The organism is Amycolatopsis sp. VC5-11, assembly GCF_037034185.1.
Lineage (GTDB): Bacteria > Actinomycetota > Actinomycetes > Mycobacteriales > Pseudonocardiaceae > Amycolatopsis > Amycolatopsis nivea.
On sequence record NZ_JBAGKF010000002.1, the window covers coordinates 54,121 to 169,463 of the forward strand.

Here is a 115,343-nt window from a genome sequence, read left to right on the forward strand (position 1 = left end):
CCTGCGACAGTTCGGTGGCGGCGACCGCGACGTCCGCGGCCTCCACCGGCTCGGCGGCGATCCGGGCGATCATCTCCTGCTGGAAGGCCGCCTGGCCGAGGCGGTACGCGCGCAGCATCGCGGTGATCGGCACCCGCCGCTGGGCCAGCCGCCGGGCGAACTCCAGCGCGACCGGCGGCGCCCCGACGTCGACCGGTTCGGTCGCGCCGCCCAGCACGCTCAGCGCGGCGACCAGGTTCTCCCGGACCGTGCTGTCCAGCAGCTCGGCGGCCTGCGCGTCCGGGGCGAGCGAGGGCAGTTCAGCGGAGACCTCCGCCACGATCCGCGCGCGGAGCAGCGCGAGCTCGGCCAGGACCGAGTCCGCGACCTTGGCCAGTGTGGCGGCAGCCGTCGACGTCACAGGCAGCACCGTACGCCCGGTTCGTGCCCGAGACCCAACGCAGCCGAGCGTTTCGGTTTCGCGCACAGTGTCCCGCCGCCCGCGAATTCCTACCTTCAGGAAAACGACAGACCCGCGTGGAGGCCGCCATGAAGAAGTACCGCCTCGCCGGACCGAACGGCGAAACCGCCTGGCACGACCGGAAGCGGCACCTGTGGCTGCTCGGGCTCGTGGTGCCGCTGCTGCCGTTCGGCGCGATCGGACTGCACGCCGCGACCGGATCCGACGCCGTGCTGTGGCTCGGCCCGCTCGTCGTGCTGGTCCTCGTGCCGCTGATCGACCTCGTCGCCGGATACGACCACACCAACCCGCCGGACGAGGTGATGGAGGCGCTGGAGGAGGACCGCTATTACCGCTGGATCACCTACCTGTTCCTGCCGTTGCAATACGCCGGTTTCGTGGCGGGCGCGTGGATGCTCGCGCGCGGCGACCTGTCCGTCGGCGGTAAAATCGGCCTCGCAATCACGCTGGGCACGGTCGCCGGAATCGCGATCAACACCGCGCACGAACTCGGCCACAAACGGGAAAGCACCGAGCGCTGGGCCGCGAAAATCGCGCTGGCGCAATGTTTCTACGGGCATTTCTACATTGAGCACAACCGCGGGCACCACGTCCGCGTCGCCACTCCGGAGGATCCGGCGTCGAGCCGGCTGGGCGAAAGCTTCTACCGTTTCTGGCCGCGCACGGTCTTCGGTTCGCTGCGCAGTGCCTGGGGTGTCGAGCGGAAACGGTACGCCCGCAAGCAAACTCACCCATTCCGCCTCGGCAATGACGTGCTCAACGCGTGGCTGATGAGCGTGGTGCTGTGGGGTGTGCTGATCGCCTGGCTCGGCGTCGGGATCCTGCCATATCTGGTGATTCAGGCGGTGTTCGGGTTCTCGCTGCTGGAGATCGTGAATTACATGGAGCACTACGGGATGCTGCGCAAGCAGGTGACCCACGGCGCCAAGACCCGGTACGAGCGGGTCACTCCGGCGCATTCCTGGAACTCCAACAATGTCGCGACGAATGTGCTGCTGTACCACCTGCAACGGCACAGCGATCACCACGCGAACCCGACGCGCCGGTTCCAGACTTTGCGCGACTTCAAGGAAAGCCCGGTTCTGCCGACCGGCTACACCGGGATGATGGTCGTCGCGCTGGTCCCGGCGTGGTTCCGCAAGGTGATGGACCCGCGGGTCTACCGGCATTTCGACGGCGACATCCGGCAGGCGAACGTGCAGCCGGGCAAACTCACGTCGCTGCTGAAGAAATACCCGGTCGTCGCCGCTGCCGCGGACGAACCCGTCGCGGACACGCGGGCGAAGCTGGCCGACGACGTGGACGCCGCGCGGTGCCCTGGCTGCGGCTACATCTACCGCGTCGCGGAGGGCAACGAGCTGGAGGGCTTCGCCGCGGGAACCGCGTGGTCGGAGATCCCGGACGACTGGACGTGCCCCGATTGCGGCGTGCGCGACAAGGTCGACTTCGTTCCCGTGGTGCGGGAGGCGGCGTGATGAAGATCGTCGCGGACCACGGTAAATGCGAAGGCCTCGGCATGTGCGAGGCGATGGCCGACCAGTTCTTCGAGGTCGGCGACGACGGAGTGGTGCAGGTTCTCGACGAGACCCCGTCCGAGGCGGATCGGCACTTCGTCGACGCGGCGGTGCGCGCGTGTCCGGTCGCGGCGTTGCGGCTGCAGGATTGAGGCCCGGTGGAGATGGAGCTGCTCGGGCGGGCGCGGTCTGGCGACCAGGCCGCGTTCGCCGTCATCTACCAGGAACACGCGCCACCGGTCTTCCGCTACCTGCGGCTGCGGGTGCCGACGGCGACGGTCGCCGAAGACCTGACGAGTGAAGCTTTCCTGCGCGCGTGGCGGAAACTGCCGGACTTCCGGCCGGACGTCGGCTCGTTCACCGGCTGGCTGTACACGATCGCCGACAACCTCCTGCGCGACCACCGCAAATCGGCCCGCTACCGGCGTGAACTCCTCGACGGGAAAGACCACGACGGACCGGACCTCCGCGGCGGAGCCGACCGGCTCGCGCTGGCCCGCATCGAAGCGGCGGCGCTGCGGCGGTGCCTGGCCGACCTCAGCGAACCGCAGCGCGAGTGCGTGCGGCTCCGGTTTTTCGCCGGACTGTCCGTCGCCGAGGTCGCCGAAACGATGAACAAGAACCCCAACAGCATCCGGGCGCTGCAGCACCGCGCGGTGCGCACGCTCGCGACGCTGCTGGCCGAGACCGAGAAGGCGTGAGGGCATGCACGGATTCCTCGAGATTTTCAAGATCATGGGACCACTGCTGGTGCTGATGCTGTGCCCGATCTGGCTTCCGCTGCTCGGAATGCTGATCGGGAAGCTCTCGGACGCCTTCTCCGGCGGTGGCAAGCGGGTCGAGCCCGCGCCGCGGGTGGTGCGCGCTGAGGCGGGAGCCGCGTCGGGCGGTGAGGTATAGCCGGGCAAACATGTCTCGGGCGGCAAAGAGCATTGGTCAGGCATTCCGGACTTTCTTAGCCTGACAGCGGGTCGAAGGTGCCGGACACCCGCTCAAAGGAGAGCCGAGATGACCGAATGCCAGCCTGTCACTGCCCAGCCGCCGTCCGGTCCGGTCATCGGCGAGCACAGCGACGACGGTTTGCTGCGGTTCCGCGGCGTGCGGTACGGCACCGCCGAGCGGTTCCAGCCGCCGCTGCCTGCCGAGCCTCGCTCCGACGCCAGCCTGCCCGGGCCGATCTGCCCGCAGCTCGGCTCGCGTCTGGAAGCCGCGATGGGGCCGCCGCGGGATGAACCGCCGCAGTCCGAGGACTGTCTCAACCTTGCCGTCGTGACGCCTGCGCTGACCGGCTCACGTCCGGTGCTGGTGTGGCTGCACGGCGGCGGTTTCCTGAGCGGAGGCGGCACCCTGCCCTGGTACGACGGGGGACGGCTCGCCGCGGACGGCGACGTGGTCGTCGTGTCGGTCAACTACCGGCTGGGGGCGTTCGGCTACCTGGTCTGCGACGGCGTCAGCGAGGGGAATCTCGGCCTGGCGGACCAGGCGCTCGCGCTTGAATGGGTGCGCGACAACATCGCGGCGTTCGGCGGTGACCCGGGCAACGTCACCCTCTTCGGGCAGTCCGCGGGCGCGCTGTCGACGCTCGCCTTGTTGTCCAAACCGGACAGTCGTCCGCTGATTCGCCGGGCGATCGTCCAGAGTTCTCCGGACCCCGGGATCATTCAGAAACGTGCGACGGCGCTGGAGATCGGCCAGTACTTCGCCGACGCGGTCGACGGCGACCCAGCTACCGCTTCGGTGGACGAATTACTGGCCGCGCAGCTGCGCACTCTCCGATGGAACGCCGCGAAGGACCCGACGTCGACCCGGCCGCCGTTCGGGCTGGTCGATCTGGACGTGCGACTGTCCGATCCGTTGCCGGACTTGATGATCGGATACACCACGCGGGAGTGTGCGGCGTTCGCGATCGGGCTGCCGGACGAGGGGATCCGGCAAGCGATCCTGGACCAGACCGATCCGCTTCTCGGTCGTCCGGCGCGTGAGCTGGCACAGCAATACGGCGCGTACTCCTACGAATTCGACTGGGCTCCGGAACACGGCGGCTACGGAGCGATCCACTGTCTCGAGCTGCCGTTCCTGTTGGGCACTCCGGAATCCTGGCAGGGAAGCCCGATGCTGGGCGACACCAGCTGGGCCGAGGTCGAACGCCTCGGCACCCAAATGCGCTTGTGGTGGACGGAATTCGCGCGATCGGGCTCGCCAGGACCGCGGGGCAGCGTCCGGATCGGGAATTCCCTTCAGACACTGGAGAACACGCCATGAGCAAGAGCATTCATTGGCCCGTCGTCCTGCTCTGCTTCCTCGCTGTCCTGTTGGACGGCTTCGACACCGCCGCACTGTCGTTCACGATCCCGACGCTGTCGCATGAGTGGGGTGCGGTTCCGGCTGCCTTCACCCTGCCGTTGGTGCTGACCAACATCGGGGTCGTCATGGGATACCTGGCCGCGGGTTACATCGGTGCCCGGATGAAGGCACGGTCCGTCGTGCTCACCGGCGTCCTGATCTTCGCGGGCGCGACCGTGCTGACCGCCGCGATCCTGCACCTGAAGTCCATGCCGGTCTTCGCGGCGGCACGATTGGTGACTGGCCTGGGCCTCGGGCTGGTGCTGCCCGCCGGGGTGTCGCTCGCGACGAAACACAGCGCGGAAGGCCGCCGGGAACTGGTCTCCGTGGCGGTCACCCTCGGGCTCGCTTCCGGGAGCAGCCTCGGTGGGTTCTTCGGCGGGAAACTGCTGCACAGCGTCGGGTCCGCCGGGGTCTTCTACGTCGCCGGGCTGGCTCCGTTGGTGCTGGCTGCGGTCATGGCCGTGGTGCTGCCCGCCCGCGAGCCGTCGGTGGAGAGCAGCGCGAAGCAGGAAGCCAAGGTGAGCAGGCTCTTCGGACCGGGACTGCGCCTGCCGACGTCGCTCATCTGGGCGTTCTCGTTCCTCATCTTCATCACCGCGTACGTCCTGATTTCCTGGGTTCCGACGCTGCTCACCGGATACGGTTTCGCGGCTGGCAAGGCCCCGCTGGGACTCGCGTTCCTCACCCTGGGCGGCATCGCGGGCGGCCTGGTGCTCATTCCGCTGGCCGCGCGGATCGGGATCGCCCGCGCGCTGATCCTCATGCCCGCGATCGGGGCGGTGTGCATGGTTCTCGTCGCGACCGTGCCGGTCGGCGAGACGCTGCTGTTCGTGCTGCTGGCCGGTGCCGGTTTCGGGGTCACGGCCGGGCAGATCGGCCAGTTGACCCTCGCGGTTTCGATCTATCCCGCCCGCACGCGCACCACTGGCGTCGGCTGGGCCGCGGCGCTGGGGCGGATCGGGTCGATCGTCGGACCGGGCGTCGCGGGTTTGCTGCTCGCGCTGGCGTTGTCGGCGCAGACGATCGTCCTGGTGACCGCCGTTCCGGTGCTGGTCGCAATCGCTTGCGCGGTGGGATTGAGCCGCGTGCGGCCGGCGGCGAGGAGGGAGCGCGATGGCGCACTGGTTCGATCTCGGTGACGTCGCGGTCGTTCCCCTCGTCGAGGACGACCGGCTGCTGATCGAGCCCGGGGAGTTCTTCCCGGGACTCGAACCGGACCTGTCCGACTGGTACGCCCAGGAGCCGTGGTTCGACCGGGCGGCGGGGAAGCTGGTCTTCGTCATCCAGTCGTTCCTCGTCTGCTCGGCGGACGAGGTGCTGGTGGTCGACGCGTGCGTCGGGGCGGGGAAGGACCGCCAGCGCGCGGAGTTCGACCACCTGCCGGACCGGTGGATGCAGCAGTTCCTCGCGACCGGGCTGCGGCCCGCGGACGTCGACGCGGTGGTGTTCACCCACTTGCACACCGATCACGTCGGGGCCGTCACTGTGCAGCGGGAACCGGTGTTTCCGGACGCCCCGCATCTCGTGGTCGAGGAGGAGTTCCGGTACTGGTCGAGCGAGGCTGGCGGGGCGGCGATGCGCCGGACTGGGGACTACCTGACCGACAGCGTGCTGCCGATCGAGCAGGCTGGCCAGCTCAGTTTTGTCGCCCCGGATGCGGTAGTCGGCAAGCACGCCGAACTCGTACCCGCTGCTGGGCACACGCCGGGGAACGTGTGCGTGCGGGTGCGCGGCAGTGCCGGGACTGTGCTGCTTGCTGGCGACACGATGCACCACGGGGTGCAGATCCGGCATCCGGAGCTGAGCACGAGGTACTGCGTTGATCCGGGGGAGGCGGCACGGGTCCGGAGCCGCCTGCTTGCCGCCGCGGAGGATTCGGTCCTGCTCCCGACGCACTTCCCGGCCCCCTCGGCGGGGCGGGTCCGGAGCGGCCGGAACGGGTACGGCTTCGAGTTCGCCGCCGATCTGCTCCGGTCCGGGCAGTTCCGCTACCGGGAGTAGCCGCTCAGCTGGGTACCGGGTCGACCCGGCGGCGGAGCAGGCAGAACACGTTCCCCTCCGGGTCCGCCAGCACGTGCCACGACTCCTCCCCGGTCTGCCCGACGTCGGCGGGCCGCGCACCGGCCGCGAGCAGGCGTTCCAGTTCGACGTCCTGGTCCCGGTCGGTCGGGTTCACGTCCAGGTGCAGCGGCAGTTTCGCCGGCTTCGGGTCGGTGCTGCGGCTGAGGATCAAGGTGGGCTGCGGGCCGCCGAAACCGGCCTCGGGCGGGCCGATCTCGAGGTCTTCGCCGTCCCAGCCGAGTTCGACGTAGCCGAGGACTTCGCACCAGAAATCACCCATCCGTTGCGGGTCGGCGCAGTCGAGGACGAGTTCGGTGATCCGGCAGGCCATGTGCGCGAGCTTAAGGCCCGCGCGCACCCCGGCCCAGCGAATTCCGGTTTGTGCGCGCGGATAGATCTGCCGCCCCGGATTCGTCCGCGCGCACGAACGTACTGCCCGGGAAACCTCCTAGGGTCGCCAGCAGCGAGGCGAGGAGGCAAGCATGCGGACACTGCTGCGTGGCGGTCGCGTCATCGACCCGGCTACGGGCTTCGACGGTACGGCTGACGTGCTGGTATCCGACGGCGAGGTGATCGCGGTCGGACCGGGACTGCCGAGCGCGGACGACCAGGTCGAGATCGACGTCGCCGGGTACATCGTGGGGCCGGGGTTCATCGATCTGCACAGCCACGTGCATTCGATCGCGGGACAGCGGCTGCAGGCGATGGACGGCGTCACGACGGCGCTCGACCTCGAGGCCGGGCTGATGCCGGTCGAGCGGGCCTACGCCGAGGCCGCCGCGGCGGGGCGTCCGCTGCACTACGGCTTCTCGGCTTCGTGGGGTTCCGCGCGGGCGAAGGTGCTCGCGGGCATCGAGCCGGACGCGAACATCAACACCGGGCTTTCCGTGCTCGGCAATCCGGCCTGGCAGCGGTCGTCGTCGAAGACCGAGCTGGCCGCGTGGCTGTCCCTTGTGGAGGGTGAGCTGGCGGCGGGCGCGCTCGGCGTCGGCGTGCTGCTCGGGTACGCGCCGGCCAGCGATCCGGCGGAGTTCCTGGCCTTGGCGAAGCTCGCCAAACAAGCCGAGGCACCGACGTACACGCACGTCCGCGAGCTGGTCGAGGTCGATCCGGGCACGCCTGCCGACGGGTCCGAGGAGATCGCGATCGTCGCGGCCGAGACCGGTGCGGCGATGCACCACTGCCACGTCAACAGCACTTCCGGACGGCACATCGACCGCGTGCTCGCCGCGCTGGAGTCGGGCCGCTCCGCCGGGTCGCGGGTGACGGTCGAGGCCTATCCGTACGGCGCGGGCAGCACCGCGGTCGGCGCGGCTTTCATCTCGCCGGAGCGGCTGAAGATGAAGGGCCTCAACCCGTCGCGGGTGATCCTGCTGGAGACCGGCGAGCGGATCGCGGACGAGGGCCGGTTGCTGCAGGTCCGCGCCGAAACGCCGAGTGCGCCGTGCATCCTGGAGTTCCTCGACGAGCAGGACCCGGTCGACCGCACTCTGCTGCACCAGGCGCTGGCCTTCCCGGACTCGATCGTCGCGAGCGACGCCATGCCGGTGTACTGGCAGAACGGGGCGAACGAATCCACTGAATGGCCGTTGCCGCCGGGAGGGGCGACGCATCCGCGGACCGCGGGGACGTTCTCGAAGTCGCTGCGGCTGATGGTGCGCGAAGCTGGCGCCTGGACCTGGCTGGAGGCGTTCCGGCGCTGCTCCTACCTGCCGGCGCGGGTGCTCGACGAGGTCGCGCCCGGTGCGCGGACCAAGGGCCGGTTGGACGTGGGTGCGGACGCGGACATCGTCGTCCTCGATCCGGCCACGATCACCGACACCGCAACGTATTTCGACGCGACCCGGCCCGCGGTCGGCGTGCGGCACCTGTTCGTCGCGGGCACCCCGGTGGTGCGTGACGGGCAGCTGCTCACCGACGCGTTCCCCGGCCAGCCGCTGCGAGGTGAGCCGCGATGACCGAGTTCAATGTGGACGCTCTGCTCGCCGACATCGAAACGTTGGTGTGCTGTGAATCCCCATCGTCCGATCTGGACGCGGTCGCGCACAGCGCGGACGTGCTGACCGGCGTCGGCAAGGCCTTGCTTGGCGTGGAACCGGAGCGGATTGTCCTGGATGGACGGACGCATCTGCGCTGGCGGTTCGGTGACGGTCCGTCGCGGGTGCTGCTGCTCGGTCACCACGACACGGTCTGGCCGATGGGCTCGCTGGAGACACATCCGTTTTCCGTGCAGGACGGGGTCTTGCGCGGTCCGGGCTGCTTCGACATGAAGACCGGCGTCGTGATGGCGCTGCACGTCGCGGCTTCGCTGACAGACCGAAGTGGACTGTCCATTTTGGTCACCGGCGACGAGGAGCTGGGTTCGCCGTCATCGCGGGGGTTGATCGAGGAAGAGGCGCAGGGTTGTGCGGCGGCGTTCGTGCTGGAGGCTTCGGCGGACGGCGGCGCGATCAAGACCCGGCGCAAAGGCGTTTCCCACTACCGGATCGAGGTGATCGGACGCGCCTCGCACGCCGGTCTCGAGCCGGAGAAGGGGATCAACGCCGGGATCGAGATCGCGCATCAGGTGCTCGCGGTCGCCGCGCTCGCCAGTCCGGAGCGGGGAACCAGCGTCGTGCCGACGGTGCTTTCGGCTGGTACCACGGTGAATACCGTGCCCGCCGCAGCCGCGGTTGAGGTCGACGTACGCGTGTGGGACGAAGAAGAACAGCTTCGCGTCGACCGTGCGGTGCGCGCGTTGCAACCGGTGTTGGAAGACGCACAAGTCCGGGTCACCGGCGGGATCAACCGTCCGCCGCTGGACGCGGTCTCGTCGGCCGCGTTGTACGGTCTGGCCAAGGAATTGGCCGTGGAACTGGGCTTGCCGGAACTGACCGAGGCGGCCGTCGGCGGTGCTTCGGACGGCAATTACACCGCGGGACTCGGCGTGCCGACGCTCGACGGTCTCGGTGCGGTCGGCGGCGGCGCGCACGCCGATCACGAACATGTCCTGGTCGAGGAATTGCCGCGGCGGACGGCGTTGCTGGCCGCCCTGGTGGAGAACGTGCTGACGAAGGGGAGTCCGTCGGTTCCGACGAATCCGGCGGACGATTCTGGTCGAGCACGACGGTGACTCTTCGGGGGAAACCGGGAAAGGATCGTCCCGTGACGAATCTTGCGATGAACACGGAAAGACCCGTCGCGGCGGAAACGTGCGACGAAGCGGTCGCGGCCGCTCAGGCGGCGGCCGCCGCTTCGGGGGTCGAAGTCCGGGAAATCACCGAGATCGCGGAAATGACCGCGGTCGGGGTGCTGTTCGAGACGATCTGGCGCTCCGCGCCAGGAACCCGGCCGGTGACCACGGAACTGCTGCGCGCGCTGTCGTCGGCGGGGAATTACGTGGCAGGTGCGTTCGCCGACGGGGAAATGCTCGGTGCCTGCGTCGGCTTTTTCGGAAATCCCGGAAAAGGCAGCCTGCACAGTCACATCGCCGGAGTTTCCAAGGCCGGTGCCGGTCGCGGAATCGGGTACGCGTTGAAATTGCATCAGCGCGGCTGGGCGCTGGCGCAGGACGTCTCGGCGATCAAATGGACCTTCGATCCGCTGGTGCGCCGCAACGCCTATTTCAACCTCGGCAAACTCGGCGCGCTCCCGGTGCGTTATCTGCGGGACTTCTACGGGCCGATGGCGGACGGCATCAACGGATCGGGCGACACCGACCGGCTGATGGTGTCATGGGACCTGGCCAGTCCGTCCGTGCGGACCGCCGCGTTCGGCGAACCGATCCGCACGGACGCGAAGATTTTGCTCGACCAAGGCGCGGCAGTAGCGCTCGAAGTGGCCGCGGACGGCGGTCCGGCCGACGGCAAAGCGGACGCCCCGGTGGTGCTCGTCGCCGTCCCGCCGGACATCGAAGGCTTGCGCAGCACCGATCCCGGCCGGGCGGACGCGTGGCGGGCCGCGCTGCGCGAATCGCTCGGCGGGCTGATGGCCGACGGCGGCCGGGTGACCGGCTTCGACCGAGCCGGCTTCTACGTGATCTCCAAGGAGGAGCAGTGAAACTCAGCGGTGTGGAACTGCGCCGGGTGCAGATGCCGCTCGTCGCCCCGTTCCGGACTTCGTTCGGCACCCAGTCCGTGCGCGAGCTGTTGCTGCTGCGCGCGGTCACGCCGGCCGGCGAGGGCTGGGGCGAATGCGTGACGATGGCCGGGCCGGTGTACTCGTCGGAGTACAACGACGGCGCGGAACACGTCCTGCAGCACCACCTGATCCCGGCGCTGCTGGCCGCGGAAGACATCACCGCGGCGAAGGTGACGCCGTTGCTGGCGAAGTTCAAGGGCCACCGGATGGCCAAGGGCGCGCTGGAAATGGCGGTGCTCGACGCCGAACTGCGCGCGCACGAGCGGTCGTTCGCCGCCGAACTCGGCTCGGTGCGCGATTCCGTGCCCTGCGGCGTTTCCGTCGGGATCATGGACACCATTCCGCAGCTGATCGACGTCGTGGGCGGATACCTCGACGAGGGCTACGTGCGGATCAAGCTCAAGATCGAGCCCGGCTGGGACGTCGAGCCGGTGCGCGCGGTCCGCGAACGCTTCGGCGACGACGTACTGCTGCAGGTCGACGCGAACACCGCCTACACCCTCGGCGACGCACCGCAGCTGGCCAAGCTCGACCCGTTCGGCCTGCTGCTGATCGAGCAGCCGCTGGAGGAGGAGGACGTGCTCGGCCACGCCGAACTCGCCCGGCGGATCCAGACGCCGATCTGCCTCGACGAGTCGATCGTGTCGGCGCGCGCGGCGGCGGACGCGATCAAACTGGGCGCGGTCCAGATCGTGAACATCAAACCGGGCCGGGTCGGCGGTTACCTGGAAGCGCGGCGGGTGCACGACGTGTGCGCGGCGCACGGAATCCCGGTGTGGTGCGGCGGGATGATCGAGACCGGCCTCGGCCGGGCGGCGAACGTCGCGCTGGCCTCGCTGCCGAACTTCACCCTGCCCGGCGACACCTCGGCGTCCGGCCGGTTCTACCGGACCGACATCACCGAGCCCTTCGTGCTGGACGGCGGGCACCTGCCGGTGCCGACCGGACCGGGACTCGGCGTGGCGCCGATTCCGGATCTGCTCGACGAGGTGACCACGGCAAAGGTGTGGATCGGTTCGTAGCCCGCTACGAATTCCGGAGGTAGATTTGGTCGGATCGGACCAGCCGGTCCGGGCGAGGCCGGATCTACCTTCGGGGGGTGCTGACACCGGTGCCGAGCAAGCCGCACACGAGTCTGGGACGCGTCCTCGAAGCGCTCGGGGACGTGCTCCTCGAACCGGTCGCGGTCGGCCGCGACACGCGCCGCCACCTCGGCGGGGTGGTGATCCACGACCCGCACGACGACGCGGAGTTCCCGGCGCAGGCGGTGGTCCTCGGCGTCGGGGTCCGCGAATCCGACGAGATCGTGCAGCTCGTGCACGCCGTCGCCGCGCGCGGGGCGACCGCGCTGGTCGTGCGCTCGCCGGTCGCCGCCTCGACAGAACTCGTGCGGGCGGCTAATTCCTCCGGGGTCGCGCTGCTCGGGCTCGCCAGCGGCGCGTCCTGGGCACAGCTGGCCGCCATGCTCCGCACGCTGCTCGCGGAGGGCGACGTCGGCGACGTTTCCCCGCAGACGCTCGGCGGGATGCCGTCCGGCGACCTTTTCGCCCTCGCCAACGCCATCGCCGCGCTGCTCGACGCACCGGTCACCATCGAGGACCGCAATTCGCGCGTGCTCGCGTTCTCCGGCCGTCAGGACGAGGCCGACCCCTCGCGCGTCGAGACGATCCTCGGCCGTCAGGTGCCCGAACGGTTCACTCGCGAGCTGGAGAAGGACGGCGTTTTCGAGCGGCTCTACCGCGATCAGGGCCCGGTTTACGTCTATCCGGGAGACGGCTACGACAAGAAGATCGTCATGCCGCGCGCGGCGCTCGCGGTCCGGGCCGGTGACGAAGTCCTCGGGTCGATTTGGGCCGCTGTCGACAAAGAGCTAAGCGAAGAACGTACCGCGGCGTTGATCGACGCTTCGAAAATCGTTGCGCTGCATATGCTTCGGCTCCGCGCGGGCGCCGACGTCGAACGCCGGTTGCGGGCCGATCTGGTCAGCACCGCGCTCGAAGGCGGTTCCGGGGCGCAGGAAGCCATCGCGCGGCTCGGGTTGCTGGGGCAGCCGACGATCGTGCTCGCCATGGGCTTGCTCGAGCCGCCCGACGACGACCTCCGGCTGGTCGCGGAACGCCAGCGGGTCGCCGACGCGTTCGCCATGCACCTCAGCGCGGTCCAGCCCCGATCGGCGGTAGCGCTCGTCGGCGACGTCGCCTACGGCATCGTCCCGATGCCCGGGAACCACGGCGATTGCCGCGAACGCTCGGTACGCGTCGCGTCGACCTTCCTGGAGCGCACCGGCCGCCGGGTCGCGGCGGCGATCGGCATCGGCCCGCTGGCTCTCGACGGATCCGGGTTGCGCGCGTCTCGCGACGGGGCCGACCGGGCGTTGCGGGTGTTGCTCACCAACGGCGGCTCGAAGCGGGTGATCGCCGCCGAGGACGCGCACATCGAGGCGCTGATGCTGGAGCTGGCCGACCTTTCCGCGGCGCGCGGCGACGTCGCGACGGGGCCGATCGCGCGCTTGCTGGAGTACGACACCAAACATCAGTCCCAGCTCGTGCACACGTTGCGGTGCTGGCTCGATTCGTTCGGGGACATCAGCGCGGCTTCGGCGGCGGCGTACGTGCATCCGAGCACGTTCCGGTACCGGTTGCGCCGGCTCGCCGAGGTCGGCGGGATCGACCTCGACGATCCGGGGGACCGGTTCGCGGCGATGGTGCAACTGCACTTGCTGCCGCGCATCGAGAAGCCCGAAGAGGCCTGAGTCTTGCTCTCCTGACGGGAAACGGACCGCGACCTTCCCGCGAACGCAGCAACCCCCGCCCCGGCCCCCGCCGAGACAATGGGAGACCGGCAGGCGGCGATTCCCGGTTCACGCCAAGAACTTCCTGCCCGAAGTGTCCACTGTAGACAGGAGGGTCATGGCTACCGCATCCGAAACGATCGCCCGCCGCGCCGAGGAGGTCGGCGTCGAGGTCCGGCTGCACGCCGCCGAGGTCGACGGGACCCGAAGTCTCGGCATCGGCGAGGACGCCCCGGTCGTCCCCGCGTCGGTGTTCAAGGTCCCGATCGCGCTGGAGCTGGCGCGGCAGGCCGCCGAAGGAACGCTCGATCTGGGCGCCCCCGTCACCGTCGAACCCGGGCACCCGACGCCGAGCCCGTACGGTCTCGCCACCTTCCGCCACGAAGTCCGGATGTCCTGGCACGATTTGGCGATCCTGATGATCGGAATCAGCGACAACGTCGCCACCGACCTGATTCTCGCCGAGGTCGGCAAAGACGCGGTGAATAGCACGTTGCGCCGCCTGGGATTCACGCAGACTGTCGTGCCGCAGGACTGCGGCGAACTGCTCGCCACGATCGGCGAAGATCTCGGCGTCTCGTACGAGGACGACGAACGGGCGCTCGCCGAACTGACCTACGAACAGGTTTCCGGGTTGCGCGCGCTGCAACCGGAAAAGTCCTGCCGCACCACCGCCGCCGAAATGACCCGTTTGCTGGGACTGATCTGGCGCGGCGAAGCGGCCGCGCCGGAGGCGTGCGCGGACGTCCGCCGCTGGATGGAACTGCAGGTGTGGCCGCATCGCCTGCGTTCCGGATTCCCGGACGACGGGATCCGCACGAGCGGCAAAACCGGCACGTTGCCCGCCGTGCGCAACGAGGTCGGCGTGGTCGAGTACCCGGACGGCGGCCGGTACTCCGTCGCCGTGTTCACCCGCGCCGAGGACTCCCGCTCCCGGGTGCCCGAGCGCGACGCGTTCATCGGTTTCGCCGCCGCGACGGCGGTGGAGTCGCTGCGCACGGCCTGATTCGTCGGAGCGGAGGAACTTTCCCCGCGCTCTCCTCGGTCCGGACGAACAAGTGACGTCCGCCACCGACCTAGCATTTCCGAAACGCCGGTCCACCATCCCTCGGACAGAAGGTGCACATGTCGAAAATTTCCGAAATCGAGACCTGGCTTCAGGAGAATTTCGCCGCTTTGCTGGCCAAGCATCAGGTTCCCGGAGCCGCGATCGCGGTGCTCGCCGACGGCGAGGTGATCGACCACGCGGCGGGCGTCGTGAACAAGGGCACCGGCGTGGAGTCCACTGTGGACTCGGTATTCCAGATCGGGTCGATCACCAAGGTGTGGACGACCACGCTGGCCATGCAGCTGGTCGACGAGGGCAAGCTGGACCTCGACCGGCCGGTGCGGGATTACCTGCCGGAGTTCGTGCTCGGCGACGACGAGGCCGCGGCGGCGATCACCGTCCGCCAGCTGACCTGTCACACCGCCGGTTTCGAGGGCGACATCTTCACCGACACCGGACCCGGCGACGACTGTGTGGAGAAGCTCGTCGCGACGCTGTCCGACGTGCCGCAGCTCTTCCCGCCGGCTGAGCGGTTCTCCTACAACAACGCCGGTTACTGCGTCCTCGGCCGCGTCATCGAGGTGCTGCGCGGCAAGTGCTGGGACGACTGCGTGCGCGACCACCTCTTCGCGCCGCTCGGCCTGACCCACGCGGCGTCCGGTCCGTACGACGCGATCCGCTACCGCGCCGCGATCGGTCACGTCAACCCGAAGCCGGGCGACGACCCGGTGCCCGCGCCGGTCTGGGCGCTCACCCGCTCGAACTCGCCCGCCGGCTCGACGCTCGCGATGCGCCCGCGCGACCTGCTGACCTTCGTCCGGATGCACCTGAACGACGGCAAGGCCGACGACGGCACCCAGGTCCTGCAGCCGGAGTCGCTGCTCGCGATGCGCGAACCGCAGGTCGACGTGCCCTACCTCGGCATCATGGCCGCGCACTGGGGCCTCGGCTGGATGCTCTTCGACTGGGACGGCGGCAAGGTGATCGGCCACGACGGCGGCACCATCGGCCAGTCGGCCTTCCTGCGCGTGGTGCCCGAGCGCGGCGTCGCGGTCGCACTGCTGACCAACGGCGGCGCCCCGCTGCACGTGTACCACGAGATCTACAGCAAGCTGCTCGACGAGCTCGCCGGGGTCACGGTCCCGCCGCTGCCCGTGCCGAACCCGGCGGCCGCCCCGGCCGACTTTTCCCGCTACGTGGGCGAGTACTCGTCCATGGTCGCCGACACCGTCGTCAGCGAGGAAGACGGCAAGCTCTGGATGAAGCGCACCCCGAAGGGAATCTTCGCCGAGATCGGCGCGCCTTCGGGGAAGGAAGAACTGCTGCCGTGCCAGGGCGACACGTTCGTCGCGAAAACCGAGCAGATGCCGGGTGTCTACATGGCACACGCGTTCGTCGGCGACGACGGCAACGGCCGCGCGCAGTTCCTCCACACTGGACGCGCGGACCGACGGGTCTCCCAGTGAGCGGGATCCGCGAGCGGATCGAGGCCGTCTTCGCCGACGCCGGCGCGGAAGGGTTCCTGCACGCCCGGGAAATCGGCGTGCCGGGCCCGGAGGTGTCGGCGGGCGGGGACGCCCCGGTCGTCCTCGCGTCGGTGTTCAAGATCCCGGTGGCGCTCGCCTACGCCCGAGAGGTCGCCGCCGGACGGCTGGACGACACCGAACGGACGAAGGTGACCGCGCGGTACCGGATCGGCGGCATCGGCACTGCGGGCTGCGCCGACGACGTCGAGATGAGCTGGCGCGACCTCGCGCACTTCATGCTCACGATGAGCGACAACGCCGCGACCGACGTGCTCTACCACCGGCTCGGCCAGGAAACGGTGGACCGGGTGCTGGCCGATCTCGGCCTCGAACGCACCCGGCTGATCGGTTGCTGCGAGGACCTGTTCGCGTCGGTCGTCTCCGATCTCGGCGGCACGCCGGAGTCCGATCTCGAGGCGCTGCTCGGCGGGGCCACGCCGGAGCAGCTGGACAAACTGGCGGTCCGGGATCCGGAACGCACCACGTCGTCCACGCCGCGCGAGATCACCGAATTGCTCGACGCGATCTGGACCGACCGCGCGGGCGAACCCGAAGCGTGCGAACGGGTCCGCACGATCATGGCGCAGCAGATCTGGCCGCACCGGCTGTCGTCGGGCTTCCCGTCCGGGGTGGCGGTGGCGGCGAAAACCGGGACGCTGCCCGGAATCCGCAACGAAGCAGGCGTGGTGACCTTGGGGGACGGCCGCCGGTTCGCGGTCGCGGTGTTCACTCGCGCGCATTCTCTCGAAGACCGCCTTCCCGCGGTCGACGCGTCCATCGGCGCCGCCGCCCGGCTGGCTGTCGACCACCTCCAGAGCGCGACCCCGTAGGAGAAATCCCATGAAAACTGCCCGGCTCACCGCCGCGATGGCGGGCGTGGTGGCCTTGACCGTGAGCGCGTGCGGGGGATCAGCGCAATCCGGGACGGACCGGACCGCGAACCAGAAACTGGTCGACGGCAAGACTTTCACCTTTGCCCTGCCGACCGATCCGGGAACGCTCGACCCGGCGATCACCGTGTTGTCGGCCGCTCGCAATCTCGACGGGTTCCTCTACGACGCCCTGATCAATCTCGACTCCAAGGGCGAGCCGGAGGCGGCGCTCGCGGAGAAGTGGGAAGCGGATACGACCACCGCTTCGTTCACTCTGCGCAAGGGCGTCACCTGCTCCGACGGCAGCCCGCTGACCGCGGCCGACGTGGCGGCGAACATCAACTTCATCGGCGACCCGGCGAACAAGTCACCGCTGGCGGGCGTCACGGTGAAGAGCGGCACCAAAGCGGTCGCCGGCGAGGGCACGGTCAAGATCACCAGCGGTGCGCCGGACGCGTTCCTGCTCCGCAACATCGCCGGTCTGCCGATCGTCTGCGCCAAGGGGCTGGCCGACCGGAAAACGCTCGCCAAGGGCGAGAACGGCACCGGCATGTTCGCCATGTCCGAGATCGTCCCGAACGACCACTACACGCTGACCCGGCGCAAGGACTACACCTGGGGCCCCGGCCAGTTCGACCCGAAGCAGAAGGGCCTTCCGGACAAGATCGTCGTCCGGGTCGTCCCGAACATGACGACGACGACCAATCTGCTGCTGTCCGGCGAGGTCAACGCCGCCCAGGTGCTCGGGCAGGACCAGCAGCGGCTCAAGGCGCAGCGGCTGTACCACGCCGACATCGTCGCCCCGTTCGGCGAAATGTTCTTCAACCAGGCACCCGGCCGGTTCGGCGCGGACCAGGCGATGCGCCGCGCGCTGACCCAGGCGATCGACCTCCCGCAGGTCGCGAAGGTGCTGACCCGCGACGGCAGTGCTCCGGTCAGGGGCATGGTCACCATGGAACCCCGGCCCTGCCAGGGCGATTCGGCCACCGGGAAGATGCCCGGCTTCGACGTCGCCGCGGCCAAGGCGGCGCTGGAGCAGGCGGGCTGGAAACCGGGACCGGACGGCATCCGCGTCAAGGACGGGAAGCGGCTGTCGCTGACCGCGATCTATGGAACACAGGCCGGTCCGACGATGGCTCCCGGCGCGGAGCTGATGCAGCAGGGCTGGAAGGCAGCCGGCGTCGACGTCCAGCTCAAGGGCCTCGACAGCCCGGGGATCAGCCAGGCGCTGTTCGCCACCGGCGAGTGGGACATCTCGTTGGCTCCGCTCGGCCTCACCGTGCCCAGCGAGCTGGTGCCGTTCATCTCCGGTGCGCAGCCGCCGGAGGGCACGAACTTCGCGCACATCAAGAACCCGCAGTACGACGCGCTGGTCGCCAAGGCGGCCACCCAGGCCGGGCAAGCGGGTTGCGCGGACTGGCTGGCCGCGGAATCGGCGCTGTACGAGAAGCAGGACGTCGTGCAGTTCGCGAACTCGGTGCTCCCGACCTTCGGCAGCAACGCGAAGTTCGAGATCGTCAACGGCTACCTCAAGCCGGCCACCATCCGGATGTACGCCTGATGACCGGCGCGATCGCCGTCGCGGGCCCGAAGGTCAGCCCCTGGCTGGCCTTCGGCGCCCGCCGCCTCGGGCGGTTCGTGGTGTCGCTGTGGGTGCTGGTCACCATGGCGTTCCTGATGATCCAGCTGATCCCCGGCGACCCGGTGCGCTCGGCGCTCGGCCTGACCGCGCCGATCGAGCTGATCAACGCCCGGCGCGCCGCGCTCGGCCTGGACCATCCGCTGTGGCAGCAGTACCTCGACTATTTCGGCGGGCTGTTCCGCGGCGATTTCGGCACGTCGATGCTGACCGGGCAGCCGGTCGGCGACGTCATCTCCGACCGGCTCCCGGCGACGCTGCAGCTGGCGCTGCCCGCGTTCGCGGTGGTCATCGGGCTCGCGATCCCGCTCGGCCTGACATTCGCGGTGCTGACCCGCGGCGGACGGCATCGCGGCGCCGAACTCGGGTTCACCTCGACCACCGTGCTGTTCGCCGCCATCCCGGAGTTCCTGGTCGCGGTGGCGCTGGTGGCGTTCTTCGCGGTGCAGCTCGGCTGGTTCCCGGTGGCAGGCCACGACGGCGCGGGTTCGCTCGTGCTGCCGGTCATCGCGCTGGCGCTCGGCCCGGCCTCGACGCTCTCCCGGATCGTCCGGGTGGAGACGCTTTCCGTGCTGGGCAACGATTTCGTCCGCACCGCACGGGCGAAACGGCTTCCCGCGCGGATCGTCTACCTGCGGCACGCGCTGCCGAACGCGCTGACCGCGACCCTGACGCTCGGCGGGCTGATGCTCACCAGCCTCGTCGCGGGAACCGTGCTGGTGGAGAACGTGTTCGCCTGGCCGGGCCTCGGTTCGACGATCTCGCAGTCCATTCTGCAGAAGGATTACCCGCTGGTGCAGGGAATCGTGCTCGTGTACGGCATCGGCGTGCTGCTGGTGAACCTCATCGTGGACCTGCTGCTGGCGGTCCTCGATCCGCGTTCGACGATCCGGGAGAACTGAGATGGCGAAACGGCGCGGACAACAGTGGCTGGCCGCCGTGCGCACCCCGCTCGGCGCGTTCTCGGCCGGTCTGCTCGTGCTGGTGATCGCGGTGGCGGTGCTGGGCCCGATCCTGTGGCAGGACGCGGCTTCGGCGATCGACACGAACGCGATCGGCCAGGGCCCGTCGGCCGGCCATCTGGTCGGCACCGACGAACTGGGCCGCGACATTTTCTACCGCGTGCTGGTGGCGACCCGGCTTTCGGTGCTGCTGGCGCTGATCGCCGCGGCGCTCGGCGTCGCGACCGGCCTGGTGCTCGGCATGCTGCCCGCGGTGCTGCCGCGTCCGCTCGGCAGACTGCTGACGGCGGCGATCAACATCGCGGTCGCGTTCCCCGGCCTGCTACTGGTGTTGTTCTTCGCGGTGATTTTCGGTGTGGGCACCCAAGGCGCGGTGATGGCGATCGGGTTCGCGCTGGCCCCGCAGTTCGCCCGGCTGACCCAGACGTTGTCGGCCTCGGTGGCCGGACGGGACTTCGTGTCCGCCGCCCGCGTCGCCGGAGTGGGCCGGATCCGGTTGCTGTTCCGGCACATCCTGCCGAACATCGGGGAGCCGCTGGCCGTCAACGCCACCATCGGCGCCGGCGGTTCGCTCCTGGCGTTCTCCGGCCTGTCGTTCCTCGGGATCGGCGTGCAGGCCCCGGATTACGACTGGGGACGGCTGCTCAACGAAGGTCTCAACGGCATTTACGTCAACCCGGCGGCGGCGCTCGCGCCCGGCGTGGCGGTGGTCCTCGCGGGGCTCGCGTTCAACCTGTTCGGCGAGACCGTCGCCGGAGTGATCGGGGTGCGGACCCGGTTGCCGCGGCTGACACCCCGCGTGCGGCGTAAGTCCAAAGTGGACCCGGTTTCCGCTGACGATGCCGTGCTGGTCGTCGAAAATCTGGAAGTGGCATTCCCCCGGCCGACGGGCTGGACGGTTCCGGTGCGCGGCGTGAGCTTCACCGTGCGGGCGGGCGAGGCGATCGGGGTCGTCGGCGAATCCGGTTCGGGCAAGAGCTTGACCGGGCTCGCGGTGTCGCGGCTGATCGAATCGCCCGGTTCGGTGACCGCGGACCGGCTGGACTTCGCCGGGACGCCCGTGCTCACCACGCCGGAACGCGAATTGCGGACGCTGCTCGGGACGTCGCTGGCGATGGTGTTCCAGGACCCGATGACGTCGTTCAACCCGACCCGGCGAATCGGTCGTCAGCTCGCCGAGGTTTCGCAGCAGCACCAAGGGCTTTCGCGGGTGAAGGCGTTCGAGCGGGCCGTCGACCGGCTGCGCGCGGTACGGATTCCGGCGGCGGAACGGCGGGCGAAGCAGTACCCGCACGAGTTTTCCGGCGGCATGCGGCAGCGCGCGATGATCGGCATGGGCCTGATGGGCGACCCGCGGTTGATCATCGCCGACGAACCGACGACCGCGCTGGACGTGACCGTGCAACGGCAGCTGTTGCGGTTGCTGGCCCAAACCCGCGCCGAACGGGACACCGCGATCATCCTGATCAGTCACGACATCGCGGTCGTTTCCCAGACGTGCGAACGGATCCTGGTGATGTACGCCGGACGGATCGTGGAGGATCTGCCCGCTGCCGGACCGGACATCACGCCGCGGCATCCGTACACGCGGGCGCTGCTGGCCACGACACTCGACCTGGAGACGGACCCGGAAGCGCCGCTCGCGGTGATCCCCGGCCGTCCGCCGGAACCGGACCAGATGCCGTCCGGCTGCGCGTTCGCGAGCCGCTGCCCGGTGGCGACCGACCGGTGCCGCGAGGAGGACCCGGAACTGACCGTGCTCGCGCCGGAACACCGGGTGGCGTGCTGGCATCCGGATGCGGAACTGTCGGAAGAAGCAGTTGCCGCCGCTTCGGGAGGCACGAAATGACCGACCTTGACCTCCGCTGGCCAAGGTCCGTGAAGGACTCATTGAGGGAATCAGATTCCCTCAATGAGTCCTTCACGGACCATCGCGCCGGGCGGAACGAAGCAGTGGCGGGAGGGGCGGAATGAGCGAGCTGGTTTTCGATTCGGTCAGCGTCCGGTACGGCGGGCGGCGCGGGCTCACCGCGGTGGACGGCGTGTCGCTGACCGTCCCGGCGGGCAAGGTCGTCGGGCTCGTCGGCGAATCGGGTTCGGGCAAGTCGACGCTCGCGAAGGCGGCCGTCGGATTGTCGCCGGTGAGCGCGGGCCGGGTGCTGCTCGGCGGCGTGGACGTGCGGAAACTGCCGCGCCGGCGTCCGCTGCAGATGGTGTTCCAGGATCCGTATTCCTCGCTCAACCCGAGGATGACCATCGGCGAATCGATCGCCGAAGCGATGCCGCGCGGGACGGACCGCTCGGCCGAGGTTGCCCGGCTGCTCGAACTGGTCAATCTCGATCCCGAACGGGCCGCGCATCTGCCGGGGCAGTTGTCCGGCGGGCAGCGGCAACGCGTCGCGCTCGCCCGGGCGCTCGCGGGTCAGCCGCAGGCGCTGATCGCCGACGAGATCACCTCCGCGCTCGACGTTTCGGTGCAGGGCGCGGTGCTCAACCTCGTGCGTTCGGTGCAGCGGCAGCTCGGCCTGTCGATGCTGTTCATCTCGCACAACCTCGCCGTGATCCGGTATCTCAGCGATTTCGTCGCGGTGATGTACCTCGGCCGGATCGTCGAAGCCGGACCGGCCGAGCAGGTGCTCACCGATCCGCAGCACCCCTACACCCGCGACCTGCTCGACGCCGCCCCGTCGGCGCACAAGTCGCTGTTCGACCAGGAGCCCGGCGCGACCGCGGACGCGGAACCGCCGGATCCGCACCATCCGCCCGCCGGCTGCCGGTATCACCCGCGCTGCCCGGTCGGCCCGCTGGTGCGCAGCGACCGCGAGCTCTGCCTCCGGGCCGATCCGGCCGAGGACGCCGCGCCCCGGCGGCACGCATCGGCCTGCCATTTCCTAATCCGGCCAAAAGAAGGCCGCCCCCCACTCGGCACGTAACCGTTGCTGAGAAGCCATTAGGCCGTGGCTGTGGCCGGATTAGGAACGATCAGCACAGTGCCGAATCCGAGGGCCACGAGCCCGCGATCTCCCAAGGAGCCAGCGTATGACCCGCCGTCTCGGCATCGATGACCTCTACGACCTCGCCGCGCCCAGCCAGCCCGCGCTTTCGCCGGACGGCAGCCGGATCGCCTACGTGGTCCGGACCGCGGACCGGGAGGAGGACCGGAACGTCGACGCGCTGTGGACGGTCGGCGCCTCCTCCGGCGAAGCCCGCCAGCTCACGCGCGGCAACGCGGACGCGGCGCCGAAATGGTCCCCGGACGGTTCCCGGCTCGCGTTCCTGCGCGCCCAGGACGGCCCGCCGCAGATCTGGATCCTCCCGGCGGACGGCGGCGAGGCCGAGCAGCTCACCAAGCTGCCGCTCGGCGCGGGCGCACCGGTGTGGAGCCCGGACGGCAGCAAGATCGCGTTCTCTGCGGCGATCGATCTCGCCGCGGTCGTCGAAGCGCCGCCGGCGAACACGCCGATCGTCGCCGAGCGGCTGGACTACAAGTCCGACGGCCCCGGCCTGCTGAAGACGCTCCGCAGCCACGTGCACGTCCTCGACGTCGCGACCGGCGAAGTCCAGCAGCGCACCTCCGGCGACTGGCACGCGGGCCAGCCCGCCTGGTCGCCCGACAGCAAGCACGTCGCGTTCACCGCGGCCCTGGACGCCGACGCCGACCTCACTTTCCGTTCCGCCGCCTACGTTCTCGACGTCACCGAGCGGAACGCCGAACCGCGCCTGGTCGGCACCGACAAGGGCATGGCGGGCACGGCCGGCTGGACCAAGGACGGCAAGGCACTCCTGGTGGTCGGCCGCACCGACACCGCCACCGGGCACCTCGGCCTGCTGCGCGTCCCGCTGGACGGCGGCGAGACGGTCGACCTGGCCGCCGGCCTCGACCGCAACGTGATGCCCGGCGGCCCCGGCTATCCCGGCGCGCTGCCGCAGTTGACCGAGGCTGGCGACGTCGTGCTGTTCGCGATCCGCGACCGCGGCTGCACGCATCTGTACGAAGTGGACCTTGCCGGTGGCGAGCCTCGCGCGGTGCTGACCGGCGACGGCAACGTAGTGTCCGGAATGGACTTGGTCGGCGACCGGGCCGCGATTGTGCTGGCTACCAACGATTCCTTCGGCGAGGTCGCCGTTGTCGACCGCACCACGGGCAAGGTCGACGTGCGCACGAAGCACGGCGACGCAGTGTCCGAAGCGGAATTGTTCTCCCGTGAATCGCGCGAATTCACCATCAGCGACGGCACCGTCGTGCAGGGCTGGCTCATCCGTGACACCGAACGCACTGGCGCGCAGCCGCTGCTGATCGACATCCACGGCGGTCCGCACAACGCTTGGAACGGTGCCGCGGACTCGATCCACCTGTACCACCAAACCCTCGCCGCACGCGGCTGGGCAGTGCTGCTGATCAACCCGCGAGCCAGCGACGGTTACGGCGAAGCGTTCTACACCGCGGCGATCGGCGCGTGGGGCCAGGCGGACGCACCGGACTTCCTCGAACCGATCGACCAGCTCATCGCCGAAGGCCTCGCCGACCCGGACCGGCTCGCCGTGACGGGTTACAGCTACGGCGGCTTCATGACCTGCTACCTGACCAGCCGTGACGACCGTTTCGCCGCCGCGGTGGCCGGTGGCGTGGTCAGTGACCTGACCAGCCTGGCCGGGACGTCCGACGGCGGACACTTCATGGCCGTCAACGAATTCGCCGGGCTCTCGTCGGGTCAATACGAGAACTCCTCCCCGCACGCGCAGGTCGAGAACGTCCGCACCCCGACGCTGATCCTGCACGGCGGCGAAGACGTCCGCTGCCCGGTCGGTCAGGCCGAGCAGTGGTTCACCGCGTTGCGCGAGCGCGACGTGCCGTCCCGGCTGGTGCTGTACCCAGGCGGCGCGCATCTGTTCATTTTGGACGGCCCGCCGTCGCACCGCGTCGACTACAACCGGCGCGTGGTCGACTGGGTCGAGCAGTACGCGGGTTCGCGGGTGCCGATCGAGGCCGCGCACTGGAGCCGCCGCCTGGCGGAACTGGCGCGCAAGCACGACGTTCCCGGTGCGTCGCTGGGCATCCTGCGCGTCGACACCGGCGAGGAGGTATTCGCGACGCACGGTGTGCTGAGCAAGACGACCGAGGTCGAGGTCACCGAGGATTCGCTGTTCCAGATCGGTTCGATCTCCAAGGTGTGGACGTCGACCGTGGTGATGCAGCTCGTGGACGAGGGGCTGCTCGACCTCGACGCCCCGATCGTCGACGTGCTGCCCGAACTGCGGCTGTCCGATCCGGAAGTGACCAAGCGCGTCACCATGCGGCACCTGCTGACGCACACCAGCGGCATCGACGGCGACATCTTCACCGACACCGGCCGCGGCGACGACTGCGTCGAGAAGTTCGTCGACCTGCTGGAGGACGCCGCGCAGAACCATCCTCTCGGCGCGACTTTCTCCTACTGCAACTCAGGTTTCGTCCTCATGGGCCGGGTGATCGAGAAGCTCACCGGGAAAACCTGGGACGCCGCGATGCGGGACAAGCTGTACACGCCGCTCGGCCTCACGCACACCGTCACGCTGCCGGAGGAAGCGCTGCTGTTCCGCGCCGCCGTCGGCCACGACGCGCCGGAGGGCGAAGAACTGGCTCCGGCTCCGGTCTGGCAGCTGCCCCGTTCGGCTGGACCGGCCGGTCTGATCACGTCGCGCACGAAGGACGTTCTCGCCTTCGCCCGCCTGCACCTCACCGGCGGCCTGACCGAGGACGGCACGCGGATCCTGTCGGCGGAATCGGCCGCGGCCATGGCGGACAAGCAGGCCGACGTCCCGGACAAGCACACCCTCGGCGATTCGTGGGGCCTCGGCTGGATCCGCGACGAGTGGGGCGGTCGCCGCATCATCGGCCACGACGGCAACACGATCGGCCAGTCGGCGTTCCTGCGCCTGCTGCCCGACGCGGGCCTCGCGGTCACCCTGCTGACGAACGGCGGCCACGCTCGGGACCTGTACACCGAGCTGTACCGGGAAATCTTCGCCGAACTCGCCGACGTCGCCATGCCGCGCCCGCTCGAACCCCCGGCCACGCCGGTCACGGTGGACGCGAGCCGCCACGTCGGGGTGTACGAACGGGCTGGCGCGCATGTCGAGGTGGTGGAGCGCGAAGGTGGTTTGCGCGTCGTGTACACGACGACCGGACCGCTGGCGGAGCTGATGCCGGAGAAGGTCCAGGAGTTCGACCTGGTGGCGGTCTCGGACACGCTGTTCCTGCTCCGCATGCCGGGCGGGCAGTTCTGGACGCCGGTGCTGTTCTACACGCTGCCGACGGGGGAGCCGTACATGCACTTCGGCGCGCGGGCGACGCCGAAGGTGTCCTGAGGCTTGAGGGGCCGGGCATGCGCTGCCCGGCCCCTCAACCCTGGTCAGTCCTTGCGGCGCGCCAGGTAACGCACGAGCAGCAACACCAGACACGCCACCGCTATCCCGCCGCCGATATACCGGTAAGTCGCCTCCAAGCCAGCGAACTGGCCGATCGAGTTGGCGGCGGCACCGGCGAGAAAAACCAGCCACAGCAAGGTAGTCACAACAGGGCCGCCGGCGGTGCGGCTTCGGGAAGTCTCCATGCCGAGAACACTATGCAGCGGCGAAGGGCGCAAACAGGCCGTAAGCACCCAACTTCACGGTAGCGCCTGCGCTACCTCTTCCCATTCAGGTAGGCCAGCACCGCCAGCACCCGCCGGTGTCCGTTGTCCTCCGGCAGTCCCAGTTTCGCGAAGATGTTGCGGATGTGCTTGAGCACCGTTCCGTCGCTGACCACCAGCAGTTCCGCGATCGTGGCGTTGTTGTAGCCCTCCGCCATCAGCCCGAGCACCTCGCGTTCGCGTGCGGTCAGCGCGTCGAGCGGGTCGCGGCGGTGAGCCAGCAGCTGGGTCACCACCTCCGGGTCCATCGCCGTGCCGCCCTCGACCACCCGTTGGAGCGAATCGAGGAACTTGGCGACCTTGCCGACGCGTTCCTTGAGCAGGTACCCGACCGCGCCCTTGCCGTCCGCGAGCAGTTCCGCCGCGTAGCGGGTTTCGACGTGCGCGGAAAGCACCAGCACCGGCAGCCCGGGGTGCAGCTGCCGCGCCTGCACGGCCGCGCGCAGGCCCTCGTCGGTGTGCGTGGGAGGAAGCCGGACATCGGTGATCACCGCGTCCGGGCGGTCCTCGCGGACGAACGCGAGGAAGTCGTCGGTGTGGTCGAAAGCGGCGGCCACCTCAATGCCCGAGGTGTCGAGCAGCAGCACCAAACCTTCTCGCAGCAGGGCGTCGTCCTCGACGATCACGACCCGCATGGCAACTCCACTTCCAGAACAGTCGGTCCACCGGGCGGACTCGTCAGCGTGACCGTCCCGTCGAAAGCTTCGGCGCGTTTCCGGATCCCGGCCAGTCCGCTGCCCTGGGATTCGTCCGCGCCGCCGCGGCCGTCGTCGCGGATTTCGATCCGCACGGTGTCGACGGTGCCGTCGAGCGTAATCGACGCGTGTTCCGCGCCCGAATGCTTGGTCACGTTCGCGAGCGTTTCGGCCACGATGAAGTACACCGCCGCCTCGACCGCGGCCGGGCGGCGCGCCGAGCTGCGAACGTCCACAGTGCACGGAACCGCGCATCGGTCGGCGAGCGCGGTGATCGCGCCGTCGAGCCCGCGGTCGGTCAGCAGCGGCGGGTGGATGCTCCGCACGACCGTGCGCAATTCGGCGAGCGCTTCGGTCGCCGCGTCCTGTGCCTTGCCGAGCAATTCCCGTGCTTTGGCGGGATTTCCTTCGAAAAGTTGATCGGCGATCCCGAGTTGCAGCACGACCGCGGACAGCCGCGCCTGCGTCCCGTCGTGCAGATCGCGTTCGAGACGGCGGAGTTCGGCGCCGTGCGCCTCCAGCGCGGCGGCGCGGGTCGCGGTCAGCTCGACGACCCGGTCGGTCAGCGAGGCGCCGGGCCGCGGGCCGAGAAGCGCCCGCGTCGCCAGGGCTTGCCAGCGAGCCAGGGGCGCGGCCCAAAAGGTGAGCGCGATCATGACGATCCCGCTGAAGATGCAGAGCGCGGCTGACGCCCACGAGTTCACCATGAATTCCAGCGAGCTCTGGATTCCGCCGGGCACCAGCCACCAGAACACGCCGGTGAGGATCTGCCGCAGTCCGCCGAGCGGCAGGCCGAACGCGAGCACCCCGACGAGGAAGCCGACCACGGCGTGCACTGCGAGCCACGCGAGGTCGCGCAGGCTCGCTGGGTCACGAATGGGCGAAACGTTGGCGTACGGCTCCGCGATCGGCTCGCCGAGCCTGCGCCCGGCACGGCGGCGTTCGAACCGCAGCGGGTAGCGGAGCAGTTTCAGCGCCACCGGGAGCGCCGGAATCCCGACGCCGATCAAACACGTCGCGAGCACGATGGCCATCGCGAAAAAGAGCAGCATCGCGAGAAACGCGGTCGCGGCTCCCACCAGCAAATAGCGGAGTCCGGACCACCACGAGCGCAGCCACCTTTTCACCCGCACAGTGTCCCATTAGGACCTCCCCACCGGGCGTGGTGGTGCCTGCGCTACCCCCAAGACTCTCGCGCTCGGGATCGTTTCCGCGTCCCCGCCGCCATAGCTTCGTAGAGACAGAAATCTGCTGGTCCGAGGAGCGACACGAACATGAACACAGGCGGAACACACGCCCTGAGGCTGGAAGCGGTGCGCAAGATCTACGGCTCCGGCGACGGCGCGGTCACCGCGCTGGACGGGGTGTCGGTCGGGATCCAGCGAGGCTCGTTCACCGCGGTGATGGGGCCGTCCGGGTCCGGCAAGAGCACCTTCCTGCACTGCGCGGCCGGGCTCGACCGGCCGAGTTCGGGAAAGGTGCTGCTCGGCGAAACCGAGCTCGGCGGACTCCGCGAGCGCGCGCTCACTGAATTGCGCCGGACCCGGATCGGGTTCATTTTCCAGGCCTACAACCTGCTGCCGTCGCTGAACGTGCTGCAGAACATCACCCTGCCGATGCGCCTGGCGGGCAAGAAACCCGACGCGCGCTGGCTGCGCGAGATCGTCGACAGCGTCGGCATCGCGAAGCGGCTCGAGCACCGCCCGGCGGAGCTGTCCGGCGGGCAGCAGCAGCGCGTCGCGATCGCCCGCGCGCTGATCACCCGGCCCGAGGTCGTGCTCGCCGACGAACCGACCGGCGCGCTCGACACCCGCACCGCGCGCCAGGTGCTCGACCTGTTGCGCACCGTGGTCGACCAGATGGGCCAGACCGTGTTGATGGTCACCCACGACCCGGTCGCCGCGTCCGCCGCGCACGGAGTGCTGTTCCTCGCCGACGGCAAGCTCGCCGGCCACCTCGCGCAGCCGACCCCCGAGCGGGTCGCGCAGCGGCTGACGCACCTCGGGGAGTGGTGACCGCCATGTGGTCGTTGGCTTGGCAGACGACGAGGGCCCGGCTGAGCGGGTTCGTCGGCGCGTTCATCGCGATTCTCTGCGGCACCGCGCTCGTCGCGGGCTGCGGCATCCTCATGGAATCCGGTCTCCGGGCCGGAGTCCCGACCGAGCGCTACGCCGACGCGTCGGTGGTGGTCGGCGGGGTGCAGACCACGAAACCGCCGGGATCGGATTTCGGCGAGTCCGAGCAGGTCACCGAACAGACCACGGTGCCGGAGACGCTGGTCAACCGGATCGCGTCGGTGCCAGGGGTGCGCCAGGCGGTGCCGGAGCAGGACTTCCCGGCGAACGTCGTGACGTCCGGCGGCAAGGTGCTCACCGGCCCGAACGGCACCCAGTCGCGCGGGCACAACTGGGACGCGGCCGTGCTGGCCCCGCTCTCCATCCGGGACGGGCACGCGCCCGAGGCGGCGAACGAGGTCGTTCTCGACGCGGAACTGGCCGCCCGCGCCGGAGTTTCGGTCGGTGGCACAGTGCGGATCTCGACCCGGTCCACGCCGATGGAGTTCCGGGTCAGCGGCATCGCCACGCCCCAGTCCGCCAGCGGGCTGAGCCGGCAGTCGGCCCTGTACTTCTCCGCCGCGCGCGCCGCTGATCTTTCCGGGAAGCCCGGGCAGGTCCACGCGATCGGCGTGCTCGCCGCTCCCGGGGTGTCGGCGGGCGATCTGGAAGACCGCGTCAGCGCGGCGGTCAAGGGTGAACCGGTCACGGTGACCGCGGGGATGGAACGCAGCACGGTCGAATTCCTCGACGTGAGCCAGACCCGGATGCTGCTGTTCATCCTCGCGGGCGCGTTCGGCGGGTACGCGATCCTGGTCGCGGTGTTCGTCGTGGCGAGCACGCTGGCGCTGGTGATCAACCAGCGACGGCGGGAATTCGCGCTCCTGCGGGCGATCGCCGCCACCCCGAAGCAGATCCGCAAGCTGATCAGCGCCGAAACCATGCTGGTCGCGACGATCGCCGGGGTGCTCGGCGCGGGTCTCGGCGTGGCCGTCGGCTACGGATTGCGCAACTCCTTCGCCGCGGTCGGCGTGATCCCGCAGGACTTCGGCCTCGCGATCGGCCCGCTCCCGCTCGTCGTCGCGTTCCTGCTCGGCTTGGGCGCGGCCCGGCTGGCCGCGTGGTCGGCGGCGCGGCGTCCGTCGTCGATCCGCCCGATCGAAGCGCTCGGCGAGGCGGCCGTCGAACGCCGCGAACTCGGCCGGGCCCGCCTCGTCGTCGGCTGGGTGCTGGTGGCGCTCGGCTTCGGCGGCGCGACGGTCCCGATGTACGTGACCGGACCGGGCGCGCTCGCCGCCTCCTCGATGTCCGCGCTGGTGGTCGTGATCGGGCTCTCGGTGCTCGGGCCGAAGGTGGTCGCCTTCATGACGCGGATCATCGGCCCGCTGTACTCCGGCTTCTCGCGCATCAGCGGCTACCTCGCCGCGGCGAACAACCAGGCCAACGCCCGGCGGCTCGCCTCGGCGGTGACCCCGGTGATGCTGGCGGTCGCGTTCGCGATCTCGATGTTCTACAGCCAGACGTCGTCCGCCGCCGCCACCCGGGAGCAGGCGGTCCGGTCGACGACCGCGGACCACGTCCTGACGAGCACGACCGGCGCGCTGTCCCCGGAGGTCGCCGCGGCGGCGCGGGCCATCCCCGGAGTCGCGGCCGCTACCTCGGTGATCCGCACCGACGTCGTCACCACGGTCAAGGAGGACCAGCAGCTGCGCGTCATGAAGTACCCGGCGCAGGGGCTGAACGGCGACCAGGTCCGCGGCGTGCTCGACCTCGGCGTCGTGTCCGGGAATCTGGCCGACCTGCGCGGCGACACCGTCGCGATGAGCAAGAGCGAAGCCGATTGGTACGACAAGAAAATCGGCGACGAGGTCGACTTCTGGTTCGGCGACGGCAGCCCCGCGAAGGTGAAACTGGTCGCGGTCTACACGCACAACCAGGCGTTCGGCGAGTACGTGCTGCCCGCCGATCTCGCCCGCGCGCACACGGGGGACCGGATGGACAGTTCCGTTCTGGTGCGCCAAGACCCGAACGCGGATCCGGCCGCGGTGACCGCCGCGTTGCGCGACCTCAGCGCCCGCTACCCGGGCCTCACCGTGACCCCGAGCTCCACGGTTTCCGCGCTGGAAAGCGCTTCGGCGCAGCAGCAGTTCTACCTGAACCTCGTCGCGGTCGGCGTGATCCTCGGCTACGTGGTGATCTCGGTGGCCAACACGCTGGTGATGACCACCGCGCAGCGTTCGCGGGAATTCGCCCTGCTGCGGCTGATCGGCACCACCCGGGGCCAGGTCGTGCGGATGATGCGCCTGGAAGCGTTGACGACCGCGGGCATCGCGGCGCTGATCGGCACCGTGGTGGCGGCGATTCCGTTGGCGATTCTGAACCTTGCCCTGCGCGACACTCCGCTCCCGGCAGGAACTCCCGCGGTATTCGGCGGAATCATCGCCGGAGCTTTCTTGCTCAGCCTGGTCTCGCTCGGACTGTCCACTCGGGTCACCTTGCGCGCCAAGCCCATCGACGCCATCGGCCTCCGCGAATAAGAAAGAAGAACCCATGCGCACCACCTCGCTGAAACGGCTTTCGGTGGCGGCCCTCACCGCGGCGGGCCTGCTCCTGCCCGCCGCGGCGGACGCCTCGCCGGCTCGTTTCCTCGACCAGTCCACCATTCCCGATTTGCAGCGCGCCATGGACCGGAAGCAACTGACGTCGGAACAGCTGACGCGCGGTTACCTGCGCCGGATCGAAGAACTGAACCCCAAACTGCACGCCGTCGTGCAAACCAATCCGGACGCACTGGCGGCGGCGAAGGAAAGCGACGCCCGCCGCCGGACCCACTCTTCCCGCAGCGCCCTGGAAGGAATTCCAGTTCTGCTAAAGGAAAACACCGACACCGCAGACCGGCAAACCACCACCGCTGGGTCCACCGCGATGCTCGGTTCACGCCCCGCCAAAGACGCGTTCCTGGTCCAGCGCCTGCGCGCCGCCGGAGCGATCGTGCTCGGCAAAGCGAACCTGTCGGAATGGTCGAACTTCCGCTCAGGCGGGCAAATCCCAGGCTGGAGCGGAGTCGCGGGCCAGACCCGCAATCCCTACGCACTGGACCGCAGCCCATGCGGCTCCTCGAGCGGCTCGGCAGTCGCCGCCGCAGCCGGTCTGGCGACGGTCGCCATCGGCACCGAGACCGACGGTTCGATCGTGTGCCCAGCGGCCGCGACCTCGACCGTCGGCGTGAAAACCAGCCTCGGCGTCGTGAGCCGCAGCGGCGTCGTGCCGATCACCACCCAGCACGACACCCCCGGCCCGATCGCCCGCAACGTCACCGACGCCGCACTCACCCTCGCCGTAATCACCGGTGCCGACCCAGCTGATCCCGCCTCAGTCGCCGCCGCGCCCGCGATTCCCAAGGACCTCCGTCTGGATCGCAACGCCCTGCGCGGCAAGCGAATCGGCATCTGGCGAAAGGGTCACACCGGCATCGATCAGCAAGCCGACCGCGTCTTCGAGTCCACAGTGCACACTCTGCGCTCACTGGGCGCGACGGTCGTCGAGGGCGCGGACGTCGAGGACATTTCCTGGTCGGTCAAACCGGATCTTTTCCCGGCGTTGCTGACCGAGTTCAAACACGACCTGAACGCCTACCTCAGCGCGACCCCCGGCAACCACCCGCGGAACCTGTCCGAGCTGATCGCCTACAACGACCAGCACCGCGACGTCGAAATGCCGCTGTTCGACCAAAGCCTGCTGATCGAAGCGAACAAGGCCGACGGCAACCTGACCGACCAGACCTACCGCCGCCAGCGCGCCGCCGCGACGGGCATCGCACAACGGTCGATCGACGACGTCCTTGCCTCGAAGGGCCTCGACGCAATCATCACCCTGAGCGGCTTGCCTGCTTCGCCGCTGGACCGCCCAGGCGACCCGAAGTTCTTGAGCAGCACCCGGAACACCTCCGTCGCGGGCTACCCGAACATCACCGTGCCAGCCGGTTTCGCGGGTCCGCTGCCGGTCGGGGTCTCGTTCCTGGGCACGAAGTATCACGATGCGCAGCTGCTCAACTTCGCCTACGCGTACGAGCAGGCGTCACACGCGCGGCAGGCTCCTCGGTACTTGCCCGCTGCTTAGCCGCCGGGCTCCCGGCTGCGGGAGGAGAAGCGGCCGAGATCCGGCGCGCGCCCCAGCCGCGGCGGGCCAGGCTTGTGATGCCAGTGGTCCGTGAAGGGCTCCTTGAGGGAACCAGATTCCTTCAAGGAGCCCTTCACGGACTTCGGCGAGAGCGAGAGCCGTCCGGCACGTTTTCGTCGGCCCGTCCTCCGCAGCGCTCTGGCCGACACCGCCACTGCTCACCCTCCGCGCACCCGAGCAACCCCATCGAGGCGGCCCGACCCGCCACCGCTCTGACGAGCCCGCCGGAGCCGAGCCCGCCCGACCCGACCAGGGCCCGCCCGGCCCGAACCTGCCTGAGCCGGGCCCGCCCCCACTTGAGCCCGCCCGACCCTGGCCCGCCGAGCCGCCCCGCCCGAGCCCGCCCAACCTGAGCCCGCCCAACCCGAGCCCGCCTGAGCCAGGCCCGCCCGAACCGAGCCTGCCCGAGCCAGCCCCGCAGATGTCCCGCTGATCGGGAGCAACCCCCACAATCCGCCCCCTGCCGCCAAACGGCCCAGCCTCCAGGCAAAACACCCCGCCGCCGTTAGCATTCCGTGACCAACCGCGAACCCGGCGTATCGAGGCCGTCAGTTTCTACCCTGGTCACCGGATTAATCGGGCACTCTCACTCATTCGGGTTAACAACTTCGCTATCTTGGACCCCGTGGTGCACGCAAAGTCACGTTCCGCTCAGCGGGCGAGCCTTCGGCTGGGCGCCGTGGCGGCTGCCACGGTGCTGGGGGCCGGGCTCGCCGGGGCCTACGTCGGCCTGCACCGGACGGCGGAGGCGGAGACGGCCAAACCGGTGTCGAACGTCGCCGTCGCGCGCAGTGCCGGCGGCAACGCGGGCAACGCCAGTGGCACAGTCAGCGGCGGCACGGGCAACACCGGCGGCAAGTCCTCCGCGCAGCCGCCCGCGCTGCCCGATCATCCGACCCCGTTCAGCGTCAAACTGTCCTCAAAGGACATTCCGGAGAAGGGCGGCGGCGTCCGCACCGGTGGGTGCAGCGGGTCGCTGATCGCCCCGCAATGGATCGTCACCGCGGGACACTGCTTCCACGACCTCGACGGCACGCGCGTCAGCGGCAAACCCGACTACACGATGACCGCCGCGATCGGGAAGCTCACCGACTCCGATCCGCGCGGGCACGTGCTGAAGATCGTGGACACGCGCCAGTCCGCGGTGAACGACCTCGCGCTCGCCAAGCTGTCCGAGCCGGTCACCGACATCGAACCGCTCGCGCTGCCGGACGGGCCGCCGGACCCGGGGCAGCACACGACGTTCGTCGGCTGGGGTTCGCTGTCCTCGAAGGTCATCGTGCAGACCGATCACATCAAACGCGGCGACTTCCAGGTCGACGAAGTGCGCAAGAACGAGATCACCCTCGAACCGCTGAAGAAGCGCACCGTCGAGAACAGCCCCTGCCCGGACGACTCGGGTTCGCCGTTCTTCGTGCCGGTGAAGGGCAAGAACACGCTGATCGCGGTCGAGAACTTCGGACCGGACTGTCCTCAGCCCGGCATCGAAACCGCGGCGCGCGTCGACCAGCTCGTCTCGTGGATCCGGGGCGAGATCGGCGCGTAAGCGCTCACCGGGGCAGCAGTGCCGCCAATTCCCGCGCGGCAGCACGCAAAGCGGGCACGAACTCCTCGAGTTGAGCCACGCTTAGCCGGTAAGCCGGTGCCGCGGTGGACAACGCGGCGATCGCGGTCCCGTCCGGAGTCCGGATCGGAACGCCGACCGCGCGGATGCCTTCCTCGTGCTCCTCGTCAGCGATCGCGTAACCACGTTCGCGCACCGCCGCGATCTCCGCCGCGAACGCCTCGCGCGAAGTGATCGTGCGCGGGCCCAACGCGGGCAGTTCAAGCGAAGCGACCAGTTCATCGCGGTTCGGCGCGAACGCGACCAGGCATTTCCCCATCGACGTGCAGTGCAACGGCCCGCGCGCGCCCGGTTCGCCGCGGATCTGCAGCCGCTGGGACCCCTGCACCGAGTGCACGTAAACCTGGTTGTGCCCGTCCAGCACGGCCAGCAGCGTCGGCTCGCCGGTCTCCGCGGACAGCTTCTGCATCACCGGCAGCGCGACACCGGCGAACCCGCGCGCCTGCGACACCGACTGGCCCAGCTCGAACAGCCGCAGCCCCAGCGAATACCGCTTCGACACCGGGTCATTGCGCGCGAATCCCTCGCTCTGCAAGGAGCTGAGCAACCGATGCGTGGTGCTCACCGGATACCCGGCGGCGCGCGCGAGCTCGGACAGCGGCACGCCCTCGGGGTAGCCGCCGAGCAGGGACAGCACCCGCAAAGCCTTGCCGACCATGTCCGCCATCGGCCCCCCTTGACGTCCCGCGCGCGGCGACGCACACTGCCTCTCACCGCATTGCGGAATAGCTTTCCATATGACGGAAAGCTCGTCAAGCACTTGGGTCAGCGGCGACAGGAGTACCGGATGAACACCGTCGAGCAGGCGGGCACGCTCGGGAGGCAGCGCTGGCTGCGGCTGATCCCGATCGTCTTCGTCACCTACAGCCTCGCCTACCTCGACCGGTCGAACTTCTCGATCGCGACCGCGGGCGGCATGGCCGAGGAACTGCACCTCACGAGCACGACGTCCGGCCTGATCGCCGCGTCGTTCTTCCTCGGCTACTTCCTGCTGCAGGTCCCGGGCGTGCTCTACGCCGACCGCCGCAGCGTGCGGAGCCTGATCTTCTGGTCGGTGCTCGCGTGGGGAGTCCTGGCGACCGCGCAGGGCCTGCTCAGTTCGGTGCCGGTGCTGATCGTGGTCCGGTTCCTGCTCGGCGCGGTGGAAGCGGCGGTCCTGCCCGCGCTCGTCGTGCTGCTCGCCCGGTGGTTCACGAAGGCCGAACGCGGCCGGGCCAACGCTTTCCTGATCCTGGGCAACCCGGTCACGGTGATGTGGCTGTCGGCGGCGTCCGGGTATCTGATCGAGGCGACGTCCTGGCGCGGCATGTTCATCATCGAGGGAATTCCCGCGCTGATCTGGGCTTTCGTGTTCCGCGCGCAGGTGCGCGACCGGCCCGCCGACACTCCCTGGCTCGACCCGGCCGGTCGCGCCGCAGTCGAAAGCGCGATCGCTGCGGAACAGGCGCAGCTGCCGGAGCCGGCTGCGCGGCCGGTGCGGGAAGTGTTGCGGTCCAAGGCGGTTCTGCTGCTGGCGGCGCAGTATCTGTTGTGGAGCATCGGGGTGTACGGCTTCGTGTTCTGGCTGCCGTCGATCGTCAAGGCGGGTTCGTCGGCCGGGATCGGCGCGACCGGTTTGCTGTCGGCGATCCCGTACGCGTTCGCCGTGGTGGCGATGCTGATCAACTCGCGCGGTTCGGACCGGACCGGGGCGCGGCGGCGGTTCGTGTGGCCGTGGCTGCTCGCCGGCGCGGTCGCGTTCTACGGTTCGTATCTCTTGGGCAAGCAGCATTTCTGGTGGGCGTTCGTGCTGCTGGCGATCGCCGCGGTGGCCTTGTACGCGCCGTACGGCCCGTTCTTCGCGATGATTTCCGAACTCCTGCCGCAGCGGACCGCCGGGGTGGCGGTAGCCGTGGTCAACGCCGCCGGCGCGCTCGGCGGGTTCCTCGGGACCTACCTGGTCGGCTGGCTCGAATCCGCCACCGGCAGCACGGCTGCCGCGTTCCTGATGCTGGCGGGGACAATGGCCGCAGCCGCGGTGCTGGTGCTCGCGGTTCCGGTGAAGACGAAGGAAAGGCGAGCATGACCGCGCGTGTACTGGTGCCCTGGTCCGACATTTCCGTTCCGGCCGAACTGAACGCGGTCGTCTGGGACGGCCGCGGCACCCCGCCGGACGGCCTCGACGACGTCGAGTTCTACGTCCTGCCCTACGACCAGGGCCCGGCGGCGGCGAAGCTCATCCCGGAATTGCCGTCGCTGCGCGCGGTGCAAACGCTTTCCGCCGGGTATGACAATCTGCTGCCGCTCGTCCCGTCCGGGGTGAAGCTGGCGAACGGCCGGGGCCTGCACGACCTCAGCGTCGCCGAGCACGCACTCGCGCTGATCCTTGCCGCACAACGGTATTTCCCGCGCTGGTTCGCGCAGCAGCAGAAGGGCTCGTGGGACCGGGTGCACACGCGCTCGCTCGCCGACTGCCGCGTCCTGCTGGTCGGCTACGGCTCGATCGGCCAAGCCATCGAGCGGTACCTGGAGGCCGGCGAGGCCGAGGTGGTCCGGGTCGCCAGCACCGCGCGCTCCGGCGTGCACGGCATCGACGAACTGCCGGAGCTCCTGCCGACCGCGGACATCGTGGTCCTGGTCCTGCCCGACACTGCGCAGACGCGGGGCCTTTTCGGGGCCAAGGAACTGGCGCTGCTGCCGGACACCGCGCTGGTCGTGAACGTCGGCCGCGGCACCGCCGTGGACACCGACGCGCTCACCGCCGAGGTCTCCGCCGGTCGCCTGCGCGCCGCGCTCGACGTCGTGGACCCGGAACCGCTGCCCGCCGACCATCCTCTGTGGACCCTCGACGGCGCGATCATCACCCCGCACATCGCCGGCGGTTCGGACTCGTTCTACCCGCGCGCGAAGCGGCTGGCCGAACGCCAGCTCGCGCACTACGCGAAGGGCGAGCCGCTGGAGAACCTCGTCAGCTGAGCACGGCCTCGACCGCGGGCTGGTAGGCGGCGATCTGGTCGGGCGTCCAGAAGCCGGAGATGTCGTGCGTGACGATCCGGTAGACAAGCGCGCGGACCAGCATCTGCCGCCATTCCGGCAGATGCGCCCAGCGGTCGATCAGCCCGGGAGTCGCGCCGTACCAGCACAACGCGTCGGCGACCGCCACCGCGGCGGCCCAGGCCGGCGGACGCCAGTAGACCGCCCAGTCGATCACTGCGGGCGGCTGTCCCGGCGTGAACAGGACGTTGCCGGGAAGGTCGCCGTGCACCGCCTGCGCGGCCGACTCGACCGGACGGCGCGCCTCGAGCAACGGGCGGAGGAGGTTCCGAGCGGGTGCCGTGCCTTCGGGCGGCAATTCCGCCCAGGCGACGCGGTCTCCGATCGCCCAGGGGTCAGTGCGGAAATCGAGGAAATCCGGCCGCGGCAGGTGCGCGATCGCTTGATGGAACGCGATCCCGGCCCGAATCGCGTCGTCGGGCCGGGAAGTGTCCGGACGGCCGGGCGCGAGCCGGCTCGCCTCCCAGCCGAGCGACGGATGATCGCCGGATGAATTCTGGCCGACGGCTGTTCCCGCGATCCATTCCCCGTCGCGAGCCTGCAGCGGACGAGCGATCCGGAACTCCGCCGATTCCGCCACCTCGGCGAGCGCCGCCGCCCGCCATCGCGTTTCCGGAGCGAACTCCACCGGTTTCAGCACGACGTCCCCGGCGCGCCAGGTCTCGCCTTTCCCGCCCTCCAGCCGAACCGGGTCCTCGGCGCAGCCGAACGCGGCCAGCACGTCCGCCGATGGTTGCTTGTTCAACGTTCTGCGCCTTTTCTCTCGGGTTTCCGCAGCTCCTCGCATAGCTACCCAGCGCAACGCAAGGGGAGGAACGACTCCTCCTGAAGGTACGGAAGCGCATTCAGGGGACCACCCAAAGTGCACATGTGAGCCCTGTGTATGCTTCGCCATCGCTTGACTGGGTGGATTCTTCACCCGAATTGGTGGCCGCCGTGGTCGGGGAGATGTGGTCTCACGCGGTCCGTCGTTCGTGGTTCGGGACTCGATGGGAGAAAGCATGCACGGCAGGTCAATTCTGGTCCGGGGAGGGGCAGCGGCGGCTTCCGCGGCAGCGGCGCTCATGATCGCCGCGCCAGTCGCCCTCGCGGACGACAACGCCCCCACGGCGCGCAGCGGCGCGGCCTCGGGCGAGCTGGTGTACGGCGGCACGTCGGGCTTCGACGTGAACATCGCCGACAAGGGCAAGGTCCAGACGACGCTGTTCAACTTCAAGCTGTCCGACGGTGCCATCTCGAAGATGTACTGCGTGCAGATCGAGGTCGGCGCGCGGTTCGGCGAGACCATGGTCGAGCACGCCTGGAACGACTACCCCGACGCGAAGTCGCCGTTCCGCAAGAACAACAAGAACATCAACTGGGTGCTGCACCACAGCTACCCGTCGCAGGACGTCGCCTCCATCGAGAAGGCGCTGAGCGGCAAGGGCGTCGAGCTCCACGACGGTCTGTCCACGAAGGAAGCGCTGACCGCGACCCAGGCCGCGGTGTGGCACTACAGCGACGCGAAGGACCTCGACGCCGAGAACCCGCTGGCCAACGGCTCCCCGGACGAAGCGGCCGACGTTCTCGCGCTGTACAAGTACCTCACCGGCGACGCCAACACCGGCGTCGAGGAGAAGAAGCCGGCGCTGAGCATCACCCCGGCGAAGGCGACCGGCGAAGCGGGCACCAAGATCGGCCCGTTCACCGTCGCCACCACCGGCAGCGTCACCGACTTCACGAGCAAGCTCCCCGAGGGCGTGAAGGTCGTCGGCGAAAACGGCGAGGAGATCAAGTCCTCGGCAATCAAGAACGGCACGAAGCTGTTCCTGGACGTCCCGAAGGACGCGAAGCCCGGCACGGCCGAACTCGCGATCAAGGCCACCGGCGACGTCAACACGGGCCGCCTGTTCGTGGCCAAGAACTACGACAGCAACCCGGCGCAGTCGCTGATCGTGGCACAGTCGCAGAAGAGCGCGGTCGAGGCCGCGGCAACCGGCACCTGGACGGAAACGGGCCCGGTCACCACCGCGCCCGCCACGACCGCCCCCGCGGCCGGCAACAACTCGGGCCAGACCCCGCTGGCGAACACCGGCGTGAACGCCGCCCTGCCCATCGGAATCGGCGCAGCCCTGGTCATCGCGGGCGGCGCGATGATCCTGGTGGTTCGCCGTCGTCGCAGCAACGCCTGATTTACTCTGCTTGACCCTGCTTTAGCAACGGGCCGGTCCTTTTAGGACCGGCCCGTTTTGCTTCCCCGCCCGGGAAGTCCGTAAAGGGCTCCTCGGGGGAATCGAATTCCCTCAAGGAGCCCTTCACGCCCCCGCGGCCGGTGCGTGAGGGCCACCCTCACGACGCGCGTCCGGTCCTTGAGGGACCCCTTCACAGACTTGGGTTCCCTCAAGGAGCCCTTCACGGACGACAAGGTGCCGTGAGGGCCACCCTCACGGCCGCTGATTCCCTCAGGGTTCCCCTCACGACCCATCCGCCGTGCGTGAGGGGCCCCTTCACGGACCCGCCTGCTTCCATCAGTTCGCCAGCGCGCGGGATGCGCCCCAATGTGGCATTGGTTGCATCGCATGCACCGAACGCCACATTGGGTGCGTCAGATGCACCCAATGCCACATTGGGGCGCTCCACGACCCCCACAACCGGCGGCCGCGAACCCATCCTCACCCAGCGCTCAAGCCGCGCGCCCCACCCGCCAACCCGCCGCCGATGGCTCGAGCCGCGCGTCTCACCCGCCACCCCGCAACCGGTGCGCTCGAGCCGCGCGCCCCACCCATCACCCCGCAACCAGTGCACCCAAGCCAAGCACCCCGCTCACCAATCCGCAGCCGATGCACCCAACGATCGGTGCACCCACACCACCCCAGACCGTCATCACAATCAAGCTTCGGGGTGTCCCACCGCACTCCCGACCCGCGATGTGCGAAGCACGAGCCGGGTCAGTTCACACAAGTAACCCCATCAGCAGTAATCTCCGGAGCACCCCCGGCAGGAGGCTCCATAACCGCCGGAGCGGAAGCCGGATGCACCCCGGAATCATCCGAATACTTCTGCCCCAAATAAACCCGGAAATGATCCTTGTCCAAAGAACTATCCGAAGCCACCGCAACCCCGCCAAGCTTCGTCGCGATACCCTCAGCCTGACTACGCTGCCCCCGCCCGTAATAGACAGTAGAAGTCCGCCGAGTAGCACTATTAGTCACAGAACCCCGCTGATACCCAGCAGCAGCAAGCTTGTCCGCCACCCGGTTGGCCAACCCGTCCACCCCAGACGAGTTCCGCACATCCACCACATAAGAAGCCAACGCCGGATCCCCAGCAGCCGAAGACGGCGGCGCAGAGGAAGACGGAGCAGAAGTAGCAGCCCCAGTCTGCTCCCGGACAAACTTCTGCACCTGCTGAGGATCGACCTGCACGGCATCCCCGTCATTAGGCGTCTTCAAAGTAATACTAACCACCGGCACGGTGACGAAGTTGATACTCCCAGCACTCATCCCATGCAGTTGCTGAGCAAACCCGAGCAAATCCCAGTTGGTATCAACAACGACAGCCTTCTTAACCGCCCCGATCAACGCATCCAACTTACCCGGATCCGTCAACGTCCCAGCGGAAAGAATAGTCTTAGCCATACTGGCCATAAAGACCTGCTGCCGCTTGATCCGATCCAAGTCCCCATTGGGCAGTCCATGCCGCTGCCGCACGAACTGCAACGCCTGCGCCCCGGCAACATTCTGCGGTCCGGCAGGAAAATTAGCCCCAGAGTAAGAATCCCGAACCGGAGCCTTAAGGCAAACCGGAACCCCGCCCACAGCCTGGCTCACGTAATAGAACCCAGCCAGATTGACCGCCGCATAGTGCGTAATGGTCAGCCCGGTCAACTGCTGCACGGTCTCGATCGCCGTCTTGGCCCCGGCCTGCGCCGAGTCCGTCTCCAGCTGAGGCCCAGACTCCCCTTGAGTCTTCAGTTCGTTCTTCCGAGCAGTCTGCCCATACGTATAAGCCGAGTTGATCTTGTGCTTCCCGAACTTCCCGGCAAGCTGGACATACGAGTCACGCGGGATCGAGATGGCCGTGGCGTTCCCGCCGCCCGCCGGGATATGCACGACGATCATCGTGTCCGTCGTGTCGCCGCCGTCCTCGGCGCCGCCCGCGTGCAGTTGGTCGAGTACGTCCTCGGGCAGCGGATTGCCCTCCGCGTCGGTGCGCGTGTCGAGGCCGACCATCAGGATGTTCTGCTCGTCCATCGGCGAGTTCGACCCGGAGCCGATCACATCGGACCTGGTCAGGCCGTCGGTGATCTGGTTCAGCTTCGACCACGCGAACGCGGTGCCGCCGAGGACCAGCAGCGAGACGACGGCCAGGAGCACCTGGGCGACGCGGAGCGCGCTGGAAGTCTTGCGACGCATCGGGGTTCCTCTTCCTGCCACATCCGGTGGTCGAAAGACCCACGGTAGCGGGCGTCTCACCTGGACGGGTTACCGCTTACCCCAAATTGCGGAGAGGGCGCCCGGAATGTCGGACCGAGGGTGTATCGCCGCGGGCGGTCCGGCTCGACTCTCATTCTACAGGGATGTAGTTTTACTACAGCCGTGTAGAAGCAGAAAGAGGTGCCCGATGGCCCGCGTGGTGATCGTGTCCGCCCGGATCGGAGCGGGACACGACGGTGCCGCCAGGGAGCTGGACCGGTGGTTTTCCAGTCGCGGCGCGCAGGTCGTCCGCGCCGATTTCCTGGACCTGCTGCCGGGAAGACTCGGCGAACTGCTCTGCGGCGCCTACCACCAGCAGCTCAACATCGCGCCGCGCAGCTGGGACTGGCTGCTCAGCGCACTGGGCACCCCCGCGCTGGCCGGAGCCGCCCGCCGGTTCGGCGGCCTCGCCACACCACGACTGCGCGAGCTGCTGGGGGAGAGCACCGACGTCGTCGTCTCGACCTATCCGCTCGCGACACACGCGGTCGCCAGGCTGCGGCGGTCCAACGAACTGACGGCCCCGCTGGTCGTCTACCTCACCGACCCGTCGGTGCACCGCCTGTGCGTGAGCCCGGACGCGACGCTCACCGTCGCTCCCAACGAAACCGCCGCCCGCCAAGCCCGAGCGTTCGGAGCCGGTCGCACGCTCGTCTCGCGTCCGCTGGTCGCATCCGCCTTCCGACCCGCCGCCGGGATCACCGAGCGGCTGCGGCTCCGGCTCACCTTCGGTCTTCCGCATGACGGCCCGCTCGCGTTAGTAGTGGCCGGATCCTGGGGCGTCGGCCAAATCGGACAGACCGCCGACGACCTCCTCGCGACCGGTCTCGTCGAACCGGTCGTAGTGTGCGGCCGCAACGAAGCGCTGGCGGAACGATTACGGAAAACCGGACACCGGCACGTTTTCGGCTGGGTCGACCGGATGCCGGAACTGATGCGCGCGTGCGACGTCGTGGTGCAGAACGCGGGCGGACTGACGACGTCGGAGGCGCTCGCGACCGGCCTCCCCGTGCTGACCTACCGCTGCCTGCCCGGCCACGGCCGAGCCAACGCCGCCGTGCTGCACAACGACGGCATCGTCCCGTGGGTCCATTCGCCGAGCGAACTGACCGAGGCGCTCGAGTGGTTGCTGCGCCGACCGGTCAAGGCAGCCGGATGATCCGCGGACTCGCCGTGGCAGCCGTCGCGCACGCAGCACCGGCCGCATTGTTCGTACCGCAGCTGCGGACGGCAAGACTCGCCGGACGAGGCGACCCCAGCCACGTGGCGCTGACCTTCGACGACGGCCCCAACCTGGAGTCCACGCCACAATTCCTCCGAATCCTCGAAAAGCTGGACGTCCGCGCGACCTTCTTCGTGCTGGGCCGGGAACTGGCCGCCGCACCGGAACTAGGCCGGGAGATCGCCGCCGCCGGGCATGAGGTCGCAGTTCACGGCTGGGATCACCGCTGCTTTCTGCGCCGCTCCCCGAAGGCCCTGCACGACGACCTGGCACACACCGTCGACCTGATCGAACTCATCACCGGCACGAGACCGCAGTGGTTGCGCGCGCCGTACGGAGTGTTCAGCGCGAGCGCCCTGCTTTCGGCGCGTGTGCTCGGGCTTCAGCCCGTTTTGTGGAGCACCTGGGGATTTGACTGGACCAGTCGCGCCACTCCGCGCTCGGTCGTGCACACCGTGTGCCGAAGGCTGACCGGCGGCGGCACGATTCTGCTGCACGACTCCGACGTCGCCGCCGCGCCGGGAGCGTGGCGGTCAGCGCTCGGCGCAGTCCCGGTGCTCGTGTCGGAATGCCGGGAGCGCGGGTTCGCCGTGGGTCCCCTGCGCGAGCACGCAAGCGGCGTGCTGCGCGGTCTCGAGTCCGGAGTGGAGATCGGTCGCCGCGTCGAGCGTGCTGGCCGCTGACCAGGCGCACGCACCCAGCACGACCGCCACGGCCACTGCCGCCAACGGATTCCGCCGCGAACCGGACGACGGGACGGAAAGCAGCGCACGCACGCGTTGCGGCACCGGCCCGCCGGTCGCGGCCAGCGCGAGCGACGGCTGGGACCGGCTGGCCAGCGCGGCCTTCGCGACCGCCGTGGCCACCAGTTTCCGGTCGCCGATGCGGTCCGCGGCCGCCTCGTCCGCCCAGCGTTCCAGCGCGAACCGGGCCGCCGCGCCGAGCGGGCGCAGCACGGGGTTGACCGTGGTCGCGACCGTGACGATCGCGGCGAAAACGTGGTGCCGCAGCCGCAAATGCGCGCGTTCGTGGGCAAGCAGCGCGCGGCGTTCCTGCGGTTCCAGTGCCGCGAGCATCCCGCTGGACACCGCGATCCGGCCGCCGCCGCCAGCCACTGCGAACGCGACCGGTTCCTCGCCCGGCAGCAGCACGAAGCCAGCCTCGCGGGTGTGCGCGTTCAGCTCGGCGTGCACCTTCCGGTGCCAGCGCACGTGCTGCGTCGCCGCCCGCGTCAACGCGACCCCGGCGACGACGAGCGCGACCCCGCTGGCGATCGCCAGCGGCAGGTTCACCGCGTCGGCCCCGCGGAACGCGACCGCGGAGAAATCGCCCAGCTCGCCCACGAACGGCAGCTGCGCGAGCCCCGCCGCCGCGAGGACCGCGAGCGTCGCCGTGCTGCCGACGGCGAGCACCAGCGCGGAACCGGCGAGCAGCCAGCTGCCCAGCCGCGGCGACAACCGGGGCGCGACCCAGCGCGCCACCGGCCAGGACGCCAGCGGCAGCAGCAGCGGAACGAGCAGGTCGAGGTTCACGGTCAACCGCCGTTCTGGCGCAGCAGGTCGCGCAGCACGGCCTCGTCCGATTCGGACAGGTTCGACACGAATTTCGCCAGCACGCTGGACCGGTCGGCTTCGGCGTCGAGCACCTTGCTCATCCGGCGGGCGGCGAGCCCGGGTTCGTCGTCGGCGGCGCGGTAGGTGAACGAGCGGCCCTGCTTCTCGCGGGTCGCGACGCCCTTCTCGAACAACCGGGACAGGATCGTCACGACGGTGGTGTAGGCCAGTCCGCCGCCGATCCGTTCCTGCACGCCAGCGGCCGACATCGGCTCGTCGGATTCCCACAGCACCGCGAGCACCTCGGCCTCCAGCTCGCCGGGAGCCCGCCGGGCGCTCTCGCCCCGTCCGTTGCGCATGACCCAAATTCTACCGGTTTGTCGAAGCAGCCCGGCCCGCTACTACGTTCATGTAGAATTTCGACAGTTATGTAGTAGTTGGAGGTGGGCATGCTCGACCCGAAGTGGCTGCTGGCCGCGTTCGGCCCGCTCGGCGTCTTCGCGGTGATGTTCGCCGAGACCGGCCTGCTCGTGGGCTTCTTCCTGCCGGGCGATTCGCTGTTGTTCACCGCCGGGGTGCTGGCGGCCTCGTCGAAGCTGCACCTGCCCCTCGCGGCCGTCATCGTCGCCGCGGCGGCCGGTGCACTGCTCGGCGCGCAGGCCGGATTCGTCCTCGGCCGCCGCGGGGGAGGCGCGCTGCTCGTCCGCGTGCGCAGCAAGCACCTGCACGAGGGCGTCGCGCGCGGATCGGCGCTGCTCAGCCGGTACGGGCTGGGCAAGGCGGTCGTGCTGGCGCGGTTCATCCCGGTGGTCCGGACCGTGCTGAACCCGCTCGTCGGCATCGCCGGGATGCCCGCCGCGAAATTCGCGTTGTGGCAGGTGATCGGCGGTCTGTTGTGGACGGCCGGGGTCACGCTCGCCGGGTACGCGCTGGGGGCGTCGGTGCCCAACATCGACACATACCTGTTGCCGATCATCGCCGTGGTGGTGCTGCTTTCGCTGAGCCCACTGCTGGTCGAACTTGTCCGAGCCCGCCGGAGCGTGCCGCGATGATCGACGCTGGCTTGTATCGCGACGTCACGGATTTCGCCTGGTCACAACACTGGCTGGCGGGCATCGCAACAACCTTCAGCGAGTACGGGGTTTTCCTGCTGGCACCGGTGATCCTCGCGCTCCTCTGGCGAGCGCGGACGCGTGGACCGGCGGCGCTGGCGGCCGCGGTGTGGGTGCCGATCGCGATCGCGGCGGCGCTCGCCGTGGACACCGTACTGAAGTCGGTGTTCGCCGAAATTCGCCCGTGCCGCGTGGTTCCGGGCGTGCACACGCTGCTGCCGTGCGATCCGCCGGCCGACTACGCGTTTCCCAGCAACCACACGGTCATCGTCGCCGCGTTCGCGGTGGCGTTGCTGCTGGTCAACCGCAAATGGGGACTCTGGGCGCTCGTTTTCGCGGTGCTGATGGGGATTTCGCGGGTGTACGTCGGGGCGCACTACCCGCACGACGTGCTCGCGGGGTTCGTGGTCGGGGCCGGAATCGGGGCGCTCGGGCTCGTGGTCCGCGAACCGCTGGCGAAGGTGGCGGTTCGGCTGATTCCAGTCGTATCCGGGAGGAAAACATGACTGACGACCGACCCGTCCGCTGCTCCGACGCCGAACGCGAGCAGACGACGAAAGCCCTGAACAACGCGGCGGGCGAAGGACGGCTGAGCCTCGCCGAGGTGGAAGAACGGGTCACGGTCGTCTACGCGGCGCAATACCGGCACGAGCTGGACGCGGTGGTCGCGGACCTGCCCGCACCTGCGCCGAGGCCCAGCTGGCAGCCACTGCTTCTGCTGGCCGGACACCAGTTGGTCACAGATTTCGGAGCCGCACCGCCGCGGCGGAAGCTGGCGGTCGGAATTCTGCTGATGTTCGCCGTAGGGGCGATGGTTTTCCTTGCCATGCATGGTTTCACGGACGAAGGAGAGCACTTCGGGCACCGCTAAACTGACGCCATGCAGAGGGGAACGGGCGTCGCGTTGGTCACCGGGAGTTCGCGCGGGATCGGCAGGGCGGTCGCGGAACGGCTGGGTGCCGACGGGTTCTCGGTCGCGGTCAACTATCGCTCCGATCAAGACTCGGCCGAGGCCGTCGTCGCCAAGATCCGCGCGGACGGCGGCCAGGCGGTCGCCCTGCGCGCGGACGTCACCGACGACGCCGAGCTGCGTGGCCTTTTCGACCGCACGGAACAGGAATTCGGCGGTCTCGACGTGGTCGTCGCGAACGTGGGGATCGCCCGGTTCGTGCCGCTCGCCGAGGCCTCCGACGAGATCTACGACCTGATCTTCGGCACCAATCTGCGCCCCACCTTCGTCGCCTTGCGCGAGGCGGCCCGGCGGGTGCGCGACGGCGGCCGGATCGTCGTGATGTCGAGCGGGGTGGTCCAGACAGCCCGGCCCGGCACCGGGATCTACGGTGCCGCGAAGGCCGCCGGAGACCAGTTCGTGCGCGTGCTGGCGAAGGAACTCGGCCCGCGCGGGGTGACGGTGAACAGCGTGCTTCCGGGCGCGGTCCGCACCGACGCGCTCCTCGCCGACGGGCCGCCGGGCGTGGTCGAGTACAGCGCGAAGCAGACGCCGCTCGGCCGGATCGCCGAACCCGGCGACATCGCGGACATCGTGGGGTTCCTGGCGTCGGACCAGGCCCGCTGGGTCACCGGCCAGACGCTGCACGCCGGCGGCGGGCAGTTCTAATCGCCCGGCCGTTCGGCCAGCAGCTGCGTCCGCACGTCGGTCTTCAGTACCTTCCCGACCTTCGACCGCGGCAGGTCCGGCCAGAGCAAGACCTCCTTCGGAGTCTTCACGCTGCCGAGCAGCTCCTTCACCGTGGCCCGCAGTTCATCAGCGGCAGCGGTACGTCCTTGGTGCAGCTGGACGACCGCGGTCACCTGCTCGCCCCACTTTTCGTGCGGCAAGCCCACCACCGCGCAGTCCTGCACCGCCGGATGCGTCATCAGTGCCTGCTCCACCTCGGCCGAGTAGACGTTGAACCCGCCGGTGATGATCATGTCTTTCGCCCGGTCCACGACGTACAGGAAGTTCTCCTCGTCGAGGTAGCCGATGTCGCCGGTGTGGTGCCAGCCGTGCCTGCTGACTTCCGCGGTGGCGTCGGGGTTCCGGTAGTACCCCGGCATCACGAGCGGTCCGCGCACCACGATCTCGCCGCGTTCGCCGCGCGGCAGGAGGGTTCCGTCTTCGGCCATGATCGCCACCTGCGTCAGCGGCGTCGGACGACCCGCTGAGGTGAAGCGTTCGCGCGCCGGGGAACCGTCCGGATGGAAATGGTCGGCGGGAGCCAGGGTCGAGATCATCATCGGCGCTTCGCTTTGCCCGAACAGCTGTCCGAGCACCGGCCCGATCCGGGCGATCGCTTCCTCCAGCCGGGCAGCGGACATCGGCGCGGCCCCGTACCACAGGCATTCCAGCGAACTGAAGTCCGTCGCGGACAGTTCCGGATGGTCCAGCAGCAGGTAAATCAGCGTCGGCGGCAGGAAGGTGTGGGTAATCCGGTGCCATTCGATCAGTTCGAGGAACCGGCCGAGATCCGGCGACGGCATCACCACGATTTCGCCGCCCAGCGCCAGAACTGGGAAACACAGCACCCCGGCGGCGTGCGTGAGCGGAGCCAGCGCGAGGTAGCGCGGGCGCGGCTGGAACGGATAGCTCATCAACGTCAGCGCCGACATGGTTTCGACGTTGTGCCCGGTCAGCACCACGCCTTTCGGCCGCCCGGTGGTGCCGCCGGTGCCCACGAGCATCACCGTGTCGTCCGGCGGACCGGCCTGCCACGGCGTGCCGGGAAGCCCGTCGAGCCATTCGGCCAGCGGGATCGCGCCGGGGAACGAGCCGTCGAGGCACACCACCGTGGTCAGCTTCGGCAGCTGATCGGCGATCCGGGAGACGAGCGGTGCGAACGACTCCTGCACGAGCAGGCACGTGCAGTCGAACAGGTCCAGCAGCTCCCGGTTCTCCGCCGCTTCGTTGCGCGGGTTGACCGGGCACCACACCGCCCCTGCCCGGCTGATGCCGAAGACGCACCCGAACGACACCGGGTCGTTGGCGGAGAGGATCGCCACCTTGTCGCCCGGTCGCACGCCGGAACGGGCGAGCGCCCTGGCGACCTGCCAGGACAGCTGCTGGACCTCGCCGTAGCTGAGCGATCCGCCGTCCGTGGTCAAACACGGGGCCGACGGGCCCAGCGAGGCGCCCTTGTCGAGATAGTCGGTCAGTCGCACCGCTCGTCTCCCCGTCTCAGGACTGCACCGTCAGAACCGGATTCGAGACCAGCCCGAACGACCGCAGCACGCCGAGCAGTTCGCGGTGCCCGAACGCCTGGCACGCCGACGCGAACCCGGCGCGCCGCGGGGGTTGCTGCAGCAGCGAATACGCCGCGTACGCCTGCATCAGCCCGGTCTGCTTGTAGTTGCAGGTCCCGTGGATCACGCAGTGCGCGCGACCGAGCGGGCCGGACGCGTGCACCGAGTCCAGCGACGTATTGATCCGCTGGTTTTCCCTCGGCGGCATTTCGTCCCGGACCGCGGCCGCCTGCTCGTGCAGCACCTTGAGCTTTTCTTCCAGCGGCAGGTCTTTCACCTGTTCCAGGACGGCCGCGACAATCTGCGGCACACCTTGCATCAGTGCCCGGTCGAACACGCCGCCGACCGCTTTCACGTTGGCCACGCGCGGATCGTTCTTGAACCACACCGGATGAGACGTGCCGCCCCACGGCAGCGCGAGCCCGATCTCGTGGTGCCCCGGCACGGTGACCTCTTGCAGCCCGCCGTCGGCAGGCCAGGCCGCGTATTCGTTCTGCTCCAGGTAATACGCGGCGGACAGCGCGGCGTTCACCAGGATGGTCTGCGTGGAAGCGACTGTGGGGTAACCCTTCCAGAACACCAGGATGTCCAAAGTGTCCAGTCCGGGAGTCTCGAGGCAGAGGTTCGCCGCGATCTCGCCGGTGGTGTACATCTGCGCGATGCCGGGGGAGAGCAGCAGGCCCTTGGCGGCCATGTCCGCGCCGTAGCGCTCTTCGGCGGAGATCAGCCAATCCTGCTCGCCGGTGGTGTCGAGATAGTGCGTCCCGGATTCGAGGCAAGCCTGGACGACCTCGTGGCCGTACTCGCTGAACGGGCCGACGGTGTTGCACACGACCGACGCGTCCTGGAAAAGCTCGGTGAGCGGGCCGGTTTCGTGCGATACCTCGACCACCTCGTGGTCCACGGTGTCGAGGCCGGGAATGTGGTCGAGCGCGGCCTGGACCCGGGCCTTGTCCCGGCCGGCGGCGGTGAATGGCACGTTGTACTCGCGGAGGTATTCGCAGATCAGGCGGCCGGTGTAGCCGGACGCGCCGTAAACGACGACGGGCTTGGTCACGACTGGTGTTCCTTTCGCTGGAGGGGATTCACATGCCCATGCCGCCGTCGACCGGGAGGCCGGCGCCGGTGATGAAGCGGGCGGCGTCGGAGGCGAGGAACACCACGGCGTCGGCCATGTCCGCGACCTCGCCGAGCCGTCCGGCCGGGGTCTGCGCGACCACCGCGCCGATCGCGTCCTCGATGCTCGGGAACAGCCCGACGTCGACGACGTCGGCCGCGAGCTGGTTGCCCATCTGCGTCGGAACCAGGCCCGGGTACACGCAGTTGACTCGCACGCCGTAGCCGAGTTTCCCGGACTCCATCGCCGCGACGCGGGTGAGCCGGTCGACCGCCGATTTCGTCGCCGAATAGCCAGCGATGCCGGGGAAAGCGATGGTCGCGGCCACCGAGGCGATGTTCACGACCGCGCCGCCGCGTCCGGCGACGCCGCCGGGACGCATGGCGCGGAACGCGTGCTTCACGCCGAGCGAGGTGCCGAGCACGTTGACTTCGAGCATCTTCCGCACGTCGGCCGGGTCGAGGTCGGCGACGAGCCCGGTGATTTCCACGCCCGCGTTGTTCACGACGATGTCGAGCCCGCCGTGCTCGCCGACCACGGCCTCGACAGCCCGCGCCCAGTTGTCGTCGTCGGTGACGTCCAGCCGGACGAATCCGCTGCTGGCCCCGCTCTGCTTGATCGCGTCGGCGGTCTGGCGGCCGAGGTCCTCTTGGACGTCGGCGACGACCACCGCCGCGCCTGCCTTCGCGAGCGCCTCGGCCATGCCCTGGCCAAGGCCCTGCGCGCCGCCGGTGACCAGCGCGGTGCGCCCGGTCAGGTCGTACGAACCCATCGACATCTCCTCCTTGAGACGTGCCGCGAGTGCGGTGTAGGTCACACCGTAGCTAATTTTGGACAGTCGTCAAGATTTTCTTGGACGATCGTCAAGAAATCGTGGCGCGCTAGACTGCCGGGTGTGACACAGGCGAAGGAGCGCATCTCCCGCCGCGCCGTGGACAAGTTCGCCCAGCGCCGCGAGCAGCTGGCCGAGTCCGCGCTGCAGGCACTGGCCGAGCTGGGCTATGCCCGCACGAGCCTGCGCGAAATCGCCCAGAAATCCGACTTCTCGCACGGCGTCCTGCACTACTACTTCGCGGACAAGGTCGAGCTGCTCACGTACGCGGTCCGCAAGTTCGAAGAGGTCTGCGTGACCCGCTACGACGACGTAGTGGCGGAGGCGGGCTCGGCCGAGGAGCTGAAACACGGCTTCGGCGCGGCGATGGCAGGCACGCTGCGGACCGACGCGGCGATGCACCGTCTCTGGTACGACCTGCGCAACCAGAGCCTGTTCGAAGAGTCTTTCCGCGACGATGTGCTCGACATCGACGAACAGCGCCAGGACATGGTGTGGCGCGTCGTGCGGCGCTACGCCGAGTTCACCGGCCGGCCGGCCCAGGTGTCGCCAGAGGTCGCGTACGCGGCCTTCGACGGCCTGTTCCAGCGCGCTTTGCTGCAGCGGCTCGCCGGTCAGGACGCGGCCGCGGACGGCTTGGAGGCCGATGTCGCGGCTCTGCTCACGCACTTCGTCTGACGGTTACCCCTCCGGAGTGGCGATGCCGGGTGCGCCCGCCCGTCCGTGGTTAGGATGCGCTCGGACGGTCACCGGGTGAGAAGGGGTGCGCGAGCGTGCAAGCGGGGGACCTTGAACCGCCTGAGCCGCAGGCCGTTTCCGCGCCGTTGACCAGGGCGGCGATCTTCCTGATGGTGCAGGTCGACGCCGGTGCCGAGCAGGTCGCGAAAGACCTCCTCGCCGATCTCGCCGGGCTGCAGCGTGCGGTCGGCTTCCGCGCCGCGGGGGCCGGGCTGACCTGCGTCGCCGGGATCTCGTCGGCGGCGTGGGACCGGATCTACGGCGGTCCGCGGCCCGCGGAACTGCACGAGCTGCCGGTTTTCTCCGGCGACAAGCACACGAGCGTCCTCACCGCCGAGGCCGACCTGCTGTTCCACCTCCGCGCCGAGCGGCTCGACCTGTGCTTCGAGCTGGAATCGCTGATCATGGACCGGCTGCGCGGTTCGGTGAAGGTGCTCGACGAGGTGCAGGGCTTCCGGTACTTCGACGCGCGCGACGTGCTCGGCTTCGTCGACGGCACGGAGAACCCGACCGGCAACGGCGTCAACCAGGCGGTGCTGGTGGACGACGACGAACCGTTCAACCGCGGCAGCTACGTGGTGGTGCAGAAGTACCTGCACGACATGGCGGCGTGGAACGCGCTCACCACCGAGCAGCAGGAGTTGGTGATCGGACGGCGCAAACTGTCCGATGTGGAGATGTCGGACGAGGAAAAGCCCGCCGACGCGCACATCGCGCTCAACGTGATCACCGACGACGAGGGCAACGAACTCGACATCCTGCGCGACAACATGCCGTTCGGCCGTCCGGGGCACGACGAGTTCGGCACCTATTTCATCGGCTACACCAAATCTCCGGCGGTGATCGAGAAAATGCTGGAGAACATGTTCGTCGGGTCGCCGCCGGGCACCTACGACCGGATTCTCGACTTCTCCACGCCTCACACCGGCGCGCTGTTCTACGTGCCGACCGCGGACTTCCTTGAAGATCCGCCGGACGCCCCGCCCGAGCCGGAACCGCCGGCTGCCGCGACGCCCGCCGGGTCGTCGCTGGGCATCGGAAGCCTGCGAAGGAGCACTCGGTCATGAACAACCTGCATCGCGAACTCGCCCCGATCTCCGCCGCCGCGTGGGCGGACCTGGAGGAAGAGGCGAAGCGCACCTTCGCCGAGTTCGCCGCGGCGCGCCGGGTGGTCGACGTCGTCGTCACCGGAGACCCGGCACTCGCCGCGATCGGCACCGGACGCCGCGAGCGCGTCGGCGACAAGTTCGACGGCGTCGCGACGAGCCTGCGCACGGCACAGCGGATCGTGGAACTGCGGGTGCCGTTCACGGTGTCGCGCGAGGAAGTCGATTCGGTCGAGTGGGGCGCGAAAGACGCGGACTGGCAGCCGGTGAAGGACGCCGCGCAGCAGATCGCGTACGCCGAGGACCGGATCGTAGTCGACGGTTTCGCCGAAGCGGGCATCACCGGCATCCGCCCGGCTTCGTCGCTTTCGCCGATCGCGCTGCCGCCGGAAGCCCCGCGCTACCCGAAGGCAATCGGCGACGCGATCGCCGAACTGCGCGACGCGGGCGTGGCCGGCCCGTACACCGTTCTGCTGAGCGACGACGAGTTCACCGCTGCGTACGAGGCGGCGAACCACGGTTATCCGGTGCTGGAACACCTGAAGCAGATCGTGGACGGCGAACTCATCCGCACGCCCGCGATCAGCGGCGCCTGCGTCCTGTCCACCCGCGGCGGCGACTACGAGCTCCACTTCGGACAGGATCTGTCCATCGGGTACTCCAGCCACGACGCGTCCACTGTGGAGCTGTACTTCTACGAGACGCTGACCTTCCTGGTCAACACCGCCGAGGCGGGGATCGGGCTGACCGCCTGAGGCGTTACCTGATCCTGCGGTCTTGTTACGCAGCGCGGACATTCGCCGAACCTTCCGGGGATACCCGCTCGCGATAGTTGCGGCGTGCTGCGGAACAAGATCAAAATCGTGCTGCTCGTGCTGCCCGCGATCGTCGTCGCCGGGTGCTCCGGCCTCCCGGTGCTCGACGGCGATCCGGACCACGACCCGGCTCAAGGCGGTGCTCCCGAAGGCGTCACGCTGAGGCCGTCCGACACGAGCTACCCGGCCGTCGGAAATCTCGATCCGGCGTTGCGGAAAGCGTTGCAGGAGGCGGCAACGGACGCGCGTCAGCGCAATGTGGACATTCAGATCGCGTCGGGCTGGCGGACGAAGGAGTACCAGCAGAAGCTGCTCGACGCGGGCATCGAAAAGTACGGCAGCCTGGAGAAGGCGCGGAAGTATGTGAACACGCCGGAACAATCGACGCACGTGTCCGGCAAGGCGGTCGACGTCGCCCCCACCCGAGCCGACGACTGGCTCATCCAGCACGGCGCGAAATACGGCCTGTGCCAGGTGTACGCGAACGAGATGTGGCACTTCGAACTGCTGACCACTCCGGGCGGTAAATGCCCGCCCACCCGTACGGACGCCGCCGGTTGACGTCCGTACGGGCGGCCGGGTTCACGGGGCCCAGTAGTTGCCGGACATCACCAGGTAGACCAGCAGTTTGATGGTCTCGCCGTAGTAAGTGTCGTCGTACGGATTGCCCGCCATGTATTTCCACAGCGAATCGGTCCACGCCTGGTCGCCCGCGACCATCGCCGCGACCCCGACCGGGTTGGCCGCGACCTCGGACTGGTCGCTGGTCTTGGTCGGCGTCCCGTCCAATTTGGTGTGCGGGTAAATCTTGGCCGGGTTGGCGCCGGAGTGGCTCTTGTAGCTGGCCGATTCCTTCTTGGCGACCTCGGTCGCGACCTTGCCGCCGTACAGCAGCGCGTCGGTGCCCATGTGCCAAGGCACCCGAACGGAGTTGTAGCCGACGATGTTGTCCGGCTGGTTCTCCAGATGATCCGCGGGCGCGGGCTTCGGGCTGTTGGTGTTCGCACCGACCACGAAGTCGGACAGCAGATTCGCGTTCGGCGAGTACTTGCTGGTGAACTGGGTGATCAGCTGCTCGGTCCGGGTGACGACCTTGTTCCAGTCGTGCGCGGTGTCGTACTTCGCGAACGCGCGCAGGTGGTCGAGCATGAAGTCGGAGGGCCGGGTGTCGTCGTTGCCCGCGTCGTCGGCGATCTTGAGATGCCCGTCGGACGCGACGTCGTACTTGTAGATCTTGGCAAGCCAGTCCTTGGCGGCGGTGCTGTAGCCGCCCCACTGCTTGTCCGCGAGAATCAGCCCGTAGCCGACGTCGAGATCGCCGTCGGTGGCCGAGTCAGGGGTGCCGTCGTCGGCGTACTTGCAGGTCTTGCCGTCGATCACCCACTGGAAGAGCCCCTTGCTGTCCCGGTGGTCCTGGACGAACTTCCACATCCCGTCGAAAATCGTCTTGGCCTGGTCGTCGTAGCCCGCCATCAACGGGACGATGTTCATCCCGTAGCCCTGGGCCTCGGAAACCGTGCCCTTGTTGGGCGCGTCGTCAGTCGCCCAGACGAGGTAACCGCCGCAAGCCTGGCGGAGGTAAGTTTTCTTCCAGGAGTCGTACTGTCTCTTGACCGCGTTGTCCTGCTCAGCCTGACTGACGGAAGGCCGGACACCAGTCTGATAGGTGACGTGCGCTGGAAACGGACGCGCGACGGACGCCGCAGTGGCAGGCCCAGCACCAGCCAACGCAGCAGTAAGCGAAACGGAAGCGGCAGCGAACAACGCCACCTTCCGGGAAGCGGGCATTTTCGGGGTCTCCTTGTTAGTAAACTTTCCTAACTAGGCGGCGTGAGAAAAGCCTGCTGTACCGGGTGTTTGGTGTCAAGATGTCCGGCCCCGAACTCGAAGGTGAACCGGTTCCGTAGCGTTCTGTGAGGGGCTCCTTCACGGCCGCTGATTCCCGTCGCGCCCCGCGGCCGGTCTGTGAGGGGCTCCTTGAGGGACTTAGATTCCCTGAAGGAGCCCTTCACGGCTTTTGGCGTACGTGAGGGTCGCCCTGAGGGAATCTGATTCCGTGAGGGTTCCCCTCACGGCCCTCGGCTCGCCCGCCTCCCCGCCTCGCGCCTGCTCGGGATGCCGCCCCAATGTGGCATTGGGTGCGTCAGATGCACCGAACGCCACATTGGGTGCGTCGCATGCACCCAATGCCACATTGGGGCGCTAGCCCCCACCTCAAGCAGGCCGCCGCCGGTGTACGCAACTGTCGGTGCACCCACACCTCCCCCGCACCCCGATACGAAGCTCTCCTGCGGTCTGGGGTGGCTTGTCAAGGCATCTTTCCCGCCTTGACAAGCCACCCCAGACCGTCAGCACAATCAAGCTTCGGGGTGCCCCACCGCACTACAGATCGAGCGATGTGCGAAGCACGAGCCGTCGAAAACGCCCCCACGCTCCCTGCCCCAACCCAAGACCCATGGAATCATCACCCCCAGCAACACCCCAGCACCAGGGAGCCAGCATGACCACCGGCCGTCCGGCCCAAGTCGAACTCAACAGCGGCGTCCTCCCCGGCAACGTCCGGGCCGACGACTGGATCATGCTCGCCCTGGCAGTCGTCTCCACCGGCATGCTGGCCTGGCTCCTCATCGGCCCGCCCCCGCCCAACATCAGCCAGTGGTTCTTCCTCACCGACTGCATCATCTGCGGCATCTTCTTCCTGGAACTCCTCCACCGCTGGCGCAAACAAGGCTGGCGCGCCGCCTTCCTGGCCCGCACCTGGTACGAAATCTTCGCGATGATCCCGGTCGCCCACCCGGCCTTCACCGCGAACCATCACGTCATCGGCGTAATCCTGCTGATCATCCGCCTGGGAAGGGCCGCCGACCGCGCGGTAGGGGAGCAGTTCACCTACCGCCTGGTGGACAAACTCTCCGAGCCCATAGTCCGCGCCATCAAAAAACCCGTCACCATCGCCGTCCTCGACGAGGTGGTCAAGGTGCTGGAAACCGGGAACTACCCGGAGAACCTCGCCAAGTCCCTGAGCGAAAACAAGACCGAACTCCGCGCCATCATCACCGAAAAGATCTCCGAGGACCCGCAGCTGGGCAGACTGCGCAGGCTGCCGTTTCACGACGAGATCGTCCGCGCCACCGTCGACACGTCCTTCCGGGTCCTGCTGGAAGTCCTTCTGGACCCGCGCATCGACGACTTCTTCTCCTCCGTCGTCCGCGACAACCGCGAGCAGATCCGCCGCGCGGTCGCGCTCGGACTGGCCGATGTGGACGAGTCCCCGGACGAGCAGCTCCTGCGCACCCGCACCCAGCGCACCGCCGCGCACGAGTACGACGCTCAGCATCCGCGGCGTTGATCATCCATTGTGGACATACCTACCGTGTGCCGTCGGGTGCGCACTCTCCGTTGCAGCGCAGGAGATTCACCATTTGACGCTGGGCAGTGAACGCGTCAACCGCTGAAAGAGTGCACTGTGGTCGCGCGGCGCGCACAGACGCCTGGAGTAGGGTGAGATCTCTCGTTCCGTTGCTGCACAAGGGTTGTGTTGGCGCGAGTACGGGGCGTTCCCGCCGGAGCCGAGGCAGACTGGAGCCGGCGGGGAGGTTGAGCGCGGTTTGGAGTCGTGGACGTGATTGATAGCGGGCAGCAGGTACGCAGGTGTCGCCGGCGGGACTGCACGGAGGATTCCTTGTGGCGCGGACTGTGCTCCGTGCACTGGAACCGCTGGCAGAGCGGCGCGGACGCACTCGAACTTCCAGACGACGACGTACCCCCGCCGCCCGCGCAGGTCTGGTGGCCGCCGGAGCGTTCGCACGCTCCGCTGAGCAGCCGGGTGCCGGGCTCGTAGCAGCCCCCGGCGCGCGTCGAACACGGTCGGCGCGCGCTCGGTTACCTCGGGCCACCGAAGGGCCCGGACACAGCTGTTCCCCGGACCCGTGCGGATCCGGGGAACAAACGCCTTACCGGCGAGAACGCGGGATGTGCGGCTCGTCCGGCGCGGAGAGCATCCGCACCAGCCTTGCCCGCGCCACGCGGTAGAGCAGGTCGCCCTGCTCATCGGGGACGACCCTGCCGTCGAGGTCCCGGCCGGCCGCCCGCACCACCACCCTGATCGCCTCGGCGGGCACCCGGCCCGCGAATTCCCCGGTCAGCCACGTGGTGACCTCGTCGGTCACCCGGCTTCGCACCGTCATCGGACACTCCAGTCTCCGCTCGCGGGGCCGTTCGGGGCGGCCCCGGCACTGGTCCGACGGCCGCGCCCGGAACCCGTGACGCGAAACCCGAAGAGAAAGTCTTTCCCGGCGGTGCTAGTGAACCCGGGAGTAGGTCACCGCAACGCGTTGCGCGCGATCACCTCCGCGTACCACCGTGCGCTGCGCTTCGGCGTGCGCTGCTGAGTGCGGTAATCGACGTGCACGAGGCCGAAGCGTTTCGCATACCCCTCGGCCCATTCGAAGTTGTCCAGCAGCGACCAGTAGAAATACCCGCGCAGATCAACTCCGTGGGCCAGTGCGTCGTGCGCGGCCCGCAGATGTGCGTCGAGGAAAGCGATGCGGTCGTCGTCGGTGACCTCGCCGTCGCGGATCGGGTCCGGATACGCCGCGCCGTTCTCCGTGACGTACAACGGCACCGGCGGATAGTCCCGATGCACTTGCAGCAGGGATTCGGTCAGCCCGCCGGGACGCACCTCCCAGCCGGAAGCCGTGCGCGGCGCGGCCGGGTCCGGGACGAAGTGCACCTGGTCGGCTCCCGGCCACTCCCGGCCCGCCGGGATGCTTCCCGGCCGCGCCGATCCGGCCACCCGGTAGCCGCGGTAGTAGTTCACGCCAAGCCAGTCGATCGGCTTGCCGAGCACCGCCTCGTCGCCGTCCTGCACCACGGCGTCGAAGCCGAACCGGGCCAGGTCTTCGCGCAGGTCAGCGGGGTAGCCGCCGCGCAGCAGCGGGTCGAGGTATAACCGGTTCTGCAGTCCGTCGATCCGCCGGGCGGCGTCGGCGTCGGCATCGTCGGATGAGTCCGCGACGACCGGGTACAGGTTCAGCGTGATCCCGGACGGGCTGCTCGTGTGCTGCCGGAGCACGTCCATCGCCAGCCCGTGCGCCAGCAGCAGGTGATGCGCCGCCGCCACAGCAGCTTCCGGGGACGTCCGGCCGGGCGCGTGAACGCCGGAACCGTAGCCGAGCATCGCCGCGCACCACGGTTCGTTGAGCGTCGACCAGCTGGCCACCCGGTCGCCGAGCCGGGCCGCGATGACCTCGGCGTATTCAGCGAACCGGTACGCGGTGTCGCGCGCGGTCCAGCCGCCGCGATCCTCCAGCGATTGCGGAAGATCCCAGTGATACAGCGTCGCCCACGGCTGGATGCCCGCGGCCAGCAGCCGGTCCACGAGCCGGTCGTAGAAGTCCAGTCCGCGCGGTTCCGGTTTGCCGTGCGGGAGGATTCTCGGCCAGGACAGGGAAAACCGGTACGCGGTGAGCCCGAGCGACTGCATCAGCGCCACGTCGTCGGCGTAGCGGCGGTAATGGTCGGCCGCCGGGTCGCCGGTGTCGCCGCGGGCCACCGCGCCCGGGCGCGCGGCGAAGGTATCCCAGACGGACGTCTCGCGTCCGTCCACTGTGGTCGATCCTTCGACCTGGAAGGCCGCCGTGGCGGCGCCCCAGACGAACGCGTCCGGGAACGCGAGCACGTCGGGGATCGGCTGTGCGGACATGGTCACCCTTTCACGGCGCCTTGCATGATCCCGGCCACGATCTGGCGGCCGAGCAGGAGGAAGACGATGAGGATCGGAATCGTGGCCAGCGTGGTGCCCGCGAGCACCAGCGAATAGTCGACGTAGTAACCGCTTTGCAGTTTCTCCAGCGCCACCTGCACGGTCGGATTGCCCGCGTCGAGCACGACCAGCGGCCACAGGAAATCGTTCCAGGACGTCATGAACGTGAACATCGCGAGGATCGCCGCGGCCGGGCGGACCGCGGGAAGGCACACGTTCCAGAAGACCCGGATCATGCTGCAGCCGTCCATGCGCGCGGCCTCGATCAGTTCGTACGGCAGAGCGTCCACTGTGTACTGCCGCATCCAGAACACGCCGAACGCGGTGACCAGGTTCGGCACGATCACCGACTGCAGTCCGCCCGCCCAGCCGAGTTTCGACATCGCGATGAACAGCGGGATGATTCCGAGCTGGGTCGGCACCGCGAGCGTCACCACGATGAATACGAACAACCCGTTGCGGCCGCGGAAGCGCAGTTTGGCGAAGGCGAACCCGGCCAGCGACGAGAAGAGCACCGTGGTGAGCGTGACCGTGCCGGACACAATGACGCTGTTGGCCAGCGCCCGCCAGAACGGCACGGTGTCGAACACCCGCGCCGCGTTGGCGAAGAAGTTGCCGCCCGGCAGCAGCGGCGGGATCCGTTCGGTGAGCATTCCGTTGTCACGGCTGGAGACGAGAAACGACCAGTAGAACGGGAACAGCGAGCCGAGCACGAACACGATCAGCACGCCGTAGGTCGCCCTGCGCGGTTTGCCGAGCCCGGTCATTTTCGCCTCCCCGCGAGCCGTCCGGTGACGAAGTAGTTGACGAGCGCGATCGCGATGATGATCAGGAAAAGCACCCAGGCGATCGCGGACGCGTAGCCGAGATTGAAGTTCTCGAAAGCGCTTTGGTACAGATACAGCGTCACCGTCTGGAACTGATGCGTGGAGCCGCCGTTGTTCGACCCGGGCATCGCGTCGAACAGCTTGGGCTCGGTGAAGATCTGCAGCCCGCCGATCGTCGAGGTGATGGTGACGAAGATCAGCGTGGGTTTGAGCAGCGGCAGCGTCACGTGGGTGAACCGGCGCACGGTGCCCGCGCCGTCGATCAGCGCGGCCTCGTGCAATTCCTTCGGAATCGCTTGCATGGCAGCGAGAACGATCAGCGCGTTGTACCCGGTCCACCGCCAGTTCACCATGATCGCGATGGCGACATGGCTGGCGAACCGATTGGCCTGCCAGTCCACCGGGGACAGTCCGAACGTCTGGAGCACGCCGTTGACGAGACCGTAGCGCGGCCCGAAAAGGTTCGCGAAAATGATCCCCAGCGCGACCAGACTCGCCGCGTAGGGCAGCAGGATGCCGACCCGCCAGCCGGTCGCGCCGCGCAACCGGAGACTGAGCACCGCGGCGAGCAGCACCGCGATGATCAGCTGGGGCACGCTGGACAGCAGGAAGATGCTGACCGTGTTTTCCAGCGCGTGCCAGAACTGCGCGTCGGTGAAGAGTTCCTTGAAGTTGTCCAGTCCGATGAAATCGGGATTGTCGTCGCCGGCCTCCCAATGAAACAGCGACACGTAAGCCGTGTACAGCAACGGGAACATGCCCACGATGGCGAACACGATAAAGAACGGTGCCACGTAGAGATAAGGCGAGACCTTGACATCCCAGCGCGCCAGCCGGTCGCGCAGGCCGGGCCGCGGTGCGGCCCGGCCTTCCGGAGCGACCTTGTCGATGACTGTCATCGTCAGCGGGCGAGTTTCTTCGCGCCGTCGACCAGCCGCTGCCAGCCGTCGGCGGCCGAGGCTCCTTGTTCCACCGACTGCAGTGCCGGGCTGGCGACGTTTTCCTGGATCTGACCGTCGTTCGGGCCCTTGTACTGCGGTTTCGCCACCTTCTTCGCCTGCTCGGCGAACAGTTCGCCGATCTTCGCGCCGCCGAAGTACGCGTCGGTGGCGTTCAGCAGCTGCGGGCTTTCCAGCGCCTTCGCCTGGCTCGGGAAGTTGCCCTTGGCCTCGAACGCCTTGATCTGCTGCTCCGGCGCGGTGAGCCAGGCGGCCAGTTCAGCGGCTTCCCGCGGGTGCTTGCTCTGCTTCGGCACGGTCAGATACGACCCGCCCCAGTTGCCGCCTCCGCCGGGAAACGCCGCGGTGACCGCCCATTTGCCCGCGTTGTCCGGCCCGGCCTGTTCCTTGATCACGCCGAGCATCCACGCCGGGCAGGCCTTTGTCGCGAACGCGCTCTGCTTGAACCCGGAATTCCATTCGTTGCTGAACGCGGTGAGCTTCGCCGATTCGCCTTTCGCGACCGCGTCGGTCACCTTCGCCCAGGCGTCCTTGATGCCCTGGTTGTTCTCCACGGTGAGCTTGTCGTTGGTGTCGAGGTAGCCGACCGGCAGCTGGTTGACCATGGAGTTGAAGTTCTGCGCCGCCGAATCGAACCACGCCTTGCCGGTCTTGGCGGTGTACTGGGCGCCGGCCGCGAAATAGCTGTCCCAGGTGGCGAACAGCGGTTTCACCGCCTGCGGGTCGCTGGGCAGCCCGGCCGCGGCGAGCAGGTCCTTGCGGTAGCACATGGCGAGCGGGCCGATGTCCGTGCCGTAGCCGATGAGCTTGCCGTTCTTGTCTTTGCCCGCGTCGTATTTCCACGAAAGCCACCGGTCCGGCGAAACGCCCGACGGCCCGATCTGGCTCAGGTCGTTGAACTTCGAGGACTTGCTGAGGATGTCCGACAGGTGGCCTTCCTCGACGGCCTGCACGTCGGCCAGTCCCGAGCCCGCCGCGAGTTTCGTCATCATGTCCTGGGCGTACGGCCCGCCCTGGCCGGTCTTGCGGTGGGTGATCTTGATGTTCGGGTGCAGCCGCTCGTACTCCGGGATGAGCGCCTCGTAGCCGAACTCCGTGAACGTCGCGAGCGTCAGGTCCACGTGCTCGTTCGGCCCGGCCGCCGCGGGCACGTCGCCGCCACCGCCGCACGCCGCGGCGCTCACCGCGGTCATCGTGATGCCCAGTGCCAGCACCAGGCCCTTCCGGAACGTTGTCACCGTCGTCAACCCCTTGGAAGTCGTTCTGGGAGCGCTCCCAGATGCCGAACGAGTGTGTTGCAGGTAACGGGGGATGTCAAGGCCAGAGTCTCCGGGAGCGCTCCCGGGCGGACCCCGTTAAGCTGACCCGATCGACAGTCAGGGGGTGGGCGGAGTGGTGCCTCGGTCCGAGGACGAGCGGCCGACGCTGGAGGACGTCGCGGCGTTCGCCGGGGTCTCGCGGTCCACCGCGTCGCGAGCGCTGAACGACGACGCGTACGTCAGCGCGCGCTCGCGCGAAAAGGTGCTGGCCGCGGCGCGCGACCTCGGGTATTCGCCGAACCAGGCGGCGCGCTCGCTCGTCACCCGGCGGACCGGCGCGATCGCGGTGGTGCTCTCGGAGCCGGAAGCACGACTGCTCGACGACCCGTACCGGACCGCGGTGATGCGCGCGGGCTACCGGGAACTGGCCGACGTCGGCTGTCAGATGGTGCTGCTCTTCAGCGACACCCGGGAGGATCTCGGGCGGACTGTGCGGTTTCTCGAGGGCGGGCACGTCGACGGCGTCCTCGTCTTCGCTCCGCACCGTGCGGATCCGCTGCCCCGGGCGTTGCGGTTGCTGAAGCTGCCCACGGTGTTCGGCGGACCGGCCGCCGATCTGCGCCGGGGCGTGCACCTAGTGGATTTCGACAACGAGGGCGGCGCCCGGCAGGCGGTGACGCATCTGGTGGAGTCCGGGCGTCGCCGGATCGCGACCATCGCGGGTCCGCAGGATCAAGGCGCGCCGATCGACCGGCTCGCCGGCTGGCGCAAGACGCTCGTGGACGCGGGGATCGACCCGTCCGGGCTGGCCGAGGAAGCCGACTTCACCCTGGCTGGTGGCGCGAAAGCGATGGCCACGCTGCTGGAGCGGGTGCCCGATCTCGACGCGGTGTTCGTCGGCAGCGACATGATGGCGGTGGGCGCGTTGCGCACGCTGTCGGATGCCGGACGCGACGTGCCCGGCGACGTCGCGGTGGTCAGCTTCGACGACAACGCCGCGCTGGCTCCGGCCATGACCCCGCCGTTGACCTCGGTGCATCAGGATCCGCGCGAGCAGGTCCACGCGATGGTCTCGACGCTGATGCGGCTGCTGGACGGCGAGGACGTCGCGCCGGGTGCGCAAATCCTGCCGGTGTCGCTGGTCGTCCGCGAGTCGAGCGGGTCCAGCTAGCCCGGTTCTTCCGGGACCCCTCCCAGCCGGGTCGTTTTACCTTCCCGGGCATGGGAGCGAACGAGGGGCGCGGCCGGACTGCCGCGGCGCGGGTGCGGGAGGTGTCGACCCCCGAGCTGTACCGGCGCAACCCGTTCCGGCTCGTCGGCCTCACCGCGGTCGCGACGCGGCGCGAGGTGCGGGAGCGGCGACTTCGAGTTCTAGGGGTGCTCGAAGTCGGCGGCGCGGTGCCGGACGGGGTGCCCGCGGACGCGACCGTCGACGAGGTGCGGGCTGCCTTCGACGCGCTCGGCAACACCGAACACCGGTTCGTCGACGAGGTCTTCTGGATCTGGGGCGTGCCAGTCGACTGCGAATGCCCGATCCAGCTCCACCGCGCGCACGACAACGCGGTCGCCGCCTACGCGGCAGCCCTCGACGCGGAGGCCGACCGCACCGACGACCACCCGACTCCCTTGTGGACCGAAGCCGCCCGTTGCTGGACGGTGGTGCTGCGCAGCGAATCCTTCTGGCGGCATCTGAACCACCGCGTCGAGAAGCTGGGCGATCGACGGCTTGACGAATCCACTGTGGACGGATTACGGACGGCGTTGCCGGACGCGTTGCTCGCGCCGTTGATCGAAGTAGCCACGAGGTCGGCTGAGCCGCAGCGGTTCACCGGGTATCTCGCGTTGTTCGAGGCTGATCGGCACGCGGTCGAGGACGCACGGGCGGCTATCGCCGACGGGACGTATCGGCGGGTCGAGGCATTGCTCAAAGACCTTCGCGGCGACCTGGACGGCAATCGGGTGCAGGCCGCCGCGGAGCGGGCCGTCAAAGAGGTCGAGCCGCTGTTCGACCGGCTCGAAGAGGTGGTCCCGCGGGCGGAATTCCGGCGGACCGCCTCGCTTTCGGAGTCGATCGCGGTGGTGGCGAACAACATCGGGGTTGCCCTCGCGGAGGTGCGCGGCGCGTCCGCGAGCCTGATCCGGGACGTGTTCGCGGTCGCCCGGCGATACAGCCTCGACCCGGAGACACTGGAAGCCGTGGCGCGCAACGAGTTCGCTGCAACGGTGTACGCGCCGACTCCACCGCCGGAACGGGAACCGTCGGCGGCGCGGATTTTCGGAGCATTGCTGCACGCGTTGGCAGCATCAGTGTTCCTGGCTTTGAAGCTTCCGGAAAGCGCGCTGCTGGCGGTCATCTTTCTCGGCGCGGTTGCCGGTGCGATGACGAATTGCCTCCTCGCGGCCCGGCCGTGGATCGAGCCGGGCCGGTACCCGGTTCTGCTGGGGCTGGACTTCGTGGTTTACCTGGCGCTCAGTCCGGTCGAGCTGCCGTATTGGCTGGCTGTCGCCGTGGCGGCGGCGCTGTTGTATGTCGCCCCGTTCGTTCGACTGCGGAGGAGATTGTGATGCGAGACCGGCGGGGCGAAGAAGCGCGGCAGCGCAAGCAGCACAAGGAATTCCGGATCGCCGAACCTGGCCTCCAGCCAGAAGAACGCGCTCGGTTGCGGGAATTGCTTGACCAGCTCGCCGCGGTATTGACCACTAAGGACGACGCGCCGCCACTGTCCGAATCGGACCTGGCCGAGGCGGCGACGGCGTTGTGGCGGGCGCGGCGAAAGCTCGCCGGTGCCGAGGACCGGGTGGCGCGGCAGGCGGGCCGGTTCCTCAGCGCGAGCCAAGACGCGCTCGACGCGGCGGGCGTGCTGGTGCAGGACCACGACCGGATCCCGTTCGGCTCCGGGATGGCGCTCGAGGTGCTGTTGTTCCAGGACGAACCGGACCTGGACGTCGAGCGGGTGGTGGAGACCGTGCGGCCGTCGATTTACCTGACCGGCCGCCGGATCCAAATGGGACAGGTCATCGTCGGGCGCCCGGCCGCCCGGGGGAACGGGGAAGCGGATGCGTGACACGATCGATTTCGGGATCGACCTCGGCACCACGAACAGCGCGATCGCGGTGCTCGACGACGGTGCGGTGTCGGTGATCAAGAACAACATGCAGATGGATTACACGCCCTCCGCGGTCTGGTGCCGCCGACGCGGCGTGATCGAGGTCGGGGCGGGGGCGCGGCGCAGGCTCGAGGACGACCCGGACAGCGTGCAGGTCGAATTCAAGCAGTCGATGGGATTGCCGGACGCGCGGCGGGAATTCCCGAAGGCCGGGGTCAGCATGACGCCGGTGGAACTGTCCGCGGAAGTGCTGCGGTCGCTGCGCAGTTCCGTTGCTCCGCGGGAAATGCCGGACGCGGCGGTGATCACCGTGCCCGCCGCGTTCCTGCTGAACCAGACCGAGGCGACGCAGGAAGCGGCGAAACTGGCCGGGTTCACCGGGAATTGCCCGCTGCTGCAGGAACCGACCGCGGCGGCGTTCGCGTTCGGGTTCCAGAACGAAAGCAAAGGCGCGCACTGGATGGTGTTCGACTTCGGCGGCGGCACGTTCGACTCCGCGGTCGTCAGCACTGCCGAGGGAGAATTGAGCGTGCTGCACCACGCGGGCGACACGCACCTCGGCGGACGCAACATCGACCAAGCCGTGCTGGACCACGTGCTGGCTCCGGAGGTGGTGCGACAACTCGGGCTCGCCGATTTCCGCCGGGACAACCCGCGCTGGCGGCGGAACTTCGCCCGGCTGCGCAGTACCGCCGAGACCGCGAAAATCCAGCTCTCCCAAGCGGAACAGACTCAGGTGCTGCTCGACCTCGACCGGGGCGACGGGCAGGAGGAGATGTTCGAGTACACCCTGCGCCGCGAGGAAGTCGATCAGGTCGCGCGGCCGTTTTATCTCCGTGCCGTGCAGTTGTGCCGGACCGCGTTGGAATCGGCGAATCTGCGCCCTGCGGATATCGACCGGTTGCTGCTGGTCGGCGGTCCGACGCTCGCGCCCGGGTTGCGCGAGCTGCTGGCCGATCCGTCGGTCGGGCTCGGCATTCCGCTCGACCACAGCCAGGACCCGAGCACGGTGGTGGCGCGTGGTGCCGCCGCATACGCCGGAACTGTGGCGCGCCCGAGGACGGTGCGCCCGGCGAAACGCGGCGAGTATTCGCTGGAACTGTCCTATCCAGCCACTACCAGCCTGCCGAGCGTGCCAGTGTCCGGCCGCTGCTCGACGGACGGTTCGGCCGACTGGTCGCGGTTCCGGATCGCGCTGAGCGCACCGCAGCGCAGGCCGGTCTACCGGACGTCCGAGGTCTCGCTTTCCGCGGACGGCACCTTCACCGTCGACGCGGTGCTCGACGAGCTGAGCACGAACCGGTTCGAGATCGAGCTGCTCGACCCGACCGGCGCACGCGTTCCAGTGCAGCCGGACTCGCTCACGATCACCCACCAGCTCAACGAAATGATGGGCCAGACCGTGGTCAACACGGTCGGCCTGACTGAGGCCGATGGTTCCTTCACCCCGATGCTGATGAAGAACGCGCCGCTGCCGGCGGCGAAACGGCAGACGTTCTTCACCACGGCGACGCTGTTGCGCGGCAACACGTCTTCGGTGATTCGGATTCCGGTCGCGGAGGGCGAACGTCGTCGCGGCGAGCGGAACCAGCAGGTGGGCGTCATCGAAATCCGCGCCAAAGACGTGCGGTTCGACCTGCCGCGCGGCAGCGAGGTCGTGATGACTTTCGAGATGGACGATTCACGGCAGGTGTCCGTGGTGGCCGAGGTTCCGTTGCTGGACAACGAGTTCGAGGCGGTCATCGACCTCAAACAGCAGCACGTGCCGGATCCGCAGACGCTGCGGCGGCTGCTGAACGAGCTGGAAGCGCGGCACGAGCAGGTGCGGACGCAGGTCGAGGGGACGCGTTCGGACCGGGCGCGCGGACTGCTGAACCGGCTGGACGAACAAGGCAGCGTCGCGGCGGTCCGGGACGAGGTACGCTCCGGCGGCACCGACGAGGGGGCCGCGGTCGCCGCGGAACGGCGGATGCGCGACGTGCAGGCGGATCTCGACGACATCGAGGCGGAGCTGCGCGTACCCGAGGTGCTGGAACGGCTCCGGGACCAGATCGACCACTGCCGCGAACTGGTCGACCGGGTCGGCGCGGACGAGGACCGGGCCGAACTGGCCGAGATCGAGCGCCGGTACGCGACCATCGCCGAATCGCACGACGTCGAGGCGGGCGAGCGGCTGTCCGAGCGAGCGCTGGACCTGCAAGTGCTGTTGCTGCGCCGAGACGGCTCGCTGGACCTGGAGGTGTTCAACGCACTGCGGGCCGCGCGCGACACGATGTCCGACCCGGCTCGCGCGCGGGAGCTGATCCGGGAAGGCGAGCACGTGGTCGCGACGTCAAACTGGGCCGCGCTGCCGGACGTCAACCGCCGGTTGCGCCGTCTGCTCCCCGACGACCGGCCAGGCCAGCCAGGCGGCGGCATTCTGCGCGGGGAGCGGTGATGAGCGGGCTTTCGCAGGCACTGGAACGGGAACTCGTCCTCGCCGAAGGAGCCGACCTCGCCCGACGCGGCGATTACGAGGCCGCCGTCGCACTCCTGGAACCGGATTCGGCGGGCGATCCCGCGCGGCTCGACCTGCTGGCTCGCGTGCACGCCCAGTCCGGCGATCTAGCGGCGGCGGACGCGGCGTGGGCAGCCGTCCTGGCTTTGCAACCGGACAATTCCGCTGCCGAGGCGGGACGTCGGGTGATCGCGAAAGTCCACTCTGGACGATTGCGACGACGACCGGTTCGCCGGTATCTGCTGACCGCCGGTGCGGTGGTGCTGATCGGCGGCGTCATCGCAGGTGGGGTGGTTTTGACTACGCGACAGCCGCCTCCCCCGGTCGTCACCGCGGCCAAGTCGGACGACGGTCTCCGTGCAGAGCTGGATCGTCTCCACGGCCAGGAATCCCGCGACGCCACCGCTGCGAAGGAACGGCAGGAGAAGTTGAAGCAGCTAGCGCAAACGCTGGCCGCACCAGGTGTGTCCACAAAGGCCGGTTCCGACGCGGTCACTGTCAGCTTCGACCGCAGTCTGTTCAGTCCTAACGCGACAACTCCGAACGCAGCCGGGCGAACGGCGTTGACCGATTGGGCTCCTGTCCTCAAAGGACAGCCACTTCGCGTGACCGTGATCGGCCACGGCGTCGCAGTCCCCGGCGGCCCAGCAAGCGGCGGTTCGACGGTCTCCTTGGCACGCGCGTCCTCCGCGGCCCGAGTGCTGGCTGCGGAGAGCGGATTGCCGTTGACCGCATTCGCCGTTTCCAGCGCGGATCAAGTAGCGGACTCAGCCCGGACAGTCACACTCGAAGTGCGACCGACCGGCGCATGAAAGCCACATACAACGCGCCAGGCACGATGAGCCCGAGCAACCACGAGATGTCCGCACCGCCAAGCAACGGAGCGATAGGCCCGACGAAAATGCCTTCGACGTTGGCGAACGGGATCTGCACCGCGATACCGAGCACGTACGCGCCCAGCGCGGGCCAGGCCCAGCGACCGTAGCGGCCGTTCGGGTCGTAGAGCGCGTCGAGGTCGTACTTTTCCTTGCGCAGCAGATAGAAGTCGACCAGGTTGATCGAGCTCCACGGCGTCAAGAAATACAGCAGAAAGTCCAGGAACAGCACGAAGTTAGACAGGAACTGCCCGCGGCCGAGGATGGCGATCACCGCGCCGACCACGCCGACGCCTGCGATGTAGCCGATCCGTGTCGCCTGGGAGAGCGCGGCGCGGCGGCCGAAACCGGTCAGTGCGGTCGCGACAGTCATGTAACCGCCGTAGATGTTCAGCACGTTCACCGTGAACTTGCCGAGCGCGATAGCCAGCAGCAAGGGGATGAGCAGCGCTTCACCGCCGAGGCCGACGACGTACGCGACTTCATGGCCCTTGAACGCCTTCCCGGCAATCGCGTAGGCCAGCGCACCGAACGACATCGCCCACACCGCGCCGAGCACTGTGCCGCCGTAGGTCCACCAGAACGTCGCGCGCACCGACGTCGCCGACGGCAGGTAGCGCGAGGTGTCGGCGACGTACGGGCCGAAAGTGAGCTGCCACGACGCGGTCAGGGAGACCGCGAGGAGGAACTTCGGGAAGTCCAGGTGCGGCGCGGCGAGCACGGCGCCGAGGTCGTGCCCGCTGATCAGCCGGATGGTCAGGTAGAGAAAGACGATCACGGACAGCGCGGACGCGAGCCAGCCGAACCGGTGGATCAGCCGGTATCCGACAATCGCGATCAGCGCCGAGGCGAGCGCGTAGACCGCGATCGCGGCGTCCGTCGGCAGGTGCGTGATCTGGGCGACGGCCTGGCCGCCGAGCAGCGAACCGCTCGCGAAGTAGCCCAGGTACATCACCACGACCAGCACCAGCGGGAGCGCCGCGCCATATACCCCGAACTGTGCCCGCGACTGGATCATCTGCGGAATGCCGAGCTTCGGTCCCTGCGCGGCGTGCAGCGCCATCGGAATGCCGCCGAGCGCGTTGCCCGCCACGACCGCGACGATCGCCCACAGCGGATGCACGCCGACCAGCACGGTCAGCGCGCCGGTGACCGCCGACGTGATCTGGGTGTTCGCGGCGAACCACAGGGTGAAGAGGCTGCGCGGGTGCCCGTGCCGCTCGGACTCCGGGACCGGGTCGATCGAGCGTCGCTCCAGTGTGGCCGCCACGTGCCCCTCCTGCGGTTCTTCGGTGAATGCGCTGGACGAACTCAACGTCAGCGCGCCGTTGCGGCCAAGTAGCCGCCGGACGATTCTGTCTCGGATCCCAGACCCTGACCAGCTGTCAGCGCCTGGCAGCGGACTGCCAGCGAAGTGTGCGGCCGGTGCCAGCGACGGCCGCCACTCTTCGGAGGTCACCAGCTCACCAGGGGAGAACAATGCAGACTCCAGTCACCATCATCGGCGCCGGCCTCGGCGGACTGACCCTCGCCCGGGTCCTGTACCTGCACGGGATTCCGGCCGAGGTCTACGAGGCCGAACCGTCGCCGATGTCGCGGTCCCAGGGCGGACTGCTCGACATTCACGACTACAACGGCCAGCTCGCCGTCGAGGCGGCCGGCCTGATGGACGAGTTCCGCGGCCTGATCCTCGAGGGCCGCCAGCAGATGCGGATCCTCGATCCCGACGGCACCGTCCTGCTGGACCACCCCGACGACGGCACCGGCGGCCGTCCCGAACTCCTGCGCGGCGAGTTGCGGCAGATGCTGCTCGACTCGCTCCCCGACGGCACCGTCCGCTGGGGCCGGAAGGTCAGCGGCGTCCGCACGGTCGCCGACGGCCACGAGGTTTCCTTTGCCGACGGGAGTTCGGTCGTCGCGAAACTACTGGTCGGCGCGGACGGGGCGTGGTCGCGGGTACGCCCGCTGCTGTCCGACGCGGTGCCGGAGTACATGGGCCTCGCTTTCGTCGAGACCTACCTCTACGACGCCGAGACCCGCCATCCGGCGGCCGCGGAAGTCGTGGGCGGCGGCGGGATGGGCTCACCCGGACCGGACCGGCGCATCATGGTGCACCGCGAACGCGACGCCCTGCACACCTACGCGATGCTCAACAAGCCCGCGGAGTGGTTCGACGCACTCGACGGCCTCGAGCCCCAGGACGCGCTCGCCCGGATCGCGGCCGAGTTCGCCGACTGGGCCCCGGAAATCCGCGAGCTGATCTCCGGCGGCGACACCCCGCCGATCCTGCGCAGGCACTACACGCTGCCGGGCGTGCACCGGTGGGAGCGGACCCCGGGCGTGACGCTGATCGGCGACGCGGCACACCTGCGCGGCCCGAACGGCGAAGGCGCGAACCTGGCCATGCTCGACGGTTCCGACCTCGCCCAGTTGCTGGCCGCGCATCCCGACGACGTCGAGACCGCGCTGGCTCTGCACGAGGAACGGATGTTCGCCCGCAGCGAGGCGATCGCCGCGGAGTCCGCGGAGATGGTCAAGCGGATCACCGCCAACAACGGCAAGGACACCGCGAAGGTGGTCGCCGAAGGGTTCCGCCGGATGCTCGCCAAGAAGCGGGAACCGGCGGAACGGGTCAGCTGAGGGGTGCCTGGCTGCCGCGAGGTACGGCGGGGTTCGGGTCGATGGCCTTGAACTTCTCGAGCAGGCGGCGCGCGGGCGCGGACTCCGCGTCGAACGGGTCGAGCTCGTGCTCTGCCCTGCCGGGCAGCAGGGTCAGCACGCCGTTGCAGCGGAAGCAGAAGGCGAGCTCGAACAAGACCCCCTCGGCACCGTGCGCGCGAACTCCGTAGCGGGGCAGGAAGCAGCGCATCAACTCCCCGTCTGGCAGGTCGGAGATGAGCTCGGCGGTCGCGGCGGCGTCCTCGCCGTCCCAAACGCCGAGCACGTCCCCGGGGATGCTGACCCAGTCCCGGGTCTCGATGTCGGTGATCCGGAGACATTCGAAGCGCCGGATCTGGTCAGCGGAGGTTGGCAGGTGCACCCGGTCACGATGCCATACCCGGGGATCGCCCGGCGCGGAAATTCAGGCTCCGGCGAGGCGGTGCGCTTTGAAGAACTGAAGGATGACCGGGGTGGCGTCGAGCGCGGAAGGAGTGTCGGAGTCGTTGTTCGGGCGAGTGCTCGGCCAGACGTGTCCGGCCCCTTCCATCCGGTAATGCACCAGCGAGCATCCAGGCCACCACTGCTTCACCACGTTCCGCACCGGAGAAACCGAGACGGGGTAAGGGAAACACCGGTCGCGGGCGGCCCAGCCGTTCAACCAGTCCGGAATGGACGGCAGTCCCTTGGCCGGATTGCCGGTATAGGGGATGGTGGTGTCGGCGGTGCCGTGGAAGTCGAGCAGCGCGACCTTCCGGCTCGGATGGCAGGCGCCGCCCTGGGGGTAGAACGCGCCGGAAACGGGGGCGAACGCGGCGATCCGGTCGGCCATCCGGCACGCCAGCACGCCGACGAACCCGCCGCCGTTCGACTTGCCCGCCGCGTAGATCCGGGCCGGGTCCACGCACATCCGGTGCTGCAGCGAGGTGAGCAGGTCGCCGGTGAAGCGGACGTCGTCGACCGGGGCCGAGTAGGGCGCGCCGGTCCAGGCGGATTTGCCGTCGGTGCCGGTGACGCCCTGCGGGTACACCGCGATCACGTCCGAGCCGGAGAAGCCGGACAGTTCTTCCTGGTACTCCGCCGTGCGGCCGTGCCCGTGATAGGAGAGGACGACCGGGTACCGCCGGTGCGAGTCGTACCGCGCGGGCACGTAGATCCGGTACTCGCGATCGATCCCGCCGGAGGTCAGATGCTCGACGGTCGTGGCGCCGGGATGGGCGACCGCCTGCCCGCACCCGGTCGTCGGCGATGCCGTTTCGGCCGATGCCGGGGCGGCGAGCACCCCGAGTCCGATCGCCGCCGCTAGTACGGCAACGCCTGCACGGAAACGTCCGGACATCCGATCCTCCTCGATCGACGGGCGAGCGCGACCATAGTCACCCCGCATCGGCCCCGGACGAACCTTTCGTTCATTGAGTTAACGGCTAGGCTCGTTCCCGTGACGGACGCGGAAGAGTCCTCTGTCAACCGCATCACCGGCGGCCAGTTCGACAAGGTCGTGATGGCCGGGGCGGTGCACGGCGACATCAACGTCGGCCGGTCGGGCGACAGCCCGGCGGACCTGGCCGACCCGCTCATCGCCTCGGTCCGCCTGAAACCCGGCGGAACCTTGGCCGACCTGGTGCTCGACACCGATCCGCCGCAGGTCGCCGTGCCCGGCGGGACGGTCCACGTCATCACGGTGGAAGCCAGAACGAACCGAGCCGTCGTCCTGCAATCCGCGCGGATCGCGGTCGTCTCGCGAACCCCGCCGCGCCCGGCCTGCCTGGTGGTCCGGGTCGGCGGGCACCTGAAACCGCGCCCCTTCACGACCGATTTCGACGTCCCGTCGCCGCGGCTGGTCGCGGAGGGCCCGGACTTCCCCTTCACCGTCAGCGCCACCGATATCGAGCAGTTCGAGATCGAGCCGATCACCACCACCCATGAGGTCGCCTGGCGGCTGGAAGTGGACTGGACCTGCGCGGGCCGCCACGGCACCACGGTCATCGACAACCACGGCGAGCCGTTCCACGCGTATCCGGTGCCGGCGCTCTACTCCGGCCGCTCGCATACGGTGCTCAGCTCCGGCTGCGACCTCTTCCACGAACGCGGCTGCCCGTCGAACCTGCTCGCCGCGTCAGGTGCGCCCGTTTCGCTCTGGGACCAGCCTTCGTCCTACCCCGTGCTGGCTCCGCTCGCGGACGCCCCGGCCTCCGTGGACCTGGATCCCGACCTGAAGGAATCGTGGCCCGAATACCGCCGCGTCGCCAACGCCATCCGGATGGCGGCCGCCTCAGGCGACTTGCGCAACCACGAACCGCCGGAGCGCCGCGCGCTGCTCATCCGAGTGCTGCGCTACCTCTTCGTCTCCGGCCAAGCTCATCCCGGCGCCGCCCTGGGCCGGCTCATCCACGCCGAATGGACCACGGCGCTGGGCGCGGACCACCCGGACACCCTCGCCGCCGCCAACCGCCTGGCCGGATGCCTGATCGGCACCACCGAACACGCGGAGGCACGCGACCTGCTGGCCGACCTGCTGCCCCGGGCGAGCCGCGTCCTGGGCGAGGAGGATCCGCTGACGTTGATCGTCGCGAGCAACCTCTGCGTGGCGTACATGGGGCTGAACGAATACGAACGCGCCCGCGACCAGACGGAGGACGTCCTGGCCCGAACCCGCCGCGCCCTGGGTCCGGACGCACTGGGCACCTTGCGGACTACCGGGAACCTGGTGCGGATCCACCTCCGCCTCGACGACCGGGCCGCGGCGCTTGAGGTGCTGGACGACCTGCTGCCAAGGTGCCGAAGGGTGCTGGGGGAGGACCATCCCCTGACGGTGAACGCTGCTGCGGAGCTGGCTCAGATCCAGGAGTGAGTCAGGGTTTGCTTTGCTGCAGGGCGGTTTCCGCTGCGGCGAGGTGGTCCGGGCCTATGCCCTTGGCCGGATGTACCGGGATCGGGGAAAGCCCGGGGTCGCCGAGCGCAATTCCGCTCGGCGAGAGCGAGCAACGCCGGATTGAGCCACGCTCGCCGCCCCAGTCTTCCGACGCTACCCAGCCCCCTCGCCAGGTCAAGGACGGCAAAACCCCTTCGCCGCCAACACCCGCTCCACCGAAGCCGCCACCTGCGCCCCGGGCAGCTCCCCGCTCTCCACCGCCCGCTGGAGCCGGTCCACGACCGCCCCCACGTCGTTGTGCCCGGAGGAGAACAACGCCTGATCCGCCCCCGCCTGCAGCGCCTTCAGCACCGCGTCCGGCAGCGCGAACCGGTCCGTGATCGCCTTCATTCCGCCGAGGTCATCGGTGATCATCGGACCGGTGAAGTGGAACTCGTTGCGCAGCAACCGATACGCCTCAGGAGCCAGCGAGGCGGGCTCGTCCCCGGTCAGCCCAGGCACCTCGAGATGCCCGACCATCACCGCGACCTGTCCGTATTCCGAGATGTCGCGATAAGGCACCAGATCGACCCGGCGCAGCTGATCCAGCGGCGGCGTGACGACGGTGCCCCGGTGCGAGTCGCCCGAGCCGTGGCCGTGGCCGGGGAAATGCTTCAGCACCGGCTGCACTCCGGCCGCGCGCAGGCCCTCAGCGAACGCCAGTGCGTACTGCCGCACCTTTTCCGGGTCCGGGCTGTAGGAACGGTCGCCGATCACCGCGTCGTCGGGTTCGTCGCTCACGTCCGCGTCCGGTGCGTAGTCGACCGTCACCCCGCGTGCCCGCAGTTGCTTGCCCCGCTGCTCGCCGATCGCGCGCACCTCGTCCGGCGTCTTCGAGGCCGCCAGCTGCCGGGCGCTCGGGAGCGAGCCGTCGAGGTCGTCGATGCGCTGCACGCGGCCGCCCTCCTCGTCGACGGCGACCGAAACCGGGATCTTCGCCGCCCGCTGGACCCCGTCGAGCGCGCCATTTTGCAACAGCGTGGTCTTTTTGTCTCCCACGAAGATCCCGCCGACCTGCTGCGTCCGCACGAGGTTCGCGACGCCCGCCGGATCGCCCGCGTTGACGCCCGGCACCACCAGCTGCGCCACGCGCGCCCGCGGATCCATCGCCGACACCGCCGAGGCGCACGACCCCCGTCCTGGCACAGTCTGCGCCGGCGAGGTTGACGCAGGTGGAGCGGCTTGCGGCGAGCTCCCCGCACTCGGCGGGGTGAGCGCGGTGGGCGTTGCTGTTCCGGAAGCGGAACGATCCCCGGAGCACGCGGAAAGCGCACATATGAGCGTCAACGCGCTGACGGCTCCTGCGGTGCTCCAGCGGGGTCGTGCGTGCGCCTTCATCATTTCCTCTGCTGGTCTGGACAGGTCTCCGTGACGGTAACGGAACCCCACCGGCGGGCCCAACTTCACGCTGTGAAGAATGAGCGCGTCCCGACTAGAGATTTCGTGAAGCCGCGGTGGGCACACTGACCGGCACACGACAAGCACAGGCTCTGCACCGGGGAGGCAGCGATGAATCAGGTCAAGGTTGCGGCATGGGCTTCGGACCCGATCACCCTCGCGGGCCTCATCGACCATCTGCGCACGCGCCGCGAGGTGCGGGTGATGCCGGGCCAGCAGCGCGGTGAAGCCGCGGTGCTCGTGTTCGCCGCGAACCGCGTCACCCGCGAGGTGAAGGCGGCGCTGCGGGCCGCGGCCTCGGAGACCCCCGCGGCCATCGTGTTCGTCGCCGGATACGTCGACGCCGACGATCTCGCCGAGCTGGCCGCCTGGCACGTCGCGGCGGTGCTGCCGCGCGATGCGATCGGCGGCGACCAGCTGGTGCGCAGCATCGTGGCCGCCGCCTCCGGGCGCGAGACCTCGATGCGGGACCTGCTGCAGCAGGCGGAGACCCTGCGCCGGGGCGGCGACCGCACCAACCTGTCGCCGCGCGAGGTCGACGTGCTGCGGCTGATGGCCGAGGGCTGGGACACCGCGGAAATCGCGAACAAGCTCTGCTACTCGGAGCGGACCGTGAAGAACGTGATCTACGGAATGACGAACCGGCTCAAGCTGCGGAACCGTCCGCACGCCGTCGCCTACGCGCTGCGCGCCGGAGTGATTTGAAGGATGCTCACCACGTGCGAAAGCTGACCCGGCGCCCGGCCGTTGCCGCGCTCGCCGCCGCATTCCTGTTACTGGCGGCCGCGTGCGGTTCCGCCGCGTCCTCGGGGAAGATCACGCTGAGCGTGGCCACGTTCGGCGAGTTTGGCTACGCGCCGTTGTTCGAGCAGTATCAGAAGGACCATCCGAACATCGAGATCCGCAGCCGGGTCACCGATTTCGACACGCATTTCAAGAGCCTCGCCACGCAGCTGGCGGCCGGTCGCGGCGCGGCCGACGTCGTCGCGGTCGAGGAGCAGTACATCCCGAAGTACATCCGGGCCAAGGACAAATTCGTCAACCTGGCCGATTACGGCGCGGACAAGCTCAAACAGCAATGGGCGCCGTGGAAGTGGGCGCAGGGCACCGCGGGTGATTACGTCTTCGGACTCGGCACCGACATGGGCAGCCTCGCGATGTGCTACCGCCGGGATCTGTTCCAGCAGGCCGGATTGCCCACCGACCGCAAGGCCGTCGCCGAGCTGATGCCGGACTGGCAGGGGTACGCGAACGCCGCCGCCCGGTTCACCGAAAAGCTGCCGAAGGTGAAGTTCGCCGATTCGGCGGGCACCGTTTACACCGCGATGCTCAACCAGTCGCCGGAGAACTACTTCTCCGCCAAGGACGATTCCTACATCGCCGACCGCAATCCCAGCGTCCGCAATGCCTTCCAGCTGTCCGGCGGTCTCGCGCAAGCCCACGAAACGGCCGGTGCGACCACCTACACCCAGGCCTGGAACGTCGCGATCAAACAGGGCACCTTCGCCACGATCGCGTGCCCGGCGTGGATGCTCGCGCAGATCAAGGAAGCGGGCGGCGACGCGGGCAGCGGCAAATGGGACGTCACCACGGTGCCGGGCAACAGCGGCAACCAGGGCGGTTCCTTCCTCGCCGTGCCGAAGCAAAGCGCGCACCCGAAGGAAGCCTACGATCTCGCGCAGTGGCTGACCGCGCCCGCGCAGCAGAAACGGCTTTTCCTTTCCGACGGAATCCTGCCGAGCGAACCGAGCGTGTACCAGGATCCGCAGGTCGTCGCGCACACCGATCCCTATTTCTCGAACGCTCCGGTCGGCCAGATCTACGCGGCGTCGGCGGACCGGCTGCGGCCGAACTACCGCGGCCTGCACGACGCGGACGTGCGTCCCGAATTCGGCCGCGCGCTCGGCCGGATCGAGGACGGGACGGAGAACGTCGAGCAGGCGTGGGCCGACGCGGTCCGGATGGGCCGCGACGCGATCAAGTAGCTGTCGTGGACCGGAAGCTCACCCCCTACGTCTTCATCCTGCCGTTCTTCGTCCTTTTCGGACTGTTCGGCGCGTTCCCGCTGCTGTACACGTCGTGGGTTTCGCTGCACCGGTGGGATTTGCTGTCCGGCCCGGAAGGCGGCCTCGGCCTCGCGAACTACGCGGAGCTGTTCAGCGATCCGCGGTTCTACAACGCGTTTCTCAACACCGTCAGCATCTTCCTGCTCGCCGCGATTCCGCAGTTCTTCCTCGCGCTGGGCATCGCCGCGCTGCTGAACCGGCCGCTGCGCGCGGCGACCTGGTGGCGGGCCGGGCTTTTGCTGCCAAACCTGGTGTCCGTGGTCGCGGTCGGGCTGGTGTTCGCGCAGCTGTACAGCTCGGGTTACGGCGTGGTCAACGAGGTGCTCGGCTGGTTCGGGGTGCCGCCAGTGTCGTGGCAGTCGCATCAATGGTCGTCGCATCTCGCGGTCGCGAGCATGGTGATGTGGCGCTGGACCGGCTACAACGCGCTCATCTACCTGGCCGCGATGCAAGCGGTACCACAGGATCTGTACGAGGCCGCCGCGCTCGACGGTGCCTCGCGCTGGCGGTCGTTCTGGTCGATCACGGTGCCCGGCATCCGCCCGACGATCGCGTTCACCGCGGTCGCCGGGACGGTCAACGGGCTCCAGTTGTTCGCCGAGCCGCAGCTGTTCGACGCGACCGGCAACGGCGGCGCGGGCGGCAATGACCGGCAGTTCCAGACGCTCACGATGTATCTGTACGAAAAGGGCTTCGGCAAATTCGACGCCGGATACGCGGCGGCGCTGTCCTGGGTGATGTTCGTGATCTGCCTGGTGTTCGCGATCTTCAACTACCGGCTGGTGCGCCGGTTCGTGGGTGCGCCGTGATCCGCCGGGGCCGGGCCGGGGGCTGGGTGTACGCGGTGCTGGTGGGGCTGGTCGCGTCCTCGCTGTTCCCGCTGTACTGGTCGTTCGTGGTGTCCACTCGGGACAACGCGGCGATCGGCGAGACCTCTCCGCTGCTGCTGCCCGGCGGCCATCTCTTCGACAACATCCAGCGCGTCTTCACCACGGTGGACTTCTGGCTCGCGATCGGCAATTCGCTGATCGTCGCGACGACGGTGATGGTGTCCAATGTGGTCCTGTCCAGCTTCGCGGGATTTTCCTTCGCCCGGCTCCGGTTCCGCGGCCGCAACACGCTGTTCTTCATCGTGGTCGGCTCGGCGATGGTGCCCGCACAGCTGGGCGTCGTGCCGCTTTACCTGGTGGTGAGCGATTTCGGCTGGTACGGCCGGCTCGAGGCGGTGATCGTGCCCGCGCTGGTGAGCGCGTTCGGGGTGTTCTGGATGCGCCAGGCGTGCGAGGGTTCGATCGACCAGGACCTGGTGGACGCGGCCACTGTGGACGGAGCGTCGATCCTGCGCACGTTCTGGCACGTGGCAGTCCCGGCGATCCGTCCACAAGCTACCGTTCTAGCGATGGTGACCTTCCTCGGTGCGTGGAACGACTACTTCTGGCCGCTGGTAGTCCTTGACCCCGCGCAAACGCCGACCGTGCAGGTCGTCCTGTCCCAGCTGGCGAGCGGCTACTTCACCGACTACGCCCTGATGCTGACCGGCGCGACCCTGGGTGTCCTGCCGGTGATCATCCTGTTCCTGCTCCTCGGCCGAAACCTGGTGCGCAGTATCTCGACCGGCCTACGGACGTCGTGAGACGTACTGCCCGAAGAACCCGGCGATCGCGGACCGCTGCACGGTGATACTCACCCGAGGATCAATCCTCCCGATCCGGGTCTCCTGAACCTTCGGATCGACCGGCACTTGCTGCGCCAGCTTCGGCAGGAACCACTGGACATCGGTGTAGCTGTAATGCATCGCGGTCGCCAGCGTGATGTCCTGCTTGGGTGCCGAAGTGTGCTCCCACAACGACTTCCACGCCGGTGACGTCCGATGGCTGCGCGCCTGACCGTCGCTGGTGCTGCCCGACGACCCCATCAGCAGCACCGGCCGCGTCACCCCGTCCGCGCCAGCGCGAGTGAGCTGCTTGCCGTCGACGTCGTAAGCGAGCCACCCGTCCAGATCGGCCGCAGCGTCCACCCGAGAGTCCACCGTGGACACTTCGGCGGCGGTATCCCCGCCGAACGAATGCCCGATCACCCCGACCCGGCTCAGGTCCATCGCCTTGCCGAGCCCAGGAATGCCGGGCAGCTGGTCAAGAGTGAACCGGACATCCGCGACCCGCGTCCGCATCCCTGCCACCAGGTCCTTGCTTTGCTGGGAGAACACCACGCGCCCGTCCGGGAACACGACGAACGGTGCCTCACCGGTGTGATCAATCGTCACCACGATGTACCCGCGACTGGCGAGATCCTCGGCAGTCGCACTGCCCAGCGCCCGCAGCGATGCCCAACCCGGCGAGTACACGATCACCGGCCACCGCCCCTGCACCGGCGCGTTCGCCCGAGCGTGCGTCCGGACGGCCGCCCAGTCGACCTTGCCGCTCGGCAGCCCCAACGCTGGTGCCGCCCCCTGATCAAAGTACGCCGCGGCCGCTGCGGGCAGGTACGGCGCCTTCGGCCCAGCGCCGGGCCGAGTGGGGTACCAGACGCTGATCATCAGCTCCCGGCCCCGCGCCGAATCGACGAGATGGACATCGCGCTCGCCAATCGCGTGCGGGCCAGTTGGGGTAGGCAGCTCGAAAGTGGTCTCCGCCGCGGCGGGGGCGGCCCCTAAGACGGTGAGGAGGAGGGCAGCGGCGAGGACTGTTCGGAAGCGCATGCCGGAACCCTGCCGTCCTGGCCGGGTTGGCCGCGCCTGCCGACCGTCGCCGGTGACCCCCGACTTTCGTCACCCCGTCCGGCGCGCCACAGCAGTCGCCAGCTCACTGCGCGATGGCGCATCCAACTTCCCGAGCAACCGCACGACGTGCGCCTGCACCGTCCGCCGAGGCAGCCGCAGCTCGGTCGCGATTTCCGGATTCGACCGCCCAGCCGCGACGAGCCGAGCGATCCGGACCTCCAGCGTCGACAGCGACTCCCACCCGTGCTCCGGCCGCGCCGACGCCAGCGAAGTCCCACGCTGCACGCCGACCGCCTGCAGCCGCGTCTCCGCGTGCTCCAGATTCCACGCGGCCGAAAGCTCCGTGTACAGCGAAGCCGCCTCATCGAACGCGGCCTGCGCGGCGTCCAGCCGACCCACCCGAGCCAGCAGCACCGCCGAGTCCTCCAACGCGCTGGCCAGCTCCGGTTTCCGCCCCACCGCGCGGAAATGCTCCACCGTCCGCAGCACCGGCTCCGGATCCTCGCCCAGCAACCCCCGGCACCACTCCGCGGCCGCGAACGCCCGCGCCGGTTCGAGTTCCTTCTCTGCCTCTTCGACACACACCGCCAGCGCCCGCTCCGCCGCGGCCCGGTCGCCCGCCGCCAGCGCGATCTGCGCGAACTGCGGCAACCACTGATGCCGCAACATCATCTGCGCGTAAGTCGGGTTCAGAATTGGCTCGAACACCGTGATCGCCTTCTGCAGATCACCCTCCTGATAGGCGACCAGCGCGTGCGCGGCAAGCAAAAAGTCGAAACTCTCCCGCTCGGCACTGGTCGCGGGAGCGTGTTCCTCCGCCGCGTCCAGCAGCGCCGCCGCCTGCGCGTGCTCGCCTCGCCGCGCCGCGATGAGCGCGGCGACCCCGTGCAGCAGCAGCGCCGCCGCACCCGGTTCCCGCAGGCCGAAGAAGGTGATCGCCGGACCGTCCTCGGTCACCGTGTCCAGTTCGACGAGCGCTTCGTCCCACCGGCCTTCCCAATACCGGTGCACCGCAACGGAAACCTGCAACCCGCTCGGCATGCTGTGCCGCCGCGTCACCTCGGCGGCCTCCTGCAGCGTCCGGTTCGCGTCGTCCAACCGGTCGAGGTTCTGCAGTGTGAAGACCCGGTTGTCCAGCAGATCCAGGTGCAGGTCAGCCAATTCGTGCTCGTCGCCGACGGCCGCGATCGCCTCGTCCACGTGCTTCAGCGCGCTGGCGTGGTGCCGCCGCACGGAATCGACTAGCCACAACGTCTGCAGCGCGTGCGCGGTGAGGTAGCGGTCGCCGTCCGCCTCGGCCCGCGCGCGATGTGCGGTCTTCTCCGCGACATCGAGGTCGTCGAGCCCGCCGCGCCGGAAGTTCGCGAGCAAATGGCGGCCGCGGACCCGCCACAGCTCCGGCACTCCCGGGTCCTCCGCCGGATTCCCGAGAGTCTCCACCGCGAGTTGTACGTCGCCGCGGCGGAACCGCATCGCGGACACGACGTGGCGCATCTCCGCCGCGTTGTCCGGATCGCGCGACACCGCAAGCGCTTGCAACGCAAGGTCTTCCGGACTGCGTTCGAGCCGGAACAACACCCGCACCAGCGCGACCAGCAACGGTTCGCGGCGCGGATCGTCGTCCTCGACCACGGCGAGCGCGCGCTCCAGCAGCTCGACCGCGATCAGCGGGGCCCGGTTCGACACGGCGCTCTGGTGTTCCACGAGCCAGTCGAGCACCCAAGGGTCCACAGTGGACGGAACGGCCACGAGCTGCTCGGCGACCCGCTTCACCGGCGCGCCGATCTTGGCCAGCGCTTCGGCCGCCTGCCGATGCTGCACGGCCCGCGTTTCCGGCGACAAATGGTGGTACAACGTCTGGCGCAGCAACGGAAGCCGGAACGCGAGCTGGGTTCCGGTGTCGAGCAGGATGTTGTCCGCCAACGCCGCTTCGAGCGGGCCGAGCAGATCAGAGGGACGCTGTCCGAGCACCGCCGCGATGTCGCCGACCGCGAACTCCATGCCGAGAATCGCGCCCCAGCCGAGCACGTGCCGGGTCTGCTCGGGCAGCAGCTCCAGCCGCCGGTTGACCGCCGCGACGATCGATTCCGGCGGCTCGAACCGCAGCGGATCCGGGACGTCGGCGAGCCCGTCGAGGTGCTCGACCGCGCCCGAGTGCACCAGCGCGTCCAGCATTTCCTTGAGGTACAACGGATTGCCGCCGGCACGAGCGGTCAGGTCCCGCAGCCGCGGCCCGGGATCCGCGCCGATCTGCCGCTGCAGCAGGCACAGGACGTCGTCCTCGCCGAGCGGACCGAGGTCGAGCACGATGCCGTCCCGGGTCTCGACGCCGCGGCGCAGCTGAGTCATTTCCGGCCGCTCCGGTGCCGGTCGTGTCGCGGCGACCAGCAGCAACGGCAGCTGCCGGGCGGCCGCGGACAACCGGTGCCACACCAGCACGCTCGACTCGTCCGCCCACTGCAAATCGTCGACCACGAGCAACAGCGGCGATTCGGCGCACAGTTCGTCGACGAGCGCGAGCAGCCGGTCCACCGAATCCAGCACCGGGTCGCCGACGCGCCGCACCGGTTCCTCGCTGCTCAGCGCGACGCGCGCCCGGCGCGGATCCGGCGAATGCGCGTCGATCGCCAGGCATTCGTGCATGACCTGCAACGGGAACCGCATGCTCAGCTCGTCCGCGGCGACCCAGGCGACCTGCAGACCACCGGCGTCGCCGAACGCGTGCGCCAGCAGCTCCGACTTCCCGATCCCGGCCTCGCCCTCGATCCACACCGCCCGGCCGCGGCCCGCGCGAACGCCGTCGAGAAGCTTGCGCAGCTTGCCGACCTCGGCTTCCCGGCCGAGCAACGGGTCCTGCGGCACCCGTACGACCGGCTCCGGCACCTCGGGCCGCGGCAGGTCCAGCGCCGGGTCTTCGGAGAGCACGCGCTGGTGCAGTTCGCGCAGCCCCGGACCGGGCTCCACGCCCAGCTCGGCGCGGATCGTGCGGCGCGCGTCGCGGAAGACGTCGAGCGCGTCGGAATGCCGGCCGCTGCGGTAGAGCGCGAGCATCAGCGAGGCCCGCAGGGATTCGCGCAGCGGATACTCGGCGGTGAGCGCGGTCAGTTCGGCGATGATCTCCTGGTGGCCGCCCATTTCCAGCCTGCTGCGGGCAGCTCGGTCCAGGGTGTCCAGCCGCAGCTCGGCCAGGTACGCGCGATGCCGCTCGGCGAAATTGCCGGGCACGCCGGACAGCGCTTCGCCGTGCCAGAGCTTGAGCGCGGCACTGAATTCAGCCACCGCGCGGTTGTGCGCCCCGGCCTCAGCCTCGCGTTTGCCGTTCTCCCGGTGCTGCTCGAACTTCGCCGCGTCCAGCGCTTCCGGCGCGAGGTCGAGCGTGTACCCCGCCGGACCGGACCCGAGCACCGTCGAGGCGGACCACCGGGTGCGTTCGGGCTCCAGCGCGCGGCGCAGCCCGGAAATGTAGGTGTGCACGCTGCCTTCGACACTGGCCGGCGGCGACTCGCCCCACACGCCCGCGATCAGCTCCGCACGCGGCACCGGCCGTCCGGCGGCGACCGCCAGCATCGCGAAGACCGCCCGCTGCCGCGCGGGTCCGAGCGAGATTTCGGTCGTCCCGCGCCAGGCGCGCAACGGGCCGAGCGCCGTCACCCGCAAATCCCCTGGCATGCCGTTCCATTCGCCGTGTTGACCGAGTTTACCGGTCGATCATGGACGCGAGTCCACCCCGGTTCACTCTCCTGCCGCACGCGCGCGGACCGGACTGGCCCGCCGGATGCCGTACGGCTGCATCCGCGTCTCGGCCCGCCGCACGTCCCAAGCCGCGCCGACCGAGGTGTAGCTGGTGAGTGCCGCGAGGAAAGCCGTGCGCGCCTCGTCGAGACGGCGGTACTCGGCGAGCAGGATCGCGGCGTCCTCGCTGGCCCGAGCGTGCTTGAGCATCCGTCCGGCGGCCTCGTAGTGCGTGGCGGCGCCGAGGATCGCGTCCGGATCCGCGGTGACCAGGCCCCGGCAGTGCGCGGTGGCCGCGGTGTGCGACGGCGGAGTGTCGTACCCGCTGGTGTCGCCCATCAGCCGCAGCGCCCGGAACGCGTGCGGCTGGTCGCCGAGCTGCATGGCGAGCCGGGCGAGGTCGGGCAGCCACTGCTGACGCGCCGCGGGCGGATAGTTCTGGCCCAGCAACGGGAGAAGCGCGGCGAGCGCGGCTTCCGGATCGCCTTCCAGCTCGGCGAGCTGGGCGCGCGCGGCGAGCAGGTAGTCGCCGCCGTTCGGTTCGAGACCGTGTGGGAACTGGTGCCGGGCCGCCGCGTCGAGATGTGCGCGCGCCTCGTCCGGTTCGTCGCGGTGACTCGCGATCAGCGCGCCGACGCCGTGCACCAGCAACGCCGATCCCGGGCTGCGCAACACATACGACGCGGTTTCCGCGCCGCCCCGGATCACGGTGTCGAGTTCGGCGAGCGCCTCGCCCCACCGGCCGCGCCAGTAGTAGTGCACCGCGCCGGCCAGGTGCATTTCGCCGGGCACTGCCCGGGTCGCGGCCAGCCGGCGCGCGGTGCTCAGGTCCGCGTCGTTGTCGAGCCCGTCCAGCACGCCCAGTTCGGACAGATCCGGTGCGGCTGCCCGATGGTCGACGGCGAACCGCTCGATGGTCACGCGCAGGGTTTCGTGCCGCCCGCGCCACATCTCCGGCACCTTCGGATCTGCCAGCGTACGGCGGACTTCCGCCGAGGCTTCGGCGAATTCGCCACGCCGGTAATAGATGTAGGCGAGGATCCAGCGCATTTCCGCGGCCTGCCTGCTGTCCTGGGTGCGCGCGACGACCGACCGCGCCTCCGCTTCCGGCTCCCGGCCGAGCCAGAACAGCAGCCGGGCGAGCGTGGCGGTGAGCGGTTCGCGGGCCTCGACGGGCAGCACAGCCTGCTTGACCACCTGTTTGAGCAGATCCACCGCGACCCGCGGCGACTGCGCGGCGACCGTGCCGATGTGCTCGACCAGCCAGTTCGCCATCCACGGGTCAACCTGCGCGGGAGCCGCCGCCAGTTGTTCGGCGACGCGTTCCGCACCCGCTCCCGCACCATCGAGCGCTTCGGCCAGCTGCCGGTGCAGCGCGACGCGCATCGCGGCTGGCGTCTTTTCGTACAACACGCGGCGCAGCAACGGATGCCGGAACGCGAGCAGATCGCCGGACTCGACCAGCACCCCCGCAGTGAGCGCCTCTTCGACCGCGGCGACGAGCGCGGTCGGCGCGCGTTCGGTGGCGATCGCGATGTCGGCGAGCGAGAATTCCTTGCCCAGCAAGGCGGCCCAGCGCAACAGGTCTCGCGCAGAACTGGAGAGGAAGATCAGATACAGCGTGACCCGCGAGCCGAGCGGCGACGGGATCGAGCGGCACGAGGAACCGTCCACAATGGCGTGCGCGCCGTCGAGCAGGATCATCGAATTGGCGAGCAGGGTTTCGACGATTTCCGTGGCGTAGCGCGGGTTTCCGGCGGCGTGGCCGAGCAGCACCGAGAACATCCGGTTCGGCGGCGCGCCGGTGAGATCCGCGGCGATCTTCCGGATCTCGTGGTCCGGCAACGGTTCCAGCCGCAGCAGCGAGGTCGCGCCGGATGACAGGTCCGCGGCCAGCGCTTCGAGCGCGGCCGAGCGGGGGAGCGGACGGCTCGCTCCGACGAGCAGCAGCGGCAGCCGCCGAGTCTCGCGGGCGAGGTGCTGCCACACCTGCAACGTCGTTTCGTCCGCCCATTGCAGATCGTCGACCACGAGCACGAGGGGGCCGTCCGCGCACAGCTGCCGGACGAGTCCGAGAATGCCCTGCACCGGGTCGAGGTCCGGGTTCTCCGCGAGCGCCACCGCGAGTTCCGCGCGGCGCAGGTCCGAGGCCCGCGGGTGCACGCCGAGCGCGTCCAGCAGCGGACGCAGGGCAAAGCCCTGGTCGAGCGAGTCCGCGGCGGCGAACAGCGCGGGGTAACCGGTTTCGTGTGCCAGCGCGACGGTTTCGGCCAGCAGCGCGGTCCGGCCGATTCCCGGTTCGCCCTTCACCCACACCGAACGGCCGAGGCCGCCGCCGAGACCGGCGACGGCCTCGCTGAGCAACTGCAGTTCGTCTTCCCGCCCGACGAACGTCGCCGGACGCGGCGGCAGCACCGGCAGCGGGAAGCGGGGGACCTTCGTGACCGGCGCGGGCGTGACCGCCTCGTCGACGGCCAGCAGCTTTTCGTACAACTCCCGCAGTGCGGGACCCGGCTCGGTGCCGGACGCTTCGACCAGCCGCTCGCGCAGCTCGGTGTAGACGGTGAGCGCCTCGTGATGCCGGCCAGCCTGGTCGAGTGCTCGCATGAGCAGTCCGTGCAGCGGCTCGCGGAACGGGTGTTCCGCGGCGAGTTCGCCGAGCTGCGTGACGAGCCCGGCGGATTCGCCCGAGTCCATCGCCAGCTCGGCCCGGCGTTCGACGGTCGCCAGCCGCAGTTCCTCCAGCCGCACCCGCTGCGCGGTCGCGTAATGCCCGGAGAGACATTGCAGCGGCGTCCCGTCCCACTCCGCGAGAGCCTCGTCGAGCACGCTCCGCGCCTCGGCCCGGCGTCCCTCGGCGAGCAGCCGGTTGCCGAGGTCGCGCAGCGCGCTGAAGCGGTGGACGTCGATCTGCTCCGGTTCGACACAGAGCGAGTAGCCGGATCCGGTGGACGCGATCAGCCGTGATTCGGCGCCTTTGCGGCGGCCCGGTTCGAGGACGCGGCGCAGTCCGGAGATATAGGTGTAGATGCTCCCCTGCGCGCTGGCCGGGGGCGAGTCGCCCCACACCGCGTCGATGAGCACTTCGCGGGAGACGGTGCGGTTCGGCGAGAAGGCCAGTACTGCGAAGACTGTGCGCCGATGAGCGGAACCGAGGTCGAGCTGCCGGTCGCCGAGCCAGGCTCGCACCGGTCCGAGCAGCTGGATTTCCGGCGCCGGGACGCCGCCGGATGCCGACATCGGTCTCCCTTCACGCGCTGACGGATCGTCACACGCCGGATGCCACTGGTGAGCTTACGCCGAAAAGGTGACGTCGCGGGACCGCCCCGGGTTGCTTTTGCCGGTCTTGTCCAGCGAATTGTCCGGTGGACATGGTCAGGGGAGAGGCCCGCCGGTGAACGCCGGGCAAACCGGCCGGGCGGTCCGGCAGGCACACCTGCCGTGACAAAGGGGCATCGGCCGCGCTCCCCGGTTTCCGGACGGGAATCCCTGCGGCAGCCTCGATGAGGAACCCGCGCGCTCGATTCGCGGCTTCGGCGCGGCGGTGGTGAGGAGGAGGCGTGGACCCGGTTCCGGCCCCGGCGGGGGCGAGGTTCGCGGCGGCGATCGACGCGGCGAACGCCTGTTTCGGCACGGTGAACAGCGAAATGGCGGCGCTGCAGGCGTCGTGGCGCGGCGAGGCGGCGGTGCGCTTCGGCCAGGCGATGAACGATTGGGAGCAGCAGTTCGATCGCATTCTGGCAAGTCTGGCAGATCTCGTGGACGTCGCGCGCGGTACGGCCGCGTCCACCACTGCACAGTGCTCAAATGAGCGCGTGCGGTGCCCTGATCATCGATGAGCGGCGATCCCGGATTCGAGCAGGCCGCCGAGGTGCTGTCCCGGATCCGCCGCACGACCGCCGACCTCGGCGCGGTGCTGGCGGAACTGGAGTCGGCGGTGGAACCCGAGGTGGCCGGCTGGCCCGCCGCGGCGCGCGCCCGCTACCGGGAGGCCAAACGGGAGTGGGCCGCCGCGCTCGACCGGATGCCCGAATGCCTCGACCGGGCGGCACAAGCCTTCCGCGAGATCTCGTCTCCAGACCCGAAAAGAGGCCGCTGAACAGGGAAAACGCCGGTTTTCTCCACCGGCCTTCACGAGCGCGCCAGAAAACGTGAAGTCTCGCCCGCCACACTGCGTCCAGGCAATGTGAAGGGGGTAACCGTGAAGCTCGTCAAGGTCGCAGTGCTCGCCTCGGACCCGATCACCCGGGCCGGAGCCGCGAGCCTGCTGGGTTCGCGCCCGGAACTGGTCCTGCTCGGCCAGGACGCGGCGAGTCAGGCGGACGTGGTCCTTGTGATGGAGGAGCACGTGACCGACCGGGTGCTGTCGCAGGTGCGGGACCTCGGCAGGCAGTCCGAGCAGCTGACCGGACCGCATCTGGTGATCGTGGTCGACCATTTCCGCGAGAGCGACCTGATGACGGCCGTCGAATGCGGGGTCGTCGCGATCCTGCCGCGCCGCGAAACCGGCGGCGGCGAACTGGTCGCGGCAGTGCTGGCCGCGGGCGACGGCACGGCAACGCTCCCACCGCGGCTGCAGGGCGCGCTGCTCGCGCAGGTGCAGCGAATGCGCCGCGACGTGCTGGAGCCGAACGGCCTCACGCTGTCCGGCCTGGCGTCGCGCGAATGCGACGTGCTGCGGCTGGTCGCCGAGGGCTATGGCACCGAGGAGATCGCGACGAAGCTCTGTTATTCGGAGCGGACGGTCAAGAACGTGCTGTACGGCCTGATGACCCGCTGCGGTCTGAACAACCGGGCGCACGCCGTGGCCTATGCCCTGCGCGCCGGCGCGATCTAGTCTTCTGACCCATGGCGCAGACGGCGGTAGAGATCGCTCGCGGAGTGCGGGCAGGGGAGCTGGACCCGGTCCAGGTGACCGAGGAAGCACTCGCCCGGATCGCAGCAGCGGACGGCGTCGTCGGCGCGTTCCGCCGCGTGCGTTTCGCCGAGGCGCGAGCCGAAGCCGCCGAAGTCGCGGCCCGCCCGGACCTCGCTTCGCTGCCCCTGGCCGGCGTCCCCGTCGCGGTCAAAGATGTCACCGATGTCGCTGGCGAATACCAGGGCTGGGGTTCAGAAGCAGGCCCCCGCGACCTGGCGACCGCCGACGGCCTGATCGCCACCCGCCTGCGCGCAGCCGGCGCGGTCATCGTCGGTCTGACCCGCGTGCCGGAGCTGTGCATCTTCCCGACCAGCGACGACCCATCCGGCATCGCCCGCAACCCCCGCAACCCAGCTTTCACCGCAGGCGGTTCCTCGGGCGGCAGCGCGGCCGCGGTAGCCGCGGGCCTGGTCCCGATCGCCCACGGCACCGACGGTCTGGGATCCATCCGCTTGCCCGCCGGAATGTGCGGAATCGTAGGCCTGAAACCCGGCCGCGACGTGGTCCGCGAAGACGCTCCAGGCTGGTTCGGCCTCTCCACCCACGGCCCACTGACCACGACGGTCGCCGATGCGGCCCTCCTGATGTCCGTCCTGGCCGACCGCCCGGAATGGGCCACCCTGACGCCCCCGGGTTCCCTGCGCATCGCGACGTCCACCCAGGTCCCGTTCACCCGAGCTCCCCTGCCGCGCCCGCTCCGCGCCGCCGTCGACCAGGCCGCTTCGCTCCTTTCGGCTGGCCACACCGTCACTTCCGCGACCCCTGCCTACCCACTCCGCGCCCTAGGCGGCCTGGTCGCCCGCTGGTTCGCCGGTCCGGCTGAGCAGGCCGCGGGCAGCTTCGACCTGTCGCGCCTGCAACCCCGGACCCGCGTCCACGTCCGCCTCGGCCGCCTGACGGCACGCCTGGTCACCGACCGAGCCCGCGACGAATGGGAGGCGATCGCGGAGCAGTTCTTCGAGTCCCACGACGTGCTGGTGACCCCGACATTGGCGACCTTGCCGCTGAAAGCCCGCCGCTGGCACCGCGAGCCGTGGCTGGCGAACGCAGTCCCGTCCTCGAGGGTGGCGTCATTCACCGGCCCGTGGAACCTGGCCGGATACCCCGCGCTCTCGGTCCCGGTGGCCCGGCACCCCGTCCATGACCTGGCGATGTGCGTGCAACTAGTAGCCCGCCCCGGCGGGGAACCAGTGCTGCTGGGGCTGGCGGCGGAACTGGAATCGGCGAACCCCTGGCCGCGGACGGTTTAGGGCTTACTGGCTTGATGCCGTGAAGGGCTCCTTACGGGAAACATATTCCCTCAAGGAGCCCTTCACGGACTTGATCTGAGGCACCCCGGCTCGGCTTGCGTGCTTGGTGGGACCGCACGTCTTTTCGCCGGATGTTGCCGACAAGCAGGCTCGCGCGGAGGGGTTCACGGCGGCTGGGTTAGCCGCCGCGCTGGTTTCGCCCGCGGAACGGGGTGGAAATCCGTGCTTGCTGCGCACCAGCCAGGCCGTCGCGGACGCGCTGTCCGCTGAGATGCCCTGTCGTTCAGAGTTGCGCGGGAATCCGCCACGTCGACCAGCCCGCCGACCGCCGCCACGGAGCCTGGGCGGAGGTGCTTGTCGGCTTCGCGCTCGCCGCCTTCTTGGGCGCGGCTTCGCGTTGCATAACTGCGCCGCCGTGCCGATCCGTCGGTGACGAGGCACCCCGGCGCTGCGTGTCGGGCTAAGTTGCTGGGCTCGCGCGCCGTGTACGGCTGGGACTTGGCCGCCGGGCGGTGTCCAGGTTGGCGGCCTCACCGGATGCCGTGGGTTAGTTGCTGGGCTCGCCCGCCGTCTGTGGCTGGGCTTGGCGTTGGTGCCCGCCGGGCCGTGCCCAGGTCGGCGGCCTCATCGCATGCCGTGGCCAAGTTGCTGGGCTTGCCCACCGTTCGTGGCTGGGGCTTAGCGCAGTGAGCCCGCCGAACCATGTCCGGTCCGGCGGGCTCACTGGATGCTGTGGGTTAGCGGCTGGGCTGGTCGCCGTTTGCGGCTGGGGCTTGGCGTTGGTGCCCGCCGGGCCGTGCCAGGTTGGCGGCCTCATCGCATGCCGTGGCTAAGTTGCTGGGCTTGCCTGCCGTTTGTGGCTGGGGCTTAGCGCAGTGAGCCCGCCGAACCATGTCCGGTCCGGCGGGCTCACTGGATGCCGTGGGTCAGCTGCTCGGCTTGCCCGCCGTCTGCGGCTGGGACTTCGCGCCGTTCGCCGTCGAACCGTTGCCGTTCTTCGCGCCGTTCCCCGCGGAGCTTTCCGTCGCCCCGCCGTTCGCGGACGAGCCGTTCCCGGTCGCGCTCTTGGCAGCAGAACCGTTCTCGCCCTTCGGCTTCGGCGACGGTGCGGGCTTCGGCTCGACCGGGGTCGGCGAGGGGTCTGGCTTCGCCGGGTCGTCGCCGCCGACCAGTTTCGACGCGGCGGGCAGCACCGATTCCGACGGCAGAGCCGTGAGCAAGCCTTCGCTGCGGCCGAGGACCTCGTCGGCCAGCGCCAGGTTCTTGCGGGCCTGTTCGCGGATCTCGGCGAGCCGCTCGACCTTGCGCGTCGCTGCGGTGGTGCGCTGGGCCGCCTGCGTGGTCGCCTCGTCGAGACGGCGCTTGGCCTCCGCCGTCGCCTCCTCGACGCGGCGGGTCGCCTCCGCGGTGGCTTCCGCGATACGGCGCTCGGCCTGGTTCTTGCTGGCCGTGCGCTGGTCGGCGATCATCTTTTCGTGCGCGGTGCGCTCGGCGGTGATCTTCGCGTCGAAATCACGCTCGATCTTGCGGCGCTTGCGCTCGGCTTCGTTGTCGAGGAGTTCCCGGCGCTGCGCCGCCTCGACCGTCAGCCGCTGCACTTCGGCGCGGGTTTCCTTCAGCGCGGCCTCGTGCTCCGAGTGCAGCGCTTCGGCCTGCTTGTCCAGCTCCTCGACCAGGCGGTGGTACCGCTCGCGCAGCTTCGTGGACGCCTCGGTGGACGACGCCCAGTGCTTCTCCGCCGCCACCTGCGCGCGCTTGGTGATCTCCTCGGCCCGCGCGTTCGCGAGCGTGACGGTGCGCTGCATCCGCTCGTCCAGGTCCTCGAGCCGCTCCGGCGGCTTCATCAGTTCCTCGACCCGCGACTGCAGCTTCGACACCTCGCCGCGCGTCGTCTCGAGTTCGCGCGACAGCGTGGCGACCTGGGCGGCCGCCGCGTCGCGGTCGGTGATCAGCCGGTGCAGCTGGCTTTCGAGGTGGTCGAGGTACTGCCGCACCTCGGTGCGGTCGAAGCCGCGCCAGGCTTCGGTGTACTCGCGCCGCAGCGGGAGGAGGCCGTTGTCTCGCTCGGGAACCATGCCCACGACCGTACCCGCGCACCTGGCGTGCGTGCCGCCAGGAGTGGCGAATCACCGCCCCGGGTCGATTCTTCGTGTCGATCTCGCCTGAACGGCCTCACCCGCCGCGCGAAGCCGTCACTACCAGTGGAAGCCGCGCGACAGCCGGGCCAGCGCCATCGCCGCGCGGGACAGGTGTTTCTCGCCCCGCCCGATCTTCAGTTTCCCGCTGCCGCCGGCCGCCGCGGAGTCCGGGAAAATCCGGAAACCCTGGTACGCGATCGCGTCGGTCAGCCCCGGCGCGAGCGTGTAGGTGAGCCCGATCGCCTGGCCCGCCGGGGTGCCGATGTGCTTCGGCCGCTGGATCAGCGCCTTCAGCACCATGTCCGCCGCCTGCTCCGGCGATTTCGTGGGGAACGCGTCGTAGATCTTCGTCGGCCGGATCATCGGCGTGCGCACGAGCGGCATGTGGATGGTGGTGAAGGTGATCCCGTCGCCGTGCGTTTCGGTCGCCGCGATCCGGGAGAAGTAGTCCAGCGCGGCCTTCGACGCGGCATAGGCGGAAAACCGCGGCGCGATTCCCTGCACGCCGATCGAGGACACGTTCACGATGTGCCCGAATTTCCGCTCCGACATGTGCGGGAGGACCGCCAGGATCAGCCGCACCGCGCCGAAGTAGTTGATCGCCATCGCGCGCTCGTAGTCGTGCATCCGGTCGTAGGACAGCTTGATCGACCGCCGGATCGAGCGGCCGGCGTTGTTCACGAGCATGTCGATCCGGCCGTGCTCGGACAGCATCGCGTCCACGGCCTTGCGCACCGAATCCTCGTCGGTGAGGTCGGCCGGGTACACCGACGCGGTGCCGCCCGCCGCGATGATCTCGTCGCGCACTTCTTCCAGTTCGTGCTGCCGCCGCGCGACCAGCAGCGGCACCCCGCCCGCCGCGGCGACCTTCAGCGCGGTCGCCCGGCCGATGCCCGACGACGCGCCGGTGATGATCACCCGGCGGCCGTCCAGTTCGCCGCGCGGACCGTGCTTGCGCGCGCGGAACGGGTCGAGGTGTTCGCGCCAGTAGCGCCACAGCGTGGGGGCGTATTCCTCGAGCCGCGGCACCTCGACGCCGCTTCCGGCCAGCGCCTTGCGCGTCTCCGCGGACGCGAACACCGACGGGAAAGCCATCGTTTCCAGCAGCACCGGCGGAATGCCGAGCCGCTCCAGCACCGCGTCGCGGGCGATGGTGAACCCGGGAATGTGTTCGCTGAGCTTGACCAGCCCGACGATTCCCTTCGACACCCTGTCGCCGAGCTGCACGGTGATCGTCGGCGCCCCGGCGGCGCGGGCGAACGCGTTGTAGACCGACACCACCGGCTGCGGTTCGGGGTTCACGAGGTGGAAGGCGCGGCCGTCGAGACCCGGGGTGGTGACCAGCTCCAGCAGGGCCTTCGCGACGTAGTCGACCGGAACCACGTTGGTGTCGCCCAGATCCGGTCCGGCGGACGGGACGTCGGGCAGCCCGGCGAGCCTGCTGATCGCGGGGAAGAGGTAGTACGGGCCGTCGATCTTGTCCATCTCGCCGGTCTGCGAATCGCCGACCACGACCGCGGGGCGGTATACCCGCCACGGCACCTCGTGCTGGTCCCGGACGAGCTTCTCGGCCTCGAATTTGGTGCGGTGGTACGGCGTGATCAGGCGCTGTCCCACGTCGAACATGTCCTCGGTGAACAGTCCTTCGTGGTCGCCCGCGACGGCGACCGACGAGACGTGGTGCAGGCACCCGGCGTTCAGGTCCGCGGCGAGGTCGATGACGTTCTGCGTACCGTCCACATTCGCCCGGATGCTGGTTTCGTCGTCCGCGGTGATGTCGTAGAGCGCGGCGAGGTGGATGACGTGGTCGACGCCGCGCAGCGTCTCCCGGTCCGCTTCGGACACTCCCATCAGCGGTTCGCCGAGGTCGCCGGTCACGAGCGTGACGCGGTCCGGATGCGGCCACGCGTCGACGAGCGCGGCCAGCTTCCCCCGCGACGACGCGCGCACCACCAGCACGACCCGTTCCACGTCCGGCCGGGTGAGCAGCTGCCGGGTGACCTGGCGCCCGATCAACCCGGTCGCGCCTGTCACCAAGAACGTCGCCATCTCCATCACCCTCCGCCGTGCCGCCGCCTGGACCCATGGGCATTCTGCTGCATGGACGCCGCCCTGACCACAACGCGGCAGGGTGAGGTTACTCGCAAGTAACTTAGCGTCGGCACGGGGTCCCGCAGGTGGCAGCGGATTTCCGCGAACGAGGGGCCGCTCAGAAACTGCGCGAATGGACCCCTCGCGCGGGTTCAGCGGGTCGCGAGGGGACCCCTCACTCCGGGTCCGCGATCACGACGCGGTTCTCCTCGTACCCGTCGCTCCCGCCGATCCAGCGTCCGCCGCAGGTCACCAGGACGACCCGATGCGGGCCCGCCTGCCCGAAGAGATCGTCGGCACGGCTCGGCAGATCGTTCTTGTGCACGGTGACCAGCTGCGAAATCCGGTACCGGCTCGTCTTGCCCGCGCGGTCCACGATCGTCACCACGCCGCCGATGCGCTCGCTCCACAGTTCCGAGAACGGCCCGGTCGCGCCGCGCCAGTTCACGTGGCCCGCGAACACGCTCGCGCCGCTGACCGCTTCCAGATCCGCGCCCCACCAGGCCGCCTGGCCGATGTCCGACGGCACCGGAAGCGTGTTGCCCGGCCCGAGGTCCTGCCGCACCATCGCCGCAGTCCCGCCGCCGGGCAGCCGGATCGTGCCCGGTGCCTGAGGGCCCGGTTCCGGAGCTTGCCGATGCTCCGCGGGTGCCGCCGGCGGAGCGGCCGCCGAACTGCTGGGCGGCGGCGCCGCTGAACTGCTCGACGGCGGCGGCGCGGGAGCCAACTGCTGCGGGGAACCGGCCGGAACGGCGGCGGCGACCGGGGACGCGCTCCCGGCCACCACCGTCGTCGGCGGCGAACTGATCACGACTGTCGCGAGTTCCACTGCCAGCACGCTCGCCGCGCCGAGCACGAACCCGCCGACCAGCCGTCCTTTTCCGCTCATCTGCCCTTGCTGCTTTCGCTTACCGCCGCGCCGACCGCCGAGCGGCGAACCCGACCAGCCCCGAACCGACGAGCACCAGCGCGGCGAGACCCGCGATGCCGGCGGTGGAGAAGCTCGTCTCGACGGTGCCCTTGGCCATCGTCACCGGCAGGTCGCCGGCGGGAATCGCGTGCGGCACTTCGTTCGGCGTGTTGGCCACAGTCAGCGCAAGTGTGCCGCCCGGCGTCAGCGATCCGCACGCGGCGGGCGGATTGTTCGGGTCGAACGCGTTGGTGTAGCCCGGCGGCGCGTTCACCTCGACCACGCAGACCTCCTGCGGGGCCAGCAGATTCTCGACGGTCGCGGTGCCGTTCTCGCCGCTGGTGGTGACCACGGCGGGCTGTCCGTCGGGCCCGTTCAGCGGCTTGCCGTCCTGGCCGGTGGCCGCGGTCTTGCGGTCCTTGCCGGTGACCCGCAGCGTCGCGCCGCCGATGCCCTTGCCGGTCTTGGCGTCGGTCTTGGTGACCTGCACCTTGCCCGGCTTCGCCACCGCGACGACGCCTTGGGCGGTCAGTTGCTTCTCGCCGCCGGTGCCGACGACGCTCTGGATCCCGTCCTTGGTGTTGACCGGGTTCTGCACGGTCGGCTTGTCCGCGGGCGCGGACAACGAGGCGACGAGCTTCGGCTGGTCGCCGGTCGGCGTGACCTTCACCGTGACCGTGCCGTTCGCATCGGTCTTCAGCGTCGTGTCTTTCTGCGCGGCCTGCGGCGCGGAGTTGCCCGCCGAAGAATCGGACGCCTTCTCCGTGTCTGCCTGCTTGTCCGCTTGGCCGATGGTTCCGTCGGTGGCGGTCAGCTTCACCGGAACGTCCGGGATGCCCTTGCCCTTGGAGTTCTTCACCGTGACCGTCCAGGTCGCGGGCTGGCCGAGGTGCTGATCGCCCTTCGGCGCGGTGACCGACGCGGTCCACGGGCCGCGGTTCGCCTCGGCCTCGGCCTTCATCTTGCCGACGTCCTCTTTGGCCGTCGGAGGGAGAGCGGTCAGGTACTTCTGCTCGGGATAAGCGGCCTTGTCCGGGGGCGTGCCGAATTCCGTGTCGCCGGGCGTCCGCGACTTGGCGGTCCACGAGTGCAACAGGTGAGCCAGCGCGGCGGCCTCGTTGTCGTCAGAGGTGTTGCCGTAGCGCAGCAACAGATACGAGATGTTGCCCGCGACGTCGGGCTCCAGCTTTTCGCCCCACTTCGTCAGCAACTCATCGCCTGGCTGGTAAGCCTCGTCGCTGCCCGGCGCCTTCAAGTGGAACCGGACGCAGAACACGTTCTTGCCGCCGACCTTGTACGAGCCGAGCCAATCCTCGTAATCGGTACCGCCCTCGTTGTGGACGATCTTCAGGCCAGGGCCCTTGACCGGGTCCGCGGCAGCCGAGGCGATCCCCGGCGTGGTTACGGAGAGTGCGCCGAGCAGTGCGGTCGCGACCAGCCCGGTGGCCGCGCGCCAGCGAGCGCGCGGGCGTGAGATCCACCCCATGGTGTGTTGGCTCCTTCGACGTGCCTGCCGACGCCTGAACGGCGTCCTCGCAGTTCACCTGATCGAACAACTCCCCGACACGCGTTCGGTCACTTCCCGGACACGCGATGTGAAGGTTCGCGGGTCAGCGGGGGAGTTGTCTAGAGACCATCGGGTGACCTGCGGTGAACGGTCGTGACCTTCATCGCCTACGGTGGCCGTAACGGGGGTGGCCCCACCCGTGCGGGTGATGAGTAAAATCTGCTTTACCCGAACGGGAACCAGCGAGCCGCCGCGGTCGTTGAACCCGATGCAAGGTGCCATAAAGTCCAGGAGGACAGGTGCGTTCCAGCAGCAACCCGGCGTTCCGCAATCTCCCGCGCGGCGCGGCCGCGACCGGGCAGTACGGGCCGAACGTCGGCTTCGACCAGCCCTACGGCCAGCCGCAGGGCCAAGGCGGCGTCCCGGGTTACGGCCCTGGCCAGATGGGCACCGCCTCCGCCGACCGTCCGATGACGGTCGACGACGTCGTCATCAAGACCGGCATGTCGCTCGGCGTCGCGCTCGTCGTCGGCGTGCTCACCGCGATCTGGGCGCAGTCCCAGCTCGTGCGCGACTCCCTCGGCAGGCTTTCGCCGAGCGGCCCGCTCCTCGGCGCGCTGATCGGCGGGCTCGTGGTGGGCCTCGTCGTGTCGCTGGTGATCATCTTCAAGCAGAAGCCGAGCGGTCCGCTCACGCTCGTCTACTCCGGTGCCGAGGGCCTGTTCCTCGGTGCGCTCAGCGGGTTGTTCGAGGTGTTCCTGCCGGGCATCGCCCTGCAGGCGCTCATCGGCACCGCGGGCGTGTTCGTCGCGATGCTGGTCGTCTACAAGACCGGCGCGGTGAAGGTCACGCCGAAGCTGACCAAGTGGATCGTCGGCGCGGTCGCAGGCGTCGCCATCCTGATGCTGGTCAACCTGGTCACCGCGCTGTTCTTCGGCTTCAACCCGCTGCGCGACGGCAGCCCGCTCGCCATCGTCTTCAGTCTGGTGGTCATCGGCATCGCCGCGTTCAGCTTCCTGCTCGACTTCGACCAGGCCGACAAGATGATCCGCGCCGGCATGCCGTCGAAGTGGGCCTGGTACGCCGCGTTCGGCCTGATGACCACGCTGGTGTGGCTGTACCTCGAGATCCTGCGTTTGCTGTCTTACCTGCGCGACTAGCCGTCGCACAGGTTTCCCGGGAAGGGGCGCTCCGCGTTACGCGGAGCGCCTTTTCTGTTTTTCTGCCGGGAAGCTCTGCGCGCTCCCGAGGCCGTCGTGTTGGATGTGCCCGGTCGGAATCTTTCTTTCGGGTTTGCGAGGCATCACGTGAGCGTTCCCCCGCACGGGCACGGACCGCAGCAGGGCTACGGACAACAGGGTTACGGACAGCAGGGCCAGTCGCCGTTCCAGCAGCACTACGGTCCGGGCGGGATGCCGCCCCAGCAGAGCCCGAAGCGGAACTTCCCGACCAGGACCGTGGTGCTGGTCGCCGTAGCGGTGGTGATCGTCGCGGCGGGGGTCGTCATCGGCTTCCTCAAGTTCGGCAACTCGACCAGCAACACCCACGCCAGCGACTGCATGCACATCGAGAAGTCCGGCTCGACCACGACGACGAAAACCGTCGACTGCGCCGATCCCGGGGCGAACGTCAAGGTCGCGGTCGCGCGCGCCAACCGGAGCGGCACCTGCCCGCGCGGCGACTACTACCGCTACACCACCGGCGGCAAGAACCACCGCGTGCTCTGCCTCATCCCCAACGTGCAGCAAGGGGATTGCCTCGCCGGGCTCCAGACCGCCAGCACGACGTACCAGAAGGTGCCGTGCACCGATCCGCAGAAGAACGCGGAGATCGTCAAGCTCGTGCCTGGCGCGAAGGACCGGTCGGCGTGCGAGGGCAGCGGTTCGACCACCGTCCGCTGGTACTCCGACCCGGAGGAAGCCATCTGCATCAAGAGCTGACGGGCGGTACAAAGGGGCCGTCCGGACGCCCGGTTTCGGCCGTTCGTCGCACTCCGTGAGACAGGCTGCGTCCGGGGCTCACCGGGACCTAACGTGGATCGCCGCCCGCCGCCGGGCGGGCCCCGTTCATCCCCGACCCCCTCAGGAGACGTGGTGGCGACCACCGATTCCCCTGTCGACGAGCGAAAACTTCTCGACTTCCCCACCTCGTGCGCGGCTCCGGCGCCTAAACCGGAGGAGCCGGTCAAGGTCGTCCCGCTGGCGGTCGCTGCGGTGCTCGCGGTCGGGTTGACCGCCTACGTCTGGGCCGCGCACGGCGCGAAGTTCGGGGTCCTGCTCGTGCTGGGGCTGGCGCTTGGCCTCGCGCTTTTCCACTCCCGCTTCGGGTTCACGTCCGCGTGGCGGCAGCTGATCGCCGTCGGCAACGGCCAGGGCCTCCGCGCGCACACCCTCCTGCTCGGCACCGCCGCGACGCTCATCGCTCTCATCTGCGGCACCGGCGCGGGTCTCTTCGGCAGCAAACCAGTGCCGGTGACGAACGTCGGGCCGATCGGGCTCGCGTTGTTCGTCGGGGCCACGTTGTTCGCGATCGGCATGCAACTCGGCGGCGCGTGCGCGTCCGGGACGCTGTTCGCGGTCGGCGCCGGGCAGTCGACGATCGTGCTGACCCTCGGCGGTTTCATCACCGGTTCGGTCCTCTACACCTGGGGCTATCCGCTGTTCACCGGCTGGCCGCAGGTTTCCGGATTCCTGCTGTCGGACCACGTCGGCTGGTTCGGTTCGTGGGCGATCACGATCGCGGTGCTCGCCGCGATCGTCCTCGTGACCCGGGTGGTGCAGAAGCGCCGCGTGCCGCCGCCGGTCGACACCGTGCCGACCGCGCGCGGGTTCGCCCGGATCTTCCGCGGCTCCTGGCCGATCCTCGCCGGCGCGGTCGTGCTCGGCGTGCTGGCCGGCGCGGTGTACCTGGTTTCCGGCGGCATCTGGGGCGTCACGAGCGCGTTCAGCCTGTGGGGCGCGAAAATTCTCCAGGTGTTCGGACTGCACCCGGAGCAGTGGGAGTTCTGGCAGCTGAAGGCGAACGCGACGTCTCTGTCCAAGCCGATCTGGCAGGACAAGACGAGCCTCACCGACATCGGCATCATGATCGGCGCGTTCGTCGCCGCCGCGGCCGCGGGCGCGTGGAAGATCCACAGCTCGATCCCGTGGCGCACCGCGGTCGCCGCGATCCTCGGCGGAATCCTCATGGGCATCGGCGCGCGACTGGCGAACGGCTGCAATATCGGCGCGTACCTCGGCGGAATCTCCGTCGGCAGCCTGCACGGCTGGCTGTGGGGCGCGTTCGCGCTTTTCGGCACCTGGATCGGGCTGAAACTGCGGCCGTTATTCGGTTTGGGCAACCCTGTGCGCACGGACAGTATCTGCTGAGCCGATCGGGGACTTTTCGCAGGTCATCGTGACTGCGCGAAAAGTCCCCACGCATTTCGCCCGGCAGCGAAAAAGACTGCGTGGCCGCTTGCCGCTCGGCTAGTCTGGAGCGCGCGCAAGGGGGAACCGCCGTCGTATTGTCGCGTCGCGGGCTTGCGCATCACCACTAACAGATGGGGTTCCGCATGTCCGCACCCGCGACTCCGGCCGCGCCGGATGCCGGTGACAAACTCGACCGGGGAGTGCTGAAGGTCGCTTCCGTGGTGGTGCTCGGCGCCATCATGGCGATCCTCGACACCACCGTGGTCAACGTCGCGCTCCAGAAGCTCACCATCCAGTTCGCCACGTCCTTCGACACGATCCAGTGGGTCGCCACCGGCTACATGCTGGCCCTGGCGACGGTCATCCCGGTCACCGGATGGGCGTCCGACCGGTTCGGCACGAAGCGGCTGTACCTGCTCGCGATCGGCACCTTCCTGATCGGCTCGATGCTGGCCGGGCTCGCCTGGAACGTCGAATCGCTGATCGCGTTCCGCGTCGTGCAGGGCCTCGGCGGCGGCATGCTGATGCCCGCGGGCATGACGATCCTGACCCGCGCGGCCGGTCCGCAGCGGATCGGCCGGGTCATGGCCGTGCTGGGCGTGCCGATGCTGCTCGGCCCGATCTGCGGCCCGATTCTCGGCGGCTGGCTGGTCGACTCGGTGAGCTGGCGCTGGATCTTCTACATCAACGTCCCGATCGGACTGATCGCCTTCGTGCTCGCGCTGCGGCTGCTGCCGAAGGACAACCCGGAGCCGGGCAACCGGTTCGACTTCCTCGGCATGCTGATGGTGTCGCCGGGCCTGGCCGCGCTGATCTTCGGTGTTTCGCGGATTCCGTCCACCGGCACCGTCGGCGCGCTCGAGGTGTGGCTGCCCGCGCTGGCCGGGATCGTGCTGCTGGTCGCGTTCGTGCTGCGGGCGCGGACCATGGAGCATCCGCTGATCGACCTGAAGCTGTTCCGCAACCGGTCGTTCTCGGTCGCGATGATCACGATGGCGGTGTTCTGCGTCGGGTTCTTCGGCGCGATGCTGTTGCTGCCCACGTATTTCGTGCTGGTGCGCGGGGAGAGCGCGCTGCACGCGGGTCTTCTGCTGGCCCCGCAGGGCCTTGGCGCGATGCTGGCGATGCCGATCACCGGACGGCTGGCGGACAAGATCGCCCCGCGCCGGATCGTGGTGCCCGGCCTGGTCTTCATCGCACTGGGCATGGTGGTGTTCACACAGGTCACCGCGACCACCCCGTACTGGCAGCTGCTGGCCGCGCTGTTCGTGATGGGCATCGGCATGGGCTGCACGATGATGCCGATCACCTCGGCCGCGCTGCAGACGTTGCAGTCCAAGGACATGGCGAAGGCCTCGACCGCGACGAACATCCTGCAGCAGACCGCGGGCGCGATCGGGTCCGCGGTGATGTCGATCATCCTGGCGGCGCTGCTCGCCGGGAAGTTCGGCGTGCCGACGAGCCAGGGCCAGCTGGTCGCCACCGCGGCGACGATGAACCCGGCCACGCACGACGCCGCGGCCGGCCTCGCGGGCGAGTCGTTCGCGACGACGTTCCTGTGGGGCACGATCCTGCTGGCGCTGTGCCTGGTGCCCGCGTTCTTCCTGCCGAAGAAGCGCGTGGTGCCCGAGGCGACGGGCTCCGACGACGTCGCTCCGCCGGTGCTGATGCACTGACCCGCACATCGAAAAGGGCCGTCCGCGAACCCCCGCGGACGGCCCCTTTTGCGTCGCTCAGGCGGAAATGCGCCCCCGAGGTACGTGAGGGGAACCCTGAGGGAATCTGATTCCCTCAGGGTTCCCCTCACGGACTTTTCCCGGGAGCTGAGGCAGGTTGGCCCGCGGATTCAGGAAAGCCGCTCCAGCACCATCGCCATGCCCTGCCCGCCGCCGACGCACATCGTCTCGAGGCCGAACTGCTTGTCGTGGTGCTGCAGGGAGTTGATCAGCGTCGAGGTGATCCGCGCGCCGGTCATGCCGAACGGGTGGCCGACCGCGATCGCGCCGCCGTTGACGTTCAGCCGGTCGAGGTCGATGCCAAGGTCGCGGTAGGACGGGATGACCTGCGCGGCGAACGCCTCGTTGATCTCGACCAGGTCGATGTCCGAAATGGACAGACCGGCGCGGGACAGCGCCTGCTTCGACGCCTCGACCGGGCCGTAGCCCATGATCTCCGGCGACAGGCCGGTGACGCCGGTGGACACGACGCGCGCCAGCGGCGTCAGGCCCAGTTCGCGCGCCTTCGTGTCGGACATGATCACGACAGCCGCCGCGCCGTCGTTGAGCGGGCAGCAGTTGCCCGCGGTGATCCGGCCGTCGGGGCGGAAGACCGGCTTCAGCCCGGACACGCCCTCGAGCGTGACGCCCGCGCGCGGCCCGTCGTCCTTCGACACGACCGTGCCGTCCGGCAGCGTGACCGGCGTGATGTCCTTGGCCCAGAAGCCGTCCGCGATGGCCTTCTCGGCGAGGTTCTGCGACCGCACGCCGAACTCGTCCATCTCCTCGCGGGTGACGCCCTTGAGCCGCGCGAGGTTCTCCGCGGTCTGGCCCATCGCGATGTAGACGTCGGGAAGCTGGCCGTTCTCGCGCGGGTCCTGCCAGCTGTCCGCGCCGGACTCGGCGGTGGCCTTGGTGCGCGCCTCGGCGTCGGCGAACAGCGGGTTGTGCGTGTCCGGCCAGGAGTCGGAGCTGCCCTTCGCGAACCGCGACACGGCCTCGACGCCCGCCGAGATGAAGACGTCGCCCTCGCCTGCCTTGATCGCGTGCAGCGCCATCCGGGTGGTCTGCAAGCTGGAGGAGCAGTACCGGGTGATGGTGCAGCCAGGCAGGTGGTCGTAGCCGAGTTCGACGGCCACCGCGCGGCCCATGTTGAAGCCGGACTCGCCGCCGGGCAGGCCGCAGCCGAGCATCAGGTCGTCGATGTCGGCGGGGTCGAGCTGGGGCACCTTGTCCAGCGCCGCGCGCACCATCTGCACGGCAAGGTCGTCGGGGCGCATCCCCACCAGCGAGCCCTTCCCGGCGCGGCCGATCGGGGAACGGGCGGTGGAGACGATGACGGCTTCGGGCATGACTGACACATCCTCGGGTCGGCGGCACTAAGCGGTTGCTCACCATCTTGCCGCGTCCGGCGTCCGTCCGAAAGCCGAAGGCGACATGCACCACCTTGCTCCCGTGGGAGGATTTCCGCCGTGACCGAGCGCAACCGGGTGTTGTCCACCCGCACGATCGCGTGGTGGGGGACGGGCATCGTGCTGCTCGCGGCCGTCGCGGCGGCGTTGCTGCTGTGGCTGCTCGGCGGCGGCACCCCGGCCGATTCGTCGCGGCTCGACGCGCTGCGCACGGCCTCGAGCATCGTCGTCGGGACCGGCGGCGCGGCCGCGCTCCTGCTCGCCGCGCGGCGGCAGCGGTCCGCGGAACTGGACCTGGAACAGAAGGACCACGACGCGACCGAGCGCCGGATCACCGACATGTACGGCAAGGCCGCCGACCAGCTCGGCAGCGACAAGGCCCCGGTCCGGCTGGCCGGGCTGTACGCGCTCGAACGGCTCGCGCAAAGCCACGCTGACCAGCGGCAGACCATCGTCAACGTGCTCTGCGCGTACCTGCGGATGCCGTTGGACGGCACGGACGAAGAGGTGCAGGTCCGCAAGGCCGCGCAGCGGATCCTGATGCTGCACCTGCGTCCGGGCGGCGGCGAGGAGCCGAACGGGTCGTACTGGCCGGACATCGACCTCGACTTCTCCGGGGCCAGGCTCGTCGCGCTGACCCTCACGCACTGCAGAATCCGTTCCATCGTGTGCTACCAGACCAAATTCGAGGAATTCGCGACCTTCCGCGGCACCGAATTCCGCAGCAAAGCCGATTTCCATGAAGCGGTGTTCCGCGAACGCGCGGACTTCCGCGGCACCGTCCTCGGCGGCGGAGACGACGTATTCCGCGGCGCGAAGTTCGAGAAGCACGCGGAATTCGGGACGTACTCGGAAGCCGGGCTGGCCGGCGCGCTCGCGAAGCCCGGCTACAAACGGACCTGGCCGCCCGGCTGGACCGAAGAACGCGGCGACGACGGCTGGCTCCGGCTGGTTCCATCGGGTGTTTCGAAATAACCGCGGAACCACTAGGATTCGTGAAGAGTCAACAAGAAGAAGAGGATCCCTGATTAGGAGGTGAACCGGTCATGATGGCCCTCAAGCGTTACTGCGCGGCATTGCGGGCCGGGACGGATCTCCGGGACGGGATCACGGATCGGCGTGCGGCGGCCCTCGGGCCCGCCCCGGTGTCGACGCGCGGCTTGGTGGCTGCCTGAGGTCCGCGCCGGGGAGGTCCGACCTCGCCTGGCGCCGCCCGTGGCCCCGACGCGCACCCGGAGACCGCCCGCCGATCCCGCGCTGGCCGGTCCGGGGCCCGGCTGTTTAGGCTGGTCGCCGTGGAGTACGCAGAACACATCGTGGACCTCGTGGGCAACACCCCGCTGGTCAAGCTGAATTCGCTTACGCGGGGGCTCAAGCCGCTCGTGCTCGCCAAGGTCGAGTACGTCAACCCGGGCGGCAGCGTGAAGGACCGGATCGCGCTGCGGATGATCGAGGCCGCCGAGGCCTCCGGAGAACTGCGCCCAGGCGGCACGATCGTGGAGCCCACCTCGGGCAACACCGGGGTCGGGCTGGCCATGGTCGCCCAGCGCAAGGGCTACCAGTGCGTGTTCGTCTGCCCGGACAAGGTGAGCGAGGACAAGCGCAACGTGCTGCGCGCGTACGGCGCGCGCGTCGTCGTGTGCCCCACCGCGGTCGCGCCCGAGCACCCCGACTCGTACTACAACGTGTCCGACCGGCTCGTGCGCGAGATCGAGGGCGCCTGGAAGCCCAACCAGTACGCCAACCCGGAGAACCCGGCCAGCCACTACCACTCCACCGGCCCGGAGCTCTGGAGGCAGACCGACGGCAAGATCACCCACTTCGTCGCGGGCGTCGGCACCGGCGGCACGATCTCCGGCACCGGCAAGTACCTGAAGGAGGTCAGCGACGGCCGCGTCCAGGTCGTCGGGGCTGATCCCGAGGGCTCGGTGTACTCCGGCGGCACCGGACGGCCGTACCTGGTCGAGGGCGTCGGCGAGGACTTCTGGCCGGAGACCTACGACCGGAACGTCGCCGACCAGATCATCCCGATCAGCGACGCGCACTCGTTCGAGATCACGCGCCGGCTCGCTACCGAGGAAGGCCTGCTCGTCGGCGGTTCGTGCGGGATGGCCGTGGCCGCCGCGCTGAAGCTGGCCGAGGGGCTGACCGAGGACGACGTGGTGGTCGTGCTGCTGCCCGACGGCGGCCGCGGCTACCTCACCAAGGTGTTCAACGACGCCTGGATGTCGTCCTACGGCTTCCTGCCGCCGGATTCCTCCGGCGCGACCGTCGGCGACGTGCTCACCCGCAAGTCCGGCGCGCTGCCCAGCCTCGTGCACTCGCACCCGAACGAGACGGTCGCCGAAGCGGTCGCCATCCTGGCGGAATTCGGCGTGAGCCAGATGCCCGTGGTCAGCGCCGAACCGCCGGTGATGGCCGCCGAGGTGGTCGGCGCGGTCAACGAGCGAGACCTGCTCGACGCGCTGTTCACCGGCAAGGCCCACATGGCCGACCGGCTGGAGACGCACATGTCGCCGCCGCTGCCCACGATCGGGGCGGGCGAGCAGGTGAGCGCCGCGATGAAGGCGCTCGAAGGGGCCGACGGCGCGCTGGTGCTGATCGACGGCAAGCCGGCGGGCGTCGTCACCAGGCACGATCTGCTCGCGTTCCTCGCGGGCAGATAGGCACAAGCTCACCGACGCCGGCCGGGGCGTCTGCGCGCGTCCTGGCCGGGCATCCGATAGCGTTACGGCCGAATAGAACTTTTTCGCGTCCTCGTCAAGGGGGTTCAAGACCCACATGAGTGCTCCGCAGCCACCGAACCAGCCCTGGGACGGCGGCCAGCAGCCGCCGCAGGGCCCGTCGAGTGGTCCTACACCGCAGCAGGACAGTCCCTTCGGCGCGTCGGAGCCGACCCAGGTGGTCCAGCCGGGCCAGCCGCAGCAGCCCGCCCAGGGCGGCGGCACCTTCGGCGACACCCCGGAACCGACGCAGGTCGTGCAGCCGGGACAGCCGGCTGACTCGAACGCCACGCAGGTGGTCAACCCCGTGAGCGCCGAGGGCAACGCCGAGTCGACGCAGCTGGTCCCGCCGAGCCAGCAGCCGCAGAACATCCCGTACGCCCCGCCGCCGAGCGCGGCGGACAACCCGGCCGCGGTCGCCGGGTTCGGCGCCCCGCAGGGCTTCGGCCAGCCGGGTCAGCCCGGGCACCCGGGACAGCCGGGTCAGCCGGGACAACCTGGTCAGCCGCCGCAGGGCTTCGGCCAGCCGGGCGGGTTCGACCAGGGCGGCTTCGGCGCCCCGCCGCAGGGTGCGTTCGGCCAGCCCGGGCAGCCGGGTCAGCCGGGCTTCGGCCAGCCCGCCCCGTTCGGCGCGTCCGCCGCGCCGTCGGCGGGCGGCGGCAACGCGCTGTACGGCTACATCGCCGGCGGCGTCACCGCGGTGCTCGGCCTGATCGCGCTGATCGTGTCGTTCAGCTACATGAGCGACACCAGCGACTACTCGAAGCTGTACGAGAGCTCGAGCCGGTACCAGAAGCTGTTCGACGAGGCCGGTCTCGCCTCACCGGGCACGCTGCTGTTCTACGTGATCATGATCCTGGTCGGCGCGGTGATCGCGCTGGCTGGCGGCGTCGCGCTGGCTCTCGCCTCGCGTGCGGCCGTGATGCGCAAGCTCGCCCCGATCGGAGTGCTCGTCGGCGGCGTGCTGTTGCTGCTGTTCTCGATCCTGGCGAAGTCCGGGACCTCGGTCAGCAGCTCCTTCGCCGACAAGTACGGCGGCGCGAGCTCCAGCGCCACGAGCGGCGGCGGCATGCTGACGCTGATCCTGGGCATCATCATCCTGATCATCGGCGTGGTCGCGATCATCCCGGCGACCTCGCAGTACGTCGGCCTCGGTTCGTCCTCGGGCGGCCAGGGCGGTCCTGGCGGACCGCAGCAGCCGGGCGGTTTCGGCGGCGGCGCTCCGCAGGGCTTCGGCCAGCCGCAGTCCGGCGGTTTCCCGCCGCCTGGTGGTCCGAACCCGAACAGCGGGGGCTTCCCGCAGCCGGGCGGTCCGAACCCGGGCAGCGGCGCGAACCCGCAGCCGGGCTTCGGGCAGCAGCCGCCTCCCGGTTACGGTCAGCCGGGCCAGCAGCCGGGCTACGGCCAGCCGCCGCAGCAGCCGGGCGGTTTCGGCCAGCCGGGCCAGTACCCGCCGCCGGGCGGGCAGCAGCCCCCTCCGGGCTACGGCCAGCCGGGCCAGCAGCCGCCGCAGCAGTGGTGACTCGCTGAATCTCCGCGAAGGGCGCCTCCGTCTCCCGACGGCGGCGCCCTTCGTCGTTCCCAGTCCGTTTTTCGCGGGGTTCGCGCGGAGCTGGTGGCCTTTTCCCGGCGATTCCGGCAGCCGGGGGAATTGCGGCGCACATGCGCTCGCGCCGGTCCCCAACGGTGCGTTTCCGGGCTAGGGTGGGCGCCGTCCGAATCGCCTTCCCAGCCCGAGGGGGACCTGCCGTGAGCGGCCTGCACGCACTTCCGGCACGGCAGCGGGAACGGGAATCCTCCCTCGCGGAACCGGTTCCGCGCCGCCCGAAGGGGAGCACCGCGATCGCGGCCGGGCTGTTCGGTCTCGTCGCCGCCGCGACGGCAGGCTATCTCCCGGCAAGACTGTTCCTCGACATTCCGTCCGGATTCAGCCTCGGCGATCTCTCGCCGCTGACCCTCGCCGATCTCGGCGCGTATCTCGCCGCTTCGCTGGTCTTGCTGATCGGCGCGATCGCGACCTTTTTCCGCGCGACAGCCGGTGCGGTGCTGCTGATCGCGGGCGCGTTGCTCGCACTCGGCGCGCTGCTGCTGGAACCCGCGCTGAGCGGTTCCCCGGGGTACGCCCAGTACTTCCGGACCCTGCTGCGGTTCGAGAATTTCGCCGCGCTGGACCGCGTCACGCTGGCGGCGGCGGTGCTGCTGGTGCTCGTGCTGGCCGGACTGCCGCGGACCTTCGGCTACCTGCGCTACCGCGCACCCGTGGTGCCTGCTTCGTCACCCTCGCGACAGTGGTAAATCCTCCCCGAAAACGGGACGGAGCTGGCACGATACAAGCACTCCGCCCGCCGCCCGGCGGGACCAGATGCACCGAGGACTCCCCGTGACCTACCCCCAGAACCCGCAGGGCCAGCCGCAGAACCCGCAGAGCGGCCCGTTCCCCGGTCAGCCGTACCCGGCGAGCCAGCCGACGCCGGCCCAGCCGTACCCGGGCGCCCCGCAGCAGCCGTTCGCCCCGCCCGCCGCGGGTCAGCCGTATCCGGGGTACCCGGGCGGACCTGGCGTCTACCAGCAGAAGCCGAACGGCGCGACCGCGATCATCGCCGGGATCCTCGCGATCATCGGCGGCATTTTCGCGATCATCTCGATCATCCTCGCCGTGGTGGCGCTGTCTGCCATCCACATCACGCTGTGGCAGCTGTACGCGTCGATCGTGGTGAACGCGGTGCTCGTCGGCCTGCTGTTCTTCGGCGGCATCGGCCTGTTCCTGCACAAGCCGGCCGCCCGGCTGTGCACGATCATCGGCTGCGGGCTGGTGATCGCGTACACGATCTTGAGCGTCGTTCTCGCCGGCGTCGCGACCGCTGGATACAAGGGCAGCGCCCAGGTGCTGGGCGCGGGCATCGGCGGCGCCCTGATCGGGCTGATCCCGCCGGTCGCGACCCTGGTGCTGGCGATCGTGAAGCCGACCGCGGAATGGGTCAACTACCGCCCGGACGCACCGGCCCAGGGCGGTTACCCGGCTCCGCAGGGCTGGTGAACGCGGGGCTGCCGGTGCGGGTTTGTACCGGCAGCCTCTCCCGCATGGTGAGTTGCCTCCCAGCTGATGGGATTGTCGGGGGTGCCCCGTACCCTGGGAACCATGGCCGACGACTACTCCGTCCTGGGTTTTGAAACACGCGCGATCCACGCCGGGCAGCAGCCCGATCCCCGCACGGGTGCCGTCATCGTGCCGATTTACCAAACGTCCACGTACGCGCAGGACGGCGTGGGCGGCACCCGCGAGGGCGGCTACGAGTACTCGCGCACCGCGAACCCCACGCGGACCGCGCTGGAGGAAGCCCTCGCCTCGCTCGAGGGCGCCCGGCACACGCTGGCATTCGCGTCCGGAATGGCCGCGTCCGACGCGGTGCTGCGCACGGTCCTGCGCCCCGGCGACCACCTGGTCCTGGGCAACGACGCGTACGGCGGCACGTTCCGGCTGATCGACAAGGTGCTCAGCCTGTGGGGCGTCGAGCACACGGTCGCCGACCTCAGCCGCATCGACGAGGTACGGGCCGCGATGCGCCCGGAAACCAAGCTGATCTGGTGCGAGTCGCCGACCAACCCGCTGCTGGGCGTCGCCGACATCGCCGCACTGGCCGGCGCGGCGCACGACGCGGGCGCGCGCCTGGTCGTGGACAACACCTTCGCCACGCCGTACCTGCAGACCCCGCTGGCCCTAGGCGCGGACATCGTGGTGCACTCCACCACCAAATACCTCGGCGGCCACTCCGACGTAGTCGGCGGCGCGGTCGTCACGAACGAGGACGAACTGCGCGAGCAACTCTTCTACCTGCGCAACGCCGCGGGCGCCGTCCCCGGCCCGTTCGACGCGTGGCTCACCCTGCGCGGTCTCAAGACGCTGGCCCTGCGGATGGAACGGCACAGCGACAACGCCGACCTGGTTGCCCGCACGCTGGCGAAGCACCCGAAGGTCACCAAGGTCTACTACCCCGGCCTGCCGGAACACCCCGGCCACGAGGTCGCCGCGAAGCAAATGCGCCGCTTCGGAGGAATGGTGTCGTTCCGCGTGGCGGGCGGCGAGGCAGCGGCGCTGGAAGTCGCGTCGCGCACGAAGCTGTTCGTGCTCGCGGAGTCACTCGGCGGCATCGAGAGCCTGATTGAACACCCGGGCAAGATGACGCACGCCTCGACGGCAGGCTCGACGCTGGAAGTCCCAGAAGACCTGATCCGGCTGTCGGTGGGCATCGAGGACGGACGCGACCTGGTGGCGGACCTTACGCAGGCGCTGGGCTGATCTCGGCTTGACGGGGCACCTCGACGGGGCACTGGGTTTCCGGTGCCCCGTTCTTGGCTGTGCCCCGAGCCGAGTCCGGCCTCCGAGCTGAATCGGTGGGTCGTCGTGACCGGCTTGCCTCGGAGCGCGAATCTGTGATGAGACGGGCGCTGAGGCGATTGCGTTTCGCGTGATCCCCGGCTGGCCGGTGCATCTAATCCCGCATAATCTGCCACCCGGCGAACACCCGTCTCGGCTGGCGAGCCCGGGGAAACTATCGCCGCTCGGCGAACCGCGTCCCCGTCTCGCCTGGCGAACCCGGGGAAACATTGCCGCTCGGCGAGCCACGTTCCCGTCTCGGCTGGCGAACCCAGAGAAACCCGTGCCACCCCAACCCGAGCGGCTCAACTCAGCTGGAGTTCGGCCGAGCCAGGTGGTCAGGGCTTGCCCGGCGGCACAGGTCTGACCTCTGCCATCGCTGAAACTGCCAGGGTGAGAGCCAGTTCAGAGCCAAGGGGGCGGCCGTCTTCGTCGAAGTCGCCTGCTGCGTGGCCCTGGGCTGCCTCGCTTGGCTTGGTTAAGCCGCGTCGAATCACGCATAATCCGCCACTCCGGCGGACCATTCCCAGCCTCGCCAGCCTCGCCAAACCCATGCCGCCCAAGCTCAGGCCCGGCCTCAGCCCAGCCGCAGCCCGGCCGCAACCCAGTCGGTCAGGGCTTGCTGTTCTCCGGCAGCGCATTGGCCTGCCGGGTCCCGGTCGTGGCCGGGAGGTCGGTGCCGTTGACGCAGCCGCCGACCAGTTCGACGTGGTTGTCGTGCCGGATGTACTGGGCGGGGCCCCCGCAGCCGGCCGCTTCGACGGTCGCGAAGGCGGCTCCGGTGAGGGCCACGGCGGACAGGATGCCCGCGGCGAGCGGCAGCAGACCGGTGCGGGACTTGGCCCGGGAGGTGGTCCCGTGCTGCGCGCGTGCCATGGTCGCACTCCCTGATCATGTGTGGCTGCCGTAATCAGGGTACCGGTCCGGCGGGCGGCGCACCCCGGCCGTCCGTCGGTGGCATCATCGGCGCCATGGAACTGGTCAGCGTCGAGCGCATCCAGGAAGCTCGCAAGCTTCTCGAGGGCATCACCCGCGTCACGCCGATGGAGCACGCCCGCGACCTGCGCCGGCTGCACGGCGGCCCGGTGTATCTCAAGTGCGAGAACCTGCAGCGCACCGGTTCCTTCAAGATCCGCGGCGCCTACACCCGCATTCACGGCCTGACCGCCGAGGAACGTGCGCGCGGCGTCGTCGCGGCCAGTGCCGGCAACCACGCGCAGGGGGTCGCGCTGGCCTCTTCGCTGCTCGGCATTTCCTCGACCGTCTTCATGCCGCTGCGCGCTCCGCTCCCGAAACTCGCCGCGACCCGCGGTTACGGTGCGGAGGTCCACCTTCACGGCGCGGTCGTCGACGAAACCCTCGCCGAAGCCATCGCGTTCTCGGAACGCACCGGTGCGGTCTTCATCCATCCGTTCGACCACGCCGACGTCATCGCCGGCCAGGGCACCGTCGGACTGGAGATCCTCGAGCAGGTCCCGGGCGCGAAAACGATCCTCGTCCCGACCGGCGGCGGCGGGCTGGTCGGCGGGGTCGCGGCGGCGGTCAAGGCGCTGCATCCGGAGATCCGGGTGATCGGCGTGCAGGCCGAGGACGCCGCGGCGTATCCGTCCTCGCTGACGGCGGGCGCGCCGGTCCGGCTGCGCGAGGTGCACACGATGGCGGACGGGATCGCGGTCGGCGAGCCGGGCAAGGTCAGCTACGCGCACGTCGAGTCTTTGGTCGACGACGTCGTGACGGTCAGCGAGGAATCCTTGTCCCGCGCGGTACTGCTGTGCCTGGAGCGGCGGAAACTCGTCGTGGAACCGGCCGGCGCCGCTTCGATGGCCGCGCTTCTGCAGCATCCCGGCGCTTTTGAGCCGCCGGTGGTGGCGATCCTCTCCGGCGGCAACGTGGATCCCGTGCTGCTGCAGCAGATCATCCAGCACGGCATGACCGCGGGCGGGCGCTACCTGAAGCTGCACCTGCGCGTTCCGGACCGGCCGGGCTCGCTGGTTTCCGTGCTGTCCTGCGTGAAGGACCTCGGCGCGAACGTCCTCGACGTCGAGCACTCCCGCATCTCCGGCAGCCTTGCCCTCGGCGAGGTCGACGTCGCCCTCGCCCTCGAAACCCGCGGCCCGGAACACTGCAAGGACGTCGAGGCCGCCCTCGCCGACGCGGGGTTCACGATCGTCAGCTGAACAGTCTACTGTGGACTTTCCGGCAGCCGGGCGCTGAACCACAGCGGGAGATAATCCTCTTCACGCGGGTAAAGTTCCTGGTCCAGTGCGTAATCCTCGGGCCGGGGCGGCGTGTGGAAGGCCGGTTCGTCGTCCTCGTCGAAGCTGGCCAGGTAGTTCGACGGCGGGTCGATGACCAGCGAGAGCGTGTACCAGGTGCCCCGTCCTTGGACGTACTTCGCGCGCCGCAGTTCAGCCAACGGCTTCGACAGTTCTCGCGCGACGGGAACCTGTTGCGTGCTCCCGTCTGCCATCCGCGCGCCGCAGGCGAGGTTCGCGTGCCTGCCCAGCGTCATGAAGTCGAAGACGATCTGCTGCCATCCCTGCGGAGCCGCGGCGACGAGGGCCGTCGAGATCTCGCCCAGCAACTGCTCTGGATCCCTCGGAGCCGGTTCGCTGGGACGGCTTTCCTCGGCGGGCATGGTGGTCAGCGCCGCGAGCATCCGTTCCTGCGTCGCTTCGTCCACCTCCGGCGCGGCGTATCCGGCGGCCCGGATGTGCCCGAGCAGCTCCGGATCCGGCGAAATCCCGTGCTCGCGCAGGTAATAGGCGACTGCTCCGGGCCACACCCAGCTGCCGTCGGTCCGGAAGTTCAGCGGAACAGCGTCCGTGCGCGACCGATCGAAGGCATCGGTGTCCTTGCTGCGCGACGCCAGGATGACCGGCGCGCTGTCGAGATAAGTGAGAACGCGCTCGCGCTCCTCCGCGGACAGCGCTTCCCGCTCGACGACCGGATTCCCCGCCTCGTCGAGCCCGTCGTAGACCCGGGGCGTACGCAGCGCGATTGCCGGACTCGTTGAATCCTCTTCGGACGCAACGGTTTCAGCCTCGGTCGGCTGTGCTTCCGCAGCAGCCGTAGCCGCCGCCGCGACCTCGCTCGGCTCGGACTGCGCCTCGTCACCAGCCGACGCCGAGGCAGCCTGCTCCAGGTCGGGCAGTGGCGGCGGAGTGGCAGGCACCGGCGGCGGCGAGGTGGGTTCGTCCACGGGGAGCGCGGGAACCGGTTGCTCAGTGGCCTGCGCTGGAGGAGCGGCAGGCGGATTCTCGGTGCCCGGCAGCGGCGGAGGCGAGGTGGGCTCGTCCACGGGAAGTGCGGGAATCGGTTGTTCAGTGGCCTGTGCGGGAGGAGCGGCGGGTGGGTTTTCGGCACCCGGCAGCGGCGGAGGCGAGGTGGGTTCGTCCACGGGGAGTGCGGGAATCGGTTGCTCAGCGGCCTGCGCCGGAGGAGTAGCAGGCGGATTCTCGGCACCCGGCAACGGCGGCGGCACCGCGGGACCCGCGCCGGGGACGGACGGCGGAACCGGCTGTCCGGGAGCAGCGCTGGGCGGAGTCGCGCCAGCTCGCTGTCGCAACCACGGCGGCACGAAGCGGTCCTCGCGCGGGAAAAACCGCAGCTCGTCCTGGAAGCCGATCGGCGGAGGAAGCTGCCGCCAGCGCGGTTCGACGTCCGGCTGGTAGTCCGTGAACGGCGGCTGCTGCGGCGAAAACACCAAGGTCGCGGTCAGCCATGTGCCGCGGCCCGGCTGGTACATCCCGGTGCGCAGCACGCCGAACAGGCGCGGCAGCTCCGGATGCGGCTGGACCGGGTAGGTCCGGTTGTCCGGGGCGAGCGCGGCGACGTCGACTTCGACGTGCCGTCCCGCGGCGCGGCAGACGACCTGCAACTGTTGCCAGCCCACGGGCAGCGCGGACGCGGCCGCCTGGCCGATTTGCTGGACGAGCTCCTGCTGCTGGGCAGCGGTGAGCGGCACCGGTGGCCGGGTCATGGGTTCAGCGGCTCCTCACCGGGCGAACGCTTCATTTCGATCAACCGTTCCGCGACGGGCGAAGGCCCGCGAGCAGGGTGGCCGGCGTGTAACCGGACTGCACGTCGAAGGTCATCCCGACCGAACGGGCGAGCACCGCGACCGCCAGCGGGGCCAGGGCAAGGAAGCCGTCCGGATCGGTGGCGCGGTCCTCGGCGGTCCAGTACTCGCGATGCCGCTCCAGCGCGGAGACGAACGCCTCGGCGAACTTCTTCGAGTCCCGGCGCAGCACGTAGTAGAACATCCGGATCGGCGGGTACACGAGCTGCAGCATTACCTCGGCAGGCGTGAACCGCGCGGTGTCCGGGTCGGTGCCGT

97 protein-coding genes and 1 pseudogene (2 of these 98 only partly in view) are annotated in these 115,343 nt (G+C 69.3%); 64 read left to right on the plus strand and 34 right to left on the minus strand.

Annotation, left to right across the window (positions count from 1 at the left end; translation table 11 throughout):
- Window positions 1–400: the 5' end (the start) of a PucR family transcriptional regulator gene (locus WA670_RS07640; protein WP_238604241.1), read on the minus strand. The gene continues 842 nt to the left of window position 1, outside the view; 400 of the gene's 1,242 nt are visible here — the first part of the coding sequence; it begins with the start codon at window positions 398–400; its stop codon lies off the left edge, out of view.
- Between the two features lie 128 nt (window positions 401–528).
- Between WA670_RS07640 and WA670_RS07645 the strand changes: the two genes are divergently transcribed.
- From WA670_RS07645 to WA670_RS07675, 7 genes are all read left to right on the plus strand, one after another.
- A complete protein-coding gene (locus WA670_RS07645) occupies window positions 529–1,935 on the plus strand; it encodes a fatty acid desaturase (RefSeq protein WP_336157226.1) in 1,407 nt (468 codons plus the stop codon).
- Window positions 1,935–2,126 (plus strand): ferredoxin, encoded by a 192-nt coding sequence (locus WA670_RS07650; RefSeq protein WP_037820407.1) that lies wholly within the window; start codon window positions 1,935–1,937, stop codon window positions 2,124–2,126. The genes WA670_RS07645 and WA670_RS07650 overlap by 1 nt, the downstream gene beginning before the upstream one ends.
- Window positions 2,127–2,138: 12 nt before the next feature.
- Entirely contained in the window at window positions 2,139–2,675 is a 537-nt protein-coding gene (locus WA670_RS07655; RefSeq protein ID WP_037820440.1) for an RNA polymerase sigma factor, read from the plus strand.
- Between the two features lie 4 nt (window positions 2,676–2,679).
- Window positions 2,680–2,874 carry a hypothetical protein gene (locus WA670_RS07660; protein ID WP_037820408.1) on the plus strand — a complete coding sequence of 65 codons (195 nt, stop codon included), beginning with the start codon at window positions 2,680–2,682 and terminating at the stop codon, window positions 2,872–2,874.
- 108 nt (window positions 2,875–2,982) lie between these two features.
- The gene (locus WA670_RS07665; RefSeq protein ID WP_336157227.1) at window positions 2,983–4,236 is read left to right on the plus strand and encodes a carboxylesterase family protein; all 1,254 of its coding nucleotides are present in this window, start codon (window positions 2,983–2,985) and stop codon (window positions 4,234–4,236) included.
- Window positions 4,233–5,459: an MFS transporter gene (locus tag WA670_RS07670; protein WP_037820409.1), complete on the plus strand. Its 1,227-nt coding sequence runs from the start codon at window positions 4,233–4,235 to the stop codon at window positions 5,457–5,459. The genes WA670_RS07665 and WA670_RS07670 overlap by 4 nt, the downstream gene beginning before the upstream one ends.
- Window positions 5,434–6,321: an MBL fold metallo-hydrolase gene (locus WA670_RS07675; protein WP_336157228.1), complete on the plus strand. Its 888-nt coding sequence runs from the start codon at window positions 5,434–5,436 to the stop codon at window positions 6,319–6,321. Before WA670_RS07670 ends, WA670_RS07675 begins: the two co-directional genes overlap by 26 nt.
- A gap of 4 nt (window positions 6,322–6,325) precedes the next feature.
- Here the strand turns inward: WA670_RS07675 and WA670_RS07680 are convergent, their stop codons facing one another.
- On the minus strand, window positions 6,326–6,712 hold the full coding sequence (locus WA670_RS07680; protein ID WP_037820448.1) for a VOC family protein: 387 nt from the start codon (window positions 6,710–6,712) through the stop codon (window positions 6,326–6,328).
- Window positions 6,713–6,863: 151 nt separating this feature from the next.
- Between WA670_RS07680 and WA670_RS07685 the strand changes: the two genes are divergently transcribed.
- The 13 genes from WA670_RS07685 (at window position 6,864) to WA670_RS07745 (ending at window position 25,686) form a co-directional block, all read left to right on the plus strand.
- The gene (locus WA670_RS07685) at window positions 6,864–8,339 is read left to right on the plus strand and encodes an amidohydrolase family protein (RefSeq protein WP_037820410.1); all 1,476 of its coding nucleotides are present in this window, start codon (window positions 6,864–6,866) and stop codon (window positions 8,337–8,339) included.
- Window positions 8,336–9,493, plus strand: coding sequence for a M20 family metallopeptidase (locus tag WA670_RS07690; RefSeq protein ID WP_078870815.1), 1,158 nt, complete (start codon window positions 8,336–8,338; stop codon window positions 9,491–9,493). Before WA670_RS07685 ends, WA670_RS07690 begins: the two co-directional genes overlap by 4 nt.
- A 47-nt stretch (window positions 9,494–9,540) precedes the next feature.
- Window positions 9,541–10,419, plus strand: a complete 879-nt coding sequence (locus tag WA670_RS07695; RefSeq protein ID WP_199818189.1) for a GNAT family N-acetyltransferase — start codon at window positions 9,541–9,543, stop codon at window positions 10,417–10,419.
- Entirely contained in the window at window positions 10,416–11,522 is a 1,107-nt protein-coding gene (gene menC, locus WA670_RS07700; protein WP_336157229.1) for an o-succinylbenzoate synthase, read from the plus strand. The genes WA670_RS07695 and menC overlap by 4 nt, the downstream gene beginning before the upstream one ends.
- A 77-nt stretch (window positions 11,523–11,599) precedes the next feature.
- Window positions 11,600–13,252, plus strand: a complete 1,653-nt coding sequence (locus WA670_RS07705; RefSeq protein ID WP_336157230.1) for a PucR family transcriptional regulator — start codon at window positions 11,600–11,602, stop codon at window positions 13,250–13,252.
- 157 nt (window positions 13,253–13,409) lie between these two features.
- Window positions 13,410–14,297: a serine hydrolase gene (locus tag WA670_RS07710; RefSeq protein ID WP_336157231.1), complete on the plus strand. Its 888-nt coding sequence runs from the start codon at window positions 13,410–13,412 to the stop codon at window positions 14,295–14,297.
- Between the two features lie 119 nt (window positions 14,298–14,416).
- Window positions 14,417–15,805 carry a serine hydrolase gene (locus WA670_RS07715; protein ID WP_336157232.1) on the plus strand — a complete coding sequence of 463 codons (1,389 nt, stop codon included), beginning with the start codon at window positions 14,417–14,419 and terminating at the stop codon, window positions 15,803–15,805.
- A complete protein-coding gene (locus tag WA670_RS07720; RefSeq protein ID WP_336157233.1) occupies window positions 15,802–16,695 on the plus strand; it encodes a serine hydrolase in 894 nt (297 codons plus the stop codon). Before WA670_RS07715 ends, WA670_RS07720 begins: the two co-directional genes overlap by 4 nt.
- Before the next feature lie 10 nt (window positions 16,696–16,705).
- The gene (locus WA670_RS07725) at window positions 16,706–18,298 is read left to right on the plus strand and encodes an ABC transporter substrate-binding protein (protein ID WP_336157234.1); all 1,593 of its coding nucleotides are present in this window, start codon (window positions 16,706–16,708) and stop codon (window positions 18,296–18,298) included.
- Window positions 18,298–19,278 (plus strand): ABC transporter permease, encoded by a 981-nt coding sequence (locus tag WA670_RS07730; protein WP_336157235.1) that lies wholly within the window; start codon window positions 18,298–18,300, stop codon window positions 19,276–19,278. The genes WA670_RS07725 and WA670_RS07730 overlap by 1 nt, the downstream gene beginning before the upstream one ends.
- Before the next feature lies 1 nt (window position 19,279).
- On the plus strand, window positions 19,280–21,187 hold the full coding sequence (locus WA670_RS07735) for a dipeptide/oligopeptide/nickel ABC transporter permease/ATP-binding protein (RefSeq protein WP_336157236.1): 1,908 nt from the start codon (window positions 19,280–19,282) through the stop codon (window positions 21,185–21,187).
- Window positions 21,188–21,308: 121 nt separating this feature from the next.
- Window positions 21,309–22,271 carry an ABC transporter ATP-binding protein gene (locus WA670_RS07740; RefSeq protein ID WP_336157237.1) on the plus strand — a complete coding sequence of 321 codons (963 nt, stop codon included), beginning with the start codon at window positions 21,309–21,311 and terminating at the stop codon, window positions 22,269–22,271.
- A 106-nt stretch (window positions 22,272–22,377) separates the two neighbouring features.
- Window positions 22,378–25,686: a serine hydrolase gene (locus WA670_RS07745; RefSeq protein ID WP_336157238.1), complete on the plus strand. Its 3,309-nt coding sequence runs from the start codon at window positions 22,378–22,380 to the stop codon at window positions 25,684–25,686.
- A gap of 44 nt (window positions 25,687–25,730) precedes the next feature.
- Here the strand turns inward: WA670_RS07745 and WA670_RS07750 are convergent, their stop codons facing one another.
- From WA670_RS07750 to WA670_RS07760, 3 genes are all read right to left on the minus strand, one after another.
- A complete protein-coding gene (locus WA670_RS07750; RefSeq protein WP_037820428.1) occupies window positions 25,731–25,931 on the minus strand; it encodes a hypothetical protein in 201 nt (66 codons plus the stop codon).
- A 71-nt stretch (window positions 25,932–26,002) separates the two neighbouring features.
- Window positions 26,003–26,644, minus strand: a complete 642-nt coding sequence (locus WA670_RS07755; protein WP_043836645.1) for a response regulator transcription factor — start codon at window positions 26,642–26,644, stop codon at window positions 26,003–26,005.
- Entirely contained in the window at window positions 26,632–27,831 is a 1,200-nt protein-coding gene (locus WA670_RS07760) for a sensor histidine kinase (protein WP_336157239.1), read from the minus strand. Before WA670_RS07760 ends, WA670_RS07755 begins: the two co-directional genes overlap by 13 nt.
- Window positions 27,832–27,978: 147 nt before the next feature.
- Here WA670_RS07760 and WA670_RS07765 point away from each other — a divergent pair, with 147 nt between their 5' ends.
- From WA670_RS07765 to WA670_RS07780, 4 genes are all read left to right on the plus strand, one after another.
- Complete coding sequence (locus WA670_RS07765) at window positions 27,979–28,719, plus strand: ABC transporter ATP-binding protein (protein WP_037820432.1); 741 nt, start codon at window positions 27,979–27,981, stop codon at window positions 28,717–28,719.
- A 5-nt stretch (window positions 28,720–28,724) separates the two neighbouring features.
- Window positions 28,725–31,295: an FtsX-like permease family protein gene (locus WA670_RS07770; RefSeq protein ID WP_336157673.1), complete on the plus strand. Its 2,571-nt coding sequence runs from the start codon at window positions 28,725–28,727 to the stop codon at window positions 31,293–31,295.
- Between the two features lie 13 nt (window positions 31,296–31,308).
- A complete protein-coding gene (locus WA670_RS07775; RefSeq protein WP_037820434.1) occupies window positions 31,309–32,877 on the plus strand; it encodes an amidase in 1,569 nt (522 codons plus the stop codon).
- Between the two features lie 739 nt (window positions 32,878–33,616).
- On the plus strand, window positions 33,617–34,483 hold the full coding sequence (locus WA670_RS07780) for a S1 family peptidase (protein WP_336157240.1): 867 nt from the start codon (window positions 33,617–33,619) through the stop codon (window positions 34,481–34,483).
- A 4-nt stretch (window positions 34,484–34,487) separates the two neighbouring features.
- Here the strand turns inward: WA670_RS07780 and WA670_RS07785 are convergent, their stop codons facing one another.
- Window positions 34,488–35,228, minus strand: a complete 741-nt coding sequence (locus WA670_RS07785) for an IclR family transcriptional regulator (protein WP_037816826.1) — start codon at window positions 35,226–35,228, stop codon at window positions 34,488–34,490.
- A 120-nt stretch (window positions 35,229–35,348) separates the two neighbouring features.
- On the opposite strand from WA670_RS07785, the gene WA670_RS07790 reads away from it, so the two are divergent.
- Window positions 35,349–36,626 carry an MFS transporter gene (locus WA670_RS07790; protein ID WP_037816824.1) on the plus strand — a complete coding sequence of 426 codons (1,278 nt, stop codon included), beginning with the start codon at window positions 35,349–35,351 and terminating at the stop codon, window positions 36,624–36,626.
- Window positions 36,623–37,516, plus strand: coding sequence for a 2-hydroxyacid dehydrogenase (locus WA670_RS07795; RefSeq protein ID WP_037816822.1), 894 nt, complete (start codon window positions 36,623–36,625; stop codon window positions 37,514–37,516). The genes WA670_RS07790 and WA670_RS07795 overlap by 4 nt, the downstream gene beginning before the upstream one ends.
- On the opposite strand, the gene WA670_RS07800 is transcribed toward WA670_RS07795, so the two are convergent.
- Window positions 37,509–38,339, minus strand: coding sequence for a TIGR02569 family protein (locus tag WA670_RS07800; RefSeq protein ID WP_336157241.1), 831 nt, complete (start codon window positions 38,337–38,339; stop codon window positions 37,509–37,511). The genes WA670_RS07795 and WA670_RS07800 overlap by 8 nt on opposite strands.
- 256 nt (window positions 38,340–38,595) lie before the next feature.
- Between WA670_RS07800 and WA670_RS07805 the strand changes: the two genes are divergently transcribed.
- Window positions 38,596–39,765, plus strand: a complete 1,170-nt coding sequence (locus tag WA670_RS07805) for a thioester domain-containing protein (protein ID WP_167754309.1) — start codon at window positions 38,596–38,598, stop codon at window positions 39,763–39,765.
- Window positions 39,766–40,521: 756 nt separating this feature from the next.
- Here WA670_RS07805 and WA670_RS07810 read toward each other — a convergent pair.
- Entirely contained in the window at window positions 40,522–41,988 is a 1,467-nt protein-coding gene (locus WA670_RS07810) for an LCP family protein (RefSeq protein WP_336157242.1), read from the minus strand.
- Between the two features lie 208 nt (window positions 41,989–42,196).
- Between WA670_RS07810 and WA670_RS07815 the strand changes: the two genes are divergently transcribed.
- Together WA670_RS07815 and WA670_RS07820 are read left to right on the plus strand one after the other, a co-directional pair.
- Window positions 42,197–43,207, plus strand: a complete 1,011-nt coding sequence (locus tag WA670_RS07815) for a glycosyltransferase (RefSeq protein ID WP_336157243.1) — start codon at window positions 42,197–42,199, stop codon at window positions 43,205–43,207.
- A pseudogene (locus WA670_RS07820) lies at window positions 43,204–43,647 on the plus strand (polysaccharide deacetylase family protein); the annotation flags it as partial. The gene WA670_RS07815 and the pseudogene WA670_RS07820, both read left to right, overlap by 4 nt.
- Before the next feature lie 156 nt (window positions 43,648–43,803).
- Here the strand turns inward: WA670_RS07820 and WA670_RS07825 are convergent.
- Window positions 43,804–44,802, minus strand: a complete 999-nt coding sequence (locus WA670_RS07825; RefSeq protein ID WP_336157244.1) for a M56 family metallopeptidase — start codon at window positions 44,800–44,802, stop codon at window positions 43,804–43,806.
- 2 nt (window positions 44,803–44,804) lie between these two features.
- A complete protein-coding gene (locus tag WA670_RS07830; protein ID WP_043828018.1) occupies window positions 44,805–45,182 on the minus strand; it encodes a BlaI/MecI/CopY family transcriptional regulator in 378 nt (125 codons plus the stop codon).
- A 90-nt stretch (window positions 45,183–45,272) separates the two neighbouring features.
- On the opposite strand from WA670_RS07830, the gene WA670_RS07835 reads away from it, so the two are divergent.
- The 4 genes from WA670_RS07835 to WA670_RS07850 are packed head-to-tail and all read left to right on the plus strand — an operon-like array spanning window position 45,273 to window position 47,553.
- Window positions 45,273–45,875, plus strand: a complete 603-nt coding sequence (locus tag WA670_RS07835; RefSeq protein WP_336157245.1) for a DedA family protein — start codon at window positions 45,273–45,275, stop codon at window positions 45,873–45,875.
- On the plus strand, window positions 45,872–46,441 hold the full coding sequence (locus WA670_RS07840) for a phosphatase PAP2 family protein (RefSeq protein ID WP_336157246.1): 570 nt from the start codon (window positions 45,872–45,874) through the stop codon (window positions 46,439–46,441). Before WA670_RS07835 ends, WA670_RS07840 begins: the two co-directional genes overlap by 4 nt.
- Complete coding sequence (locus tag WA670_RS07845; protein ID WP_037816807.1) at window positions 46,438–46,806, plus strand: DUF1707 SHOCT-like domain-containing protein; 369 nt, start codon at window positions 46,438–46,440, stop codon at window positions 46,804–46,806. The genes WA670_RS07840 and WA670_RS07845 overlap by 4 nt, the downstream gene beginning before the upstream one ends.
- A 9-nt stretch (window positions 46,807–46,815) precedes the next feature.
- Window positions 46,816–47,553, plus strand: a complete 738-nt coding sequence (locus WA670_RS07850; RefSeq protein WP_043828025.1) for an SDR family oxidoreductase — start codon at window positions 46,816–46,818, stop codon at window positions 47,551–47,553.
- Here the strand turns inward: WA670_RS07850 and WA670_RS07855 are convergent.
- The 3 genes from WA670_RS07855 to WA670_RS07865 are packed head-to-tail and all read right to left on the minus strand — an operon-like array spanning window position 47,550 to window position 51,109.
- Window positions 47,550–49,094: an acyl-CoA synthetase gene (locus WA670_RS07855; RefSeq protein WP_336157247.1), complete on the minus strand. Its 1,545-nt coding sequence runs from the start codon at window positions 49,092–49,094 to the stop codon at window positions 47,550–47,552. The two genes, WA670_RS07850 and WA670_RS07855, sit on opposite strands and share 4 nt — an antisense overlap.
- 16 nt (window positions 49,095–49,110) lie before the next feature.
- Window positions 49,111–50,232: a DUF5938 domain-containing protein gene (locus WA670_RS07860; RefSeq protein WP_043828028.1), complete on the minus strand. Its 1,122-nt coding sequence runs from the start codon at window positions 50,230–50,232 to the stop codon at window positions 49,111–49,113.
- A gap of 28 nt (window positions 50,233–50,260) precedes the next feature.
- The gene (locus WA670_RS07865) at window positions 50,261–51,109 is read right to left on the minus strand and encodes an SDR family NAD(P)-dependent oxidoreductase (RefSeq protein ID WP_235146591.1); all 849 of its coding nucleotides are present in this window, start codon (window positions 51,107–51,109) and stop codon (window positions 50,261–50,263) included.
- Between the two features lie 78 nt (window positions 51,110–51,187).
- Here WA670_RS07865 and WA670_RS07870 point away from each other — a divergent pair, with 78 nt between their 5' ends.
- From WA670_RS07870 to WA670_RS07885, 4 genes are all read left to right on the plus strand, one after another.
- Window positions 51,188–51,802, plus strand: a complete 615-nt coding sequence (locus tag WA670_RS07870) for a TetR/AcrR family transcriptional regulator (RefSeq protein WP_134667468.1) — start codon at window positions 51,188–51,190, stop codon at window positions 51,800–51,802.
- Between the two features lie 95 nt (window positions 51,803–51,897).
- Window positions 51,898–52,929, plus strand: a complete 1,032-nt coding sequence (locus WA670_RS07875; RefSeq protein WP_037816800.1) for a Dyp-type peroxidase — start codon at window positions 51,898–51,900, stop codon at window positions 52,927–52,929.
- Window positions 52,926–53,723: a family 1 encapsulin nanocompartment shell protein gene (locus tag WA670_RS07880; RefSeq protein ID WP_037816798.1), complete on the plus strand. Its 798-nt coding sequence runs from the start codon at window positions 52,926–52,928 to the stop codon at window positions 53,721–53,723. The genes WA670_RS07875 and WA670_RS07880 overlap by 4 nt, the downstream gene beginning before the upstream one ends.
- 84 nt (window positions 53,724–53,807) lie before the next feature.
- Window positions 53,808–54,344 (plus strand): M15 family metallopeptidase, encoded by a 537-nt coding sequence (locus WA670_RS07885; RefSeq protein WP_336157248.1) that lies wholly within the window; start codon window positions 53,808–53,810, stop codon window positions 54,342–54,344.
- A gap of 21 nt (window positions 54,345–54,365) precedes the next feature.
- Here the strand turns inward: WA670_RS07885 and WA670_RS07890 are convergent, their stop codons facing one another.
- Entirely contained in the window at window positions 54,366–55,571 is a 1,206-nt protein-coding gene (locus WA670_RS07890; RefSeq protein WP_037816795.1) for a glycosyl hydrolase family 8, read from the minus strand.
- Window positions 55,572–56,283: 712 nt separating this feature from the next.
- On the opposite strand from WA670_RS07890, the gene WA670_RS07895 reads away from it, so the two are divergent.
- Window positions 56,284–57,132, plus strand: a complete 849-nt coding sequence (locus WA670_RS07895) for an ion transporter (protein WP_336157249.1) — start codon at window positions 56,284–56,286, stop codon at window positions 57,130–57,132.
- Between the two features lie 604 nt (window positions 57,133–57,736).
- On the opposite strand, the gene WA670_RS07900 is transcribed toward WA670_RS07895, so the two are convergent.
- From WA670_RS07900 to WA670_RS07920, 5 genes are all read right to left on the minus strand, one after another.
- Complete coding sequence (locus tag WA670_RS07900; RefSeq protein WP_037816789.1) at window positions 57,737–57,970, minus strand: hypothetical protein; 234 nt, start codon at window positions 57,968–57,970, stop codon at window positions 57,737–57,739.
- A gap of 134 nt (window positions 57,971–58,104) precedes the next feature.
- Complete coding sequence (locus WA670_RS07905; RefSeq protein ID WP_051729234.1) at window positions 58,105–59,487, minus strand: GH1 family beta-glucosidase; 1,383 nt, start codon at window positions 59,485–59,487, stop codon at window positions 58,105–58,107.
- 2 nt (window positions 59,488–59,489) lie between these two features.
- Complete coding sequence (locus tag WA670_RS07910) at window positions 59,490–60,314, minus strand: carbohydrate ABC transporter permease (RefSeq protein ID WP_037816787.1); 825 nt, start codon at window positions 60,312–60,314, stop codon at window positions 59,490–59,492.
- Window positions 60,311–61,273 carry a carbohydrate ABC transporter permease gene (locus tag WA670_RS07915; RefSeq protein WP_238604263.1) on the minus strand — a complete coding sequence of 321 codons (963 nt, stop codon included), beginning with the start codon at window positions 61,271–61,273 and terminating at the stop codon, window positions 60,311–60,313. The genes WA670_RS07910 and WA670_RS07915 overlap by 4 nt, the downstream gene beginning before the upstream one ends.
- A gap of 2 nt (window positions 61,274–61,275) precedes the next feature.
- Complete coding sequence (locus WA670_RS07920) at window positions 61,276–62,526, minus strand: ABC transporter substrate-binding protein (RefSeq protein WP_442893088.1); 1,251 nt, start codon at window positions 62,524–62,526, stop codon at window positions 61,276–61,278.
- Window positions 62,527–62,725: 199 nt separating this feature from the next.
- Here WA670_RS07920 and WA670_RS07925 point away from each other — a divergent pair, with 199 nt between their 5' ends.
- Genes WA670_RS07925 through WA670_RS07945 form a run of 5 tightly spaced genes read left to right on the plus strand, consistent with a single transcriptional unit; the run spans window position 62,726 to window position 69,008 of the window.
- A complete protein-coding gene (locus WA670_RS07925; protein ID WP_336157674.1) occupies window positions 62,726–63,763 on the plus strand; it encodes a LacI family DNA-binding transcriptional regulator in 1,038 nt (345 codons plus the stop codon).
- Window positions 63,764–63,813: 50 nt separating this feature from the next.
- Complete coding sequence (locus WA670_RS07930; RefSeq protein ID WP_238604266.1) at window positions 63,814–65,157, plus strand: hypothetical protein; 1,344 nt, start codon at window positions 63,814–63,816, stop codon at window positions 65,155–65,157.
- Entirely contained in the window at window positions 65,157–65,657 is a 501-nt protein-coding gene (locus WA670_RS07935) for a hypothetical protein (protein ID WP_238604267.1), read from the plus strand. The genes WA670_RS07930 and WA670_RS07935 overlap by 1 nt, the downstream gene beginning before the upstream one ends.
- Window positions 65,650–68,136, plus strand: coding sequence for an Hsp70 family protein (locus WA670_RS07940; RefSeq protein WP_336157252.1), 2,487 nt, complete (start codon window positions 65,650–65,652; stop codon window positions 68,134–68,136). Before WA670_RS07935 ends, WA670_RS07940 begins: the two co-directional genes overlap by 8 nt.
- The gene (locus WA670_RS07945; RefSeq protein WP_336157253.1) at window positions 68,136–69,008 is read left to right on the plus strand and encodes a hypothetical protein; all 873 of its coding nucleotides are present in this window, start codon (window positions 68,136–68,138) and stop codon (window positions 69,006–69,008) included. Before WA670_RS07940 ends, WA670_RS07945 begins: the two co-directional genes overlap by 1 nt.
- Here the strand turns inward: WA670_RS07945 and WA670_RS07950 are convergent.
- Window positions 68,977–70,341 (minus strand): purine-cytosine permease family protein, encoded by a 1,365-nt coding sequence (locus tag WA670_RS07950; RefSeq protein ID WP_037816779.1) that lies wholly within the window; start codon window positions 70,339–70,341, stop codon window positions 68,977–68,979. The genes WA670_RS07945 and WA670_RS07950 overlap by 32 nt on opposite strands.
- 209 nt (window positions 70,342–70,550) lie before the next feature.
- On the opposite strand from WA670_RS07950, the gene WA670_RS07955 reads away from it, so the two are divergent.
- Window positions 70,551–71,711 (plus strand): FAD-dependent oxidoreductase, encoded by a 1,161-nt coding sequence (locus WA670_RS07955; RefSeq protein ID WP_336157254.1) that lies wholly within the window; start codon window positions 70,551–70,553, stop codon window positions 71,709–71,711.
- Here the strand turns inward: WA670_RS07955 and WA670_RS07960 are convergent.
- A complete protein-coding gene (locus WA670_RS07960) occupies window positions 71,704–72,111 on the minus strand; it encodes a hypothetical protein (protein ID WP_336157255.1) in 408 nt (135 codons plus the stop codon). The genes WA670_RS07955 and WA670_RS07960 overlap by 8 nt on opposite strands.
- A 42-nt stretch (window positions 72,112–72,153) precedes the next feature.
- Window positions 72,154–73,068, minus strand: coding sequence for an alpha/beta hydrolase family esterase (locus WA670_RS07965; RefSeq protein WP_336157256.1), 915 nt, complete (start codon window positions 73,066–73,068; stop codon window positions 72,154–72,156).
- A 99-nt stretch (window positions 73,069–73,167) separates the two neighbouring features.
- Here WA670_RS07965 and WA670_RS07970 point away from each other — a divergent pair, with 99 nt between their 5' ends.
- Window positions 73,168–74,580: a tetratricopeptide repeat protein gene (locus WA670_RS07970; protein WP_336157257.1), complete on the plus strand. Its 1,413-nt coding sequence runs from the start codon at window positions 73,168–73,170 to the stop codon at window positions 74,578–74,580.
- A gap of 195 nt (window positions 74,581–74,775) precedes the next feature.
- Here the strand turns inward: WA670_RS07970 and WA670_RS07975 are convergent, their stop codons facing one another.
- Entirely contained in the window at window positions 74,776–75,747 is a 972-nt protein-coding gene (locus WA670_RS07975; RefSeq protein ID WP_336157258.1) for a glycoside hydrolase family 3 N-terminal domain-containing protein, read from the minus strand.
- 402 nt (window positions 75,748–76,149) lie between these two features.
- On the opposite strand from WA670_RS07975, the gene WA670_RS07980 reads away from it, so the two are divergent.
- The 4 genes from WA670_RS07980 to WA670_RS07995 are packed head-to-tail and all read left to right on the plus strand — an operon-like array spanning window position 76,150 to window position 79,737.
- The gene (locus WA670_RS07980; protein ID WP_037816773.1) at window positions 76,150–76,743 is read left to right on the plus strand and encodes a helix-turn-helix transcriptional regulator; all 594 of its coding nucleotides are present in this window, start codon (window positions 76,150–76,152) and stop codon (window positions 76,741–76,743) included.
- A gap of 14 nt (window positions 76,744–76,757) precedes the next feature.
- Window positions 76,758–78,023 carry an ABC transporter substrate-binding protein gene (locus tag WA670_RS07985; RefSeq protein ID WP_238604274.1) on the plus strand — a complete coding sequence of 422 codons (1,266 nt, stop codon included), beginning with the start codon at window positions 76,758–76,760 and terminating at the stop codon, window positions 78,021–78,023.
- A gap of 5 nt (window positions 78,024–78,028) precedes the next feature.
- Window positions 78,029–78,913, plus strand: coding sequence for a carbohydrate ABC transporter permease (locus WA670_RS07990; protein ID WP_037816770.1), 885 nt, complete (start codon window positions 78,029–78,031; stop codon window positions 78,911–78,913).
- The gene (locus WA670_RS07995) at window positions 78,913–79,737 is read left to right on the plus strand and encodes a carbohydrate ABC transporter permease (RefSeq protein WP_043828178.1); all 825 of its coding nucleotides are present in this window, start codon (window positions 78,913–78,915) and stop codon (window positions 79,735–79,737) included. The genes WA670_RS07990 and WA670_RS07995 overlap by 1 nt, the downstream gene beginning before the upstream one ends.
- Here WA670_RS07995 and WA670_RS08000 read toward each other — a convergent pair.
- From WA670_RS08000 to WA670_RS08010, 3 genes are all read right to left on the minus strand, one after another.
- Window positions 79,723–80,802, minus strand: a complete 1,080-nt coding sequence (locus tag WA670_RS08000) for an alpha/beta hydrolase family protein (RefSeq protein ID WP_336157260.1) — start codon at window positions 80,800–80,802, stop codon at window positions 79,723–79,725. The two genes, WA670_RS07995 and WA670_RS08000, sit on opposite strands and share 15 nt — an antisense overlap.
- A gap of 69 nt (window positions 80,803–80,871) precedes the next feature.
- A complete protein-coding gene (locus WA670_RS08005; RefSeq protein ID WP_336157261.1) occupies window positions 80,872–84,492 on the minus strand; it encodes a BTAD domain-containing putative transcriptional regulator in 3,621 nt (1,206 codons plus the stop codon).
- A gap of 63 nt (window positions 84,493–84,555) precedes the next feature.
- Window positions 84,556–87,795 (minus strand): BTAD domain-containing putative transcriptional regulator, encoded by a 3,240-nt coding sequence (locus WA670_RS08010; protein ID WP_336157262.1) that lies wholly within the window; start codon window positions 87,793–87,795, stop codon window positions 84,556–84,558.
- Window positions 87,796–88,115: 320 nt separating this feature from the next.
- Between WA670_RS08010 and WA670_RS08015 the strand changes: the two genes are divergently transcribed.
- The 4 genes from WA670_RS08015 to WA670_RS08030 all read left to right on the plus strand — a co-directional run bounded on the left by WA670_RS08015 (window position 88,116) and on the right by WA670_RS08030 (window position 90,723).
- Window positions 88,116–88,394 (plus strand): WXG100 family type VII secretion target, encoded by a 279-nt coding sequence (locus WA670_RS08015; RefSeq protein ID WP_336157263.1) that lies wholly within the window; start codon window positions 88,116–88,118, stop codon window positions 88,392–88,394.
- Entirely contained in the window at window positions 88,391–88,654 is a 264-nt protein-coding gene (locus tag WA670_RS08020; protein ID WP_336157264.1) for a hypothetical protein, read from the plus strand. The genes WA670_RS08015 and WA670_RS08020 overlap by 4 nt, the downstream gene beginning before the upstream one ends.
- Window positions 88,655–88,756: 102 nt before the next feature.
- Window positions 88,757–89,392, plus strand: coding sequence for a response regulator transcription factor (locus WA670_RS08025; protein ID WP_037816759.1), 636 nt, complete (start codon window positions 88,757–88,759; stop codon window positions 89,390–89,392).
- 11 nt (window positions 89,393–89,403) lie between these two features.
- The gene (locus WA670_RS08030; protein WP_336157265.1) at window positions 89,404–90,723 is read left to right on the plus strand and encodes an amidase; all 1,320 of its coding nucleotides are present in this window, start codon (window positions 89,404–89,406) and stop codon (window positions 90,721–90,723) included.
- A 926-nt stretch (window positions 90,724–91,649) separates the two neighbouring features.
- Here WA670_RS08030 and WA670_RS08035 read toward each other — a convergent pair.
- From WA670_RS08035 to WA670_RS08050, 4 genes are all read right to left on the minus strand, one after another.
- Window positions 91,650–92,798 carry a cell division protein DivIVA gene (locus WA670_RS08035; protein WP_336157266.1) on the minus strand — a complete coding sequence of 383 codons (1,149 nt, stop codon included), beginning with the start codon at window positions 92,796–92,798 and terminating at the stop codon, window positions 91,650–91,652.
- 120 nt (window positions 92,799–92,918) lie between these two features.
- Complete coding sequence (locus WA670_RS08040; protein WP_336157267.1) at window positions 92,919–94,910, minus strand: SDR family oxidoreductase; 1,992 nt, start codon at window positions 94,908–94,910, stop codon at window positions 92,919–92,921.
- 217 nt (window positions 94,911–95,127) lie between these two features.
- On the minus strand, window positions 95,128–95,841 hold the full coding sequence (locus tag WA670_RS08045; protein ID WP_336157268.1) for a class F sortase: 714 nt from the start codon (window positions 95,839–95,841) through the stop codon (window positions 95,128–95,130).
- Window positions 95,842–95,860: 19 nt separating this feature from the next.
- The gene (locus WA670_RS08050; RefSeq protein WP_336157269.1) at window positions 95,861–97,348 is read right to left on the minus strand and encodes an MSCRAMM family protein; all 1,488 of its coding nucleotides are present in this window, start codon (window positions 97,346–97,348) and stop codon (window positions 95,861–95,863) included.
- Between the two features lie 320 nt (window positions 97,349–97,668).
- On the opposite strand from WA670_RS08050, the gene WA670_RS08055 reads away from it, so the two are divergent.
- From WA670_RS08055 to WA670_RS08070, 4 genes are all read left to right on the plus strand, one after another.
- Complete coding sequence (locus WA670_RS08055) at window positions 97,669–98,529, plus strand: Bax inhibitor-1/YccA family protein (RefSeq protein WP_037816748.1); 861 nt, start codon at window positions 97,669–97,671, stop codon at window positions 98,527–98,529.
- Between the two features lie 147 nt (window positions 98,530–98,676).
- Window positions 98,677–99,309 carry an LppU/SCO3897 family protein gene (locus tag WA670_RS08060; protein WP_205670148.1) on the plus strand — a complete coding sequence of 211 codons (633 nt, stop codon included), beginning with the start codon at window positions 98,677–98,679 and terminating at the stop codon, window positions 99,307–99,309.
- A gap of 150 nt (window positions 99,310–99,459) precedes the next feature.
- On the plus strand, window positions 99,460–100,737 hold the full coding sequence (locus WA670_RS08065; RefSeq protein WP_442893079.1) for a YeeE/YedE family protein: 1,278 nt from the start codon (window positions 99,460–99,462) through the stop codon (window positions 100,735–100,737).
- A 185-nt stretch (window positions 100,738–100,922) separates the two neighbouring features.
- Entirely contained in the window at window positions 100,923–102,455 is a 1,533-nt protein-coding gene (locus WA670_RS08070; RefSeq protein ID WP_134733396.1) for a DHA2 family efflux MFS transporter permease subunit, read from the plus strand.
- 170 nt (window positions 102,456–102,625) lie between these two features.
- Here WA670_RS08070 and WA670_RS08075 read toward each other — a convergent pair whose 3' ends face one another.
- A complete protein-coding gene (locus WA670_RS08075; RefSeq protein ID WP_043828073.1) occupies window positions 102,626–103,846 on the minus strand; it encodes an acetyl-CoA C-acetyltransferase in 1,221 nt (406 codons plus the stop codon).
- A gap of 120 nt (window positions 103,847–103,966) precedes the next feature.
- Between WA670_RS08075 and WA670_RS08080 the strand changes: the two genes are divergently transcribed.
- The 6 genes from WA670_RS08080 (at window position 103,967) to WA670_RS08105 (ending at window position 110,926) form a co-directional block, all read left to right on the plus strand.
- Window positions 103,967–104,881, plus strand: a complete 915-nt coding sequence (locus WA670_RS08080) for a pentapeptide repeat-containing protein (RefSeq protein WP_336157271.1) — start codon at window positions 103,967–103,969, stop codon at window positions 104,879–104,881.
- Window positions 104,882–105,201: 320 nt separating this feature from the next.
- Window positions 105,202–106,572, plus strand: coding sequence for a cystathionine beta-synthase (locus WA670_RS08085; protein WP_037816738.1), 1,371 nt, complete (start codon window positions 105,202–105,204; stop codon window positions 106,570–106,572).
- A 115-nt stretch (window positions 106,573–106,687) separates the two neighbouring features.
- Complete coding sequence (locus WA670_RS08090) at window positions 106,688–108,151, plus strand: hypothetical protein (protein ID WP_238604283.1); 1,464 nt, start codon at window positions 106,688–106,690, stop codon at window positions 108,149–108,151.
- 227 nt (window positions 108,152–108,378) lie between these two features.
- A complete protein-coding gene (locus WA670_RS08095; RefSeq protein ID WP_235146593.1) occupies window positions 108,379–108,924 on the plus strand; it encodes a hypothetical protein in 546 nt (181 codons plus the stop codon).
- Window positions 108,925–109,009: 85 nt separating this feature from the next.
- Complete coding sequence (locus WA670_RS08100) at window positions 109,010–109,666, plus strand: hypothetical protein (RefSeq protein ID WP_134733401.1); 657 nt, start codon at window positions 109,010–109,012, stop codon at window positions 109,664–109,666.
- 102 nt (window positions 109,667–109,768) lie between these two features.
- On the plus strand, window positions 109,769–110,926 hold the full coding sequence (locus WA670_RS08105; protein WP_037816735.1) for a cystathionine gamma-synthase: 1,158 nt from the start codon (window positions 109,769–109,771) through the stop codon (window positions 110,924–110,926).
- Window positions 110,927–111,616: 690 nt separating this feature from the next.
- Here WA670_RS08105 and WA670_RS08110 read toward each other — a convergent pair.
- Window positions 111,617–111,880, minus strand: a complete 264-nt coding sequence (locus WA670_RS08110; RefSeq protein ID WP_043828078.1) for a hypothetical protein — start codon at window positions 111,878–111,880, stop codon at window positions 111,617–111,619.
- Between the two features lie 95 nt (window positions 111,881–111,975).
- Here WA670_RS08110 and ilvA point away from each other — a divergent pair, with 95 nt between their 5' ends.
- Window positions 111,976–113,181: a threonine ammonia-lyase gene (gene ilvA, locus WA670_RS08115; protein ID WP_037816730.1), complete on the plus strand. Its 1,206-nt coding sequence runs from the start codon at window positions 111,976–111,978 to the stop codon at window positions 113,179–113,181.
- A gap of 5 nt (window positions 113,182–113,186) precedes the next feature.
- Here the strand turns inward: ilvA and WA670_RS08120 are convergent, their stop codons facing one another.
- Both WA670_RS08120 and WA670_RS08125 read right to left on the minus strand, forming a co-directional pair.
- On the minus strand, window positions 113,187–114,986 hold the full coding sequence (locus WA670_RS08120) for a hypothetical protein (RefSeq protein WP_336157274.1): 1,800 nt from the start codon (window positions 114,984–114,986) through the stop codon (window positions 113,187–113,189).
- 40 nt (window positions 114,987–115,026) lie between these two features.
- A protein-coding gene (locus WA670_RS08125; RefSeq protein WP_336157276.1) for an immunity 49 family protein crosses the window boundary here: on the minus strand, window positions 115,027–115,343 show its 3' portion. It continues 562 nt past the right edge of the window; 317 of the gene's 879 nt are visible here — the last part of the coding sequence; its start codon lies beyond the right edge, outside the window; the stop codon is at window positions 115,027–115,029.

Excerpts from the sequence above, each read along its gene's own strand:
- WA670_RS07645 (WP_336157226.1), top strand. The coding sequence starts at position 529 with ATGAAGAAGTACCGCCTCGCCGGACCGAACGGCGAAACCGCCTGGCAC.
- WA670_RS07650 (WP_037820407.1), top strand. The coding sequence starts at position 1,935 with ATGAAGATCGTCGCGGACCACGGTAAATGCGAAGGCCTCGGCATGTGC.
- WA670_RS07655 (WP_037820440.1), top strand. The coding sequence starts at position 2,139 with ATGGAGCTGCTCGGGCGGGCGCGGTCTGGCGACCAGGCCGCGTTCGCC.
- WA670_RS07660 (WP_037820408.1), top strand. The coding sequence starts at position 2,680 with ATGCACGGATTCCTCGAGATTTTCAAGATCATGGGACCACTGCTGGTG.
- WA670_RS07665 (WP_336157227.1), top strand. The coding sequence starts at position 2,983 with ATGACCGAATGCCAGCCTGTCACTGCCCAGCCGCCGTCCGGTCCGGTC.
- WA670_RS07670 (WP_037820409.1), top strand. The coding sequence starts at position 4,233 with ATGAGCAAGAGCATTCATTGGCCCGTCGTCCTGCTCTGCTTCCTCGCT.
- WA670_RS07675 (WP_336157228.1), top strand. The coding sequence starts at position 5,434 with ATGGCGCACTGGTTCGATCTCGGTGACGTCGCGGTCGTTCCCCTCGTC.
- WA670_RS07680 (WP_037820448.1), bottom strand. The coding sequence starts at position 6,712 with ATGGCCTGCCGGATCACCGAACTCGTCCTCGACTGCGCCGACCCGCAA.
- WA670_RS07685 (WP_037820410.1), top strand. The coding sequence starts at position 6,864 with ATGCGGACACTGCTGCGTGGCGGTCGCGTCATCGACCCGGCTACGGGC.
- WA670_RS07690 (WP_078870815.1), top strand. The coding sequence starts at position 8,336 with ATGACCGAGTTCAATGTGGACGCTCTGCTCGCCGACATCGAAACGTTG.
- WA670_RS07695 (WP_199818189.1), top strand. The coding sequence starts at position 9,541 with ATGAACACGGAAAGACCCGTCGCGGCGGAAACGTGCGACGAAGCGGTC.
- WA670_RS07710 (WP_336157231.1), top strand. The coding sequence starts at position 13,410 with ATGGCTACCGCATCCGAAACGATCGCCCGCCGCGCCGAGGAGGTCGGC.
- WA670_RS07715 (WP_336157232.1), top strand. The coding sequence starts at position 14,417 with ATGTCGAAAATTTCCGAAATCGAGACCTGGCTTCAGGAGAATTTCGCC.
- WA670_RS07725 (WP_336157234.1), top strand. The coding sequence starts at position 16,706 with ATGAAAACTGCCCGGCTCACCGCCGCGATGGCGGGCGTGGTGGCCTTG.
- WA670_RS07730 (WP_336157235.1), top strand. The coding sequence starts at position 18,298 with ATGACCGGCGCGATCGCCGTCGCGGGCCCGAAGGTCAGCCCCTGGCTG.
- WA670_RS07735 (WP_336157236.1), top strand. The coding sequence starts at position 19,280 with ATGGCGAAACGGCGCGGACAACAGTGGCTGGCCGCCGTGCGCACCCCG.
- WA670_RS07740 (WP_336157237.1), top strand. The coding sequence starts at position 21,309 with ATGAGCGAGCTGGTTTTCGATTCGGTCAGCGTCCGGTACGGCGGGCGG.
- WA670_RS07745 (WP_336157238.1), top strand. The coding sequence starts at position 22,378 with ATGACCCGCCGTCTCGGCATCGATGACCTCTACGACCTCGCCGCGCCC.
- WA670_RS07750 (WP_037820428.1), bottom strand. The coding sequence starts at position 25,931 with ATGGAGACTTCCCGAAGCCGCACCGCCGGCGGCCCTGTTGTGACTACC.
- WA670_RS07755 (WP_043836645.1), bottom strand. The coding sequence starts at position 26,644 with ATGCGGGTCGTGATCGTCGAGGACGACGCCCTGCTGCGAGAAGGTTTG.
- WA670_RS07765 (WP_037820432.1), top strand. The coding sequence starts at position 27,979 with ATGAACACAGGCGGAACACACGCCCTGAGGCTGGAAGCGGTGCGCAAG.
- WA670_RS07770 (WP_336157673.1), top strand. The coding sequence starts at position 28,725 with ATGTGGTCGTTGGCTTGGCAGACGACGAGGGCCCGGCTGAGCGGGTTC.
- WA670_RS07775 (WP_037820434.1), top strand. The coding sequence starts at position 31,309 with ATGCGCACCACCTCGCTGAAACGGCTTTCGGTGGCGGCCCTCACCGCG.
- WA670_RS07785 (WP_037816826.1), bottom strand. The coding sequence starts at position 35,228 with ATGGCGGACATGGTCGGCAAGGCTTTGCGGGTGCTGTCCCTGCTCGGC.
- WA670_RS07790 (WP_037816824.1), top strand. The coding sequence starts at position 35,349 with ATGAACACCGTCGAGCAGGCGGGCACGCTCGGGAGGCAGCGCTGGCTG.
- WA670_RS07795 (WP_037816822.1), top strand. The coding sequence starts at position 36,623 with ATGACCGCGCGTGTACTGGTGCCCTGGTCCGACATTTCCGTTCCGGCC.
- WA670_RS07805 (WP_167754309.1), top strand. The coding sequence starts at position 38,596 with ATGCACGGCAGGTCAATTCTGGTCCGGGGAGGGGCAGCGGCGGCTTCC.
- WA670_RS07810 (WP_336157242.1), bottom strand. The coding sequence starts at position 41,988 with ATGCGTCGCAAGACTTCCAGCGCGCTCCGCGTCGCCCAGGTGCTCCTG.
- WA670_RS07815 (WP_336157243.1), top strand. The coding sequence starts at position 42,197 with ATGGCCCGCGTGGTGATCGTGTCCGCCCGGATCGGAGCGGGACACGAC.
- WA670_RS07830 (WP_043828018.1), bottom strand. The coding sequence starts at position 45,182 with ATGCGCAACGGACGGGGCGAGAGCGCCCGGCGGGCTCCCGGCGAGCTG.
- WA670_RS07835 (WP_336157245.1), top strand. The coding sequence starts at position 45,273 with ATGCTCGACCCGAAGTGGCTGCTGGCCGCGTTCGGCCCGCTCGGCGTC.
- WA670_RS07840 (WP_336157246.1), top strand. The coding sequence starts at position 45,872 with ATGATCGACGCTGGCTTGTATCGCGACGTCACGGATTTCGCCTGGTCA.
- WA670_RS07845 (WP_037816807.1), top strand. The coding sequence starts at position 46,438 with ATGACTGACGACCGACCCGTCCGCTGCTCCGACGCCGAACGCGAGCAG.
- WA670_RS07850 (WP_043828025.1), top strand. The coding sequence starts at position 46,816 with ATGCAGAGGGGAACGGGCGTCGCGTTGGTCACCGGGAGTTCGCGCGGG.
- WA670_RS07880 (WP_037816798.1), top strand. The coding sequence starts at position 52,926 with ATGAACAACCTGCATCGCGAACTCGCCCCGATCTCCGCCGCCGCGTGG.
- WA670_RS07890 (WP_037816795.1), bottom strand. The coding sequence starts at position 55,571 with ATGCCCGCTTCCCGGAAGGTGGCGTTGTTCGCTGCCGCTTCCGTTTCG.
- WA670_RS07895 (WP_336157249.1), top strand. The coding sequence starts at position 56,284 with ATGACCACCGGCCGTCCGGCCCAAGTCGAACTCAACAGCGGCGTCCTC.
- WA670_RS07900 (WP_037816789.1), bottom strand. The coding sequence starts at position 57,970 with ATGACGGTGCGAAGCCGGGTGACCGACGAGGTCACCACGTGGCTGACC.
- WA670_RS07905 (WP_051729234.1), bottom strand. The coding sequence starts at position 59,487 with ATGTCCGCACAGCCGATCCCCGACGTGCTCGCGTTCCCGGACGCGTTC.
- WA670_RS07910 (WP_037816787.1), bottom strand. The coding sequence starts at position 60,314 with ATGACCGGGCTCGGCAAACCGCGCAGGGCGACCTACGGCGTGCTGATC.
- WA670_RS07915 (WP_238604263.1), bottom strand. The coding sequence starts at position 61,273 with ATGACAGTCATCGACAAGGTCGCTCCGGAAGGCCGGGCCGCACCGCGG.
- WA670_RS07920 (WP_442893088.1), bottom strand. The coding sequence starts at position 62,526 with ATGACCGCGGTGAGCGCCGCGGCGTGCGGCGGTGGCGGCGACGTGCCC.
- WA670_RS07930 (WP_238604266.1), top strand. The coding sequence starts at position 63,814 with ATGGGAGCGAACGAGGGGCGCGGCCGGACTGCCGCGGCGCGGGTGCGG.
- WA670_RS07935 (WP_238604267.1), top strand. The coding sequence starts at position 65,157 with ATGCGAGACCGGCGGGGCGAAGAAGCGCGGCAGCGCAAGCAGCACAAG.
- WA670_RS07940 (WP_336157252.1), top strand. The coding sequence starts at position 65,650 with ATGCGTGACACGATCGATTTCGGGATCGACCTCGGCACCACGAACAGC.
- WA670_RS07945 (WP_336157253.1), top strand. The coding sequence starts at position 68,136 with ATGAGCGGGCTTTCGCAGGCACTGGAACGGGAACTCGTCCTCGCCGAA.
- WA670_RS07955 (WP_336157254.1), top strand. The coding sequence starts at position 70,551 with ATGCAGACTCCAGTCACCATCATCGGCGCCGGCCTCGGCGGACTGACC.
- WA670_RS07965 (WP_336157256.1), bottom strand. The coding sequence starts at position 73,068 with ATGTCCGGACGTTTCCGTGCAGGCGTTGCCGTACTAGCGGCGGCGATC.
- WA670_RS07975 (WP_336157258.1), bottom strand. The coding sequence starts at position 75,747 with ATGGATCCGCGGGCGCGCGTGGCGCAGCTGGTGGTGCCGGGCGTCAAC.
- WA670_RS07980 (WP_037816773.1), top strand. The coding sequence starts at position 76,150 with ATGAATCAGGTCAAGGTTGCGGCATGGGCTTCGGACCCGATCACCCTC.
- WA670_RS08000 (WP_336157260.1), bottom strand. The coding sequence starts at position 80,802 with ATGCGCTTCCGAACAGTCCTCGCCGCTGCCCTCCTCCTCACCGTCTTA.
- WA670_RS08005 (WP_336157261.1), bottom strand. The coding sequence starts at position 84,492 with ATGCCAGGGGATTTGCGGGTGACGGCGCTCGGCCCGTTGCGCGCCTGG.
- WA670_RS08010 (WP_336157262.1), bottom strand. The coding sequence starts at position 87,795 with ATGTCGGCATCCGGCGGCGTCCCGGCGCCGGAAATCCAGCTGCTCGGA.
- WA670_RS08020 (WP_336157264.1), top strand. The coding sequence starts at position 88,391 with ATGAGCGGCGATCCCGGATTCGAGCAGGCCGCCGAGGTGCTGTCCCGG.
- WA670_RS08030 (WP_336157265.1), top strand. The coding sequence starts at position 89,404 with ATGGCGCAGACGGCGGTAGAGATCGCTCGCGGAGTGCGGGCAGGGGAG.
- WA670_RS08035 (WP_336157266.1), bottom strand. The coding sequence starts at position 92,798 with ATGGTTCCCGAGCGAGACAACGGCCTCCTCCCGCTGCGGCGCGAGTAC.
- WA670_RS08040 (WP_336157267.1), bottom strand. The coding sequence starts at position 94,910 with ATGGCGACGTTCTTGGTGACAGGCGCGACCGGGTTGATCGGGCGCCAG.
- WA670_RS08045 (WP_336157268.1), bottom strand. The coding sequence starts at position 95,841 with ATGAGCGGAAAAGGACGGCTGGTCGGCGGGTTCGTGCTCGGCGCGGCG.
- WA670_RS08050 (WP_336157269.1), bottom strand. The coding sequence starts at position 97,348 with ATGGGGTGGATCTCACGCCCGCGCGCTCGCTGGCGCGCGGCCACCGGG.
- WA670_RS08070 (WP_134733396.1), top strand. The coding sequence starts at position 100,923 with ATGTCCGCACCCGCGACTCCGGCCGCGCCGGATGCCGGTGACAAACTC.
- WA670_RS08075 (WP_043828073.1), bottom strand. The coding sequence starts at position 103,846 with ATGCCCGAAGCCGTCATCGTCTCCACCGCCCGTTCCCCGATCGGCCGC.
- WA670_RS08090 (WP_238604283.1), top strand. The coding sequence starts at position 106,688 with ATGAGTGCTCCGCAGCCACCGAACCAGCCCTGGGACGGCGGCCAGCAG.
- WA670_RS08105 (WP_037816735.1), top strand. The coding sequence starts at position 109,769 with ATGGCCGACGACTACTCCGTCCTGGGTTTTGAAACACGCGCGATCCAC.
- WA670_RS08110 (WP_043828078.1), bottom strand. The coding sequence starts at position 111,880 with ATGGCACGCGCGCAGCACGGGACCACCTCCCGGGCCAAGTCCCGCACC.
- ilvA (WP_037816730.1), top strand. The coding sequence starts at position 111,976 with ATGGAACTGGTCAGCGTCGAGCGCATCCAGGAAGCTCGCAAGCTTCTC.
- WA670_RS08120 (WP_336157274.1), bottom strand. The coding sequence starts at position 114,986 with ATGACCCGGCCACCGGTGCCGCTCACCGCTGCCCAGCAGCAGGAGCTC.